At 72.2% G+C, this 112958-nt stretch carries 106 protein-coding genes (2 of these 106 running past the window's edge); 64 read left to right on the top strand and 42 right to left on the bottom strand.

Features of this window, described 5'->3' with window-relative positions; all coding sequences use genetic code 11:
• Positions 1 to 238 carry the 3' end of a GNAT family N-acetyltransferase gene (locus ASG76_RS04235; RefSeq protein ID WP_056600518.1) on the top strand. The gene continues 317 nt to the left of window position 1, outside the view, so the window shows 238 of its 555 coding nt (coding positions 318-555); its start codon lies beyond the left edge, outside the window; the stop codon is at positions 236 to 238.
• 17 nt (positions 239 to 255) lie between these two features.
• On the opposite strand, the gene ASG76_RS04230 is transcribed toward ASG76_RS04235, so the two are convergent.
• Positions 256 to 711 carry a hotdog fold thioesterase gene (locus ASG76_RS04230; protein ID WP_056600516.1) on the bottom strand — a complete coding sequence of 152 codons (456 nt, stop codon included), beginning with the start codon at positions 709 to 711 and terminating at the stop codon, positions 256 to 258.
• An 85-nt stretch (positions 712 to 796) separates the two neighbouring features.
• On the opposite strand from ASG76_RS04230, the gene polA reads away from it, so the two are divergent.
• Entirely contained in the window at positions 797 to 3511 is a 2715-nt protein-coding gene (polA, locus tag ASG76_RS04225; RefSeq protein ID WP_235529400.1) for a DNA polymerase I, read from the top strand.
• Here polA and ASG76_RS04220 read toward each other — a convergent pair.
• A complete protein-coding gene (locus ASG76_RS04220; RefSeq protein ID WP_157558935.1) occupies positions 3505 to 4758 on the bottom strand; it encodes a lipopolysaccharide biosynthesis protein in 1254 nt (417 codons plus the stop codon). The two genes, polA and ASG76_RS04220, sit on opposite strands and share 7 nt — an antisense overlap.
• Before the next feature lie 25 nt (positions 4759 to 4783).
• Here ASG76_RS04220 and ASG76_RS04215 point away from each other — a divergent pair, with 25 nt between their 5' ends.
• A complete protein-coding gene (locus ASG76_RS04215; protein ID WP_056600510.1) occupies positions 4784 to 6502 on the top strand; it encodes a hypothetical protein in 1719 nt (572 codons plus the stop codon).
• A 75-nt stretch (positions 6503 to 6577) separates the two neighbouring features.
• Entirely contained in the window at positions 6578 to 6736 is a 159-nt protein-coding gene (locus ASG76_RS18995; protein ID WP_157558934.1) for a hypothetical protein, read from the top strand.
• Positions 6737 to 6773: 37 nt separating this feature from the next.
• Here the strand turns inward: ASG76_RS18995 and ASG76_RS04210 are convergent, their stop codons facing one another.
• Positions 6774 to 7931, bottom strand: a complete 1158-nt coding sequence (locus tag ASG76_RS04210; RefSeq protein WP_056600508.1) for a glycosyltransferase family 4 protein — start codon at positions 7929 to 7931, stop codon at positions 6774 to 6776.
• A 46-nt stretch (positions 7932 to 7977) separates the two neighbouring features.
• On the opposite strand from ASG76_RS04210, the gene ASG76_RS04205 reads away from it, so the two are divergent.
• Together ASG76_RS04205 and ASG76_RS04200 are read left to right on the top strand one after the other, a co-directional pair.
• The gene (locus ASG76_RS04205; RefSeq protein ID WP_235529399.1) at positions 7978 to 8718 is read left to right on the top strand and encodes a class I SAM-dependent methyltransferase; all 741 of its coding nucleotides are present in this window, start codon (positions 7978 to 7980) and stop codon (positions 8716 to 8718) included.
• Positions 8715 to 12791: a DUF3367 domain-containing protein gene (locus ASG76_RS04200; RefSeq protein ID WP_056600505.1), complete on the top strand. Its 4077-nt coding sequence runs from the start codon at positions 8715 to 8717 to the stop codon at positions 12789 to 12791. The genes ASG76_RS04205 and ASG76_RS04200 overlap by 4 nt, the downstream gene beginning before the upstream one ends.
• On the opposite strand, the gene ASG76_RS18675 is transcribed toward ASG76_RS04200, so the two are convergent.
• Together ASG76_RS18675 and ASG76_RS19235 are read right to left on the bottom strand one after the other, a co-directional pair.
• Positions 12689 to 13873 (bottom strand): acyltransferase family protein, encoded by a 1185-nt coding sequence (locus ASG76_RS18675; RefSeq protein WP_162254073.1) that lies wholly within the window; start codon positions 13871 to 13873, stop codon positions 12689 to 12691. The genes ASG76_RS04200 and ASG76_RS18675 overlap by 103 nt on opposite strands.
• Entirely contained in the window at positions 13870 to 15597 is a 1728-nt protein-coding gene (locus tag ASG76_RS19235) for a hypothetical protein (protein WP_056600503.1), read from the bottom strand. Before ASG76_RS19235 ends, ASG76_RS18675 begins: the two co-directional genes overlap by 4 nt.
• Positions 15598 to 15875: 278 nt before the next feature.
• Between ASG76_RS19235 and ASG76_RS04190 the strand changes: the two genes are divergently transcribed.
• Genes ASG76_RS04190 through ASG76_RS04175 form a run of 4 tightly spaced genes read left to right on the top strand, consistent with a single transcriptional unit; the run spans position 15876 to position 21178 of the window.
• Complete coding sequence (locus ASG76_RS04190) at positions 15876 to 16766, top strand: DUF3068 domain-containing protein (protein WP_056600501.1); 891 nt, start codon at positions 15876 to 15878, stop codon at positions 16764 to 16766.
• A 4-nt stretch (positions 16767 to 16770) separates the two neighbouring features.
• Complete coding sequence (locus tag ASG76_RS04185; RefSeq protein ID WP_056600499.1) at positions 16771 to 17748, top strand: AAA family ATPase; 978 nt, start codon at positions 16771 to 16773, stop codon at positions 17746 to 17748.
• On the top strand, positions 17745 to 18950 hold the full coding sequence (locus tag ASG76_RS04180) for a DUF58 domain-containing protein (RefSeq protein ID WP_056600497.1): 1206 nt from the start codon (positions 17745 to 17747) through the stop codon (positions 18948 to 18950). Before ASG76_RS04185 ends, ASG76_RS04180 begins: the two co-directional genes overlap by 4 nt.
• Positions 18947 to 21178 carry a transglutaminase domain-containing protein gene (locus ASG76_RS04175; RefSeq protein ID WP_056600495.1) on the top strand — a complete coding sequence of 744 codons (2232 nt, stop codon included), beginning with the start codon at positions 18947 to 18949 and terminating at the stop codon, positions 21176 to 21178. Before ASG76_RS04180 ends, ASG76_RS04175 begins: the two co-directional genes overlap by 4 nt.
• Here ASG76_RS04175 and ASG76_RS04170 read toward each other — a convergent pair.
• On the bottom strand, positions 21113 to 21934 hold the full coding sequence (locus tag ASG76_RS04170) for a class I SAM-dependent methyltransferase (protein ID WP_056600494.1): 822 nt from the start codon (positions 21932 to 21934) through the stop codon (positions 21113 to 21115). The genes ASG76_RS04175 and ASG76_RS04170 overlap by 66 nt on opposite strands.
• A gap of 84 nt (positions 21935 to 22018) precedes the next feature.
• On the opposite strand from ASG76_RS04170, the gene ASG76_RS04165 reads away from it, so the two are divergent.
• The 3 genes from ASG76_RS04165 (at position 22019) to ASG76_RS04155 (ending at position 25588) form a co-directional block, all read left to right on the top strand.
• Positions 22019 to 22909: a phosphotransferase family protein gene (locus ASG76_RS04165; protein WP_235529398.1), complete on the top strand. Its 891-nt coding sequence runs from the start codon at positions 22019 to 22021 to the stop codon at positions 22907 to 22909.
• Positions 22910 to 23138: 229 nt separating this feature from the next.
• Entirely contained in the window at positions 23139 to 24620 is a 1482-nt protein-coding gene (rpsA, locus tag ASG76_RS04160; protein ID WP_056600492.1) for a 30S ribosomal protein S1, read from the top strand.
• 98 nt (positions 24621 to 24718) lie between these two features.
• The gene (locus ASG76_RS04155) at positions 24719 to 25588 is read left to right on the top strand and encodes a patatin-like phospholipase family protein (RefSeq protein WP_056600490.1); all 870 of its coding nucleotides are present in this window, start codon (positions 24719 to 24721) and stop codon (positions 25586 to 25588) included.
• Between the two features lie 7 nt (positions 25589 to 25595).
• Here the strand turns inward: ASG76_RS04155 and ASG76_RS04150 are convergent, their stop codons facing one another.
• Positions 25596 to 26861 (bottom strand): class I adenylate-forming enzyme family protein, encoded by a 1266-nt coding sequence (locus ASG76_RS04150; protein ID WP_056600485.1) that lies wholly within the window; start codon positions 26859 to 26861, stop codon positions 25596 to 25598.
• Between the two features lie 66 nt (positions 26862 to 26927).
• Positions 26928 to 27086, bottom strand: coding sequence for a hypothetical protein (locus ASG76_RS18990; protein ID WP_157558932.1), 159 nt, complete (start codon positions 27084 to 27086; stop codon positions 26928 to 26930).
• Between the two features lie 93 nt (positions 27087 to 27179).
• Between ASG76_RS18990 and ASG76_RS04145 the strand changes: the two genes are divergently transcribed.
• The 4 genes from ASG76_RS04145 (at position 27180) to ASG76_RS04130 (ending at position 31425) form a co-directional block, all read left to right on the top strand.
• Positions 27180 to 28130 (top strand): GlxA family transcriptional regulator, encoded by a 951-nt coding sequence (locus ASG76_RS04145; RefSeq protein WP_056600483.1) that lies wholly within the window; start codon positions 27180 to 27182, stop codon positions 28128 to 28130.
• A 72-nt stretch (positions 28131 to 28202) separates the two neighbouring features.
• Positions 28203 to 29489 (top strand): aminotransferase class I/II-fold pyridoxal phosphate-dependent enzyme, encoded by a 1287-nt coding sequence (locus ASG76_RS04140; RefSeq protein ID WP_200948056.1) that lies wholly within the window; start codon positions 28203 to 28205, stop codon positions 29487 to 29489.
• On the top strand, positions 29486 to 30082 hold the full coding sequence (coaE, locus tag ASG76_RS04135) for a dephospho-CoA kinase (RefSeq protein WP_056600479.1): 597 nt from the start codon (positions 29486 to 29488) through the stop codon (positions 30080 to 30082). The genes ASG76_RS04140 and coaE overlap by 4 nt, the downstream gene beginning before the upstream one ends.
• Before the next feature lie 41 nt (positions 30083 to 30123).
• Entirely contained in the window at positions 30124 to 31425 is a 1302-nt protein-coding gene (locus ASG76_RS04130) for a glycoside hydrolase family 3 protein (protein ID WP_056600477.1), read from the top strand.
• Positions 31426 to 31534: 109 nt separating this feature from the next.
• Here the strand turns inward: ASG76_RS04130 and ASG76_RS04125 are convergent, their stop codons facing one another.
• Both ASG76_RS04125 and ASG76_RS04120 read right to left on the bottom strand, forming a co-directional pair.
• On the bottom strand, positions 31535 to 32497 hold the full coding sequence (locus tag ASG76_RS04125) for an RNA polymerase sigma factor RpoD/SigA (protein ID WP_056601008.1): 963 nt from the start codon (positions 32495 to 32497) through the stop codon (positions 31535 to 31537).
• Positions 32498 to 32699: 202 nt separating this feature from the next.
• Positions 32700 to 34007 (bottom strand): DNA polymerase IV, encoded by a 1308-nt coding sequence (locus ASG76_RS04120; protein WP_056600475.1) that lies wholly within the window; start codon positions 34005 to 34007, stop codon positions 32700 to 32702.
• Positions 34008 to 34147: 140 nt separating this feature from the next.
• Between ASG76_RS04120 and ASG76_RS04115 the strand changes: the two genes are divergently transcribed.
• Together ASG76_RS04115 and ASG76_RS04110 are read left to right on the top strand one after the other, a co-directional pair.
• Positions 34148 to 35134, top strand: coding sequence for a DUF4192 domain-containing protein (locus ASG76_RS04115; RefSeq protein WP_056600473.1), 987 nt, complete (start codon positions 34148 to 34150; stop codon positions 35132 to 35134).
• A gap of 66 nt (positions 35135 to 35200) precedes the next feature.
• Positions 35201 to 36664, top strand: a complete 1464-nt coding sequence (locus ASG76_RS04110) for a glutamate-cysteine ligase family protein (protein WP_056600471.1) — start codon at positions 35201 to 35203, stop codon at positions 36662 to 36664.
• 21 nt (positions 36665 to 36685) lie between these two features.
• Here ASG76_RS04110 and ASG76_RS04105 read toward each other — a convergent pair whose 3' ends face one another.
• The gene (locus tag ASG76_RS04105) at positions 36686 to 37141 is read right to left on the bottom strand and encodes a hypothetical protein (RefSeq protein ID WP_157558931.1); all 456 of its coding nucleotides are present in this window, start codon (positions 37139 to 37141) and stop codon (positions 36686 to 36688) included.
• Positions 37142 to 37268: 127 nt separating this feature from the next.
• Between ASG76_RS04105 and ASG76_RS04100 the strand changes: the two genes are divergently transcribed.
• From ASG76_RS04100 to ASG76_RS04085, 4 genes are all read left to right on the top strand, one after another.
• The gene (locus ASG76_RS04100) at positions 37269 to 37670 is read left to right on the top strand and encodes a universal stress protein (RefSeq protein ID WP_056600466.1); all 402 of its coding nucleotides are present in this window, start codon (positions 37269 to 37271) and stop codon (positions 37668 to 37670) included.
• 4 nt (positions 37671 to 37674) lie between these two features.
• A complete protein-coding gene (locus ASG76_RS04095) occupies positions 37675 to 38238 on the top strand; it encodes an HhH-GPD-type base excision DNA repair protein (RefSeq protein WP_056600464.1) in 564 nt (187 codons plus the stop codon).
• Between the two features lie 138 nt (positions 38239 to 38376).
• Positions 38377 to 39876 carry an RNA polymerase sigma factor gene (locus tag ASG76_RS04090; protein ID WP_056600462.1) on the top strand — a complete coding sequence of 500 codons (1500 nt, stop codon included), beginning with the start codon at positions 38377 to 38379 and terminating at the stop codon, positions 39874 to 39876.
• Positions 39877 to 39999: 123 nt separating this feature from the next.
• Positions 40000 to 40542 carry a hypothetical protein gene (locus ASG76_RS04085; protein WP_056600460.1) on the top strand — a complete coding sequence of 181 codons (543 nt, stop codon included), beginning with the start codon at positions 40000 to 40002 and terminating at the stop codon, positions 40540 to 40542.
• Positions 40543 to 40554: 12 nt separating this feature from the next.
• Here the strand turns inward: ASG76_RS04085 and ASG76_RS04080 are convergent, their stop codons facing one another.
• The 3 genes from ASG76_RS04080 to ASG76_RS04070 all read right to left on the bottom strand — a co-directional run bounded on the left by ASG76_RS04080 (position 40555) and on the right by ASG76_RS04070 (position 42188).
• A complete protein-coding gene (locus ASG76_RS04080) occupies positions 40555 to 41382 on the bottom strand; it encodes an EamA family transporter (RefSeq protein WP_056600458.1) in 828 nt (275 codons plus the stop codon).
• Entirely contained in the window at positions 41382 to 41858 is a 477-nt protein-coding gene (locus ASG76_RS04075) for a DUF456 domain-containing protein (protein WP_056600456.1), read from the bottom strand. The genes ASG76_RS04080 and ASG76_RS04075 overlap by 1 nt, the downstream gene beginning before the upstream one ends.
• A 105-nt stretch (positions 41859 to 41963) precedes the next feature.
• A complete protein-coding gene (locus ASG76_RS04070; RefSeq protein ID WP_200948055.1) occupies positions 41964 to 42188 on the bottom strand; it encodes a hypothetical protein in 225 nt (74 codons plus the stop codon).
• A gap of 265 nt (positions 42189 to 42453) precedes the next feature.
• Here ASG76_RS04070 and ASG76_RS04065 point away from each other — a divergent pair, with 265 nt between their 5' ends.
• The 4 genes from ASG76_RS04065 to ASG76_RS04050 all read left to right on the top strand — a co-directional run bounded on the left by ASG76_RS04065 (position 42454) and on the right by ASG76_RS04050 (position 48288).
• Entirely contained in the window at positions 42454 to 44526 is a 2073-nt protein-coding gene (locus ASG76_RS04065) for a DNA gyrase/topoisomerase IV subunit B (RefSeq protein ID WP_235529397.1), read from the top strand.
• A complete protein-coding gene (locus tag ASG76_RS04060; RefSeq protein ID WP_056600446.1) occupies positions 44526 to 45047 on the top strand; it encodes a GNAT family N-acetyltransferase in 522 nt (173 codons plus the stop codon). The genes ASG76_RS04065 and ASG76_RS04060 overlap by 1 nt, the downstream gene beginning before the upstream one ends.
• 146 nt (positions 45048 to 45193) lie before the next feature.
• Positions 45194 to 46777, top strand: coding sequence for a GMC family oxidoreductase (locus tag ASG76_RS04055; RefSeq protein ID WP_056600444.1), 1584 nt, complete (start codon positions 45194 to 45196; stop codon positions 46775 to 46777).
• The gene (locus ASG76_RS04050; RefSeq protein WP_056600442.1) at positions 46774 to 48288 is read left to right on the top strand and encodes an aldehyde dehydrogenase family protein; all 1515 of its coding nucleotides are present in this window, start codon (positions 46774 to 46776) and stop codon (positions 48286 to 48288) included. The genes ASG76_RS04055 and ASG76_RS04050 overlap by 4 nt, the downstream gene beginning before the upstream one ends.
• 1 nt (position 48289) lies before the next feature.
• On the opposite strand, the gene ASG76_RS04045 is transcribed toward ASG76_RS04050, so the two are convergent.
• A complete protein-coding gene (locus tag ASG76_RS04045; protein ID WP_056600441.1) occupies positions 48290 to 48541 on the bottom strand; it encodes a DUF4242 domain-containing protein in 252 nt (83 codons plus the stop codon).
• Positions 48542 to 48640: 99 nt separating this feature from the next.
• Between ASG76_RS04045 and ASG76_RS04040 the strand changes: the two genes are divergently transcribed.
• On the top strand, positions 48641 to 48844 hold the full coding sequence (locus ASG76_RS04040; protein ID WP_056600439.1) for a hypothetical protein: 204 nt from the start codon (positions 48641 to 48643) through the stop codon (positions 48842 to 48844).
• 22 nt (positions 48845 to 48866) lie between these two features.
• Here the strand turns inward: ASG76_RS04040 and ASG76_RS04035 are convergent, their stop codons facing one another.
• From ASG76_RS04035 to ASG76_RS04020, 4 genes are read right to left on the bottom strand one after another with little or no spacing between them, the layout of a single operon-like run.
• Complete coding sequence (locus ASG76_RS04035; RefSeq protein ID WP_056600437.1) at positions 48867 to 49361, bottom strand: beta-class carbonic anhydrase; 495 nt, start codon at positions 49359 to 49361, stop codon at positions 48867 to 48869.
• 20 nt (positions 49362 to 49381) lie between these two features.
• Positions 49382 to 51139 carry an MFS transporter gene (locus ASG76_RS04030; protein ID WP_056600435.1) on the bottom strand — a complete coding sequence of 586 codons (1758 nt, stop codon included), beginning with the start codon at positions 51137 to 51139 and terminating at the stop codon, positions 49382 to 49384.
• Positions 51136 to 51864, bottom strand: coding sequence for an LppX_LprAFG lipoprotein (locus ASG76_RS04025; protein WP_056600433.1), 729 nt, complete (start codon positions 51862 to 51864; stop codon positions 51136 to 51138). Before ASG76_RS04025 ends, ASG76_RS04030 begins: the two co-directional genes overlap by 4 nt.
• A gap of 4 nt (positions 51865 to 51868) precedes the next feature.
• Complete coding sequence (locus tag ASG76_RS04020) at positions 51869 to 54391, bottom strand: DNA topoisomerase (ATP-hydrolyzing) subunit A (RefSeq protein WP_056600417.1); 2523 nt, start codon at positions 54389 to 54391, stop codon at positions 51869 to 51871.
• 113 nt (positions 54392 to 54504) lie between these two features.
• Here ASG76_RS04020 and ASG76_RS04015 point away from each other — a divergent pair, with 113 nt between their 5' ends.
• From ASG76_RS04015 to ASG76_RS04005, 3 genes are read left to right on the top strand one after another with little or no spacing between them, the layout of a single operon-like run.
• Complete coding sequence (locus ASG76_RS04015; protein ID WP_056600415.1) at positions 54505 to 57219, top strand: bifunctional GNAT family N-acetyltransferase/acetate--CoA ligase family protein; 2715 nt, start codon at positions 54505 to 54507, stop codon at positions 57217 to 57219.
• Positions 57220 to 57245: 26 nt separating this feature from the next.
• Entirely contained in the window at positions 57246 to 57827 is a 582-nt protein-coding gene (locus ASG76_RS04010) for a DUF5998 family protein (RefSeq protein ID WP_056600413.1), read from the top strand.
• Positions 57824 to 58939 (top strand): alkaline phosphatase family protein, encoded by a 1116-nt coding sequence (locus ASG76_RS04005; protein WP_056600411.1) that lies wholly within the window; start codon positions 57824 to 57826, stop codon positions 58937 to 58939. Before ASG76_RS04010 ends, ASG76_RS04005 begins: the two co-directional genes overlap by 4 nt.
• Positions 58940 to 58984: 45 nt before the next feature.
• On the opposite strand, the gene ASG76_RS04000 is transcribed toward ASG76_RS04005, so the two are convergent.
• A complete protein-coding gene (locus ASG76_RS04000; protein ID WP_056600409.1) occupies positions 58985 to 59638 on the bottom strand; it encodes a thymidine kinase in 654 nt (217 codons plus the stop codon).
• 53 nt (positions 59639 to 59691) lie between these two features.
• Between ASG76_RS04000 and ASG76_RS03995 the strand changes: the two genes are divergently transcribed.
• On the top strand, positions 59692 to 60540 hold the full coding sequence (locus ASG76_RS03995) for a sulfurtransferase (protein WP_082587237.1): 849 nt from the start codon (positions 59692 to 59694) through the stop codon (positions 60538 to 60540).
• 12 nt (positions 60541 to 60552) lie between these two features.
• Here the strand turns inward: ASG76_RS03995 and ASG76_RS03990 are convergent, their stop codons facing one another.
• Positions 60553 to 61389, bottom strand: coding sequence for an MOSC domain-containing protein (locus tag ASG76_RS03990; protein ID WP_056600408.1), 837 nt, complete (start codon positions 61387 to 61389; stop codon positions 60553 to 60555).
• 3 nt (positions 61390 to 61392) lie between these two features.
• Entirely contained in the window at positions 61393 to 62346 is a 954-nt protein-coding gene (gene sepH, locus ASG76_RS18985; RefSeq protein ID WP_056600406.1) for a septation protein SepH, read from the bottom strand.
• Between the two features lie 121 nt (positions 62347 to 62467).
• Between sepH and ASG76_RS03980 the strand changes: the two genes are divergently transcribed.
• Entirely contained in the window at positions 62468 to 63103 is a 636-nt protein-coding gene (locus ASG76_RS03980; protein WP_056600405.1) for a trimeric intracellular cation channel family protein, read from the top strand.
• A gap of 47 nt (positions 63104 to 63150) precedes the next feature.
• Here the strand turns inward: ASG76_RS03980 and ASG76_RS03975 are convergent, their stop codons facing one another.
• Together ASG76_RS03975 and ASG76_RS03970 are read right to left on the bottom strand one after the other, a co-directional pair.
• Positions 63151 to 64485 carry a D-arabinono-1,4-lactone oxidase gene (locus ASG76_RS03975; protein WP_056600403.1) on the bottom strand — a complete coding sequence of 445 codons (1335 nt, stop codon included), beginning with the start codon at positions 64483 to 64485 and terminating at the stop codon, positions 63151 to 63153.
• Between the two features lie 9 nt (positions 64486 to 64494).
• Positions 64495 to 65679, bottom strand: a complete 1185-nt coding sequence (locus ASG76_RS03970) for an MFS transporter (protein ID WP_056600401.1) — start codon at positions 65677 to 65679, stop codon at positions 64495 to 64497.
• Positions 65680 to 65712: 33 nt separating this feature from the next.
• Here ASG76_RS03970 and ASG76_RS03965 point away from each other — a divergent pair, with 33 nt between their 5' ends.
• The 3 genes from ASG76_RS03965 (at position 65713) to ASG76_RS03955 (ending at position 68141) form a co-directional block, all read left to right on the top strand.
• Complete coding sequence (locus ASG76_RS03965; RefSeq protein WP_056600400.1) at positions 65713 to 66828, top strand: ferrochelatase; 1116 nt, start codon at positions 65713 to 65715, stop codon at positions 66826 to 66828.
• Positions 66825 to 67631 carry an inositol monophosphatase family protein gene (locus ASG76_RS03960; protein WP_056601004.1) on the top strand — a complete coding sequence of 269 codons (807 nt, stop codon included), beginning with the start codon at positions 66825 to 66827 and terminating at the stop codon, positions 67629 to 67631. Before ASG76_RS03965 ends, ASG76_RS03960 begins: the two co-directional genes overlap by 4 nt.
• Before the next feature lie 219 nt (positions 67632 to 67850).
• On the top strand, positions 67851 to 68141 hold the full coding sequence (locus ASG76_RS03955; protein ID WP_056600397.1) for a DUF4193 domain-containing protein: 291 nt from the start codon (positions 67851 to 67853) through the stop codon (positions 68139 to 68141).
• On the opposite strand, the gene ASG76_RS03950 is transcribed toward ASG76_RS03955, so the two are convergent.
• The 3 genes from ASG76_RS03950 to ASG76_RS03940 form a co-directional block, all read right to left on the bottom strand.
• Entirely contained in the window at positions 68119 to 68838 is a 720-nt protein-coding gene (locus ASG76_RS03950) for a helix-turn-helix domain-containing protein (protein ID WP_056600395.1), read from the bottom strand. The two genes, ASG76_RS03955 and ASG76_RS03950, sit on opposite strands and share 23 nt — an antisense overlap.
• Positions 68839 to 69151: 313 nt before the next feature.
• Complete coding sequence (locus ASG76_RS03945) at positions 69152 to 69478, bottom strand: DUF4235 domain-containing protein (protein ID WP_056600394.1); 327 nt, start codon at positions 69476 to 69478, stop codon at positions 69152 to 69154.
• A 22-nt stretch (positions 69479 to 69500) separates the two neighbouring features.
• Positions 69501 to 69947, bottom strand: coding sequence for a DUF3093 domain-containing protein (locus ASG76_RS03940; RefSeq protein ID WP_056600392.1), 447 nt, complete (start codon positions 69945 to 69947; stop codon positions 69501 to 69503).
• A 96-nt stretch (positions 69948 to 70043) separates the two neighbouring features.
• Here ASG76_RS03940 and dut point away from each other — a divergent pair, with 96 nt between their 5' ends.
• Genes dut through ASG76_RS03920 form a run of 4 tightly spaced genes read left to right on the top strand, consistent with a single transcriptional unit; the run spans position 70044 to position 72238 of the window.
• The gene (gene dut / locus ASG76_RS03935; RefSeq protein WP_056601002.1) at positions 70044 to 70487 is read left to right on the top strand and encodes a dUTP diphosphatase; all 444 of its coding nucleotides are present in this window, start codon (positions 70044 to 70046) and stop codon (positions 70485 to 70487) included.
• A gap of 39 nt (positions 70488 to 70526) precedes the next feature.
• A complete protein-coding gene (locus tag ASG76_RS03930; RefSeq protein WP_056600390.1) occupies positions 70527 to 71165 on the top strand; it encodes a DUF3710 domain-containing protein in 639 nt (212 codons plus the stop codon).
• 3 nt (positions 71166 to 71168) lie between these two features.
• Positions 71169 to 71531, top strand: coding sequence for an OB-fold nucleic acid binding domain-containing protein (locus tag ASG76_RS03925; RefSeq protein WP_056600388.1), 363 nt, complete (start codon positions 71169 to 71171; stop codon positions 71529 to 71531).
• A complete protein-coding gene (locus tag ASG76_RS03920; RefSeq protein WP_056600386.1) occupies positions 71528 to 72238 on the top strand; it encodes a DUF3159 domain-containing protein in 711 nt (236 codons plus the stop codon). The genes ASG76_RS03925 and ASG76_RS03920 overlap by 4 nt, the downstream gene beginning before the upstream one ends.
• A gap of 4 nt (positions 72239 to 72242) precedes the next feature.
• Here ASG76_RS03920 and ASG76_RS03915 read toward each other — a convergent pair whose 3' ends face one another.
• Together ASG76_RS03915 and ASG76_RS03910 are read right to left on the bottom strand one after the other, a co-directional pair.
• Positions 72243 to 72908 (bottom strand): potassium channel family protein, encoded by a 666-nt coding sequence (locus ASG76_RS03915; protein WP_056600384.1) that lies wholly within the window; start codon positions 72906 to 72908, stop codon positions 72243 to 72245.
• 47 nt (positions 72909 to 72955) lie between these two features.
• On the bottom strand, positions 72956 to 73618 hold the full coding sequence (locus ASG76_RS03910) for a potassium channel family protein (protein WP_056600382.1): 663 nt from the start codon (positions 73616 to 73618) through the stop codon (positions 72956 to 72958).
• A 56-nt stretch (positions 73619 to 73674) separates the two neighbouring features.
• Here ASG76_RS03910 and ASG76_RS03905 point away from each other — a divergent pair, with 56 nt between their 5' ends.
• Genes ASG76_RS03905 through ASG76_RS03895 form a run of 3 tightly spaced genes read left to right on the top strand, consistent with a single transcriptional unit; the run spans position 73675 to position 78467 of the window.
• Positions 73675 to 75723, top strand: a complete 2049-nt coding sequence (locus tag ASG76_RS03905; protein ID WP_056600380.1) for an APC family permease — start codon at positions 73675 to 73677, stop codon at positions 75721 to 75723.
• Positions 75720 to 76946 carry a class I SAM-dependent RNA methyltransferase gene (locus ASG76_RS03900; protein ID WP_056600377.1) on the top strand — a complete coding sequence of 409 codons (1227 nt, stop codon included), beginning with the start codon at positions 75720 to 75722 and terminating at the stop codon, positions 76944 to 76946. The genes ASG76_RS03905 and ASG76_RS03900 overlap by 4 nt, the downstream gene beginning before the upstream one ends.
• Before the next feature lie 21 nt (positions 76947 to 76967).
• Positions 76968 to 78467, top strand: a complete 1500-nt coding sequence (locus ASG76_RS03895) for a hypothetical protein (protein WP_056600374.1) — start codon at positions 76968 to 76970, stop codon at positions 78465 to 78467.
• A gap of 132 nt (positions 78468 to 78599) precedes the next feature.
• Here ASG76_RS03895 and ASG76_RS03890 read toward each other — a convergent pair whose 3' ends face one another.
• Positions 78600 to 79130: an AAA family ATPase gene (locus ASG76_RS03890; protein WP_056600371.1), complete on the bottom strand. Its 531-nt coding sequence runs from the start codon at positions 79128 to 79130 to the stop codon at positions 78600 to 78602.
• A gap of 139 nt (positions 79131 to 79269) precedes the next feature.
• On the opposite strand from ASG76_RS03890, the gene ASG76_RS03885 reads away from it, so the two are divergent.
• The 13 genes from ASG76_RS03885 (at position 79270) to ASG76_RS03825 (ending at position 91018) form a co-directional block, all read left to right on the top strand.
• Positions 79270 to 82071 carry an aconitate hydratase gene (locus ASG76_RS03885; RefSeq protein WP_056601000.1) on the top strand — a complete coding sequence of 934 codons (2802 nt, stop codon included), beginning with the start codon at positions 79270 to 79272 and terminating at the stop codon, positions 82069 to 82071.
• Positions 82068 to 82652 (top strand): hypothetical protein, encoded by a 585-nt coding sequence (locus ASG76_RS03880; protein WP_056600369.1) that lies wholly within the window; start codon positions 82068 to 82070, stop codon positions 82650 to 82652. The genes ASG76_RS03885 and ASG76_RS03880 overlap by 4 nt, the downstream gene beginning before the upstream one ends.
• Before the next feature lie 56 nt (positions 82653 to 82708).
• Positions 82709 to 83371 carry a DUF3105 domain-containing protein gene (locus ASG76_RS03875; RefSeq protein WP_056600365.1) on the top strand — a complete coding sequence of 221 codons (663 nt, stop codon included), beginning with the start codon at positions 82709 to 82711 and terminating at the stop codon, positions 83369 to 83371.
• 28 nt (positions 83372 to 83399) lie between these two features.
• Positions 83400 to 83705, top strand: a complete 306-nt coding sequence (locus ASG76_RS03870) for an MTH1187 family thiamine-binding protein (protein ID WP_056600363.1) — start codon at positions 83400 to 83402, stop codon at positions 83703 to 83705.
• Entirely contained in the window at positions 83695 to 84099 is a 405-nt protein-coding gene (locus tag ASG76_RS03865) for a YjbQ family protein (RefSeq protein WP_056600359.1), read from the top strand. The genes ASG76_RS03870 and ASG76_RS03865 overlap by 11 nt, the downstream gene beginning before the upstream one ends.
• Before the next feature lie 9 nt (positions 84100 to 84108).
• Positions 84109 to 84639 (top strand): hypothetical protein, encoded by a 531-nt coding sequence (locus ASG76_RS03860; protein ID WP_056600356.1) that lies wholly within the window; start codon positions 84109 to 84111, stop codon positions 84637 to 84639.
• Positions 84640 to 84649: 10 nt separating this feature from the next.
• Positions 84650 to 85255 carry a GNAT family N-acetyltransferase gene (locus ASG76_RS03855; protein WP_082587286.1) on the top strand — a complete coding sequence of 202 codons (606 nt, stop codon included), beginning with the start codon at positions 84650 to 84652 and terminating at the stop codon, positions 85253 to 85255.
• Positions 85256 to 85292: 37 nt separating this feature from the next.
• Positions 85293 to 85709, top strand: coding sequence for a hypothetical protein (locus tag ASG76_RS03850; protein WP_200948054.1), 417 nt, complete (start codon positions 85293 to 85295; stop codon positions 85707 to 85709).
• Positions 85710 to 85729: 20 nt separating this feature from the next.
• Positions 85730 to 85978, top strand: a complete 249-nt coding sequence (locus ASG76_RS03845) for an NUDIX domain-containing protein (RefSeq protein ID WP_056600350.1) — start codon at positions 85730 to 85732, stop codon at positions 85976 to 85978.
• Between the two features lie 84 nt (positions 85979 to 86062).
• Positions 86063 to 86611: an NUDIX domain-containing protein gene (locus ASG76_RS03840; protein ID WP_082587233.1), complete on the top strand. Its 549-nt coding sequence runs from the start codon at positions 86063 to 86065 to the stop codon at positions 86609 to 86611.
• Positions 86608 to 87537: an SMP-30/gluconolactonase/LRE family protein gene (locus ASG76_RS03835; protein WP_056600346.1), complete on the top strand. Its 930-nt coding sequence runs from the start codon at positions 86608 to 86610 to the stop codon at positions 87535 to 87537. Before ASG76_RS03840 ends, ASG76_RS03835 begins: the two co-directional genes overlap by 4 nt.
• A 16-nt stretch (positions 87538 to 87553) precedes the next feature.
• A complete protein-coding gene (gene dxs, locus ASG76_RS03830; protein ID WP_056600343.1) occupies positions 87554 to 89464 on the top strand; it encodes a 1-deoxy-D-xylulose-5-phosphate synthase in 1911 nt (636 codons plus the stop codon).
• A 48-nt stretch (positions 89465 to 89512) separates the two neighbouring features.
• Positions 89513 to 91018: an amino acid permease gene (locus ASG76_RS03825; RefSeq protein WP_056600340.1), complete on the top strand. Its 1506-nt coding sequence runs from the start codon at positions 89513 to 89515 to the stop codon at positions 91016 to 91018.
• A 99-nt stretch (positions 91019 to 91117) separates the two neighbouring features.
• Here the strand turns inward: ASG76_RS03825 and ASG76_RS03820 are convergent, their stop codons facing one another.
• From ASG76_RS03820 to ASG76_RS03805, 4 genes are all read right to left on the bottom strand, one after another.
• The gene (locus ASG76_RS03820) at positions 91118 to 92191 is read right to left on the bottom strand and encodes a hypothetical protein (protein WP_056600337.1); all 1074 of its coding nucleotides are present in this window, start codon (positions 92189 to 92191) and stop codon (positions 91118 to 91120) included.
• The gene (locus ASG76_RS03815; RefSeq protein ID WP_056600334.1) at positions 92188 to 92721 is read right to left on the bottom strand and encodes a SigE family RNA polymerase sigma factor; all 534 of its coding nucleotides are present in this window, start codon (positions 92719 to 92721) and stop codon (positions 92188 to 92190) included. Before ASG76_RS03815 ends, ASG76_RS03820 begins: the two co-directional genes overlap by 4 nt.
• A gap of 231 nt (positions 92722 to 92952) precedes the next feature.
• Complete coding sequence (locus tag ASG76_RS03810; protein WP_056600331.1) at positions 92953 to 95031, bottom strand: 3-hydroxyacyl-CoA dehydrogenase NAD-binding domain-containing protein; 2079 nt, start codon at positions 95029 to 95031, stop codon at positions 92953 to 92955.
• Entirely contained in the window at positions 95028 to 96248 is a 1221-nt protein-coding gene (locus ASG76_RS03805; RefSeq protein WP_056600328.1) for a thiolase family protein, read from the bottom strand. Before ASG76_RS03805 ends, ASG76_RS03810 begins: the two co-directional genes overlap by 4 nt.
• Before the next feature lie 118 nt (positions 96249 to 96366).
• Here ASG76_RS03805 and ASG76_RS03800 point away from each other — a divergent pair, with 118 nt between their 5' ends.
• Complete coding sequence (locus tag ASG76_RS03800; RefSeq protein WP_056600324.1) at positions 96367 to 97317, top strand: PAC2 family protein; 951 nt, start codon at positions 96367 to 96369, stop codon at positions 97315 to 97317.
• Complete coding sequence (locus ASG76_RS03795; protein ID WP_056600320.1) at positions 97317 to 98183, top strand: acyl-CoA thioesterase; 867 nt, start codon at positions 97317 to 97319, stop codon at positions 98181 to 98183. The genes ASG76_RS03800 and ASG76_RS03795 overlap by 1 nt, the downstream gene beginning before the upstream one ends.
• A gap of 20 nt (positions 98184 to 98203) precedes the next feature.
• On the opposite strand, the gene ASG76_RS03790 is transcribed toward ASG76_RS03795, so the two are convergent.
• Positions 98204 to 99097 (bottom strand): MaoC/PaaZ C-terminal domain-containing protein, encoded by an 894-nt coding sequence (locus ASG76_RS03790; RefSeq protein WP_082587232.1) that lies wholly within the window; start codon positions 99095 to 99097, stop codon positions 98204 to 98206.
• Positions 99097 to 100431, bottom strand: coding sequence for a 3-oxoacyl-ACP reductase (locus ASG76_RS03785; protein WP_056600317.1), 1335 nt, complete (start codon positions 100429 to 100431; stop codon positions 99097 to 99099). The genes ASG76_RS03790 and ASG76_RS03785 overlap by 1 nt, the downstream gene beginning before the upstream one ends.
• A gap of 130 nt (positions 100432 to 100561) precedes the next feature.
• Between ASG76_RS03785 and ASG76_RS03780 the strand changes: the two genes are divergently transcribed.
• Positions 100562 to 101842: an acetyl-CoA C-acetyltransferase gene (locus ASG76_RS03780; RefSeq protein ID WP_056600315.1), complete on the top strand. Its 1281-nt coding sequence runs from the start codon at positions 100562 to 100564 to the stop codon at positions 101840 to 101842.
• 19 nt (positions 101843 to 101861) lie between these two features.
• Here the strand turns inward: ASG76_RS03780 and ASG76_RS03775 are convergent, their stop codons facing one another.
• Positions 101862 to 102473: a class I SAM-dependent methyltransferase gene (locus tag ASG76_RS03775; RefSeq protein ID WP_056600311.1), complete on the bottom strand. Its 612-nt coding sequence runs from the start codon at positions 102471 to 102473 to the stop codon at positions 101862 to 101864.
• Between the two features lie 140 nt (positions 102474 to 102613).
• On the opposite strand from ASG76_RS03775, the gene pyrR reads away from it, so the two are divergent.
• Genes pyrR through ASG76_RS03760 form a run of 3 tightly spaced genes read left to right on the top strand, consistent with a single transcriptional unit; the run spans position 102614 to position 105407 of the window.
• Positions 102614 to 103207 (top strand): bifunctional pyr operon transcriptional regulator/uracil phosphoribosyltransferase PyrR, encoded by a 594-nt coding sequence (gene pyrR, locus ASG76_RS03770; RefSeq protein ID WP_056600308.1) that lies wholly within the window; start codon positions 102614 to 102616, stop codon positions 103205 to 103207.
• Positions 103204 to 104130, top strand: coding sequence for an aspartate carbamoyltransferase catalytic subunit (locus ASG76_RS03765; protein WP_056600305.1), 927 nt, complete (start codon positions 103204 to 103206; stop codon positions 104128 to 104130). Before pyrR ends, ASG76_RS03765 begins: the two co-directional genes overlap by 4 nt.
• A complete protein-coding gene (locus ASG76_RS03760; RefSeq protein ID WP_056600302.1) occupies positions 104130 to 105407 on the top strand; it encodes a dihydroorotase in 1278 nt (425 codons plus the stop codon). Before ASG76_RS03765 ends, ASG76_RS03760 begins: the two co-directional genes overlap by 1 nt.
• Positions 105408 to 105409: 2 nt before the next feature.
• Here ASG76_RS03760 and ASG76_RS03755 read toward each other — a convergent pair whose 3' ends face one another.
• Together ASG76_RS03755 and ASG76_RS03750 are read right to left on the bottom strand one after the other, a co-directional pair.
• Positions 105410 to 106057, bottom strand: coding sequence for a DUF3060 domain-containing protein (locus ASG76_RS03755; protein WP_056600299.1), 648 nt, complete (start codon positions 106055 to 106057; stop codon positions 105410 to 105412).
• A gap of 46 nt (positions 106058 to 106103) precedes the next feature.
• Entirely contained in the window at positions 106104 to 106838 is a 735-nt protein-coding gene (locus ASG76_RS03750; protein WP_056600296.1) for a VOC family protein, read from the bottom strand.
• A gap of 31 nt (positions 106839 to 106869) precedes the next feature.
• Here ASG76_RS03750 and ASG76_RS03745 point away from each other — a divergent pair, with 31 nt between their 5' ends.
• Positions 106870 to 107277 (top strand): VOC family protein, encoded by a 408-nt coding sequence (locus ASG76_RS03745; protein WP_056600294.1) that lies wholly within the window; start codon positions 106870 to 106872, stop codon positions 107275 to 107277.
• Positions 107278 to 107281: 4 nt separating this feature from the next.
• Here ASG76_RS03745 and ASG76_RS03740 read toward each other — a convergent pair whose 3' ends face one another.
• Positions 107282 to 108445: an acetyl-CoA hydrolase/transferase family protein gene (locus tag ASG76_RS03740; protein WP_235529416.1), complete on the bottom strand. Its 1164-nt coding sequence runs from the start codon at positions 108443 to 108445 to the stop codon at positions 107282 to 107284.
• A gap of 242 nt (positions 108446 to 108687) precedes the next feature.
• Here ASG76_RS03740 and ASG76_RS03735 point away from each other — a divergent pair, with 242 nt between their 5' ends.
• A complete protein-coding gene (locus ASG76_RS03735; RefSeq protein WP_056600287.1) occupies positions 108688 to 110316 on the top strand; it encodes an ABC-F family ATP-binding cassette domain-containing protein in 1629 nt (542 codons plus the stop codon).
• 31 nt (positions 110317 to 110347) lie between these two features.
• Here ASG76_RS03735 and ASG76_RS03730 read toward each other — a convergent pair whose 3' ends face one another.
• Positions 110348 to 112057, bottom strand: coding sequence for a glycerol-3-phosphate dehydrogenase/oxidase (locus ASG76_RS03730; protein ID WP_056600284.1), 1710 nt, complete (start codon positions 112055 to 112057; stop codon positions 110348 to 110350).
• A gap of 7 nt (positions 112058 to 112064) precedes the next feature.
• A protein-coding gene (gene glpK / locus ASG76_RS03725) for a glycerol kinase GlpK (RefSeq protein ID WP_056600280.1) crosses the window boundary here: on the bottom strand, positions 112065 to 112958 show its 3' portion. Its footprint extends 624 nt past the window's final position; the window shows 894 of its 1518 coding nt (coding positions 625-1518); the start codon falls outside the window, past its right edge; its stop codon occupies positions 112065 to 112067.

Raw genomic sequence — 112958 nt, 5'->3', positions numbered from 1 at the left:
CGAGCAGCACGGCATCGCCCACGTCCAGACCGCGGCCGCGGCCGAGGCGCGTGACGCCAACCGCTTCATGGCGCGGTTGTCCTTCGCCCCGCAGGCGATGCTGCGTGCCGCCACGACGAGCGCCGTGCGCGCGCGCCTGCCGCAGTCGCGCCAGGTCACCCACGCCGCGACCAGCAGGCAGCGCATCGACCGGGTGCTCGCAGCGCGCCGGATCCGCCGCGAGCGCGTCCCCGGCTGATCTGAGCCCGGGCCGGCTCAGATCCCCGGGTTGTCGATGAGCGCGCAGGTGATGCGCGAGCTGCACACCCGCTTGCCACGCTCGTCGGTGATGACGATGTCGTACGACGTCGAGCTGCGGCCCAGGTGCACGGCGGTCGCGACCCCGGTCACCAGCCCCGAGGTGGCCGAGCGGTGGTGGGTGGCGTTGATGTCGACGCCGACCGCGATCTTGTCCGGGTAGGCGTGGATCGCCGATCCGATCGAGCCCAGCGTCTCGGCCAGGACGACCGAGGCGCCCCCGTGCAGGAGCCCGAACGGCTGGGTGTTGCCCTCCACGGGCATCGTGGCCACGACCCGCTCGGCGGAGACCTCGACCAGCTCCACGCCCATCTTGTCGTTGAGGCGCCCGTTGCCCTGGGGCAGGAAGTCGATCAGCTCCTGCACCGAGAGGTCGGCCAGCGATGCGGGAGCGGTCTGCGGTGTCTCACTCATGCCCCCATTGTGTCCGAGGCCGGTGCGGGCACCGGCCCCGGTTGCCGGCCGCGGCGGTGTCAGTGGCGGCGGCTAGAGTCGGCGAGTGCCTGTGACGAGTGCTCCTGCCAGTGAGCAGCCCCGCCCCCGCCTCCTCCTGCTCGACGGCCACTCCCTGGCCTACCGGGCGTTCTTCGCGCTGCCGGTCGAGAACTTCGCGACCGCCACGGGCCAGCACACCAATGCGGTCTACGGCTTCACCTCGATGCTCGTCAACGTGCTGCGCGACGAGGTCCCGACCCACGTCGCGGTCGCCTTCGACCGCTCGCGCCAGACCTTCCGCCTCGAGCAGTACAGCGACTACAAGGCCAAGCGCAACAAGACCCCCGACGAGTTCAGCAGCCAGCTCCCGCTGATCCGGCGGGTGCTCGACGCGCTGTCGATCAGCCACCTCGACCTGGAGGGCTACGAGGCCGACGACATCATCGCGACGCTCGTCACCCAGGCGCTCGCCGAGGGCATGGAGGTGCTGATCCTCACCGGTGACCGCGACTCCATCCAGCTGGTGACCGAGTCCTCCACCGTGCTCTACCCGATGCGCGGCGTGAGCGACCTGGCGCGCCTCACCCCGGCCTACGTCGAGGAGAAGTACGGCGTCCCGCCGCACCGCTACCCCGAGCTGGCCGCGATCGTCGGCGAGACGTCCGACAACCTGCCGGGCGTGCCCGGTGTCGGCCAGGGATACGCCGCGAAGTGGATCAACCAGTTCGACGGCCTCGACAACGTCATCGCCCGTGCCGACGAGGTGACCGGCAAGAAGGGCGAGGCGCTGCGCGAGCACCTCGGAGACGTGATCCGCAACCGGCAGCTCAACGCGCTCGTGCGTGACCTCATCCTGCCGGTCGCCCCGGGTGAGCTGGGCCGGCGTCCGTGGGACCGCACGGCCGGGCTCGAGCTGCTCGACGAGCTGGAGTTCCGCGGCGAGCTCCGCACCCGGCTGCTCGACACAATCGACCCCGCCCCCGACGACACCGCCACCGCCGAGTCGGGCTTCGAGCTCGACGGCCGGCGACTCGCTGCGGGGGAGGCGGGCGCCTGGCTGGGGGAGCACGCGCCGGACGGCGTACGCGTCGGTGTCGCGGTGCAGGGCAGCTGGCGCGCCGGCACCGGCGAGGTGCAGTCCCTCGCCGTCGCGACGGGCGAGGGACAGGCGGCCTGGATCGACGTCAGCGACATCGGGCCGGATGACGACGCCGCCGTCGCGGCCTGGCTGGCCGACCCGGCCCGCCCCAAGGCCGTCCACGACGCCAACGGCCCCAGCCTCGCGCTGGCCGCCCGCGGCTGGGAGCTGGGCGGGCTCGAGGTCGACACGGCGCTCGCGGCCTACCTCGTGCAACCCGACCAGCGCTCCTACGACCTCGCCGACCTCACCCTGCGCTACCTCAAGCGCGAGCTGCGCCAGGACGTGGCAGACGCCGACCAGCTCAGCTTCGACGCCATGGACGACACGTCCGCGAGCGACTCCGCGATGCTCACCGCCCGAGCGGTCCTCGACCTGGCCGACGCGCTGGACGGCGCCGTCGAGGAGCACGGCGGCACCCGGCTGCTCAGCGAGGTCGAGCTCCCGCTCATCGGCACGCTCGTGCGCATGGAGCAGGTCGGCATCGCCGTCGACACCGACTACCTCGAGGGTCTGGAGTCGGAGTTCGGCGAGCAGGTGCGGGCCGCCGCGACCGATGCCTACGACGTCATCGGCAAGGAGATCAACCTCGGCTCGCCCAAGCAGCTGCAGGTGGTGCTGTTCGACGAGCTCGACATGCCCAAGACCAAGCGCACCAAGACCGGGTACACGACCGACGCCGACGCGCTCCAGCAGCTCTTCGAGAAGACCGAGCACCCGTTCCTGCAGCACCTGCTGCGCCACCGCGACGTGATCCGCCTGCGTCAGACCGTGGAGGGCCTGCTCAAGACCGTCGCCTCGGACGGTCGCATCCACACGACCTACAACCAGATCATCGCCGCGACGGGCCGGCTCTCCAGCACCGACCCCAACCTGCAGAACATCCCGATCCGCACCGAGGCGGGCCGACGGATCCGCGAGGGCTTCGTCGTGGGCGAGGGCTACGAGTCGCTGATGACGGCCGACTACAGCCAGGTCGAGATGCGGATCATGGCCCACCTCTCCGAGGACGCGCTGCTGATCGAGGCGTTCCGCTCCGGCCAGGACTTCCACTCGATCACCGCGGCTCGTGTGTTCGAGGTGGACGCGGCCGACGTCAGCGTCGAGCAGCGCGCCAAGATCAAGGCGATGAACTACGGCCTGGCCTACGGCCTGTCGGCGTTCGGCCTCTCCCAGCAGCTGCGCATCAGCACCAGCGAGGCTGCAGGGCTGATGCAGGAGTACTTCGAGACCTTCGGCGGTGTGCGCGACTACCTCGGCGGCATCGTCGACGAGGCGCGCCGCTCGGGCTTCACCGAGACGATCCTGGGACGGCGCCGCTACCTCCCCGACCTCACCAGCGACAACCGCCAGCGCCGTGAGACAGCCGAGCGGATGGCGCTCAACGCGCCCATCCAGGGCTCGGCCGCCGACCTGGTCAAGGTCGCGATGCTCGGTGTCGAGCGCGCGCTCGCCGAGCAGGGGCTGCGCTCGCGGATGCTCCTGCAGGTGCACGACGAGCTCGTGTTCGAGGTCGCGCCGGGGGAGGCCGAGGCCCTCGCTGCGCTCGTGCGCGCCGAGATGGGCGGTGCCGCAGACCTGGCGGTCCCGCTCGACGTGTCGATCGGCACCGGCCGCAACTGGCACGACGCCGCTCACTGAACGGTCGGGCGCCCCCGCAGGGTGACGAGGCTGACGACCAGCAGCACCACGAGCAGCGCCGCGTCGACCGCGAGCACGACGCAGAGCAGGCCGGGCACGGTCGTGGCAGTGGTCGAGGCGATCCCCACGAGCACCACCAGCGCGAGCCACACGAGGGCCATCGAGATGATCCCCTGGCGCGCGAGCACGGAGTAGACGAGCAGCTGGAGGACCGACATGCAGGTCCCCAGCAGCGCGAAGACCCACAGCAGGTCACGGACCTCGTCGTAGTCCTGTCCGCCGGCGAAGACCAGCACCAGGTCGGGCAGCGCGGCGGTCGCGAGCACGCACGCCCCGCCGAGGCCACCGACGAGCGCCATGCTGCGCAGCAGGGCACGGGCAGGGTCGAGGCTCGCGGCCATCGACGGGAACGCGATGACGATCACGGACTGGGGGAGGAACATCACGGCGCGAGCCACGATCAAACCGGCGGCGTAGAGCCCGGAGTCGTGGGAGTCGAGGACCGAGCGGCCGACGAGCATGTCGATGTTGGTGAGCGCGAGGTAGGCGAACAGGGCCTGGGAGTTGACCGCTGCCTCCTTGATGATCGGCCAGAAGCCGTGGCGCACGTGCGTCTCGCCCGACTCGCGCCCATGGCCGAGCACCGTGAGCCCGTAGGCGAACGACACGTAGAAGCCCAGCGTCACGCCCAGGAACGCCATGAGCTCGGTCGGCTGCCACAGGATCAGGGCCAGGCCCACGACCAGGCGCGGCACGCCGGAGAGGACGTAGAGGATCGCCAGCTCGCGCCAGCGCCGTTCGCCCTGGAGGATCCCGGCCTGTGCTCCGATCATCGTCATCGGCACCGCGGCTGCTGCCGCCAGCAGCGCCGTCGGCAGGCTGTCGAGGTCGAGCAGGCGGTCCACGACGGGGGCGCTGACGAGGAGGAGCCCGCCCAGCACCAGGGAACCGCGCAGCGACACGCGCAGGATCTCGCGCTCGATCTGGCCGACGTGGGCGGGGTGGGCGCTGATGCGGCGCGCGGCGGTCGCCTGGAGGCCGAGCATGACGACGCTGACGATCATCGCCAGGTTCATCAGCGCGAAGAACGCGCCGTAGGACACCGGCCCGATGATGCGGGCCGCCGACATGGTGAAGGCGTAGGTCGCGACGTTCATGACCATCATGGCCACCGCGATCTGCCCACTGCCCGCGAGCAGGCCGGAGCCGCGGGCCGGCCGTGACGGGCTGCGCTCTCGTGCGGACATGCGGCACACCATAAGGTGTCGTGTCGTGGTCGGTCGGGTGGGTGCAGCGCTCGCCCGCGGGCGGGTCCCGGCACGAGCCACGCTGTGGCCAGCGGCGTGGTCGCTGCTCCTGGCGGTCCTCCTCCTCGGTGGCGCGCTCGGGCACGGCTACGTCCTCAGCTATGACATGGTCTGGGTGCCCGACCTGGCGCTGGGCCGCGACGCCCTCGGCACCGGCACCGCGCTGCCGCGCGCCGTGCCGTCGGACGCCGTCGTCGCCGTGCTCGACGAGGTGCTCGGCGGCATGCTGCTGCAGAAGCTGGTGCTGCTGGTGCCACTCGTCGCGGTCGGCGCGGGAGCCGCGGCACTGGCCGGTCGCGGCACCCCTGCGCGACTGGTGGCGGCGACCGTGGCGGTGTGGAACCCGTTCGTCGTCGAGCGGCTCGCCATCGGGCACTGGCCGCTGCTCATCGGCTACGGCGTGCTGCCCTGGGTCCTGCTGGCCGCGACCTCGTGGCGCACGTCGGGAACGCTCCCCGCGCGCGTGCCGCTGCTGCTGCTACTCGGTAGCCTGAGTGCGACCACCGGGCTCGTGAGCGCGGTCGCCCTGCTGGCGGGAGCCGGCACGAGCCGGGCCCGCCGCTGGTGGGCGATGGGGGCGCTGGTGCTGGTGGCCAACCTGCCGTGGCTCGCCGCGGGCCTGCTCCACGCCGCCGACGCGACGTCGAGCGCCACCGGCGCCGACGTCTTCGCGCCCAGCCACGAGGGCCTGTTGCCCGCACCGCTGACCTTCCTGTCCCTCGGCGGCATCTGGAATGCAGGCGTCGTGCCCCCCACGCGGACCGGCGTGCTCGGCGTCGTGGCGACGGTCGCGCTGCTGGTGCTGGCCGGGACCGGCGCGGTGCGGGGATGGTCGCGGGTGCCCGAGCCGCTGCGGCGCCCGCTCGTGGCCTGCTGGGCGGTCGGGCTCGGGCTCACGCTGGCCACCTGGGCCGCGCCCGCAGCCACCGGCTGGCTCGCGAGCACGGTGCCCGGGGCAGGCCTGCTCCGCGACGGCTCGCGGGCGTTGGCGCTGGCCGCTCCTCTGGCCGCGGTGCTCGCCGGCCGTGGGGCAGCCGCCGTGGTGGGGCTCCTGCCCGACGCCCTCTCGCGGGCGATGATCGCCTTCGCGTGCGCGGTCGCGCCGGTGGCGCTGATGCCCGACGCAGCCCTCGGGCTCGCCGGCCGGTTGAGCGCCGTCGACTACCCCACGTCGTACGTCGCCCTCGCCGATGCCTTGCCCGCGCTGCCTCCGGGCGACGCGGTGCTGCTGCCCTTCGCGAGCTATCGGGCGCCTGACTGGAACGACGGTGGTCGCCCGGTCCTCGCGCCGCTCGGGCGCTACCTGCCGCGACGGGTCGTCGTGGAGGACCGGCTCGTCGTCGACGGACGGGCGATCGCGGGGGAGGACCCCCGGGCGACGACCGTCCGCGAGGCCCTGGCCGCACCAACCTCCGCGGGTCGTGCGGCGGGACTCAGGGCAGCGGGCATCCGACTGCTGGTGGTGGAGGACCTGCCGGGCCACCCCGTCCCCGACGTGACGGGGCGCGAGGTCTGGCGCGGGGGAGACCTGCGTGTGGTCGACCTGGGCGCCGGCCGCGCGGTGCCGGGGCCGCCGCGCGCATGGACGCTCGTCATGGGTGCGTCCTGGGCGGCGTGGTGCGCCCTGCCCCTGTTGGGCGGCGTGCTGGTCGTGCGACGCTCACGCAGCAAATCCTCGCGATAGTTGCGCAGATGATTGCGTGCGCGTTGCTACCGGCTGGTACCTTGCTCGCATCGTCTAGGGAGGATCACAGGAACCATGGGATCAATCGTCGCACCGATCGTCAGCTGCATCGTGGGCGGAGGACTGGCTGTGGCCACCCTGATGGGCGTCGTGACCAGCCAGACGAGCGCTCCCGAGCAGTCTCCCGGCAACATCCAGTCTCCCGACTTCAACTACGGCATCACGGCCGAGTGACGTCTGCCGGTCATCCCTGACGGCCGGCCCGAGGCAATCAGACCTCCTCAGGATCCTGCGCGTCCACCCGCTCACCTCGCAGGGCCGCTGCGAGGACGTGGGCGAACGACTCCTGCGCGTGCGTCCAGGTGAACCTGTGGCTCATCATGAGTGCGCCGTCACCGAGCCGCTGCCGCAGGGCGGCGTCGTCGATGATGTCGCCGAGCGCCGTGGTGAGCTCGGCAGGCCGGTTGACCAGCAGGCCCGACGTGCCGTCGGCGATCGACTCGCGCGTGCCGCCTGCTGAGCGGTAGGCCACCGTCGGCGTGCGGTGCATGCCCGCCTCCCCGACGACGAGTCCCCACCCCTCCTTGAGGGAGGGGAGCGCGAGAGCCCACGCCCGCTCGTAGACCTCGTGCTTGCGCTGCTCGTCGACGTGGCCCTCGAAGACCACGGTGTCGCCCGCGTCGCGCTCGGCGGCGTAGCGGTGCAGCTCGGCCTCCCACCACCCGCTGCCCACGACGTGCAGGCGCAGGTCGGGGTGCTCGGCCCGCAGCGAGAGCGCCGCGTCGATGGCGTGCTCGACCTGCTTGTGCGGCACGAGGCGGCCCACCACCGCGATCGAGGGATGGGCCGACTTCCCGGCCGAGGTGGAGACCACGGGGTCGGTCCCGTTGTGCACCACGGCGATCCGGCGGCGGTCGACCCCGAGGGGGACGAGCTCGTCGCGGGTGGCGCGGGACACGGCGACGTACTGGCACGAGCGGTAGAGCCGGGGCGCCACGCGGTGCTCGATGCCCCAGCCGACCTTGCCGACCAGCCCGGGGTAGACGACGGGCCACTGCTCACGGTGGACGTGGTGCACCAGGACGACCACGGGTACCCTGGTGGCCGCCCGGGTGAAGAACGGGAGCCCGTTCTGGACGTCGACCACGAGGTCGACGTGCCCGAGCCGGCCGCGGGCCAGCGCCGCGAACCCCTCCTGGTAGACGGTGAGCTTGGATCCCCGGCGCACGAAGCGGATGCCGTCGACGGTCTCGTCCGGAGGAGCGGCGGCGTGGGCCGCGCAGAAGACGGTGACCTGGGCGCCTCTCTCGACGAGGCCCTGCGCCATCTTCTCGAGGTAGCGCTCGGCGCCGCCGCCCTCGGGATTGTGGGTGTCGCGCCAGCTGAAGAAGGCGATGTGACGCCCCGCGAGGTCGTTGTGGTCGGTCATCGGCCAGAACCCTACCGCCGGGTCACTTGTCGGTTAAGGTCTGCGGGTGCTGACGAGGAACCGACCGTGGCGCGCCGACCTCTCTCGGTCGCTGCACCTGTTCCGGGAGTTCGGCCACGAGCAGTCGGACCCCGCGCGGTTCTACACCGCACTGGCGCTCGACTCCGCCCAGCAGCTCGCGAGCTACCACGACCTCTCCGGACAGCTGATGCTCGACGTGGGCGGTGGCCCGGGTTACTTCCGCGACGCGTTCGAGTCCAAGGGCGCCACCTACGTGGCCCTGGACGCCGACGTCGGCGAGCTGGCCGGTGCGGGGTCGATCGACCGTCGCACGGTCATCGGCAGCGGGATGCAGCTGCCGTTCGGCACCGGGTCGGTCGACGTCTGCTACTCCTCCAACGTGCTCGAGCACGTGCCCGACCCGTGGCTGATGGCGGAGGAGATGGTCCGCGTCACGCGACCGGGCGGGCTCGTCTTCATCAGCTACACGACCTGGTTCGGTCCGTGGGGCGGCCACGAGACGTCGCCGCGGCACTACCTGGGCGGCCGTCGCGCGCGGCGGGCGTACGCCGCCCGGCACGGGCACGAGCCGAAGAACAAGTTCGGTGAGTCCCTCTTCGCCGTGACGGTCGCCGACGGGCTGGGTTGGGCCAGGACGCAGCAGGTCGCGGACGTCGTGCACCTCGTCCCTCGCTACAACCCGTCGTGGAGCCGGTGGCTGCTGCGCGTGCCCGTGCTGCGAGAGGTGGTGACGTGGAACCTCGTGCTCGTGCTGAGGAAGAGGTGACCCACGACGGTCCACGGTTCCGCTGGCGCCTGGTCGCAGCTTGCGTGCTGCTGACCGGTCTGGCCATGACCCAGTCGCCGGGGCTGATCGTGCCGGACACCAAGATCGACCTCGCGATCGCCCCGCTCGACTTCATGGCCCGCGCGGCCCACCTGTGGGACGGCGAGGGAGCCTTCGGACAGCTGCAGAACCAGGCCTATGGCTACCTGTGGCCGATGGGCCCGTTCTTCGCGCTGGGCCACCTGCTCGACGTGCCCGGCTGGATCGCCCAGCGTCTCTGGATGGCGCTGGTGCTCTGCGTCGCCTTCACGGGGGCGGCGCGCGTGTCATGCGCGCTCGGCGTGCGCTCGGACCTCGCCTGCGTCCTGGGCGGCCTCGCCTATGCGCTCTCCCCGCGCATGCTCACGGTGATCGGGCCGAGCTCGATCGAGGTCTGGCCGATGGCTCTGGTGCCGTGGGTGTTGCTGCCGCTGGTGGTGGGAGCCGAGCGCGGCTCGCCCCGACGTGCCGCCGCACTGTCCGCGCTCGCGGTGGCCATGGTCGGTGGGGTCAACGCCGCTGCGACCTTCACCGTCCTGCCTCTCGGAGTGATCTGGCTGCTGACCCGCAGCGGCGGACCGCGCCGTCGCTCGATGCTGCTGTGGTGGCCCGCACTGGTGCTGCTGGGCACGCTCTGGTGGTTGGTCCCGCTCTTCACGCTGGGGGCCTACAGCCCGGCCTTCCTCGACTTCATCGAGTCCGCGACCGTCACGACGTTCCCCACGACCGTTTTCGACGCCCTGCGTGGGACGTCGGACTGGGTGCCCTACGTGGACCCCCAGTCGCCCGCGGGTGAGGACTTGTTGACGCAGTTCCACCTCATCCTCAACGGCGGGATCCTGCTGTGCGTGGGTCTTGGGGGGATCGCCCTGCGCCGCGTGGCGCACCGACGGTTCCTGCTGATCGGGGTGTTGACCGGACTGTTCCTGGTGACCATGGGGCACCTCGGTGCCCCGCGCGGTCTCCTGGCTGCCGAGATCAACGACCTGCTCGACACCGCACTCGCGCCGCTGCGCAACGTCCACAAGTTCGACCCCGTCATCCGTCTGCCGCTCGTGGTCGGCCTCGCGTTCGCCGTCGACGAGCTGGTGTCGCGGGTGCGTGCGAGCGCCAGGGGCGAGGTGCGGGCCCACGACCCCGTCTCGTCCCGGGTGCTCGCCGCGGTGTGCGTCCTGGCGGTGGCGGTGACGACTTCTCCGTTCACGCTGGGGAGGGTCACCGCCGACGAGAAGGGGTTCGAGGACGTCCCGGGGTACTGGAGCGAGGCGGCCGCCTTCCTCGGTCGCTCCGCTGAGGACGGGATTGCGCTCCTCGTGCCCGGATCGTCCTTCGCGACCTACGTGTGGGGTGAGCCCCGCGACGAGCCGATGCAGGCGTTGGCGTCCTCGCCGTGGGCGGTCCGCAACGCGGTGCCCCTAGTGCCCGCCGGCAATATCCGCATGCTCGACCGGATCGAACAGCAGCTGTCGCACGGCGAGGGCGGACCGGGGTTCGCCAACTACCTGGCACGGGCCGGCATCACGCACCTCGTCGTGCGCAACGACCTCGTCCGGTCGAAGGCGGTGACGGACCCCGTGCTGGTGCACCAAGCGATCGCGGACACACCTGGCCTGCGGCGGGTGGCCGACTTCGGCCCCGACATCGGTGGCGCGCCCTTCATCGTCGGCGACCTGGCACGCGCTCTGGTGAGCGGAGGGTGGCAGTCGTCCTACCCCGCGATCGAGATCTACGAGGTCCCTGACCCGGTGGGTCGCGCATCTGCCGCTGATGCGCCGCCGACGGTGGTCGGAGGCCCCGAGGACCTCCTGGACGTCGAGGATGCCGGTCTCATCGGCAGCGGCGCCACCGTCCTGGCTCCCGACGTTCTCGACGGGAGTCGTCCAGAGGGGCCGCTGATCCTCACCGACGGTCTCCGCGACGCCGAACGCAACTTCGGGCGACTCACCGATGCCGTCTCTGCGACGCTGGGTGACGGCGCTGAACCCTCGCTGAGGGCCCGGGTGCTGGACTACCGCCTCCCGGACCACGACCGCTGGACCACCCGGGCACGATTGCGCGGCGCCTCCCGCGTCAGCGCCACCTCCTCGGCCGCCGGTGCGGCGACCTCGGGGGGAGCCCGGCCGGGCAGCCTGCCCTACGCCGCCATCGACGGTGATCCGTCGACGTCGTGGGTCTCGGCGCCCCTGCAACGCGATCGACAGGCCTGGCGTGTGGAGTTCGGGCGGCCGGTCGAGGCCACCGAGCTGGCCGTCACCCTCGGCACGTCGAGCGGCAACGAGCAGCTCCGGTTGCGCGCGGGGGACTGGCGCAGCCCGGACCTGGAGTTCAGGCCTGGCGAGACCCGCCGGGTCACAGGGCCAGCGACGCTGACGCAGCTGACGGTCGAGGACGTGTCCGGCAGGGAGAGCAACCAGCTGGACCTCGCCGAGGTGGAGGTCGGGCGAGCCCGGGTCCGGAGGGAGCTCGTGCTCCCGGAGATCCCGGCGGACTGGGGGGCTCCTGACGCGATCCTGCTCCGCCGGCTGGGGGACGCCAGGTCCGGCTGCGCCGAGGTCGACGGCGACGTCCGGTGCCGACCGGCCCTGGTGGGTTCGCCCGAGGAGCCTCGTGGTTTCACCCGCGTGGTGACCCTGCCCGGCGCGCAGGGGCTCGACGCCGCGCTCACGGTGCGACCCAGGGGCGGCCCCGCCCTGTCCGAGCTGGTCCAGGCGGGTCAGGCCGTCGCGATCAGCGTGTCGTCGACGGCGCTGTCGGACCCCCGCGCATCGGCAGTTGCGGCGGTGGACGGAGATCCAGGTACGACGTGGCTGGCTCCGGTCGACGACATCAGGCCCACGATCGAGCTGGGCTTCCTCGCGCGTCAGCAGGTGCGTGGTCTGGCCCTGTCGGTCGACCAGCGCACCGCCGCACGCAGACCGGAGTCGTTGCTCATGACGTGGCCCGGAGGCAGGCGGACGGTCGAGCTCGACGAGGACGGCGCCGCATCCTTCCCCCCGATCCGGACCGATCGCCTGACCTTGCAGGTGCTCGAGGCCGAACCAGTGAGCGACTTCGACTTCGACGGCTCCGCATCCGCCGTGCCGGTGGGCATCAGCGAGATGCTCGTCTCCGGCGTTCCCTACCTTCCGCTCAACCCGTCCACCCGCCGGTCCGACCTCGGGTGCGGGTCAGGCCCGGCTCTCGTCGTCGATGGTCGGGTGCAGCGGACCTCGGTCACTGCCAGCCCCCGCGAGCTCCTCGACGGCGACGCGGTCCCGGCGCGGCTGTGCGGCTCGACGACCGTGCAGATGAGCGAGGGCCAGAACACCGTGGCGCTGCGGGACTCCGACGCGTTCGTCCCCGAGCGGTTGGTCCTCGGCTCAGCCGCGCGCGAGTCGGCGGGCCCCCTGGAGACGACTGCGGGGCCAGAGACGCGCTCGGTGGAGGACGTGTCGACCGACTACGTTGCCATGCGTGAGAACGCCAACCCCGGCTGGGTGGCCGAAGCAGGGGCGACGAGGCTCGAGGCCCAGGTGTTCGACGGCTGGCGCCAGGGGTGGCGCACCGCCGGCGTTCCGGCGTTCGAGGAGACCTTCGCCCCGGACTCGGTCTACCGCGCGGGGCTGCTCTCGGGCCTCGTGGCGCTGGGTCTGCTCCTGATCGGGATCGTCCGGTTCCGCCGGACGCGGGCTCCGGAGCTGCCTGCAGCGCCGGAGTCGACGCGGTGGACGGGTGTGACGTTCGGGGCGTGCGGCGTCCTGGTGCTCCTGGTCGCAGGGTGGGGCGGCCTGGCCGCGGGTGTGGTCGGGTTCGCCGTGGCCGCACTCGTGCGATGGCTCCGACCGTCGTGGGAAGGATGGGGGGTCGCCCTCTTCCTCACCCCGGCGGTGCTCGCCTACGCGCTGGAACCCTGGCAGTCGGCGTCGTGGGCCGGTCGTTCGGCGTGGCCCCACTACTTCGTCGTGCTCACGGTCTCCGCCGTCGCGTGCTGGGCGTTGTCGGTGCGCTTCCCGCGGCGTGCCAAGGACATGCCCGGGCGTTCGACGAGCCAGTAGGCCAGCTCGCTCACGGCAAGCGTCAGCCCCAGGGTCACCACCCACATCCACCCGAAGCGACCCGAGAAGAGCTCGTAGTCGATGCCTTCCTGGAGCAGTGCCAGCACGATCAGGTGGGTGCAGAAGATCGAGTACGACACGTGCCCCAGGTGTCGCAGCACCCGCAGGGACGCCGTACGCCGGAACAGGCCCGCGGAGGGTGACCAGACACCGGCGGCGACGACGACCAGCCCGATCGCTGCGTAGACGAGCATCTTGGTCACGGACTCTCCCGTCGTGCCCGGCTCGAGCGTCACGGGCCCGGCCACCGGCGTCGACGCAAGAAGAACCAAACCCAGTGCCGCCGTCCAGCACGCCCCCGGCTGCCGTCCAAGGGTGACGATCCATGGCGTACGACCCCGGCGTGCTGCCTGCCGGACGTGTGTCCTGGCCAGCCACATGCCTGCTGCGAACCACGACAGGTAGCCGGGAAGCCACAGCCCTGGCGCCCAGTCGCGAGCGTCATCGATCGCGGGTGCCACGGTGACGATCCACAGCACGCTCAGCAGGACCAGCCCGACCAGCAGGACCACGTCGGCGCGGACCCTCGAGCGGCGGGTGGCGATCCACATCATGAGCGGCATCGTGACGTAGAAGGCCACCTCCACCGAGAGGCTCCACATCTGCGTCAGTCCGTAGGGGAGGGTGTCGTCGACGTAGGTGTCGAGGAGCACTGCGGTGCTGACCCAGTCGCCCACGCCGGAGCCCTCGTTGCCCGGCACGACGGCGAGGGCCACACATGCGGTGAGGACGTAGACGGGCCAGATCCGGAGCAGCCGCTTGAGCGCGTAGCGGCCGACCGCGGGAGGCGAGGTCCGCTGCTCGCCGCTGACCCACCACGGGCGCGAGAGCAGGAAGCCGGACAGGACGAAGAACACGGCGACGCCGACGTCCATGCGCGCCAGCAGCGTCCCCAGCACACCGTGCCGGAAGTATTCTCCGGTCTGGAAGGCCACATGCGTCGTCAGCACGGCCAGGGCGCCAACGAGGCGGAGCACGTCCAGGGCGGGGAAGTCGACGGCGGGGGTCTTGTCGTTGCTCATGTCGGATCTCCCGCGTGGGTGTGGCCGACCTCGATCGTGTCGACGCAGACGGTGACGCCGGGCTCGAGGCCGTCGATGCGCACCGAGTCGAACGTGTCCTCGACGCGGAGGAACAGGTCGTTCAGCCCCGATCGCAGTGATACCTCGAAGGAGGTGTCGCCCAGTGTGACGGTCGCGGTCGTCGGGGCCGTCGCCAGGTAGGCGATCCGCACCCACCAGCGGTCGTCGGGGGCTCGGGAGGCGAGGGGAACGGACGCGCCATCCTCCGCCACCCTCCACCCGCATCCCGCGACGTCGCCGGTGCGCGCGGCGAGCACCCTCTCGATCTTCGCGGGACGGAGCGCCCCGTCATCGTCAACGACGAAGAGTGAGCTGGACGAGTCCGGAAAGCGGGCACCGCCCGTCGACAGAGGTGCCAGGAACGAGAGGGTGTTGCTCGGGGCGAAGAAGTGCGACATGACGGGTTCGGGCAGGACACGGTCGGCGAGATCCACTTCCCCACGGGCTGCCAGCTCCCGATCGAATCGGTCGAAGAAGTCGTGCGCTGCGCTGGAGTGCCATGGGCGCACGTACGCGACAGAACTGGCGACGCCCCCGATGACCAAGGAACCGAGCAGGGCAGCGACGAGCCAGACCGGCGCTTGGGCCACCAGCTCGGACTCGCGAACCTTCGAGCTCCCGGGTGCGCCGGGGAGGCGTGCGGTCGCTAGGGCGAGGCACAGGCATAGGACGATCGGGATGTCGGAGAGATAGCGGGTGTCGACGCCCAGGCTCGCGCCGAAGTCAGATCCCCGGGCCGACAGCACGAGAAGGTAGGTGCCCGCGACGTACCCGGAGAAGAGCAGGAGGGCGGGCCAGGACCTACGGCGGCGCAGCAGGATGTAGAGGATCACCACGCCGGACACGAGCCACGCCGCACCGACCGCCCACTCAGGTGGGTTCGCGAAGGAATTCGTCGACGACGTGGTGCGCCACTGCCACGGGCCGCCCACGAGCCCAGCGACCAACGTGGACCCGAGCAGGGTGCCAGCGAGCTCGCCTGCAACCCGCGGGGTGACGGGGGAGGCCTGACTGGGAACCCGATCCAGGTAGGTGACGACGTAGACCGCACCGAGCGCCACGATCAGGAGCATCCCCACTGCCTGGCGGCGCAGTCCGCTGAGCCGGCGACGGATCCCACCCTCGGTGAAGTAGAAGAGGGACAGAAAGAGCAGGATCGGCAGCACCAGCATGACTTTCTCCCGGAAGACCATGCCGACTGCGAGGGCGGTCAGCGTCGCTAGCAGCCATCTACGCCCCTCTCCTCGCAAGTATCGGACCCAGGACCCGACTCCCAGGCTCAGGACGATCTGGAGAGGCAGCTGCTGCGTCGCTGCGACCAGCCAGACGTACGCCGGCATTGAGAGGGACAGGAAGAGGTACATCGCGAAGGGAGGCACGATCGCCCAGCGCCGTTCGAACAGGGTGACGAGCATCCACAAGCACGCCGTGCTGGCGACGGCTTGCCCGATCACCAGGAACACCACGGCCGGCCACCACTGGGCGGCGCCGACGGAGCCGATCGCCCAGTACACCAGCTTGCCGCCCGGCATGAGGTGGCCGTTGTAGGGCTCCATCAGGTAGGACCACTGCGACCCCCTGTCCGACTCACGAAGAAAGCCAAGGTCGTCGGTGGAGTACCAGCTCGACCACGCCGCCCAAGCGCGGAAGGCGAGCTGGACCATCAGCAGGACGACGGCAGCGGGGACGACCCATGCAGTCGTCGGTCGGACACGCTGCGCGCGCGTCCCGTCTTGTCGATTCACTCGTCCTCACCTCGGCCGCGAATCATGCCACGGGGGAGAGCCGGGTGCGGGCATCCCGACGCGCCCCGACGAAGGGCCGCGACGGTCCTCGATGACCGGCTCGGCCGCCGCAACAGGCACCCGGCTCATTCCGACGCCACGGGCGCCTACTTGCTGGTAGCCTGCCCCGACTTCACTGATCCTTTGGGAGGGTTCCTGTGCGCAAGATCATCGCTGGGCTGCTGCTCGGCCTTGGTTCGTTCCTGTTGGTCGCCGCGCTCGTGGTCGTGGTGTGGGGCGGTGACGCTGTCAAGAAGACCCCTCTCGACACCGACTCCGTGACGAACCTGGCCGGCGTCGCCGACAAGCTCAACCCGGCGACCGGCGACGTCGAGACGCTGGACGTCCGGGCCACGAGCGTCACCAAGGCTGATGCCGAGCTCTCCGACGGTGACGTGATCGTGTTCGTCAACACGGTGTGCCTGGTGGTGGACGAGGGCGACGTCCCGTCCTGCGTGGACGAGAGCGACGACCGCCTGGTCAGCGCCAGCAGCGACGTCTTTGCCACCGACCGGCACACGGCGGAGGCCGTCAACGACGCGAAGTACCTCCCCCCGAGCGCGGAGGAGAAGTCGGGCCTGATCAACAAGTGGCCCTTCGACGCTCAGAAGAAGGACTACACCTACTGGGACGGCATGCTCGGCGAGGCCGTGGACGCCACCTACGACGGCAGCGAGTCGATCGACGGCCTCGAGACCTACAAGTACCACGTGCTCATCGAGGACGCCCCGGCCGAGGTCGTGGCCGGCATCGACGGCGTGTACTCGCAGGACAAGACGCTGTGGATCGACCCCACCACGGGCGCGATCATCAAGCAGACCCAGCACGAGGTGCGCGAGCTCGAGGACGGCTCCACGCTGCTCGACATGCAGCTCGCCTTCACCGACGACCAGGTGTCGGCCAACGCCGCGGACGCCAAGGACAACGGCAAGCTGCTCGGCCTGCTCACCACCACGCTCCCGCTGGTCGGCTTCATCGGTGGTGCGATCGCGCTGCTGGCGGGCATCTTCCTCTTCGTCTCCGCCCGTCGCCGCGAGGCGTCCGCCTAAGTGCATGACTGAGGTCGCAACGCTCCTCGCCGACGACGTCCGGTGGTACGCCGACACGTTCGAGCGCGTGGTGCACAACGTCGAGACGGCCGTGCTGGGCAAGAACCACGTCGTCCGGCTCGGCCTGACGTGCCTGGTCTCGGGCGGGCACCTGCTGCTCGAGGACCTGCCCGGCACCGGGAAGACGATGCTCGCCCGAGCACTGGCCAAGTCGGTGGACTGCTCGTTCGCCCGGATCCAGTTCACCCCGGACCTGCTGCCTTCGGACGTGACCGGCGTGACGGTCTACGACCAGGCGCACGGGGAGTTCTCGTTCCACCCGGGGCCGATCTTCCACAGCGTGGTGCTGGCCGACGAGATCAACCGGGCGTCGCCGAAGACCCAGTCGGCGCTGCTCGAGGTGATGGAGGAGGGCCACGTGACCGTCGACGGCCGCACCCACGAGGTGGGCCGGCCGTTCATGGTCATCGCGACCCAGAACCCGATCGAGCAGGCCGGCACCTACCAGCTGCCCGAGGCCCAGCTCGACCGCTTCCTGATGCGCACCAGCGTCGGGCACCCTGACGCGGAGTCCACCGAGGCGCTCCTCGCGGAGTCCCGGGTGCGCGACCGGGCGGCCGGCCTGGCGCCCGTCGTCTCCGCGCACGAGATCGAGCAGATGTCACGCCTGGCCGACGGTGTCCACGTCGACCGCGCGGTGATCTCCTACGTGCGCCGGCTCGCGGAGGCCTCCCGCGAGGTGCCCGACGTCCGGATCGGCGTGTCGATGCGCGGGTGCCTGGCCTGGATCCGCGCTGCCAAGGCATGGGCGCTGGCCGAGCGACGCGGGCACGTCGTGCCCGAGGACGTCGCCACGCTGGCGCACCCCGTCCTGCGGCACCGGCTCCTGATGGCGTCGGGAGCGATGTACGGCGGCACGACGGCGGACGACGTGGTCGACCGGCTGCTGGAGCAGGTGCCCGTTCCCCGCGACCGCGCGTGAGCGAGCGGGTCAGGCACCCGGCCGTCCTCGGCGCACGGCTCGCCCGCCCGGCGAGCGTCCTGCGGATGCTCACCCCGCTGGGACGAGGGGTCGTCGTCGTCGGGCTCGTCGCGGCAGCGCTCGCCGTACGCTTCCACTGGCAGGAGTTCTCGCAGCTCGCCGCCGTCGCGCTCGGCCTGCTCGTCATCGCGGTCGTCTGGCAGGTCCTCCCGGGCGCTCCCGTCGGCGTCCTCACGCTGCGCCAGCAGCGCACGGTCGAGGGGGCCCCACCTCCCGGAGCGGTGCTCGAGGTGCACTCCGGCGCCACGCCCATGCTGTCCCCCCGCGTGGTGGTCCCGGTCGGCGATCGCGGCGTGCAGCTGCGACTGCCATTCCTGGGCCCCTTCTCCTTCCTCCGCGAGGACGTCGCGCTCCCTGCCCTGGCTCGCGGGGCGCATGCGGTCGGCCCGGTCACCTACGAGAAGACCGACCCGGTCGGCCTGGTCCGCCGACGCATCGAGACCGGCAGTGCACTCGAGCTGCTCGTGGCCCCGCGGGTGATCGACCTCCCCGTCTTCGCCGGGGGACTGACCAACGACCTCGACGGCGCCACCAGCCAGCAGCTGTCGATGAGCGACCTGGCCTTCCACGCGCTCCGCGAGTACGTCCCCGGCGACGACCTCCGCCACGTGCACTGGCGTTCGTCGGCCAAGGCCGGCCAGCTGCTGGTGCGGCAGTACCACGAGAGCCGGCGCGGGCACGTCACCGTCCTGCTCGACCCGGCGCTGTCGTCGTACGCCAGGCCGCGTGACTTCGAGCTCGCGACCTCCCTGGCCACCTCCATCGCGCTGCGTGCGGTGCGCGACGACTTCGACACCTACCTGAGGTGCGGCCCGCACCTCGCGCAGGGGCGTGACGCGGTCGCGATGACCGATGCCGCCTGCCGCTTCACCGCGGTCGCCCACGACGACGGCCTCGCCGATGCCGCCGCGGCGGCTGACTCGATCACCGGCACCGGACTCGTCGTGCAGGTCACCGGCCCCGCGCGCGAGCTGGTCAGCCTCGACGCCGCAGCCGCGCTGTTCGGGCGGGGGACCGACTGGATCGTGGTGCGTGCCGACAGCAGGGGCGAGGCCGCAGTGCGCGACAGCGGCCTGCTCCGCGAGCTCACCGTGCCCGACCTGGCCCGGCTGCCGGACCTCATGGCGCGGGGGATGCGGTGAACCGGGCGCGGAGCGACGTCGCCGACGTGGGCGCGGTGCTGGTGCTGATGACCGCGGTCCTGTCGCTCTTCGACGACACCTTCGCGGACCGCACCTATCTCGTCACCGGCCTGGTGCCGGCCGTGCTGCTCGTCGCCATGGCCCTGGTCGCCCGCCGCTTCCACGAGGGAGGCTGGTGGTACTCCCTGGCGGCGGTGCTGCTGTTCGCGCCCCTGGGCGCGCTGGTCGCGCTGCGCGAGCCGGGACCCTTCCTGGTCCCGACGTTCGACACGGTCAGCCGGGCGCTCGCGGACACCGTCCACGCCCCGGTCACCCTCGTCAGCACCGTGCCGCCCGTCGACCCGAGCGGGTCGGTGATGCTGGTGCCCTACGTGATCTCCTTCCTCGCCGTGTTCCCGGCGGCCTGGCTGGCGCTGTCCACCTCGCGCCCCCTCGCTCCTGCCGCGCCGCTCGTGGTGGCGCTGGCGGCCACGATCCCGCTGGGCGTCCTGGTGCCGACGCTGCTGGTGCCGCGGGGGGTCATGGTCGCGGGGCTCGTGCTGGTCTGGTCCGCGGCCCGGGCGCGCCGCACCGAGACGCGCGTGGGCGGCACCCGCGGGTCGGGGGCAGCCGCGACCACTGCGGTCCTGACGGTGGTCGCGATGTCCGCGCTGGCGGTGCTGGTGGTGCCCGACGACGACGTGTCGGACCGGGTCCTGCTGCGGGGGGAGGGCAACAGCCCGCTCGTGGCCGACGCCGCGGCGTCCATGCTGCCGCCGGGCAGCGGGCGCGACGACCTCAGGCTGTTCAAGGCCTCCGGTGTCCCGGACGGGCAGCGGTTGCGCATCGCTGCGCTCGACCTCTACGACGGGCACGCGTGGGTCGCGGCCGAGGAGTCCCCGGGCTCGGGCGGCTACGGCACGTTCAAGCGGATCGGCAGCGAGGTCGCTCCGCTGCACCCGGGCACCACGGTGGTGGTGCGCGTGCAGTTCCGCCCCGGTTACTCCAGCGACTGGCTGCCCATGCTCGGTGAGCTCACCGCGCTCCACATGGACTGGAACCCGGGCCGCACCGACGTCACGGACGTGCGCTACAACCAGGCCACCTCCAGCGCGCTGGTGGTGGGCGGGGTCGACGTGCGCGACCAGTACGCCTTCGAGTCGGTGGTGGGCGACGACAGCGTCAACCGGCGCGACGCGACGCGCGAGCCCACCGACGCGCAGCGCCAGCCCGACGGGGCCTTCCTCGACCCCTACCTGCGCCCCTTCGACCGCGACGAGCTGCTGCCCCTCGAGCGGGTGCTGCTGCTCGCGCGCTACCTGCGCGTCAACGGCACGGTGCGCGAGACCGAGGCGTTCGACCAGTCACCGGCCATGCTCGGCGAGCGCATGCTCGCGGCCCGGAGCCTCACCGGCTCGCAGTTCCAGTACAGCGCGCTCATGGCGCTGGCCGCCTCCCGCCTGGGCGTGGCTGCGCGCGTGGTCAACGGGGCCGCGCCGGGTCCGCGAGGCCTGGTCGACTACGGCGACATCACCTCGTGGGTCGAGCTGCAGTTCGCGGACGGCTCGTGGCGCACCCTGGACCCCGAGCGCTACGTCGGGTCGCACGTGGCGGCCGAGGGCACGGCGCCCGCGCGGCTGCCCGACGCGGCGAGCTTCGTGCGCGAGCAGCTGGACGACGCGGCTCGCGGCGGCGACCGCGAGATCCAGCCGTCGGACTGGGACCCCGACGCGGGCACCGGCCGGTCGCTCCCGGTCTGGGCGGTCACGGGCCTCGCCGCAGGTGTGCTCACCGGCCTCGTGCTGCTCGGGTGCCTGCTCGTCGCGGCCGCCAAGGTGCTCCGGCGGCGCCGTCGCCGGACCGCAGGTGGGTGGTCCGGGGTCTACGTCAACGCCTGGCAGGAGGTCCTCGACGCTGCCCGGGACCGGGGCACGCCCGTCCCCGACGGGTGGAGCCGGGTGGCCCAGGCCAGGCGCCTCGGCGCGCCGCTCGAGCTCGCCCGTCGCGCCGACGCGGCCGTGTTCGCCCCCGTGCCGCAGCCGGCCGACGCGGGTCGCGACTTCTGGGCCGACTGCCAGCAGCAGCGGCGCGCCCTCCTCGACGAGGTCGGCGTACGCCGTCGGCTGTGGGCGCACGTCAACCCGGCGTCGCTGCTGGCGGGGTGGGCGCGTGGGCGCGCAGCCTCAGCGAACGGCGAAGTGCGACACGAAGATCGCCGTCCCCGGGGTCAGCACACCGCGAACGCGTGACCAACCGCCCCACACCCGGTCGTGCCCCGCGGGCCACTCGGGCTCGACGAGGTCGCTCAGGGTGAAGCCGTTGCCCGCCAGCAGGCGCACCCAGTCACCCAGCGTGCGGTGGTGCTCGACGTAGGCGACGACCCCGGTCGCGCCGTCGACCTCGACGTAGGGCGTGCGGTCCCAGTAGGACTGGGTCGCGGTGAGCCCGGCCTCGCCCGGGTCGTCGGGGAACATCCACCGGGTCGGGTGCGTCACGGAGAAGGCGAACCGGCCACCCGGACGCAGCACCCGGGCGACCTCCTTCACGGCCCGCTCGATCTCGCTGACGAACTGGAGCGCGCCGAAGGAGCAGAAGACGACGTCGAAGCTCGCGTCGGCGAACGGCAGGTCGGTCGCGGTCGCGCGCACGGACGGCACGGCCACGCCGGTCTCCTCGTCGAGGCGCAGCGAGTGCTGGAGCTGCCGGTGCGACAGGTCGAGCCCGAAACCTCGGCCCCCGTGAGTCGCCACCCACCGTGAGCACTGGCCGGCGCCGCTGCCGACCTCGAGGACGTCGAGGCCGCTCACGTCGCCGAGGACCTGCAGGTCGTCCTCGGTGTGCCCCTCCGGGCCCCAGACGAAGCCGGCGTCGCCGAGGAAGGCGCCGTGGGTGGCCTGGTACTCGTCGGCGTAGCGGTCCCAGTCGGGGCCGTTGGCGTCGCGCGACTCCCGCTCGGAGACCGGACGACGCTCGACGCGCACCGACTGGGGCAGGTGATCCTCCACGTCACGAGCCTAGTGCCGGTGCGGCGCGGCGGTGCGCCAGTCGGGTCGGGTCGGGTCACCGACCCCTGTGCGACCATGCGTGGCGTGAGCGAGCCGCGGTCCTCCGTGACGCCCTTGGCGGGTGGCCACTCCGGCCGCACGTTCGTGGGCGAGGCGGGTGGCGAGCGCACCGTCGTACGCATCTATCCGCCGGGTGACGGGCGTGGCGCGACGGCCCCGGAGGTCGACCGCGCGGTGCTGCACCTGGTGCGGGGACTGGTGCCGGTGCCCGAGGTCGTGGAGCTGGTGCGCGAGCACCAGGCGTCCGGTCGGCCCGGGCTGCTCGTGACGAGCTGGATGCCGGGCGTGCGCGGCGACCTGGTGCTCCCGGGCCTCGATGCTGCCGGGATGGAGCGCCTGGGCCGCGCCATGGGCACGACGGCCGCCACGCTCGCCGGCATGCCGTGGCTGCGGCCCGGGCTGTTCGTCGACGCCGAGCTCACGCTCGGTGACCTCCCCGGCGCCGGGCTGCCGGAGTGGGTGGAGTCCCGCCTGACCCGGTGGGAGGCCACCGCCCGCGCGCGGCTCGCGGAGGTCGCCGAGCCGGCGCAGGCCGTGCTGGACGCGGTGGGTCGCGCGTGCCTGGTGCACGGCGACCTCAACCCCAAGAACGTGCTGGTCGACCCCGACACGCTGGGTCTCACCGCGGTGCTCGACTGGGAGTTCGCCCACGCCGGGCACCCGTGGACCGACGTGGGCAACCTGGTGCGCTTCGAGCGCCACCCGGCCTATGTCTCGGGCGTCGTGGGTGCCTGGACGTCGCTGCGCGGGGGAGACGAGCGGCAGCTGCTCGACGGGGCCCGCGCCGCGGACCTGTGGGCGCTGGTCGACCTCGCGGCCCGCGCCGGCGACAACCCGGTGGCCGACCGCGCGGAGCGGCTGCTCAGGGCCGTCGCCGACAGCGGCGACCTGCACGCCTGGCCCTTCGCGACCTGAGCCGTGCGCGGACGTCCCCTGAGCGTGGGACGAGCGTGCGCCCCGGTTGGACGCAGCGTGCCGCGCACGCGTAGTCTTGGGAGTTGCGCCAGACGTCTGCCCGGCTTCCATACCGAGCGAACCCCGGCTCGCCGAGACCTCGTCAGTGACCCGTCACCGTCGCGGCCCAGTGAAACAGACGGTTGCGCGCGTCCGCACGACTCCATCCATCCAAGGAATTCCTTCCCATATGACGAGCACGCTCTCCACTCTTCCGGACTACGACGCCCCTCAGGTGGCGATCAACGACATCGGGTCCGAAGAGGACTTCCTCGCGGCGATCGACGCGACCATCAAGTACTTCAACGACGGTGACATCGTCGACGGCACCATCGTCAAGGTGGACCGTGACGAGGTCCTCCTCGACATCGGCTACAAGACCGAGGGCGTCATCCCCTCGCGCGAGCTGTCCATCAAGCACGACGTCGACCCCAACGAGGTCGTTTCCGTGGGCGACAAGGTCGAGGCCCTGGTCCTCCAGAAGGAGGACAAGGAAGGCCGTCTGATCCTGTCCAAGAAGCGTGCTCAGTACGAGCGTGCCTGGGGCACCATCGAGCAGGTCAAGGAGGAGGACGGCGTCGTCGAGGGCACCGTCATCGAGGTCGTCAAGGGCGGCCTCATCCTCGACATCGGCCTGCGCGGCTTCCTGCCCGCCTCGCTGGTGGAGATGCGTCGCGTCCGCGACCTGCAGCCCTACGTCGGCCAGACGCTCGAGGCGAAGATCATCGAGCTCGACAAGAACCGCAACAACGTGGTCCTGTCGCGTCGCGCCTGGCTCGAGCAGACCCAGTCCGAGGTCCGCCACGGCTTCCTCGCCCAGCTCCAGAAGGGCCAGATCCGCAAGGGTGTCGTGTCCTCGATCGTCAACTTCGGTGCGTTCGTGGACCTCGGCGGCGTCGACGGCCTCGTGCACGTCTCCGAGCTGTCGTGGAAGCACATCGACCACCCGTCCGAGGTCGTCGCCGTGGGCGACGAGGTCACCGTCGAGGTCCTCGACGTCGACATGGACCGCGAGCGTGTCTCCCTGTCGCTGAAGGCGACCCAGGAGGACCCGTGGCAGCACTTCGCCCGCACCCACCAGATCGGCCAGATCGTCCCGGGCAAGGTCACCAAGCTGGTGCCCTTCGGTTCGTTCGTCCGCGTCGAGGAGGGCATCGAGGGCCTGGTGCACATCTCCGAGCTCGCCGAGCGTCACGTCGAGATCCCCGAGCAGGTCGTCCAGGTCAACGACGACGTCATGGTCAAGATCATCGACATCGACCTCGAGCGTCGCCGCATCTCGCTGTCGCTCAAGCAGGCCAACGAGACCGCTGCCGCCGCCGACGTGGAGGAGTTCGACCCCACGCTCTACGGCATGACCGCGACCTACGACGAGCAGGGCAACTACGTCTACCCCGAGGGCTTCGACCCCGAGACGGGCGAGTGGCTCGAGGGCTTCGACGAGCAGCGTGCGGTCTGGGAGGACCAGTACGCCAAGGCGCACGCGCGCTGGGAGCAGCACGTCAAGCAGCAGGCCGAGGCCAAGGTCGCCGAGGCCGAGGCCGGCGAGGCGACGTCGTACAGCTCCGGTGGCGACGCCGAGGCCGAGACCGGTGGCGACACCGGCGGCTCGCTCGCCTCCGACGAGGCGCTGCAGGCGCTCCGCGAGAAGCTGACCGGTGGCCAGGCCTGATCGCCTGACCCGCTGATCTGACGCACTCACACGTACGGCCCGCCGGGACTCCCGGCGGGCCGTTCGTCGTGCGGGGGCGACTCGGGTAGAACTGGCGCATGGCAGACGAGGCAGAGCAGGCAGACGAGCCGGGCCGGGGCAGGACCGCGCTGGTGCTCGGTGGCGGCGGCATCACGGGCATCGCGTGGGAGCTCGGCATCCTGGCCGGCGTGGCCGAGGCCGGGGTCGACCTGAGTGACGCCGACGTCGTCGTCGGCACCTCGGCCGGCTCGGTGGTCGGTGCGCAGGTGACCAACGACGTGCCGCTCGCCGACCTCTACGCCGCGCAGCTCGCACCTCCCGACGCCGAGCTCGGCGGCCGGCTCTCGCGCATCGCCGCACTCAAGCTGGCCCCGCCCTACCTGCTGCCCGGCAGCGGGCGCGACAAGCTGGCCCGGGTCGGCCGGGTGGCCCACGCCGCACACCGGCCCGGGAGCGTCGACCGGGAGGGCGTGATCCGCTCGCGGCTGCCCGTCCACGGCTGGCCCGACCGCGACCTGCGGATCACCGCGGTCGACGCCGAGAGCGGGGAGTTCACCGTCTTCACGGCCGACTCCGACGTCGACCTCGTGAGCGCCGTGGCGGCAAGCTGTGCGGTGCCCACGGTGTGGCCTCCGGTCGAGATCGGCGGACGCACCTACATGGACGGCGGCATGCGCTCCACGGCCAACGTCGACGTGGTCGGCGACGCGGACCGTGTGGTGGTGCTCGCCCCGCTGCCGCGCTCGTTCAGCCGGAGGACCTCGATCCGTGCGCAGCTGGAGAAGGTGGGCCCGCGGGAGTGGTCGGTCGTCACCCCGGACGCCGACGCGCTCGCTGCGTTCGGGCGCAACCTGCTCGACCCCGCCAAGCGCAAGGTCGCGGCCGAGGCGGGGCTGCGCCAGTCGCGCGACCTCGTCGACGAGCTGCGCCACGTGTGGGGCGTCTGAGTCGACGTCAGGCCCAGTGCTCGGCCAGCACGTCGCGGCGTACCTTGCCGGTGGCCGTCATCGGCAGTGCGTCGAGCCGCACGTAGTCCTTGGGGCGCTTCGCGGGGGCGAGCACCTCGCGGGCGTGGGCCCGCAGGTCGTCCGGGCGCGCCGTGCCGACCACCGCGGCGCACACGCGCTGGCCCCACTCCTCGTCGGCCACCCCGAACACCGCGACGTCGTCCACCCCCGCGTGCTCGCGCAGGGCGTTCTCGACCTCGAGGGGGTAGACGTTGACGCCGCCGGAGATGATGAGGTCGGTGCGCCGTCCGTCGAGGTGCACCCACCCGCCCGCGTCGATGCGACCGACGTCGCCGACCGTGAACGCGGGGCCCGCCGGGGTGTCGCGCCACGCGGCTGCCGTCTGCTCGGGGGCGCCGAGGTAGGTGAAGCGGGCGTGGGGTGGCACCGCGCACCAGATCCGGCCCTCGTCGTCGGTGGTGAGCACGCGACCCGGTCGGGCGCGGCCGACCGTGCCGGGGTGGGCCAGCCAGTCCTCCGAGCGGCACGCGGTGAACTGGCCCTCGGTGGAGCCGTAGAACTCCCACGTCGACCCGTCGGGGAAGAGCTCGAGCAGGCGCCTCTTGGTCGCCGGCGGGCACGGCGCGCCTGCGTGCGCGACGAGCCGGAACGACGACAGGTCGGGGACCCCGACCTCGTCCCAGTGCGCGAAGAGACGCCGCAGGTGGGTGGGCACGCAGAACATCGTCGTCGGGCGGTCGCGGACGATGGCCCGCGTGACGGCGGCGGGGTCGAACCTGCCCGGCACCACGATGCGGCCGCCGGCGAGGAGCGTGCCCATCGCGAAGCGCAGAGGCGCTGAGTGGTGCAGGGGGCTCAGCACGAGGTTGACGTCGTCGTGGGCGAAGCCCCACAGGTCACGCTCCTCGGCCACCAGCGCCGCCGCATCGGTCTGGTCCAGCAGTCCCGACCAGACGCCCTTCGGTGTGCCGGTGGTGCCGCTGGTGCAATGGATCGGGCGGCCGCGGGGGAGTCGTCCCCCGGCGCCGGGCAGGCGGGCGAGCAGCACGTCGACCTGCTCGGGTGCGGTGAGCACCAGGTCGGGTGCGATCGGGGCGAGGATGCGATCCCGCTCGGCATGGGTGAGGGCGGGGTCGAGCGGGACGGGGAAGACGCCCTCGGCGAGCAGGGCCAGCACCAGGTCGACGTACGACTCCGAGCCGGGGACGAGGAGCGCGACCCGCGACCCCTCACCGAGCGCCGTGTCGACCATGCGGGCATTGTGCCGGGGTCGCGTCGGGCCGACGGCGCCGGGTCCGGAGCGGCCTCGACGGCTGGATCAGCGGCGGGGGACCAGGTGCTGGCGCGCCTCGACGGGGCCGAGGTCGTCGAGCAGGTGGGAGGTGGCGGCGGGGCCGGCGAAGCGGTCGTGGCGGACATAGCTGACCAGCAGTGCGGCGAGTGCCGCGAGGGTCAGGATCAACAGGAATGCGGTCATGGCAGCAAGTCTGCGCTCATCGTCTTCCTGCCACCAGTGGCAGGAACGACAGGGTTAGTTGATTTACTGCCACCGCGGGTCCAGACTGATCGCATGCAGAAGGTCGCCGTCGTGGTGCAGGACCAGCCGGAGCCGTTCGGGCTGGGAGCGTTGTGCGAGGTGTGGGCCGAGCCCTACCACCCCGAGGACGACAACCCGGTCTTCGACTTCACCGTCGTCACCCCTCGTCCCGGCCGGCTGACCACCCGGGCGGGCTTCGACCTGGTCGTCGAGCACGGCCTCGACGCAGCCGCCGACGCCGACCTGATCTGCCTGGCGCCGAAGAGCGACCACCGCGGGTCCTCGCCCGAGGTCTCCGAGCTGCTCCGCCAGGCCCATGCGCGGGGAGCCATGCTCTTCGCGCACTGCTCGGCCACCTTCATGCTCGGTGAGGCCGGGCTCCTGGACGGACGGCGCTGCACGACCCACTGGCGCTACGCCGCGGAGCTGGCCGAGCGCTACCCCGACGCGATCGTCGACCGCGACGTGCTCTACGTCCAGGACGGCTCGATCGTGACGGGGGCCGGGTCGGCGGCCGCCCTCGACGCCGCGCTGCACGTGATGCGCCAGCAGTTCGGCGCGAAGGTCGCCGCGACCACGGCGCGCCGCATGGTCGTCCCGCCGCACCGCGACGGCGGACAGGCACAGTTCATCACCCGCCCGGTGCCGGTCTGCGAGTCCGACGCCCTGGCGCCCCTGCTGGCATGGATCAGCGAGCACCTCGACGAGGAGCTCGACGTCGAGACCCTCGCCCGGCAGGTGCACATGTCGGCGCGCACCTTCGCCCGGCGCTTCAAGGAGGAGACGGGCACCACGCCCTACAGCTGGATCCTCGGCGAGCGGGTGCGCGCGGCCGAGGAGCTGCTCGAGCAGACCGACCACTCCATCGACTGGGTGGCCTCCGAGGTCGGCTTCGGCAACGCCGCGACCCTGCGCCACCACTTCGGGCGCTCGCGCGGGGTCAGCCCCCAGGAGTACCGGCGTACGTTCCGCACGCCTGCCTGAGCCCGGGCGGCCCGTCCCGCTCCGTGGCTCCACCCCTGAGGTCGTACGACGTGCCTCGGTAGCCTTGTGCGCGTGAACGCGACTGCGCTGGCCGACCTGTCCGCCGACGACCTCGCCGCCCTGCTGGAGGAGCAGCGCGCCGCCTACGAGGATCTGAAGGCCCGCGGGCTCAAGCTGGACCTGACGCGCGGCAAGCCCTCGTCCGAGCAGCTCGACCTCTCCGACGACCTGCTGCGCCTGCCGACGTCCACCCGCGACGCCGCGGGCGTCGATGTGCGCAACTACGGCGGGCTCGAGGGCCTGCGCGAGCTGCGCGAGATCTTCGCCGAGCTGCTGTGGGTCGAGCCCGAGCAGGTCGTTGCGGGCGGCAACTCGAGCCTGACGATCATGCGCGACTGCCTGGTCGACCTGCTGCTCTTCGGCGCCGTGGACTCCGAGCGGCCCTGGAGCCGTGAGGAGACGGTGCGCTTCGTGTGCCCCGTGCCGGGCTACGACCGCCACTTCACCCTGCTCGAGAGCCTCGGCATCGAGATGGTCACCGTGCCGATGCACGACGACGGCCCCGACGCTGAGGCCGTGGCGGCGCTCGTGGCCGACGACCCGACCATCAAGGGCATGTGGATCGTGCCGACGTACGCCAACCCCTCGGGCGCGATCTGCAGCCAGGAGGTGGCGGCCCGGCTCGCGGCCATGCCGACGGCCGCGGCCGACTTCAAGATCTTCTGGGACAACGCCTACGCGCTGCACCACCTCACCGAGGACGAGGCGAAGAGCGCCGACATCCTCACCCTGGCCTCGGCGGCTGGTCACCCGCACCGGCCGATCATGTTCGCCTCGACCTCGAAGATCACCTACGCCGGCGCGGGCGTGGCCTTCCTGGCGGCCTCGCGGGAGAACGTCGCGTGGTACCTCCAGCACCTCGGCAACGGCTCCATCGGCCCCGACAAGGTCAACCACCTGCGCCACCTCGAGCTCTTCGGGTCGGCCCAGGGCGTGCGCGACCACATGGTCAAGCACCGCGAGATCATCGCGCCCAAGTTCGCGGAGGTCGACCGGGTGCTCGCCGAGCGGCTCGGCGGGCGTGGCGTGGCGACCTGGAACACCCCCACCGGCGGCTACTTCGTCAACCTCGACGTCGTGCCCGGCACCGCGTCGCGGGTCGTCGCGCTCGCCAAGGAGGCCGGCATCGCGCTGACCCCGGCCGGCTCGTCGTTCCCCTACAAGCAGGACCCCGACGACACCAACATCCGCCTCGCGCCGACCATGCCGCCGCTCGCCGAGGTCACCGCAGCCATGGAGGGCGTCGCCACGTGCGTCCTGCTCGCCGCGGCCGAGCACGCCGCCGGCCGGGACCGGTGACGGTCCGGGTCGGGCTCACCGGGGGCATCGCCTCCGGCAAGAGCTCCGTCTCGTCCATCCTCGCCGAGCTGGGCGCGGTCGTCATCGACGCCGACGCGCTGGCCCGGGAGGTCGTGGCGAAGGGCACCCCCGGTCTCGACGCCGTCGTGGCCGAGTTCGGCGATGACGTCCTCGGCCCCGACGGCGAGCTCGACCGTCCGGCGATGGGGGCCCTGGTGTTCGCCGACCCCGGGGCGCGCCGGCGGCTGGAGGCGATCATCCACCCGCTCGTGCACCGGCGCAGCGCCGAGCTCGAGGCCGAGGCGGCGCCCGACGCGGTCGTGGTGCACGACATTCCGCTCCTCGCCGAGGTGGGCCGGGCCGGCTCGTTCGACGCCGTCGTCGTCGTGGACGCCCCGGTCGAGGTGCAGGTCGACCGGATGGAGCGTGAGCGGGGCTGGTCGCGCGCCGAAGCCGAGGCCAGGATCGCCGCCCAGGCCAGCCGTGCGGACCGGCTCGCACTCGCGACGTACGTCGTCGACAACACCGGCACGCTCGACGACCTGCGGCGCCGTGTCACCGAGGTCCACGCCGAGCTCGCCGCCCGCGCCTGAGGTTTCCCGATTGCCGGGGTGCGGCCGGTAACCTCCCCCGCGTGCTCCTGACCCGCCCCCGCCTCGCCTCGATCGCGGCAGCCGCACTGCTGGTGAGCGGGTGCGGCCTGACGTCCACGTCGGAGCAGGCCGGCCCGGAGCCGTCGTCGAGCAGTCGGCCCACGTCTGCGTCCCCGTCGGTCACCGAGCAGGCGCAGGACCCCGACACCCCGACCTCGTGGGGACCGACGCTGGGTGAGCTCGACGCGGCCCGCGAGCTGGTGAGCACCTGGACCCCCGAGCAGCTCGCCGGTGGTGTGATCGTCGGGCGCTTCCACGGCACCGACCCCGAGGAGCCCGCGGCCATGGTGCGCGACCTGCACCTCGCCGGGGTCTCGGTCACCAGCGACAACGTCGTCGACGAGGCCCAGGTGCGGGCCATGACGACGGCGCTGGCACAGGCCGCGCGCGAGGACGGCCGTGACTTCCCGCCGGTGATCGGCGTGGACCAGGAGGGCGGCTACGTCTCGCACCTGCGCGGCATCGCCACGGACTTCCCGCACTTCCAGTCGGCAGGTCTCGCCATCCAGGCAGACGCACGCCTGGGGCGCCGGGTCACCCGCGCGGCCGCCCTGACCACCGGCCTGGAGCTGCGGGGTCTCGGCTTCACCTGGGTCTTCGCCCCGGTCGCCGACGTGACCATCGGTGCCGCCGACCCGACGATCGGCGCCCGCTCGCCCTCGGAGGACCCGAAGGTCGCCGCACAGGCCGTCGGCGCGGCCGTCAAGGGCTACGACGACGCCGGCATCGTCTCCACCATCAAGCACTTTCCCGGCCACGGCACCGCGACGACCGACAGCCACGACGCGCTGCCGGTCGTCGACTCCACCCTGGCCGAGATCGAGGCGCACGACCTCCCGCCGTTCGAGTCGGGGATCGCCCACCACGCGCCCGCGGTGATGATGAGCCACCTCGACCTCACCTCGATCGCGCCCGACGTGCCGGCGAGCATGGCGCCGGAGGTCTACGACCTGCTGCGCGACGAGCTCGGCTTCGAGGGCGTCACGATCACCGACTCGCTCGGCATGGGCGCGGTGGGCGGCCGCCCGACTCCCGCGCTCCAGGCGCTGGAGGCAGGTGCCGACCTGCTGCTCATGCCGGTCGACACCGCCACCACCCACCAGATCGTGGTCGACGCGATCGAGTCGGGCGAGGTGTCGCGCGAGCGCGTCGAGGAGGCCGCGGCCCGCGTGGTCGCGCTGCAGGTGTGGCAGGCACGGGTGGCAGCGCAGCGGCCCGTGCCCGTCGACGTGGTCGACCGGGCACGGGCCGCGAGCGCGGACCTGCTGTCCGCGGCGTACTGATCAAGCGTCTCGCAGCCTGAGAGTGCTTGCCTGGCAAGGCGGAGGGGCGAAGTCGACCTTTGAGCGGAGCGGGTCTTCGAGCGCCGACAACGCAGCCAGGTGCGTGCTGTCAGGCGGCGAGGTCGGGGTCGCCGGCCCGGCGGAGCTTTTGCAGGGCCTCGCGCTCGAGCTGTCGCACCCGCTCGGCGGAGATGCCGTGGCGGGCACCGATGTCGGCGAGCTTGTGCTGGCGTCCGTCGGCCAGGCCGTAGCGCGCCCGGACGATGTCGGCGGAGCGCTCGTCGAGGATCCCGACAAGGTCCTCCAGGCGCTGACGGGCCTCGGCGTCGAGGAAGTTCAGGTCCGGGCCGGGGGCCGTCTCCTGCGCCATCAGGTCACCCAGCGAGGTGTCGCCGTCCTCGTCGACGGGGGTGTCGAGCGAGACGTGGTCGCGACCCCAGCTCATCAGGTCGAGCACCCGGTCGAGGTCCATGCCGAGCTCGGTGGCGATCTCCTGCGGCTCGGGGTCGCGGCCCAGCTGGCGCTCGAGCGTGCGGCGGGCGCTGCCGACCTGGTTGAGCTCCTCCACGACGTGGACGGGGAGGCGCACGACGCGGGCCTGCTGCGCGATGCCGCGGGTGATGGCCTGGCGGACCCACCACGTGGCGTACGTGGAGAACTTGTAGCCCTTGGTGTAGTCGAACTTCTCGACCGCGCGGATGAGGCCGGTGTTGCCCTCCTGGATCAGGTCCAGCATGGGCATCTGGGAGCGGCCGTACTTGCGGGCGATCGAGACCACCAGGCGCAGGTTGGCCTCGATGAACCGGTCGACGGCGAGGCGCCCCTGCTCGGCGAGCCACTCGAGCTCCTCCTCGCTGGCACTCATCGGCGCGCCGCCCTTGCGCCGGCCGATCCGGCCGGTGTCGAGGAGGTGCTGGGCCATGAGCCCGGCCTCGATGGTCTTGGACAGCTCGACCTCGGTCTCGGCGTCGAGGAGCGGGGTGCGAGCGATCTCGTCGAGGTAGAGCCCGACGCTGTCGCGGCCCTCGATCTCACGAGTCGTGGTGGTGCGCTTGGCCTGTGCAGTGCTCATGTCGTCCTCCTGCTCCTCGTGCGACCACCCCGTGTCGCACATCTGATCCAACGCCCGTGTCCGTTGCGGGATTCCCGATCGGATTGCTCGGTGCCTTCATCAGGTCTGACGTGCCAGCGACCCGGTTGATTCCGTCTTTTCGGAACTCTCAGGGACTTCTCAGGGGTTCCCCTCCCGGGCCGAACAATGCGCCCGGCCGGGCTCAGTCCTCGGTCGGCGGCTCGACGCGGTGCAGCGCGGGGTCGTCGGAGCGGAAGCTGCGCACCGGACCGGGCGGGGTGTCGGCGGTCTCGAACCTCACCGTGACCACGCCCGACCCCGATCCCCAGACCCAGCCCCGACCCATCTCGTCGTGCACCACGTCGGCGCCGGGAGCCCATGTGCGGCTGCGCTGCTGGGGTGGCAGCACGACCTCCTCCACGTCGTCCTCATCGGTGCTCTCACCGAACAGGTCCTCCTGCACCCAGTCGGCGAGCCCGGACACGCCGACGCCGAGCAGCCGCACCCCACCGGTCGTGTCGAGGTCACCCAGGAGGGTGCGGGCGACCCGGGCGATGGTGCCGCCGTCGTCGGTCGGGCTGGGCAGCGTGCTCGACCGGCTCAGGGTCGTGAAGTCGTGCAGGCGCACCTTGATCGAGACGGTGCGTCCGGAGAAACCGTTCTTTCGCATGCGGGTGCCGACGTCACGGGCCTGCCGGGTGAGCAGGCCCTCCATCAGCCTGCGGTCGGTGAGGTCGTTGTCGTAGGTGCCCTCGACGCTGATCGACTTGGTCTCGCGCTCGGCCAGCACCGGACGCGGGTCCTGGGCGCGCGCGAGCTGCCACAGCCCGTGGCCCTGCGCCTGGCCGAGCAGGCGGACCAGCTCGTCCTCCTCGATGCGCTCGAGCTCGGCGATCGTGTGGATGCCGGCGCGCCGCAGCCGCTCGGCCGTCGCCGGGCCCACCCCGGGGATGACGCCCACCTTCATCGGGCGCAGCAGGTCGAGCTCGGTGCCGGGCGGCACCACCGTCATGCCGTCGGGCTTGTCGAGCTCGCTGGCGACCTTCGCCAGGAACTTCGACGAGGCGATCCCGACGGTGGCGGTCAGGCCGCCGGTGACCTCGTGCACGCGCTGGCGCAGCCGCTCGCCCGCAGCAGTCACGGTGGCGACCTCGAGGTCGGGCAGGTCGGCGGCGGCGAGGTCGACGAACGCCTCGTCGAGGGAGAGCGGCTCCACGAGGGGGGAGAGGTCGCGCAGGACCTCCATCACGCGCACGCTCGTCTCGCGATAGGCGTGGAAGCGGCCGCTGAGGAAGGCCGCGTGCGGACACCGGGCGCGCGCCTCGCGTCCCGACATCGCCGACCCGACGCCGTACCTGCGCGCCTCGTACGACGCCGTCGCGACCACGCCGCGTCCGCCCGTGCCGCCGACGATGACCGGCTTGCCGCGCAGCGACGGCTTGTCGCGCTGCTCGACGGCGGCGAAGAACGCGTCGAGGTCGAGGTGGAGGACCGAGGCGGTGCTGCGCATCAGCGGCGCACCCCCGGTCCGTTCACCCGGCCATTGTCGCAGCCCCCCAACCGTCCACAGGGAGTCCCTCGGACCACTTCTCCACAGCCCCCGCTGCTCGTGGGCTTGGAGGGTCGGTGGGTGCGGGAAGCGTCGTCGTCATGGACCACACCACAGACTCCCCGACACCGCCCGCCCCATCCACGACGCTGCTCAGCGCCCGCACCCCCGAGGACGTCGCCGCCTTCGTCCCGCTCGCCCTGGGCTTCGTCCCCCAGCACTCCGTCGTCATGGTCAGCATCGGGGGAGCCGGCGGCATGCACGCCCGTGTCGACCTGCCCCACGACCCCGACGACGTCGACGACGTCGTCGAGGCGCTGTTGCGCCCCGCCCGTCGGCACGGCGTGCGCGAGGTCGTCGTCGTGGTCTACGACGACGACACGAGCGTGGCCGACGAGGCCGCCTGGGCGCTGCACGAGGAGCTCACCGCGGCCGGCATCGTGGTGCGCGAGGTGATGCGCGTGCACGACGGCCACTGGTACGCCATCCTCCCGGGCGCCCCGCTGGCGGCCTACCAGGGGGTGCCGTTCACCCTCGCGGAGCACCGCTTCACCGCCCAGGGCGTCTTCGACGGCCGGGTGACCCACGCCAGCCGCGAGGCGCTGCGCGCGACCATCGCCCCCGACCCGGGGCACGCCGAGTCGCTCGCGCCGCTGATCGCGACGGCCAGGGCGATGCCGACTGGCGCCCTCGCGGCCGCGGTGCGCCGACACCTGGGCGACGGCACGTGCTTCACGCCCGCCGAGCTCGCCCAGGTCGCCCTGACGGTCGTCTCGGGCGCCCGGCGCGACGAGGCGTGGGCCTGGCTCACCCGAGCGGAGGCGCGGCGCGCGGTCGACCTCTGGTCCGACGCAGTACGTCGTCTCCCCACCGGGCACGTGGCGGCCCCCGCCGCCGTGCTGGCCTTCGCCGCCTGGCTGGTGGGGGACGGCGCCCTCGCGTGGTGCGCGGTGGACCGGTGCCGCGAGGTCGAGCCGGAGCACTCGCTCGCCGGGCTGGTTGCCCGGCTGCTCGAGTCCGCGACCTCCCCCGACGAGTGGGAGGTGCTGCGCCCCCGGCTGCACGGCAGCGCGGACCCCGCCGCGTGACGAGCGCGCCGTTGACCAGCCTTCCGGACGGTTCCCGGAGCGGGTGGGCATGGCTAGGGTTCGAGCATGGGAGAAGAGGTCGCGCAGCAGGAGTTCAGCCGGGCCGACCGGACGCGGCACCGCGAGAAGGTCCGTCGCAACCTCGACGTCTTCGCCCGGATGCTGCGCGAGGCGCGCTTCGACACCGACGACCCGATGACGGGCCTGGAGATGGAGCTCAACCTGATCGACGACGCCGGCGACCCGGCGCTGAAGAACGCCGAGGTGCTCGAGGCGATCGCCGACCCCGACTTCCAGACCGAGCTGGGGCAGTTCAACATTGAGATCAACCTCGCCCCGGCCAGGCTCCGCGAAGGGGGCCTCAGCACCTTCGAGCGGAGCCTGCGCCACTCCCTCAACGACGCCGAGGAGAAGGCGGCGAAGGTCGGCGCCCACCAGGTCGCCATCGGCATCCTGCCCACGCTCGCCGAGGGCCACATGAACCGTGCCAGCCTCAGCGCCAACCCGCGCTACAAGCTGCTCTCGGAGCAGATCCTCAACGCGCGCGGGGAGGACATCACCATCAGCATCTCGGGCCGTGAGCGGCTCACCACGACCGCTGACTCGATCGTGCCCGAGGCCGCGTGCACGAGCACCCAGTTCCACGTCCAGACCTCGCCCGACCAGTTCGCGGCCTACTGGAACGCCGCCCAGGCGATCGCCGGCGTGCAGCTCGCGGTGTCGGCCAACTCGCCCTTCCTCCTCGGCAAGGAGCTGTGGCGCGAGACCCGCATCCCGCTGTTCGAGCAGGCCACCGACACGCGGAGCGAGGAGCTCAAGGCCCAGGGCGTGCGGCCACGCGTGTGGTTCGGCGAGCGGTGGATCACCTCGGTCTTCGACCTGTTCGAGGAGAACGTCCGCTACTTCCCGGCGCTGCTGCCGGTGACCGACGAGGAGGACCCCCTCGAGGTGCTGGAGTCCGGCGGCACGCCGCTGCTGCACGAGCTGCGCCTGCACAACGGCACGATCTACCGGTGGAACCGTCCCGTCTACGACGTCGCCGACGGCGTGCCGCACCTGCGGGTCGAGAACCGGTTGCTGGCCGCCGGGCCGACCGTGGCCGACACCATCGCCAACGCGGCGCTCTGGTTCGGCCTGATCCGCTTCCTCGCCGAGAGCGAGCGGCCGCTCTGGTCCCAGATGTCCTTCTCCGCCGCGGAAGAGAACTTCCACGTGGCGGCCCAGATGGGGGTCGACGCCCAGGTCTACTGGCCTGGGATCGGTCAGGTCCGCGCCACCGAGCTGGTCCTGCGACGCCTGCTCCCGATGGCCAAGGCCGGGCTGGACTCGTGGGGCGTGCCGACCGAGGAGAGCGAGCACTACCTCGGCATCATCGAGCAGCGCTGCCAGCTCGAGACCAGCGGCGCCGCCTGGTTCACCGAGCGGGTGCGTGCCCGCGGCGGTGAGGACCGGTTCGACGCGTTGCGCGCGACGCTGCTCGACTACCGCGACCGCATGCACAGCAACGAGCCGGTCCACCGCTGGGACTGACGAGTCCCAGCGCCTGCGTCCTCACCCGGTCACGCGCCGGCGCAGCCGTCGCCACTCACGGCGTACGTCGCTGACGGGGTCGAACCAGCCCCTGCGCGTCACCACCACGAGGGCGACCGGAACGCCGAGCGCCGACGCGGCCCACGCGGAGGGCCCGAGCCAGCGCAGGTCGTCGTCGTGGGTGCTCAGCTCACCGGCCCGGGTCAGCCACAGGTAGGGCCGTGGGGTGAGCGCGGTGGCCCGACCGAGGAGGGCGAGTGTGACGTCGGCGCGCAACCCGGCGTCGGCGGAGCGGAGGTCGTCGACGTGCCGGACGCTGCGGCCGGGCACGCCGGCGTGCAGCACCGGTGCGAACCGGCGGCGCGGCTCGCCCTCGACCAGCTCGAGGGTGGCGGCGCGCAGCACCTCGTGGGTGAGCCGGTCGATGGGGGCCTGCAGCACGGGTGGCACGCGGGGCGGGCCCTGGGGGAGTGCCATGGGCCCCACCCTGCCGGAGGAGGGACCCCGCGACGCGCCTCTCCACAGGCTGCCCACGGTCGTGTGTTTTCCGTTACGGTGCCAGCAGGTCGGCGGCGAGGGCGCTGCGGCCACGAGAGGAGACACCATGGGCACCGTCGTCGTCGGATACGTCCCCAAGGCCGAGGGTGAGGCGGCCCTGGCCGCGGGCATCAGCGAGGCGAAGCTGCGTGGCAGCAAGCTGGTCGTGGTGAACTCCCACCGTGGGGGCCAGGAGTTCGACGGGTCCAAGGCCCGCGCGGTCGAGGACGACATGACGGCCATCAAGGCCACCCTCGAGGAGTCCGGGGTCGAGCACGACATCCGCCAGCTCGTGCGCGGCTTCGAGCCGGCCGAGGACCTCATCAGCATCGCGGAGGCCAATGACGCCGAGCTGCTCGTCATCGGCCTGCGTCGTCGTTCGCCGGTGGGCAAGCTCATCCTCGGCAGCAACGCCCAGCGGGTGCTGCTCGACGCCCCGTGCCCGGTGCTGGCGGTCAAAGCGCAGTAGCGGCGTGGCCTTTCAGATCACCGGCGACCCGTCGGCCGACAAGGTCCTCGACGACTCCGCCTTCGCCCTGCTGGCCGGCATGATGCTCGACCAGCAGTACCCGATGGAGCACGCCTTCCGCGGCCCCGCCAAGGTGCTCGACCGCTTCGGCACCCTCGATCCCGGTGCGATCGCCTCCGCGGACCCTGACGAGTTCGCGGCGATGGCCGCCACGACGCCGGCCATCCACCGCTTTCCCGGCTCGATGGCGGCCCGGCTGCAGGAGCTGGCACGCATCGTGGTCGACACCTACGGTGGCGACGCCTCGCGGCTCTGGACGGAGGCCGCCGACGGCAAGGACCTCCTCAAGCGCGTGATGGCGCTGCCGGGCTTCGGCAAGCAGAAGGCGCAGATCTTCGTGGCGCTCCTGGCCAAGCAGCTCGACGTACGGCCTGAGGGGTGGGAGGCCGCTGTCGGCGACTACGCGCTCGAGGGGCACCGGTCGGTGGCCGACGTGGTCGACGCCGACTCGCTGCAGAAGGTCCGTGACTTCAAGAAGGCCAAGAAGGCCGGCGCCGCCGGGGCGTAGCGGCCCTTCGTCGTCGATCGGGGCCGATCCGGGCCGATCCGGGCCGGATGCCACGTGCCGTGGAGTGCCGTGGCAGAATGACGGCGCGGCTCTTGACGTCACCGGGCCTCGCCGCGCCCCGAAGCTGTCCGACGAGAGGTGTTCGTGTCTTCACACGCACGCAAGTTGCTCCCCGCCGAGGTGCTCACGCACCCCTCCATCACCGCCCTGGTCGCCGGCGGCACCCCCACCGGCACCGTGTCCCCCGAGGACGTACGGCGCGCCAGTGAGGAGGCCGGTGTCGAGCCTCGCCACCTGAAGGCACTGCTCGTGCACCTCAGCGGCCTCGGCATCTCGGTGCAGGTCGACGCCGCGAGCCTGCGGGCCGTGGCCGCGACGAGCAAGCGCTCTGCCACCTCGGCCGCCAAGAAGGCCCCGGCCAAGAAGGCTGCCGCGAAGACCGCGGCCGCGCCTGCCGAGAAGCCCGCGCCTGCGAAGAAGGCCGCCGCGAAGAAGGCGCCCGCCAAGAAGGCTGCTGCTGCGACCGCTGACGAGGTCGTCGACCTCGGTGCGACCGCGGCCCCTGTGGTCGGCCCCGACGGCAAGAAGCTGCTCCCCGACATCCCGGACGAGGTCTTCGAGAAGGACGTGGCCAAGGACCCGACGATCAAGGAGGACGAGAAGCAGGCCTTCACCGTCTCCGCGGCCGACGAGACCGACGAGCCCGAGCAGCAGGTCATGGTGGCCGGTGCCACCGCGGACCCGGTGAAGGACTACCTCAAGCAGATCGGCAAGGTCCCCCTCCTCAACGCCGAGATGGAGGTCGAGCTCGCCAAGCGCATCGAGGCCGGCCTGTTCTCGGAGGAGAAGCTCGCCAAGGGCGGTCGGATCAGCCCGAAGATGCTCGAGGAGTACGAGTGGATCGCCGAGGACGGGCGCCGCGCGAAGAACCACCTCCTCGAGGCCAACCTGCGACTCGTGGTCTCGCTGGCCAAGCGCTACACCGGTCGCGGCATGCTCTTCCTCGACCTCATCCAGGAGGGCAACCTCGGCCTGATCCGTGCGGTCGAGAAGTTCGACTACACCAAGGGCTACAAGTTCTCGACCTACGCGACGTGGTGGATCCGCCAGGCGATCACCCGTGCCATGGCCGACCAGGCGCGCACCATCCGCATCCCGGTCCACATGGTCGAGGTCATCAACAAGCTTGCGCGCGTCCAGCGCCAGATGCTCCAGGACCTGGGCCGCGAGCCCACGCCGGAGGAGCTCGCCAAGGAGCTCGACATGACCCCCGAGAAGGTCATCGAGGTCCAGAAGTACGGCCGCGAGCCCATCTCGCTGCACACGCCTCTCGGCGAGGACGGCGACTCCGAGTTCGGTGACCTCATCGAGGACTCCGAGGCGATCGTCCCGGCCGACGCGGTGTCGTTCACGCTCCTCCAGGAGCAGCTGCACGCCGTGCTCGACACGCTCTCCGAGCGCGAGGCCGGGGTGGTGTCGATGCGCTTCGGGCTGACCGACGGCCAGCCCAAGACGCTCGACGAGATCGGCAAGGTCTACGGCGTGACCCGCGAGCGGATCCGCCAGATCGAGTCCAAGACGATGTCGAAGCTGCGTCACCCGAGCCGCTCGCAGGTCCTGCGCGACTACCTGGACTGACCTCGAACAGCACCTTCGCGAGCAGCGTCGCCACCACGGCGGCGCTGCTCGTCATTTCGGGGAACCCGCGCCCCCTACCATCGGGTGGACCCGGGCGTCGGTGGGGGATGCGACACTCAGGACATGAGATCTCGGACCGCACTGACCGCCGGCACCGCGCTCGCCCTCGCCGCACTGGTCGCCGCCCCGGCGCACGCGGAGTTCTACAGCATCGACGACCCGGCCGACGCGACGGCGTCGCTGACCGACATCGTCGCGCTCGAGGCCAACCACGGCACCGACAACCTGCTGGTGAAGGTGCGCTTCACCGAGCTGATGCGCTCCAGCGCGGCCAGCGTGTCGGTCTTCATCGACACCGACCGCGACGTCGCCGGCCCGGAGTACGTCCTGAGCAGCGGGCTCGGCGACGGCACAGACTACGTCCTCACCAAGGCGGACGGCTGGCGGGGCGGTGACCAGCGCGTCGATTGCGACTACGCCGCACGCCCGCGGTGGGGCCGCGACGTGTTCCGCGCCCGCATCAGCCGTGCGTGCTTCGACCGCGTGCCCTCGGTGCGGGTCTCGGCCAAGATGGTCGACCAGGCCGACGGTTCCCACCCGGTGATCGACTGGGCGCCCAAGCGGCACCGCTGGAGCCTGCCGGTGGCCTCGGGCCTCGGCGTCTGAGGCGGCCGGGGCTCAGGCTGCGGCCACGAGCCCCACGGCGATCCCGCACAGCACGAGCCCGACCCCCTGGGCCCCGTGGATCCGCTCGCGCAGCACGACGGCAGCCAGCGCGATCGTGATCGCGGGGTAGAGCGAGGTGAGCACCGAGGCGACGGTCAGCAGCCCGCTCTGCGTCGCCAGCAGGAACAGCGCGGCGGCAGCGGTGGCCAGCAGACCGGAAGCGGCGCCCCAGAGCTGGGTCGGGTGCCACGGGAGCCATCGTCCGCGCAGCACCGAGGCGGTCCCCGCCACGCACGCCACGCCGACTGCCTGGGCCAGGGCAAGGGGCGCGAAGCCGGCCTCCTCGGGCACCTGGCCCATCGCGGCGAACAGCAGGCCGAACCCGAGGCCGGCCAGGAGGCCGTCGACGATCCCCGCGGCCAGCTCGCCGGAGGCGCCGGGCTCCCGGCTGACCAGCCAGATCCCCGGGACCGCGGCAGCGATGCCCAGCCACACCAGCAGGTCGGGGCGCTCGCCGGTCGCGACGCCCACGCACACCGGCAGCAGCGCGGCGCCCACGGCCGAGATCGGCGCCACCACGCCCATGCGACCCGCGGCCAGCCCGCGGTAGAGGAAGGCCCCGCCGGCGCCGGTGCCGATCCCGGCGAGGGCGCCCCACCACAGGTCGGCGCGGGTGGGGGAGCCGCCGGTCACGAGCGTGAGGACGCCTGCGCCGACGAGCGCGGCGAGCGCGCCGACGAACGCCACCGGCCACGCCGACGTACGACGTGACGCGTGGCCGCCGACGAAGTCGGACAGGCCGTAGGCCACCGACGCGAGGAGCGCCAGGACGACCGCCATCAGGTGACGACCACGCCGAGCGCCCACACCACCGCGGCCAGGCACGCGGCGACGAGCTCGATGAGGATCGAGACCCCGACGGCGCGCAGGGCGTGGCGGGTCGAGGGCCAGGCCGCCGCCCCTCCCACCCGGGCGCGCTCGGCGAGGTAGATGCCCAACACGAAACCGATCAGCACCCCGACGACCGGCACCACGAAGAAGCCGACGAAGCCCAGCAGGGCCCCGGCCAGCAGCGTCCGGCTGGGCACGCCCGACGCCTTGAGCCGACGGCCCGGCACGAGGTACTTCACGACCGAGCCGGCGACGAGGAGGGTGGCGGCGACGGCGAAGACGGCCCACGCGGTCGCCGTGCCGATGTCGAGGGCCCAGACCAGGACCGCCGCGAGCACGAGGACGGTGCCGGGCAGCACGGGCACGACCACCCCCACGATGCCGACGGCGATCGCAAGGGCGAGGAGGATCTCGGTGGCGCTCACGGGTCAACCCTCCCAGACGCCAGAACCGGTCGGGCCCGCGCCCCGGACGCAGAACGGCCCCGGAGAGCGTGTCCGGGGCCGTCTGGAAGAAGGGGTGGAAGGTGCTCAGGCGTCGAGCTTGTGCGTCTCGTCGTGGACGGCGGCCGCGACCTCGCGGAGCTTCTCGCCGTGCTCGCGTGCGTGGTGGGCGCAGAAGAGCAGCTCACCTCCGGACTGGAGCTCCACGCGGAGGTAGGCCTGGGCGCCGCAACGGTCGCAGCGGTCACCGGCCGTCAGGACGGCCTGGGTGGGTGCGGTGGCAGTGGTCACGTCAGCCTCATTTCTGTTCATCGGTGTCTGGCCCAACGTAGCCAGTGGGGCAAAGATTCCCACCGGCGGTGCAGTTCGAGAACGACTTCAAGTCAATCACGTCACACCCTCCGCCGCTGGTGTTGTCCTCAAGGTGGACGAGCCGTTGCCGAAGTGAGACCTGGTGTGGGTGCCACGCTAGCCCTGCGGCGACCCCTCCGGGGGCAGGCGTGCCTGCGCGGTGCTGCGGCGTGTCGCGGGTAGTGTCACCGTGTTCGCAGCAGCACCCGCACCAGACAGGACGTCCGTGGCAGCACCGGCAGACAACACCTACAACGCAGCACACCTCCTGGTCCTCGAGGGCCTCGACGCGGTGCGCAAGCGGCCGGGCATGTACATCGGCTCGACCGACACCCGCGGCCTGATGCACTGCCTGTGGGAGATCATCGACAACGGCGTCGACGAGGCGCTGGCCGGCGTCGCGCATCGCGTCGAGGTGACGCTGCACGACGACGGCTCGGTCGAGGTGCACGACGACGGCCGCGGCATCCCCACCGACAAGGAGCCCAAGACGGGCCTGTCGGGGGTCGAGGTGGTCGCGACCAAGCTGCACGCGGGCGGCAAGTTCGGTGGCGGGTCCTACGTCGCCACCGGCGGCCTCCACGGGGTGGGACTCTCGGTGGTCAACGCCCTGTCGTCCCGCATGGACATCGACGTCGACCGCTCGCCGGCCCAGCAGGGCCTGTCGTTCCAGCGCGGGGTGCCGGGCGTCTTCGACGGCGACGGCCCCGACGCACCCTTCACGCCGGCCTCCGGCCTCACCCGCAAGGGCAAGCGTGTCGCCAAGGGCAAGACCGGCACCCGGATCCGGTTCTGGCCCGACAAGCAGGTCTTCACCAAGGACGCCCGCTTCGAGATGGAGGGCCTGCTCGGCCGCGCCCGCCAGACGTCGTACATCGTGCCAGGCCTGGAGCTGGTCATCCGCGACCAGCGTGACGGCACCCCGACCGAGGAGAAGTTCCGCCACGACGGCGGCATCGCCGAGTTCGTCGAGTACCTCTCCCACGGCGAGCCCGTCACCGACATCCTGCGCCTGCAGGGCATGGACACCTTCACCGAGACCGTGCCGCTGCTCGACGACAAGGGCCACATGACGCCGCAGGAGGTCGAGCGCGAGCTGACCGTCGACGTCGCGGTCCGGTGGGACACGGCGTACGACACCGAGGTGCGCAGCTTCGTCAACGTGATCGCCACCCCCAAGGGCGGCACCCACGTGAGCGGCTTCGAGAGCGCGCTCACCAAGACCTTCAACGACGCGATGCGCGCCGCCAAGGTGCTCAAGGCCGCTGATGCCGACGTCATCAAGGACGACGTGCTCGAGGGCCTGACCGCGGTGGTGACCGTGCGCCTCGCCGAGCCGCAGTTCGAGGGCCAGACCAAGGAGATCCTCGGCACCCCGGCCGCGCGCGGTGTCGTGCGCAAGGTCGTCGCCGGCGAGCTCAAGGCGTTCCTGACGTCGACCAAGCGGGCCGAGAAGGCCCAGGCCAAGCTGCTGATGGAAAAGGTCGCGGCGGCCTCCAAGACCCGGCTGGCCGCGCGCCAGCACAAGGAGAACCAGCGGCGCAAGAACGCCCTCGAGTCGTCAGCGCTGCCGGCCAAGCTGTTCGACTGCCGCAGCACCGACACCGAGCGCACGGAGCTGTTCATCGTCGAGGGCGACTCGGCGATGGGCACCGCCAAGGCGGCCCGCAGTAGCGAGTTCCAGGCGCTCCTGCCGATCCGCGGCAAGATCCTCAACGTGCAGAAGGCCACCGTCGGCGACATGCTCAAGAACACCGAGTGCGCCTCGATCATCCAGGTCGTCGGCGCCGGGTCGGGCCGTACGTTCGAGCTCGAGGCGGCGCGCTACGGCCGGATCATCCTGATGGCCGACGCCGACTCCGACGGCGCCCACATCCGGTGCCTCCTGGCGACGCTGTTCTTCAAGTACATGCCCGACCTGGTGCGCGACGGCCGCCTCTACTCGGCCGTGCCGCCGCTGCACCGCATCGAGCTGTCCAACCCCAAGAAGGGGATGGACAAGTACATCTACACCTATTCCGACGACGAGCTGCAGCGCAAGCTCGCCGAGCTGAAGAGGAAGAACGTCCGCTGGAAGGATCCGGTCCAGCGCTACAAGGGCCTGGGCGAGATGGACGCCGACCAGCTGGCCGAGACGACCATGGACCCGCGCCACCGCACGCTGCGCAAGCTCACGATCGACGACGTCGACGAGGCCAGCCGGGTCTTCGAGCTGCTGATGGGCTCCGACGTCGCGCCCCGCAAGGAGTTCATCGTGCAGGGCGCCTACGAGGTCGACGTCGACACCTTGGACGCCTGATGCTGGAGGTCTCGGTGATGCACACCGCCGACGATCCACTCGTCGACGACGAGCTCTGGCCGCTCTACCGCCGCGTGTTCGACGACTTCGATGACATCGACAGATGGCGCGATCAGGTCTGGGAACGCCACGCGACGCGCGAGGGGTTCCGGCTGGCGCTCGCGCGCACCGACGGGCTCATCGTGGGCTTCGCCTACGGCTACACCGGCGAGCACGGCCAGTGGTGGACCGACCATGCCGGCAAGGTGCTGCACCCAGCTGTGGCCGACGACTGGCTCGGCGGCCACTTCGAGCTGGTCAGCATCGGTGTCGATGAGCCGGCTCGGGGGTCGGGCGTCGGGCGGCGGCTCATGGCGGCCCTCACGGACGGCCTCGACCAGCCGCGCTGGCTGCTGATGACCTCGGCAGACCCCGCCGACCCCGCGCGACGGCTGTACCGCTCGACCGGGTGGGCCGTCGTGGGCCCGGGTCTGGGCGTCGACCAGGTGATCATGGGCCGGGCGTGGCCCGCGAGCACCTGACCGTCCTCCCCGCACACATCGTGGGGTCGACGTGCCAGTATCCGGAACACGAGCTCCGCGATCCTGACTCGACCCTGACAGTGGTTGTGTCGCGGTCGCCCCGGCCGTAGGTTTGTGGTCCGCGTCACAGGCCGACAGGGAGTGCCATGCCCGAGGAGACATTCGACTACATCGTCATCGGATCGGGCAGCGCGGGCGGTGTGGTCGCTGCCCGCCTGAGCGAGGACCCGCAGGTCAGGGTGCTGCTGCTGGAGGCCGGCCCGGCCGACGACGACGACAACATCCACATGCCACTGGCCTTCTCGATGCTGTTCAAGACCAAGTGGGACTGGAACTACGAGACGACGCCGCAGAAGCATCTCGACGGCCGCCGTGCCTACTGGCCGCGGATGAAGGCCCTCGGCGGGTGCTCGTCGATGAACGCGATGATCTACATCCGCGGCAACCACGCCGACTACGACGAGTGGCGTGACGCCTACGGCGCGACCGGGTGGGGCTTCGACGACGTCCTGCCCTACTTCGTCCGCGCCGAGGGCAACACCCGCCTCGGCGGGCCCTTCCACGGCACCGACGGTCCGCTGCACGTGGAGGACCGGTCCTACAACCACGAGCTCAGCACCGCGTTCATCGAGGCCGGCGTGGCGGCCGGGCTCAAGCGCAACGACGACTTCAACGGCGCCGAGCAGGAAGGCGTCGGCCTCTACCAGGTGACCTGCAAGAAGGGGCGTCGCTGGTCGGTGGCCGACGCCTACATCCACCCCGCCTCGAGCCGGCCCAACCTCGTCGTGCGCACCGAGGCCTTCGTCACCCGGATCGTCCTCGAGGGCACCCGTGCGGTCGGCGTGGCCTACACGCGCGGCGGCCAGGACCACGTCGTACGGGCTGAGGCGGAGGTCGTGCTCAGCGGCGGGGCGATCAACAGCCCCCAGCTGCTGATGCTCTCCGGCATCGGCCCCGGCGCGCACCTGCGCGACATGGGCATCGACGTCGTGGTGGAGTCGCCCGGTGTCGGACAGCACCTCCAGGACCACCCGGTGTCGGGCATCCTGAGCTACACCAAGGACACCACCGACGTCGCCGAGATGCTCGGCCTCGGCAACCTGGTGAAGTGGAAGGCCCTCGGCAAGGGGCCGCTGAGCTCCAACGTGGCCGAGACCGGCGCGTTCTACCGCTCCCACGAGTCCCTCGACCTGCCCGACATCCAGCTGCACGTCGCCCCGACCGGCTTCTACGACAACGGCATGCACGAGCCCGTACGCCGCGCGCTGACCACTGCCGTCACGCTGGTCAACGTGCAGAGCTCGGGCCACGTGCGGCTGCGCTCGGCCGACCCCACCTGGCACCCCGAGATCGATCCGGGCTACTTCGACGACCGGGCCGATCTCGAGGCCATGATCGGCGGGTTCCGCACCGCGCTCGAGGTGCTGCGCCAGGGGCCGATCGCGACGTACGTCGCCGAGCCGTGGGTGCCCGCGTCGGCGGACCCCAGCGACGACGAGATCATCGAGGCCATCGGCCGGCTCGGGCAGACGCTCTACCACCCCGTGGCGACGTGCGCGATGGGCACCGTCGAGGGCAGCGTGGTCGACCCCGAGCTCCGCGTCCACGGCGTCGAGGGCCTGCGGGTCGCCGACGCCTCCGTCATGCCGCGGGTGCCCCGCGGCAACACCAACGCCCCCACCATCATGATCGGCGAGAAGTGCGCCGACCTCCTCAAGGAGAGCCGATGACCACGACCCTCGAGCCCGGCGCTGCCGCCGCGGCCACGCAGACCTTCGACTCGCTCGACCCCGCCACCGGCGACGTCGTCGGCACCCACCCGGTGCACGGCCGTGAGGACGTCGAGGCTGCCGTCGCCCGCGCCCGCGAGGCGGCCGGCTGGTGGGGTGCGCTGTCCTTCGACGAGCGCGCCGACCACCTGCTGACCTGGCGCAGCGTCATCACCCGGCGCATCGCCCAGCTCGCCGACCTCGTGCACCGCGAGACCGGCAAGCCGCACGGCGACGCCCAGCTCGAGATCGTCCTGGCCGTGGACCACATCGCGTGGGCGGCCAAGCACGCCAAGAAGGTGCTCGGCCCGCGCCGGGTCTCGCCTGGCCTGCTGATGGCCAACCAGGCGGCATCGGTGGCCTACCACCCGCTCGGCGTGGTGGGCGTGATCGGCCCGTGGAACTACCCCGTCTTCACGCCGATGGGGTCCATCGCCTACGCGCTCGCGGCCGGCAACACGGTGGTGTTCAAGCCCAGCGAGCACACGCCCGGCGTCGGGCAGTGGCTGGCCGACAGCCTCAGAGAGGTCACCCACGGCCGTGACGTGCTGCAGGTGGTGACGGGGCTGGGGGAGACCGGCAACGCGCTCTGCACCGCCAAGGTCGACAAGCTCGCCTTCACCGGCTCGGCGCGGACCGGACGCCTCGTGATGGCTGCCTGCGCGGAGCGCCTCACGCCCGTCCTCATCGAGGCCGGCGGCAAGGACTCGCTCATCGTCGACGAGGACGCCGACCTGACCAAGGCCGCCGAGGCCGCGCTGTGGGGCGGCATGTCCAACGCCGGGCAGACCTGCATCGGCACCGAGCGCGTCTACGTCCACGAGCGGGTCTTCGACGCCTTCATGGACGAGATCCTCGACCAGGCCCGCGGCCTGCGGGCCGGCGCCGACTCGGAGGCGCAGATCGGCCCCATCACGATGCCCTCGCAGCTCGGGGTGATCAAGAGCCACCTCGACGACGCGATCGCCAAGGGGGCGAAGGTGGCGCTCGGCGGGTCCGACGCCGTCGGCGAGCGCTTCGTGCAGCCGACGATCCTGACCCACGTGCCGGAGGACTCCACCGAGATCACCGAGGAGACCTTCGGGCCCACGCTGGCGATCAACCCGGTCGCTGACATGGACGAGGCGGTCCGACTCACCAACGCGACCGAGTACGGCCTCGCGGGCGCGGTGTTCTCCAGGGCCAACGGCACGGCGATCGCGCGCCGGATCCGCTCGGGGATGACGTCGGTGAACTCCGTGATCGCCTTCGCCGCCGTGCCCGGCCTGCCGTTCGGCGGGGTCGGGCAGTCGGGCTTCGGGCGCATCCACGGCCCCGACGGGCTCAAGGAGTTCACCTACGCCAAGGCGATCACCCGCCAGAGGTTCAAGCCGGTGATGAACCTGACGTCCTTCGCGCGCGACGCCGCCACCGACGGCAAGGTCGCGCAGCTCGTGACCCTGCTGCACGGGGGCAAGCAGACGCTGCGGTGACTCAGGCCCCTTCGGCGACCTCGTAGATCTCGTCGGCCACCAGGCCGTGCGCCTCGCGGTGCACGGTGTTGGCCGCCTCCGCGTCGGGTGCGTCGACGAGGCAGAAGATCTTGCCCTCGGCCTCGTTGACCCAGTACTTCAGGTAGTTCACGCCGTGCTGGGACTGTTCCTGCAGGTCGGCCATGTGGGCCTTCGCCACGTCGCCGACCGCGACCCCGCCATCCATGTGGTGGACGTCCATGAACAAGGGCATCTCGCCACCTCCTTCCCCTAGTGGACACGACGAGTGTGCGCCTGAGCGTCTGGCGCCGACAGCCCGGTCTGGACCTCCGCCGTCGGCTAGCGTGCGGGCATGACAGGTCTGCTGTTCGTGCTGGTGGTCGTGCCGGTGGTCACCGCGCTCTGCGTGCTCGCGGTCTACTGGATCATCCGGCTGGCGGTCAGCCACGGCATCCAGGACGCGCGGCGGGCCGAGGGCACCGCGCGCGCCGTGGCGGGTGTGTCCGAGACGATCCGCCGCCAGCGCGCGACGTACGGCGGCACCGAACCCGAGTGAGGCAGCGGGCGGAGGACGACGCTCAGGCGTGCTGGGTGAGCAGGCCGGTGTCGACGTCGTAGACGAAGCCGCCGACGACCGCGCGGTCGCCGATGAGCGGGTGCGTGCGCACCTTGACGACGTCCTCGCGCAGCTGCTCGAGCTGGTCGGTGACCACGCCGAACGACTGCCAGCTGGCGTCGACACCGGCGGACTCGCCGACCTTGACGCGCAGCTCGGCCTCGGACGCCGAGGCCATCGCGCAGCGGGTGTGGGGCACCACGAGGATGCGCTGGACGTTGAGCAGGTGCACGCCGAGCACCAGCGCCTCCAGGGCCTGGGGGGTGACCCGGCCTCCGGGGTTGCGGAAGATCTTGGCGTCGCCGTGCTTGAGCCCGAGCATCCGCAGCGGATCGATGCGCGAGTCCATGCAGGTGACCAGCGCGACGCCGGCATGCGCCTTGCCGTCGAAGCCACCGAGGTCGAAGGAGTCCGCGAAGTCGCGGTTGGCCTGCAACAGGTCGTCGAAGTCGCTCACGACCAGCAGGGTAGCGCCCGTCAGGAAGGGGTCGAGAAGACGTCTCGCGCAGCCAGACGGGTGGGGCCGACCTGGCGGAACAGGACGAGCGCGAGGACCGCGGCGACCAGCGCGCAGCCCGCGGCGCCCCAGAAGACGGCGTGCTCCTGCGCGATGCCCGCGACCCGCAGCAGGTCGGAGAACTCCTTGCACCGGCTCTTCCCGTCGCAGACCTCCTGCACGGGAGGCACGGCGAGCTGCTCGGAGTAGTAGCGCCGCAGCCCGATCGTGGTGAGCGCCGAGATCCCGACCAGCATGCCGACCATCCGCGAGACGACGACGAACGCGCTCGCCACGCCGTGGACGTCGTCGTCGGTGGAGGCCAGCAGCGCGGCGTTGACCGGCGCCAGCGCGAGGCCGAACCCCAGCCCGCCGGTGACGAGCGCGAGGTTGGCGACCGGCTCCTCGATCGTGGTCAGCCCCCAGCGGGTCATCAGCACGAAGCCCGCCGCGGCCATGAGCATGCCGACGGCGGTGACCACGCCGGGGGAGACCAGGCGGATGAGCCAGCCGCCGGCCACGGCACCGACGGGCAGCGCCAGGAGGAAGCGGACGAGCACCAGCGCCGCGGGCAGCTGGTCGTCGGGGTAGACGGTCGTGCGGGCGAAGAGCGGGATGTCGATGAGCGCGGCGATCAGGGCGGCACCGACGAAGAAGCTGACCAGCAGCGCGCCCCAGGCCGGCGTACGCCGCAGCGCGCCGCGCGGCACCAGCGGGGCGGGCGCGCGGCGCAGGTGACGCACGAGCACGCCCGTGGCGACGGCGGCACCGAGGAGGTACCACCGACCCCGTGGGGAGAAGACCTCGACCTTGGGGTCGGCGGTGGCGAAGGCGAGGATGACGCCGCCGAGCGCGATGGCAAGGAGAAGGGCGCCGACGAGGTCGGCCTCGAGCAGCACCCGGGCCCACCCGCGGAGGTCGAGCAGCGGTCGCGAGGCGAGCCAGCACCACGCCAGGAGCAGGACCAGCGCGACCGTCGTGGCCGCGCCGATCGGCGTGAGCCAGCGGCCGTCGCCGGCGAAGGGGATGAACAGCCGTCCCCAGGTGAGGTCGCGCATCAGCCCGGCCGGACGAAGGAAGACGATCGCGCCCCCTGCGAAGGTGGCGAGCAGCAGCAGCAGGCCGACCGGGTCGGGACGACGAGCGCTGCGCGCCGGGGCGCGCGGTGCGACGGCCCGCACGGCTGCGGCCAGGACGAGGCCGACGGCGAGGTTGATCGCGAAGATGGCGCGCCAGTCGGAGACCGCCAGCACTGCGGCGCCGAACAGGGGGCCCAGCACCGAGCCGATCTCCTGCACGGCCGAGACCACGCCCAGCGGGACGCCGCGGCGCTCGACGGGGTAGAGGTCGGCGACGAGGGCGAGGGTGGCGGGCACCAGACCACCGCCGCCCACGCCCTGGAGGAAGCGGCCCGCCACGATGCTCGGCATGTCGTAGGCGAAGGTCGTCACCAGGCTGCCGAGCGCGAAGAGCACCAGCGCCATCACCAGCACCGGCACGCGTCCGCGCAGGTCGGCGATGCGTCCGATGAGCGGCAGCATCGCGACGTAGCCCAGCAGGAAGCCGCTCACGATCGGGGCGGCGCGCTGCAGCTGGTCGATCGGCACGCCGACGCCGGTCATCATGTCGGGCAGGGCCAGCACGACGACGTAGGTGTCGGCGGCGGCGAAGGCGACGGCGACCGCCGCCAGCGCCAGGAGCAGCCGCGAGGTGTGGGAGACCTCCGCGGTCCGGGTCACGGCGCGGTGATGTCCTTCTCGGTGTCGTAGTCGGCGAACTCGACCGTGTAGGTCATCTCCTCGGCCCGGGGGTAGAACACCCCGGTCAGGGTGGCGGTGCGGAGCTCGCCGGTGTCGGTGACCTGCCACTCGACGTCGAAGGAGTCGCCCGACGACGACGGGATGACGGCGTCCATCGCGTCGCCCGGCACGGTGCCCGAGTAGGTCGTGAGCACCTCGGAGTTGTCGGCCCCGCCGCGCACGCTCTCGCCCTTCTCGGGCGACTCGGTGAGGGTGAGGAGGCCCGCGAAGCCGTCCTCGCCGACGAGGCCGGACGGGTCGGGGGCGCCGTACTCCTTGGGGTTGACCTTGTCGTAGCCGGGCGTGAACGGCAGCTGGGCGTAGACGGTGTCGTCGACCGCGATGACCGGCACGTCGACGGTCTGGCCGGCGAAGACGACCGTGATCGTCCCCTCGAACGCCGGGGCGTCGGTCACGGTGCCCTCGGCGCGGGTGATGCCGGAGACGCCGTCGGGCAGCGCCGGGGTGGAGAGGGTGAGGTCGACGCCGCTCGTGTCGGTCAGGCGGGCCGAGGCCTGGGCCAGCACCTCCTCGGGGCTCTTGCCCTCCTCGGCCGCCTGGGAGTCGTCGCCCGAGCAGGCGGCGAGGGTGGGAAGGGCGAGCAGGGCCGCCACGGCGGCGGTCGCGAGGCGTCCGGAGGTCCGGTCGCGGGCTGGGGCGGGCATGGCGTCAGCCTTCCACAGGACTGGGCGCGTCACCGACTGCCGCGACCTGCGCTGCTGCCTGGCCTGCTGCCTGGCCTGCGACCTGGGTCGCGACGGGGGACGCGACGGCCGCGATCGGCTGCGGCGCGGGCACGCCCGAGCCGTCCCGGCGCCCGTTGGCCTCGGGCAGGTCGACCGGTGCGCCGCTGGAGGCGGCGGCTCGGGCCGGGCCCGGCCCCGCCCACGCGGTGACCAGCACGTCCTCGCCCTTGAGGAAGCGGTGGCTGCGCACGCCGCCGGTCGCGCGACCCTTGCCGGGGTACTCGCTGAACGGCGTCACCTTGACCGCGCCCGCCTCGGTGCCCGGGAGGGCGGTCGAGGACCCCGATGCCGTCACGACGACCGCGTCGGCGGGGTCGAAGGCACCGAAGAACGCCGCCTGCTGGCCGGCGCCGAGCTTGATGCCCGCCATGCCGCCGCCGGCGCGACCCTGCGGCCGCACGCCGGAGGCCGGGAAGTGGAGCAGCTGGGCGTCGGAGGAGATGAAGCAGAGCTCCTCCTCGCCGGTGACAAGCTCGACCGCGCCGACCACCTCGTCGCCTTCGCGCAGGCCGATGACCTCCCACTCGTCGCGGTTGAGGACCTCGGGGTTGACCCGCTTGACGATGCCGTCGCGGGTGCCGAGCGCGAGGCCGGGGCCGTCGGAGTGCAGCGCGGTGAGCGACAGGGCGCGCTCGTCGGAGCCGAGGGCCAGCATCTCGCTGAGCGGGTACCCGCCCTGCAGGTTGGGGTCGTTGGCGGAGTCGGGCAGCTCGGGCATGTCGAGGACACTCACCCGCAGCAGGCGGCCGCGGCTGGTGAGCACCCCGACCTCGCCGCGGGCGGTGGTGCGTACGGCGCTGGTCACCACGTCGTGGTTGGCGCGACCCTCGCCGCGCCCGGGCGTCGTGCCCGAGGTCGTGCGGGCGAGCAGGCCGCTGGAGGACAGCAGCGCGAAGCACGGGTCGTCGGCGACCTCGACGGGGGTCGCGGCGGTGACGGTGCTGCCGGCCGAGGCCAGCAGGACCGTGCGCCGGGGCGTGCCGTGCTCCTTGGCGACGTCGGTGAGCTCGTCGGCCACGACCTTCCGCAGCAGCTTCTCGTCGGCCAGGATCGCGTCGAGGTGCTCGATGGTGCGCTCGAGCTCGGACTTCTCCTTCTCCAGCTCGAGCCGGCTGAAGCGGGTGAGGCGGCGCAACGGCATGTCGAGGATGTAGTCGGCCTGGGCCTCGGAGAGCTCGAAGATCGACATCAGCCGGTCCTTGGCGGCCGCGGCGTTGTCGGAGCCGCGGATGACCTGGATGACCTCGTCGATGTCGAGGATGGCGATGAGCAGGCCGTCGACGAGGTGCAGCCGGTCGGCGGCCTTCTTGCGACGGTAGGTCGAGCGGCGCCGCACGACCTCGAAGCGGTGCTCGAGGAACACGTCGAGCATCTGCTTGAGGCCGAGGGTGCGCGGCTGGCCGTCGACGAGCGCGACGGCGTTGATGCCGAAGGAGTCCTCGAGCGCGGTCTGGCGGTAGAGCTGCTCGAGGATCGCCTCGGGCACGAAGCCGTTCTTGATCTCGATGACCAGTCGCAGGCCGTGCTCACGGTCGCTGAGGTCCTTGATGTCGGCGATGCCCTGGAGCTTCTTGCCCAGCACGAGCTTCTTGATCTGCTCCATCACGCGCTCGGTGCCGACGCCGTAGGGCAGCTCGGTGACCACGATGCCCTTGCGGCGCGCGGTGACCGACTCGACCCGGGCGGTGGCGCGCATCTTGAACGTGCCGCGGCCCGACTCGTAGGCGTCGCGGATGCCGTCGAGCCCGACGATCTTGCCGCCGGTGGGCAGGTCAGGACCGGGGATGAACCGCATCAGGTCGTCGAGGGACGCCTTCGGGTGCGTGACGAGGTGCTTGAGGGCCTGCACGACCTCGACCAGGTTGTGCGGCGCGATGTTGGTCGCCATGCCGACCGCGATGCCGGCCGAGCCGTTGACCAGCAGGTGCGGGATGGCCGCCGGGAGCACGACCGGCTCCGTCTCGCGCGAGTCGTAGTTGGGCTTGAAGTCGACGGTGTCCTCGTCGATCGAGGCCGTCATCGCCACCGCGGCCGGCGCCATGCGGCACTCGGTGTAGCGCATCGCCGCGGGGGCGTCGTCAGGGGACCCGAAGTTGCCGTGGCCGTCGACCGTCGGCAGCCGCATCGACCACGGCTGCGCCATCCGGACCAGCGCGTCGTAGATCGCGCCGTCGCCGTGCGGGTGCAGCCGGCCCATGACCTCGCCGACGACGCGGGCGCTCTTCACGTGCCCGCGGTCGGGACGCAGCGACATGTCGTCCATCGTGTAGAGGATCCGGCGCTGCACGGGCTTGAGGCCGTCGCGTGCGTCGGGCAGCGCGCGGGAGTAGATGACGGAGTAGGCGTACTCCAGGAACGACGTCTGCATCTCGTCGCGGATGTCGGTGTCGAGGATGTGCTCCTCGAAGTCGTCCGGCAGGGGCTGCTTCGTCGTACGTCGTGCCATGGGGGCCATTGTCCCCGCTGCCCGTGCGCGAGCGGACCGGGGCACGCCGGGGGAGCGTCGCGGATCCCGGCGGGGACGCGCACAGGTCCGGTCGGGGCCGATAGATTGCAGCCGTGACCGAAGCGGACGAACTGCCGGCTGCCGTGCCACCGCCCCGCCACTGGGAGGCGGACGTGCTGCTGCGCGACGGTCGCACGGCGCACATCCGGCCGATGCAGCCGGACGACCGGGCGCTGCTGGTCGAGTTCTACAGCCGGGTGTCCGACCAGTCGAAGTACTACCGGTTCTTCTCGCCGATGCCCGAGCTCTCCGAGCGCGACCTCGACCGGTTCACCCGGGTCGACCACCGCGACCGCGTGGCGCTGATCCTGCTGGTGGCCGGCCGGATGATCGCGGTGGGGCGCTACGACACGATCCGCCCCGGCTACGCCGAGGTCGCCTTCCTCGTGGAGGACCAGCACCAGGGCCGCGGCATCGGCCAGCTCCTGCTCGAGCACCTCGCCCAGGCCGGGCGCGAGCGCGGGATCGAGGAGTTCGTCGCCGAGGTGCTGCCCGACAACCAGGCGATGATCCACACGTTCAGGGACGCCGGCTACCAGGTGAAGAGCGCCTTCGAGGACGGCGTGATGGAGCTGGTGTTCCGCATCGACCCCACCGACACCGCGATCGGCGTGATGGAGCAGCGCGAGCACCGTGCCGAGTACGCCTCGATCGAGCGGTTCTTCTCGCCGAAGTCCGTCGCGATCATCGGCGCGAGCCGCCGCCAGGACACGATCGGGCGCGCACTGGTGCGCAACCTGGTGCTGGGCGACTTCTCCGGCCGGATCCACGTGGTGAACCCCAGCGCCGACTCGGTCGCCGGGATGCCTGCGTGGAAGTCGGTGGGGGAGATCCCCGGCGAGGTCGACGTCGCGATCGTGGCCGTGCCTGCCGAGGCCGTGCAGGACGTCGTGCTCGACTGCGCCGCCAAGGGCGTGCACGGGCTCGTCGTGATCTCGTCGGGCTTCGCCGAGACCGGCGAGGAGGGCCGGATGCGCCAGCGCCGGCTGGTCGGGCTCTCACGCTCCTACGGCCTGCGGCTGATCGGCCCCAACGCGCTCGGCATCATCAACACCGACCCCGACGTCTCGCTCAACGCCTCGCTGTCGTCGGTCATGCCGCCGCGCGGCCGCGCCGGGTTCTTCTGCCAGTCCGGAGCGCTGGGCTCGGCGATCCTGGAGAAGGTGCAGAACCGTGGCCTCGGCCTCACCACCTTCGTCAGCGCCGGCAACCGCGCCGACGTCTCGGGCAACGACCTCCTGCAGTACTGGGAGGAGGACGACGCCACCGAGGTGGTCCTGCTCTACCTCGAGTCCATCGGCAACCCGCGCAAGTTCTCCCGCATCGCGCGCCGCGTCAGCCGGCGCAAGCCGATCGTGGCGGTGCGCTCGGGACGCAGCTCGCAGGGCGTGCCCATGGGCCACGCGGTCCGCAAGATCGGTGCCCCGGGTGAGGCCGTGGACGCGATGTTCCGCCAGGCGGGCATCATCCAGGTCGAGTCGCTGGAGGAGATGTTCGACGTCGCCCAGCTGCTCGCCCACCAGCCGCTGCCGCGCGGGCGCCGGGTCGCGATCGTCGGCAACTCCGACGCGCTCGGCCTGCTCGCCGCGGACGCCGCGAACTCGGTGGGCCTGGTGGTCAACCGGCAGGAGGCCCTGGGCGCCGACGCGACCGCGGAGGACTTCGAGGACGCGCTCGACGCGGCCATCGACGACCCGGAGGTCGACGCGGTGGCGGCGATCTTCATCCCCCCGCTCAACGTCACCGGCGCCCGCGAGGAGGTCGCCAACGTGCTCGCGGCCGTCGGCGAGCAGTCCGACAAGCCGATCGTGTCGACCTTCCTCGGCACCGAGGGCGTGCCCGAGCTGCTGCGGGTGCCCGACGTGGCCGGCTCCAGCGCCGGGCGCGGGTCGGTGCCGTCGTACCCCGCCGTCGAGGCCGCCGTTCGCGCGCTCGCCCACGTCGTGGAGTACGCCGTGTGGCTGCGGGTGCCCCAGTCGACGGTCGGCGACCTGCCGTCCAACGACCGCGACGACGCCCGCCACCTCGTCAACGAGGTGCTGATGCGCCACCCCGAGGGCCGCGACCTCGACTTCGTCGAGCAGCACCGCCTGCTCAGCGCCTACGGCATCGACCTGTGGGACACCTACGCCGTGGAGTCGCTCGACGAGGCGACAGCGGCGGGGGAGTCGCTGGGGTGGGACGTGGTGCTCAAGGCCACCGCCGACCACCTGCGCGACCGGCCCGACCTCGCGCACGTGTGGCGCAACATCGACACCCCCGACGAGATGGCCGACGCCTGGACCTCGCTCAACCAGGTGATCACCGAGCCCGAGCGCGCCGGCTTCGTGGTGCAGCGCAACGCCCCGCCCGGGGTGCCGGTGACGATCGCGACCATGGAGGACCCGCTCTTCGGACCCGTGCTCTCCTTCGGCATCGGCGGCCCGCTGACCGAGCTGCTGGGCGACCGGTCCTACCGGATCCCGCCGCTCGCTGATCATGACGCCCAGGACATGGTGCGCGAGATCAAGGCCTCGCCGCTGCTCTTCGGCTACCGCGGCAGCGAGATCGTCGAGGTCGCGGAGATCGAGCGGCTGGTGCGCCAGGTGGCGCAGCTCCAGCACGACCTGCCGCAGGTGCGCTCGCTGCAGCTGCCTCTCGTGCTGGCGGGGTCCGACGGCGCGAGCGTGCTCGGTGCCTCGGTGCGGGTCGAGCAGGTGCAGGACCCTCGCTCCGACTGGTTCGTGCGACGCCTCAGCACGATGCCGGGGGACACGCTCCCCGACTGACGCCCCCCGCGTGACAGACTGCGACCATGCCCCGCTCGACCCGTGACGCGGACGTCTCCCAGGACCTCCGCCAGGCGATCCACCGCACCGGCTACTACCCCGAGGTCGTCGCCGACGGCGTCTTCTCCGCCGCGGGCGGCGAGGACGTCGTCTCCTTCTTCGTGCACCACGAGACGACGTTCGACCACGAGGAGGTGCGCCGCCACCTCACCGCCCTGCTGCTGACGCCCACCCGCCTGGTGATCGCGCACACCGACGAGCACCCGGGCGACGACCTGCTGCCGGAGCCCTACACCTCCACCACCACCGAGGCCGTCACGCTCACCTCGATCCGCACGGTGGTGGTCACCCGCATGGTCGCCAACCCGACCGCGGGCGTGGCGCCGCCGGCCGAGGCCGTGCTGACCATCGGCTGGGGCGGCGTGGGCCGGCTCGACCTCGAGCCCGCCGCCTGCTCGGACCCCGAGTGCGACGCCGACCACGGCTACACCGGCACGCTCGCCGGCGACGACTACACGCTGCGCGTCTCCGCCGCCGCGGAGGGAGCCGACTCGGTGGCCGGGCTGCTGGCCTTCGCCGACGCCCTTTCCGCGCGCACCCGCGGATGACCTTCACCCCACCGGCGTACGGCGACCGCTCCCTCGCCGACGTGGTGCCGTCGGTGGCCCGCGCGCTCGGGACGCCCCTCGAGGGCCACGCCGTCGGCATCGAGCTGCCCCCGGCGCCGTCGTACGTCGTGTTCCTGGTCGACGGGATGGGCGCGGAGCTGCTCGCCCGCCACGCCCACGCCGCGCCCTACCTCGCCTCGCTCGTCGACGGGGCCTCGACCGGCACGGCCGGCGTGCCGTCGACGACCGCGACCTCACTGACCTCCCTCGGCACCGGGCTCACCCCCGGCGCCCACGGCCTCGTCGGCTTCACCGCCCGCATCCCCGGGACCGACCGCCTGCTCAACCACCTGTCGTGGGACAAGGGCGTCGATCCCACGCTGTGGCAGCCGCACCCCACCGCCTTCGGCCGGCTCGCGCACGCCGGGGTCCACGTCACCTCCGTCAACAAGCGTGACTTCGACGGTTCGGGCCTGACGGTCGCCTCGCAGCGCGGGGCGACGTACGTCGGTGCCGACCGCGTCGGCGAGCGCATCGCCGCCACCGTCAGCGCGTCGTCGCACCGCCCGTCGCTGACCTACGTCTACGACTCCGACCTCGACTGGACCGGGCACAAGTTCGGCGTGGCCTCGACCCAGTGGCTCCAGCAGCTCGCGATGGTCGACGCCGAGGCCGAGCAGCTGCGCGAGGCGCTGCCGGCCTCGACCCGGCTCCTCGTCGTCGCCGACCACGGGATGGTCGACAGCCCGCGCGAGGCACGGGTCGACGTCGACGAGGTCGACGGGATGCGCGACGGGGTCGCCCTGCTCGGCGGCGAGGCCCGCTTCCGGCACCTCTACTGCCCCTCCCGCGCGGTCGACGACGTCGTCGCGACCTGGCGCGAGGTGCTGGGCGATCGAGCCACGGTGCTGACGCGCGAGGACGCGATCGGTCGGGGCTGGTTCGGCGCCGTCGACCCCGGTGTCCTGCCACGTCTGGGCGACGTCATGGTGGCCTGCCACGACGACGTGGCCGTGGTCTCGACGCGCGACTTCGCCTACGAGGACACGCTCGTCGGCCTGCACGGCTCGCTGACGTCCGCCGAGATGACGATCCCCATCCTCGTCGGCTGACTGGCTGGTGAGTCTCCAGGAGACTCAGCAGCCAGCACGGGGGACTCAGCCGAAGGGGAGCGGCTCCGGAGCGAGGCTCACGGCCTTGGCGCGCGCGGCGGTGAGGCGACGGCGGTGGTGCTGGCGGCACAGCACCTCGTAGGCCACGTCAGCAGGCGGCTCGTCGGCCTGCTCCACGTCGCCGACGACGATCACCTCGCCGTCGGTGACCATCGCGCCGTTCTCGGTGCGCGCGTTGTGGGTGGCGCGCTTGCCGCACCAGCACAGCGCCTCGACCTGCAGCACGTTCATCCGGTCGGCGAGCTCGACGAGGCGGGCGCTGCCGGGGAAGAGCACCGAGCGGAAGTCGGTGAGGATGCCGAAGGCGAAGACGTCGATCTGGAGCTCGTCGACGACCTTGGCGAGCTGGTCGATCTGGTCGGCTGCGTAGAACTGGGCCTCGTCGCAGATGAGGTAGTCGATGCGTCCGCCGCGGGTGAGCGTGGTGACGACGTAGGTCCAGAAGTCGAAGGCGTCGTCCACCTCGAGCGCGTCGTGGGTCAGGCCCAGACGGCTCGAGACCTTCGCCGCGCCGGCGCGGTCGTGGGTGGTGAAGATGCGGCCGACGCGTCCTCGGGCCGCGTGGTTGTGGTTGGTCTGGAGCGCCAGCGTCGACTTGCCGGAGTCCATCGTGCCCGTGAAGAAGTGCAGTTCAGCCATGACCGGCCGATCTTGTCACAGCCGCGCGGGCGCCGGCGGCTACCGTGCCGGGCATGGCCGACGACTTCGACCCCGCCCCGCCCGCCAGCGCGAGCCCGCTGATCGGTCCCGACGAGCTGGCCGCCGACCTCGAGCGCCTCACCGTGCTCGACGTGCGCTACCTGATGGGCGGCCCGCCCGGTCGCGAGCTGCACGAGGCGGGCCACGTCCCCGGGGCGGCGTACGTCGACCTCGACGCCGACCTGGCCGCCCCGCCCGGCGCGGGCGGGCGGCACCCGCTCCCCGGACCGGCCGCCTTCGAGGCCGCCATGCGCCGTGCCGGGGTGAGCCGCACGCGTCCCGTCGTGGTGTACGACGACTGGCAGGGTCGCGCGGCGGCCCGCGCGTGGTGGCTGCTGCGCTTCCACGGCCACCGCGACGTGCGTGTCCTCGACGGCGGTTGGAGCGCGTGGCAGGGGGCCGGACACCCGGTGGAGACCGGCGAGGTGCGGCCGGAGCCGGGTGACTTCACGGTCGCTGCGACCCCGCAGATGCCCGTGGTCGAGGCGGACGACGTGCTCGGCGTGGACGTGCTGGTCGACGCCCGAGCGGCGGAGCGCTTCGCCGGCGAGACCGAGCCCGTGGACCCGGTGGCCGGGCACATCCCCGGCGCGGTCAACGTGCCGACGACGGAGAACCTCGACGAGAGGGGCCGGTTCCGGGCCCCCGCCGAGCTGCGGGCGGCGTACGCCCGCGTCGGCGTGGACGGCTCGCGGTCGGTGGCGGCCTACTGCGGCTCGGGCGTCACCGCCACGCACGACGTGCTGGCGATGGAGGTGGCCGGGATCCGGGCGGCGCTCTACCCTGGCAGCTGGAGCGGCTGGATCACCGACACGTCACGGCCGATCGAGACCGGCCGCTGATCCGCCCCTCGCTCAGCGTGCGACGACCTCGTCGCCGATGCTGATCCGGCCGGTCGTCTCGGGCACCAGGTGGGCGGCGAACATGGTCTTGCCGTCCACGAGCCGGTGGCGTGCCAGCGTGCGGATCGGCTCCTTGGCCGTCGCGAGGGTCCGGGGGTCGATGGTCGTCATGACGCACCGGCCCACGGGCTTGGTCAGCCGGAACCTGACGCCGCCGATCGTGAGCGACGACCAGCGGTCCTCCGCAAAGGGCTCCTCGCCGTCGACGACGAGGTTGGCCCGGAACCGCTCGACCGGCAGCGGCCCAGGCGGCTCCTCGCCGAGCTCGAGCGCCCGCTCGACGATCCAGTCGTCGAGCTGGCGCAGCGACGCCATCGACGCGACCGTCACGGGCATCGAGTCCGGGAAGGCCGCGTGCTCGCCGGGACGCGAGAAGCCCGGCTGCAGGGTGCGACGCGTCGGGTCGTCGCACCACACCAGGCGTACGTCGTCGCGGCCGAGCGCCGCCGCGATCCAGGCGTCGGCGTCCGGACCCGCAGGCACCGCCCGCAGGTCGAGCGAGAAGAGCCGCACGGGCTCGGGGCCGCCGGTCGGCTCCTCGAGGAGCAGGTCGGGCAGGCCCGGGGCGCGGAGCCGCAGCGCGCAGTCGACCGACGGGTCGGTTTCCGGGGTGTCGGCGACGACGTGGAACAGCCGGTGCACCTCGCGCGCAGAGACGAGGCGCGAGTCGCGGTCGACGACCATCCACGTCCGGTCACCGCGCAGGCCGGCGGGCTGGACGTCGATCGACTCGACGGGCCGGATGGCGCCGGACTTCAGCGGGTGGACGTTGAGGTGGCGCAGGCGCACCTGTCAGTCGTTCTTTCCGCCGCCGAACATGATCTCGTCCCAGCTCGGCACCGACGCACGGCCGCGCTTCTTCGCGGGCTTGGCGACCGGCTCGGAGGGGGTCTCCGCCGCGGGCTCCTCGGGCTCATGACGTGCGGGTCCGCCGTCGGACGAGGCACGGATCTCCATCGTGGTCTCGTTGGGGGAGTCGGCCTCGGCCGGCTCGTCGCGGGGCGTCCGGTCGCCCGCAGGCTCGTCGCGCGCAGGCTCCTCGCCCACCATCTCGATGGCGTCGTCGCCGAGGGGCACGTCCTCGTCCAGCGGCACGTCGTCGCCGATGGCGCTGAGCCGGCGCCGGCGCGCGAGGGCGAGGTCGTCGGAGGCCGGCTCTGCAGGGGCGGCGGGCGTCGCGTCTCCGACCAGCCAGCGGGCGTCCTCGTCGTCGACGGTGACGAAGTTGCCGCGGGGGTCGTGGGAGAACGTGGCCGCGCCGGTGCGGCCCGCGACGTCGTAGAGCGCGGTCAGGGTCCAGCGCCCGTCCTCGCGACGGAAGGCGTCCCAGTCGACGCTGCCCGGGTCGGCGTTGTGGGAGCGCAGGTGCGCGTTGACCGCCTCGCCGAGGGTGCGCGCACCGGACTCGGAGGCGCGGCGGCGGACGGACGCGAGCTGGGCCCGGTCGGCGACGTGGGCGCGCTCGGCCATCACGGGCGCCGCGAACGGCATGATCTTCTCCACCGAGGTGCCGGCCGCGTGGGCCACCGACTCGGGGGACTCACCGGCGCGGATGCGCGTCTGGATGTCGCGGGGACGGAGGCTTGATTCCATCGGGATCTCCAACTGGCCGTTGCTTTCGGGTGCGCCCGACAGGGCGCGGCGGAGCCGGGCGTCGATCGCCAGGGTGTGCTCCTGGCCCGACTCGTCCACCAGCAGCAGGCGCTTGCCGTCCTTGCTGCGTCCGGTGAACGTCAGCTTGGCCATGGACGGCGTTCTCCTGCCTGGGTGGTGGGCGATGCGCCGGGGCATCCGATCGCGTCGAGCCTACGCCAGCGCGGTGCTGCCACCGGGTTCCACCTGCGGCGCGGCGGCTAGCCTGCTGCACGTGCCCACGACCGAGCTCTCCACCACGCTCGTCGTGCTCGACCTCGTCGGCATCTTCGTCTTCGCGGTGACCGGTGCGCTCGTGGCGGTGCGCAAGCACCTCGACCTGTTCGCCGCGCTGGTGCTCGCCGGTGTGACCGGCCTCGGCGGCGGGTTCGTACGCGACGTCCTGATCGACGCCACCCCGCCCGCCGCGCTGGCCGACTGGCGCTACCTCCTGGTGCCGGTCGCGGCAGGCCTCCTCACCTTCGTCTTCCACCCGACCGTCGGTCGCCTCGAGCGCGTGGTCACGCTGTTCGACGCCTTCGGGCTGGCGGTGTTCTGCGTGACCGGCGCGCTCAAGGCCGTCGACTACGGCCTCGGACCGCTGCCCGCCGCGCTGCTCGGCATGGTCACCGGCATCGGCGGCGGCATCCTGCGCGACGTGCTCGCCGGGCGCGTGCCCGTCATCTTCGAGGGCGTGCTCTACGCCACGCCCGCGCTCGCCGGCGCGGCGGTGGCCGTGCTGCTCGACCGCACCGACCTGCCGCTCGCCGTCGTCGCCGCGTCGGGATTCAGCGTCTGCCTCGGCTGGCGGCTGCTCGCCACGGTCCGGGGATGGCGAGCCCCGATGCCGAAGGGGCCGGCGAACGTCTGAGCGGGTCTCGTGACAGGCGCCAGGGCGCCTTCCTCGACCAGCAATGGTCAGTCGCCGAGCACGCGCCGGAGGTGGGCGTTGGTGAAGACCCGGTCGGGGTCGAGCCGGTCGCGCAACGCGAGGTAGTCGTCGAAGCGGTCGTACGCCGGCGCCAGGTCGGCCGCGGTGCGCGTGTGGACCTTGCCCCAGTGGGGCCGTCCGCCGGCCTCGCGCAACAGCGGCTCCAGGCCCCCGAAGTAGGCCCGGTGGTCGGTGTCGGCCGGCACGTGGAAGGCGAGGTAGAGGCTGTCGCGGCCGTACGAGGTCGACAGGGGGACGTCGTCGGCCGGCGCGGTGCGGATCTCGACCGGGAAGGCGATCCTCCAGTCGCTGGCCTCGATCACCCGGCGGCACTCACGCAGCACGTCGAGGCCGACCTCGCGCGGGACGGCGTACTCCATCTCGCGGAAGCGCACCCGGCGCGGGCTGACGAACACGCGGTGCGCGAGGTCGCTGTAGCGCCGCTCCGACAGCGCGTGCCCGGCCAGCCGGTTGATCCGCGGGACCAGGCCCGGCGCCCGCGACCCGACGCGGCAGAGCCCGCCGAACACCGTGTTGGACACGAAGTCGTCCTCCCACCAGGCGGCCAGGCGTGAGGGCGGCTCCTGCTCTCCTGGCTCGAGGTCGGTGCGGACGTTCTGCTTGACGACCATCGCGTCGGTGTGGGGGAACCAGTACATGTCGACGTGGTGCGCCGCGGCCACCATCTCGTCGTACGACGCCAGCGCCCGGTCCCACGTCATGGGCTGCTCGTGGGCCTCGACGACGAAGAGCGGCTCGACGTGGAAGGTGAGGCTGGTGAGGATCCCGAGCGCGCCGAGGCCGACGCGGGCGACGTCGAGGACGTCGGGGTTCTCGGTGGCCGAGGCGCGCAGCACCTCTCCGGTGCCGGTGACGAGCTCGAGGCCCGCGAGCTGGGCGGCGAGGCCCGCCGCGGTGCCGCCGGTGCCGTGCGTGCCCGTGGACGTCGCCCCGGCGAGCGTCTGCTCGGCGATGTCGCCCATGTTGTGCAGCGACAGGCCGAGGCGCTCGAGGGCGAGGTTGAGGTCCTTGAGCGGCGTGCCGGCGCGGGCCGTCACCGTCATCGCCTCGCGGTCGACGTCGAGGATCCCGGTGAGGCCCTCGGGCCGCAGCAGGGCGTGCTCGGGAGCGGCGATCGCGGTGAAGCTGTGACCGGTGCCGGCCATCTTCACGCTGGTGCCGTCCTCCCGGGCGCGGCGTACGGCCTCGACGACCGCCGCGACCGACGCGGGGGTCTCCACCCGCGACGGCGTGGCCTCCTCCAGGCCGGACCAGTTGCGCCACGGGGCGCCGGCGGGGTGCGTCTGGGCGGGCGACCTCATGGCCGCACGCTAGCGCGCGGTGCGGGACGGGCGGGCCGTCTGCGCGGCCAGCGCGCCGAGCACGCCGCCCGCGAGCGCCACGGCGTAGGCGGCCGACGCGCCGCTGTGGTCGACCACGAAGCCTGCGATGCTCGCTCCGGGCGCCACGCCGGCCACGATCCCGGTGTGCAGGATCGCCATGCCCTCGGTCAGTCGTGTGGGCGGCACGCCCTGCTCGACCATGGTCATCGCGACGATCATCGTGGGCGCGATGGCGAGCCCGCCGACGAGCAGGACCACGGCCATCAGCGGCAGCGAGGAGACGAGCAGCAGCGGCACCATGGCCAGCGCCATCGCCGCCGAGCCCCAGCGCAGCCGCACGTCCGGCCCGCTGCGCCACGCGATCGCACCGGTGACGAGGCCCGCGACCAGGCTCCCGAAGGACCAGGCCGCGAGCAGCCAGCCGGCGACGCCGCGATGGCCCTGCTCCTCGGCGAAGGCGACGGTGCTGACCTCGGCGGCGCCGAACAGCGCGCCCAGGGTCAGGCAGACCAGGGCGAGCGGCAGCACGAGCCGCCACGGCATCGCGGGCCGTGGTCCGTCGGTGACCACCGTGCGGCCTGCCGGCGGCTCCGTACGCCGCTGCGCCGCGAAGGCGAACGTGCCCGCCACCCCGCTGACCAGGGCGAGTCCGAGGCCCGCCACCGGGTGCCAGCTGGTGGCGAGGAGCGTCACCAGCACGGGGCCGACGACGAAGACGACCTCGTCGAGCACCGCCTCGAGCGCGAAGGCGGTCTGCTTCTCCCCGGGCTCGTCGAGCAGGTGCGACCAGCGGGTGCGCACGCTGGCGCCGACCTGGGGGAGGGCCGCCCCGCCGAGGGCGGCGAACACGTAGGTGCAGGCCGTCGGCCAGTCCTGCTCGACCGCCAGGATCATCAGCGACAGGCCGGCGGCGAACACCGAGATCGCGATCGGCAGCACCCGTGCCTGGCCGTAGTGGTCGACCCACCGGCCGTGCAGGACCGCGACGGCGGCCTCGGCGAGCACGAACACCGCCGAGACCGTGCCGGCCAGTCCGTAGGAGCCGGTGCGCTCCTCGACGAGCAGCACGATGCCCAGGCCGACCATCGAGATGGGGAGGCGGGCGACGAGGCCGGCGCCGCTGAAGGCGAGGGCGCCCGGGCGGCGGAGCACCCGGGCGTAGGAGTCGAGCATCGAGGAGATGGTAGGGCGCCCTAGGCTGGCGACATGAATCCTGCGGGACACCTCGACGTGAAGCCGTACGACGCCCTCCTGGTGCTCTCCTTCGGGGGCCCGGAGAAGCCCGAGGACGTGGTGCCGTTCCTGGAGAACGTCACCCGTGGCCGGGGCATCCCGCGCGAGCGGCTGGCCCAGGTGGGGGAGCACTACTTCCTCTTCGGCGGCAAGAGCCCGATCAACGACCAGAACCGTGCACTCATCGCCGCGCTCGAGAAGGACCTCGCCGAGCAGCGCATCGAGCTGCCGATCTACTTCGGCAACCGCAACTGGGACCCCTACCTCGCCGACACGCTCGCGCAGATGGCCGCCGACGGCGTCCAGCGGGCCGCGGTCTTCGCGACGTCGGCCTACTCCTCGTGGTCGTCGTGCCGGCAGTACCGCGAGAACCTCTACGACGCGGTCGAGAAGACGCCGGGTGCGCCGCGCCTCGACAAGCTGCGGCAGTACTACAACCACCCCGGCTTCATCGAGCCCGCCGTCGACGCGTGCCTGGCCGCGCTCGCCGAGCTGCCCGACAACGGTGACACCGCCCGCCTCGTCTTCGTCACTCACTCGATCCCGACCCAGATGGCGGAGACCAGCGGCTCGGAGGACCCGGCCGGGCAGCCGCGCGGTGCCTACGTCAGCCAGCACCGCAGCGCCGTCGACGAGGTCGCGCGCCGCGTGGGGGAGCGCACCGGGCGCGTGCACCGGCACGACCTCGTCTACTGCTCGCGCTCGGGCGCGCCGTCGACGCCGTGGCTCGAGCCCGACGTCAACGACCACCTCGAGCAGCTCGCCACCGACGGCGTCACCTCCGTGGTCCTGGCCCCGATCGGCTTCGTCTCCGACCACATGGAGGTCATCTACGACCTCGACACCGAGGCGATGGAGACCGCCGAGCGACTCGGGATGAGCGCCGTCCGAGCCGCGACGGCCGGGGTCGACCCGCGCTTCGTGGCGATGGTGCGCGACCTCGTGCTCGAGCGGGCCGCCGCCGAGCGGGGCGAGGAGCCGCAGCGCCCCGTCGTCGGGTCGATGCCCGCCGGGCCCGACGTGTGCGGCGTCGGGTGCTGCCCCAACGCCCGCGGGCCGCGGCCGGCGCTGTGCGGTCGCGACTCGTGACCGATCCTGCGGAGCTGCGCGACCTGGCCCGCGCCGTCGCGCACGAGGGCGCCTCGCTGGCCCGGGAGATGCGCGTGGGCGGGATCAGCGTCGCCGACACCAAGACCAGTGCCGTCGACGTCGTCACCGAGGCCGACCGCGCCGTCGAGCAGCTGATCCGCGCCCGGATCACGGCGCAGCGACCCGATGACGCGATCCTGGGGGAGGAGGGCGACGACCGTCCCGGCACCAGCGGCGTGCGGTGGGTCGTCGACCCGATCGACGGCACCGTCAACTACCTCTACGGCCTTGCCGACTGCGCGGTCTCCGTGGCCGCCGAGGTCGACGGCGAGGTCGTCGCCGGTGCCGTGGTCACCATCCCCGGCGGGGTCGAGTACGCCGCCGCGCTCGGGCTCGGAGCCGCCCGTGACGGCCGGCCACTGTCCGTGCGCCCCACTCCGCCGCTCGCCGAGCGTCTGGTGTTGACCGGCTTCGGCTACGAGCGCCACGTCCGCGAGCACCAGGCCGCTTGCGTGGCCCGGCTGTTGCCGGACGTGCGCGACATCCGTCGGATGGGCTCCTGCTCGCTCGACCTCTGCCACGTCGCCGAGGGCAGCGGGGACGGCTACGTCGAGGCCGGGCCCAAGCCCTGGGACTGGTCGGCCGGTGGGCTGGTGCTGCGCGAGGCGGGCGGTCGCTTCGACCTGCTCGACGGCACCCTGGCCTTCGACGGATCGACGCGGCGTACGGTCGTGGTCGGAGCTCCGGCGGACGGGTGGGACACGTTCGTCGCGGCGCTCACCAGCGCCGGCTTCCTCACCTGATCGGGGAGCCGGGACACCTCCTGACGGGTGGTCGCGACCGGGCTGGACCACGGGGGAATAGCGAGACGCTCACCACTGTTCAGGCGACACGTTGCGGACCGGCTCACCACGGAGCCGCTCCATGGTGCACAATCTGGCGCCGACGACGAGCAACAACTCGGTCTCATGCCCGTGCCGCGATCCGGCCGGTCTGAGCCACTGCATGGGGAGAGGGATCCGATGGCCACCGACTACGACGCACCGCGCAAGTCCGAGGAGGACCAGAGCGAGGAGAGCATCGAGGAGCTCAAGGCCCGCCGCCACGACAAGAACTCCGGCAAGGTCGACGAGGACGAGACCGAGGCGGCCGAGTCCTTCGAGCTTCCCGGTGCCGACCTCTCGCACGAAGAGCTGGCAGTCGAGGTCATGCCGCGGCAGGACGACGAGTTCACCTGCATGAGCTGCTTCCTGGTGCACCACCGCTCGCAGCTGGCCGATGAGAAGAAGCTCATCTGCCGCGACTGCATCTGACGAGCACCGCTCGAGCGCGCTCCATCACGCTCCAGCCACGACGGCGTCCGTCCTCCGAGGAGGGCGGGCGCTGTTCTGTGTGTGCGATCCGCCCCTCGGCGGCGCGTGGCCGTTGGAAGCGCTCCTCACGGAGCTCGTCGAGGTGGTCGACATCCGCCGCGAGCTGGTGAACCGCCGGATGGTCGTCGGGAGTCCCGAACAGGGTGCGCTCGAGGCGTCGGTGATGCGGGCACAGGCGGAAGTGGATGGCCGGGTCGCGTCGCTGCCGCGACCGGTCGCGAACCTCGAAGTAGTCGACGGTCGTCATGTGCCGCAGGGCCTGCGGCACCCACCATCCCGTCGCTCGCAGGTCCACGTGGGCCGGGTAGCGGCTGCCACCGTGCTTGCGAGCGCCGTCGGCCCGCATGGGGTGCACCTCCTCGCCTGTCGTCGCGTCGCTGAGGGTGGCCTTCAGGCCCGCCATCCGCAGCAGTTGCTCGAGCACCGTGGCCCGTGGGCTCGTCCGCCCGGTCTCCCACCGCGCGACGACCGACTGCGAGACCCCGAGTCGTGCCGCAAGCCCCCGCTGGGACACGTCCAGGATCCGCCTGACCCGGCGTACGACGCCCGGCGGGCCCCCGTCGAACGGGCCCATGAACCACCACTCGCGCTCCTCCTCGGTCCAGCCGGCCATCGAGTCCCAGGTCGTAGCAGTCATGCGTCGTCCTCCAGCGGTCGTCGTTCCTGTGTGACTGCCATCCCACGCCTGTGCGATGACATCGGGACGTCGTTCTCCACAGGAGGCCGCGGAGGGGACGCTGGCGCAGAGCCTGTGGACGCCTCCGGGGCTGTGTCTCGGAGTCGTCAGTCGCTGTGGTCGGCCCTCCTCGCCGCACTGGCTGGTGAGTCCCTCAGAGACTCACCAGCCAGTCAAGGGAGCGGGCACTCATGGCACGACGCCCGCCCCTCCGAGGAGGGACGGGCGTCGGGTGCCGGTGCCGGTGGTGCCCGACGGGTCGTCGGGCGCGGGCTCAGGACTGCGGAGCGGGCGCCTTGTCGGCGTCCTGGCCGTCCTTCTTGAGCTGCGGGGGCAGGTGGCCGGTGGACTTGGCGTAGTAGGTCGCCGCACGGCGGGTGGCCAGCATCCGCGCGACCCCGATCAGCGTGCCGCTGACAGCGGCCCACATGACCGCCTCGCCCAGGCCCACGTCGGGGTCGGCAGGGTTGGCCGGCGGGTTCTTGCCCGTCGCGGCACGCCACGAGGTGTTGAGCCCCTTCTTGGCCACAGCTGCCGCGCCGAGCGCGGCAGCGAGGGAGAACGCGGAGTAGAACTTGCTGGAACCGTCCTTGGAAGCCATGTCGGTAACCCTATCGAGGCGGTCAGCCCGCTCGCGTCGCCTCTAGGGCTGAGGCCAGCGCCTCGGGGCGTCGACAGCTCACCAGCCAGTAGGGCGCCGGGTCGGCCGGGTCGGTGATGTCGATGCGCACGCCACGCTGGAGGTAGGGCCGCAGCAGCAGGTAGGCGCGGGCGTCGGCGTCGACGCCTGCCTGGCGTCGTACGCCGTCCGCGTCCAGCGGGGTCACCTCGCCGACGTGCTGCAGGTCGATGTGCGCACGCCCCGCGCGGAGCGTGCCACGCTGGATCGCCACGCGGGGACTGCCATAGCCGCCGAGCACGCCGATGAGCACGGCCAGTGCGAGTGCGGTGACGGTCCAGGCCAGTCCCTCGGGGACCGCGACGACCAGGGCCAGCCACAACGATGCCACCAGCATGACGCCCTGGACCCACCAGCGCAGCGGGACGGTGAGGCGTTCGGCGTAGTCCACGGCGCAGAGCCTATAGATTCTCTCCTCGTGCCCGACGCCCGCCTCACGCCTGACCAGCCCGAGCCGTCCGAGCAGTCCGGACAGCCTGCCCACGACCTGGACGTCGCCGTGGTCCGGCTCGACCCGGACCTGCCGCTGCCGGCGTACGCCCACCCGGGGGACGCAGGCGCCGACCTCCACACCACCATCGACGTCACGCTCGCGCCGGGCGAGCGGGTGCTCGTGCCCACCGGGCTGGCGCTGGCGCTGCCCGATGGCTACGTCGGGCTGGTGCACCCACGCTCGGGGCTCGCGGCGCGTCACGGTCTGTCGATCGTCAACGCACCGGGCACCGTCGACGCGGGCTACCGCGGCGAGATCAAGGTGCTCCTGGTCAACCTCGACCCGACCGAAGCGGTCACGCTCCAGCGTGGCGACCGGATCGCCCAGCTCGTCGTCCAGCGCTTCGAGCGTGCCCGTTTCGTCGAGGTGGGGGTGCTGCCCGAGTCGGTGCGGGGTGACGGGGGTTACGGTTCTACAGGTATCGGTTCGCGCCCCTGAGCGCGCCCGCTCTCGGGTCCACCAACAAGGAGTGCTGACGTGAAGTTCCGCCGCAAGGCCGCGACCACCGACACGGCCGCGACCGACGACGCCCCCGCCGGGTCCGACGGGGAGACCGGCGCCGCGCAGGCGCCCGCCGGCCCCTTCGACGCGTCCGCCGTCGAGGACGACGGGATCGAGCGCGCCGACCTCGGGTCGGTGCTCGTGCCGGCCATCGCCGACCGCGAGCTGCGCCTGCAGGTCGACGACCAGACCGGCCAGGTCCGCGCGGTGATGCTCGCCGGCTCCGACGGTGCGTGCGAGTTCCAGGCCTTCGCCGCCCCCCGCAACGGTGACCTGTGGTCGGAGGTGCGCCCCCAGATCGCCGAGGACATGGTCCGGCGGGGCGGCCACGCCACCGAGCGTGAGGGCCGCTGGGGCACCGAGCTGGTCTGCCAGATGCCCGTGCAGCGCCCCGACGGCACCACCGCCACGCAGCCCTCGCGCATCATCGGGATCAACGGTGAGCGCTGGATGCTGCGCGCGTCGTTCCTCGGCCGCCCGGCCGTCGAGCCCGACGCCACCCCGGACTGGGACGACGCGCTGGCCCAGGTCGTCGTACGACGCGGCGACACCGCCATGCCGGTCGGCGAGCCCCTCCCGGTCACGCTGCCTGACGACGCCCGTCGAGTGAGGTGAGCGGTGGCCGAGAAGAGCCGGCTGCGCCAGGCGCTGTCGAAGTGGGCTGACAGCTCCGAGGCCCACCAGCGTGACCTGCGCCAGAGCCAGGCGCGCGACGAGGCCGTCGCGATCGCCGAGGCCCCCGAGCGCGAGCACGTGATCGTCAACGGCGTGCTCCGCACCGTGACCCTGCGGCCCCGCGGTGGCGTGCCCGCACTCGAGGCCGAGCTCGACGACGGCTCGGGTGTGATCACCGTCGTGTGGCTGGGACGACGGAGGATCTCCGGCGTCGCCCCTGGCCGCTCGGTGACCGTGGCCGGCTGCATCGGCAAGCAGGGCGGCGTGCCGATCATGTTCAACCCTCGCTACGAGCTGCGCCCGTGACGGGCGAGACGCACGTGGTGGAGACCGAGACGGTCGAGGCCGTGGTGCGCCAGCAGCTCTCCAAGGCCCTCGGCGGCCGGCGCGGCATGGCCGAGGCAGCCGTGCCGACCGTGCTCTTCACAGCCACCTGGCTCACCGGGCGCGACCTCGACCTGGCGATCTACGTCAGCGTCGGCGCAGCACTCGTGCTGCTCGCGATCCGGCTGGTGCAGCGCTCGACCGTCCAGTTCGTCGTCAACGCCCTCTTCGGCATCGCGATCGGGTGGTACTTCGTGCACCGCTCGGCCGCGTCCGGGGGATCGGAGCAGGACCAGGCCCTGGCCTACTTCCTGCCGGGCATCCTCTACAACGGTGGCTACGCCGTCGTGCTCGGCCTCACCTGCGTGGTCGGGTGGCCGCTGGTCGGCTTCATGGTCGGCAGCATCACCGGCGACCCCACCGCGTGGCACTCCGACCGGCAGGTCGTGCGGCTGTGCAGCCGCCTGACGTGGCTGCTGGTGGCGCCGTGCGTGATCCGGGTCGCCGTCCAGACCCCGATCTGGCTGGCCGGCACCTCCGGGTCGATGGACCCCGACGCCGCCGTCGCGATCCTCGGCGTCCTCAAGATCGTGCTGGGCTGGCCGCTCCAGCTCGCCGCGCTCGGCTCCATGGTGTGGCTGCTCTCGCGCAACCGTACGCCGGTCGCGACCGACGCGACGCCCGCCTGACGCCTCAGCGGTGACCGGGCGAGAGCAGCTGCTCCAGCTCGGTCTCGACCTCGGTCGGCACCACGAAGAGCAGCTCGTCGCCGGACTCCAGGGGCTGCTCCGCGTCAGGGGTGTAGACCTGCCCGTCGCGCAGGATCGTGACCAGCGCGCAGTTGTCGGGGAAGGGGACCAGTCCGCTCGGCGTGCCGACGTAGGGGGAGTCGGCCGACAGCGTCAGCTCGACGAGGTTGGCGTTGCCCTGGCGGAACGTGAACAGCCGCACGAGGTCGCCGATGGAGACGGCCTCCTCGACGAGCGCGGACATGATGCGCGGGGTGGAGACGTTGACGTCGACGCCCCAGGCCTCGGTGAAGAGCCACTCGTTGTTGGGGTGGTTGACCCGGCCCACGGTGCGCGGCACGCCGAACTCGGTCTTGGCGAGCAGCGAGGTGACCAGGTTGGCCTTGTCGTCGCCGGTCGCGGCGATCACGACGTCGCACCTGCCCAGCTGTGCCTCGGCGAGCGAGGACAGCTCGCACGAGTCGGCCAGGAGCCACTCGGCGTTGGGCACCCGCTCGGGACGGATCGAGGACGGGTTCTTGTCGATGAGCAGGACCTGGTGCCCGTTCTCGATCAGCTCCCGGGCGATCGATCGACCCACGGCTCCGGCTCCGGCGATGGCGACGCGCATGTGTGTGGTGCTCCTGGCTTCAGTCGATCAGGTGGGTCGGGGTCGGGTCAGTCGTCTTCGGGGCCGGACTCGAGCACGGCGTAGGCGTGCGCGGCGTTCTCCTCGCGGATCACGATGTGCAGCATGTCGCCCTCCTGCAGCACCGTCTCGCGGGTGGGCAGCATGCCCTCGCCGAGGCGGTCGATCCACGCGATGCGGCTGCGGGACTGCATCTGGAACTCGACGGTCCGGTTGCCCACCCAGACCTCCGGGATCGGGATGTGGTCGACGCGGATCGTGCCCGAGGGGTCGCGGAAGTCGGGCTCGGCGCCGGCGGGCAGGATCCGGCGCAGGACCTGGTCGGCGGTCCACTTCACGGTGGCGACCGTGGTGATGCCGAGGCGCTGGTAGACCTCCGCGCGGCCCGGGTCGTAGATGCGGGCCACGACCTGCTGCAGGCCGAAGGTCTCCCGCGCCACCCGGGCGGCGATGATGTTGGAGTTGTCACCGCTCGACACCGCGGCGAAGGCGTCGGCACGGCGGATGCCGGCCTTCTCCAGCACCTGCTGGTCGAAGCCGTAGCCGGTGATCTTGTCGCCGTTGAACTCCGGACCCAGACGCCTGAAGGAGTCGGGTTCGCTGTCGATGACGGACACCGTGTGGTTGCGGTCCTCGAGGCTTCGGGCGAGCGTCGAACCGACGCGGCCACAGCCCATGATCACGACGTGCACGTCCGAACCGTATCCCAGCGGGGATATCTCGGGCCGCGGGTCTAGGCTTCCCGCCTGTGAGTGTCGGCGACGTGTCCAAGCGGATCCTGCTGGGCCGCAAGCTGCGCAGCAGCCAGCTGGGGGAGACCCTGCTGCCCAAGCGCATCGCGCTGCCGGTGTTCGCCAGCGACGCGCTGTCGTCGGTGGCGTACGCCCCGGACGAGGTCTTCATCATGCTCGCCGTGGCCGGCACCTCGACCTACGTGTGGTCGTGGAAGATCGGCCTCGCCGTCGCGCTGGTGATGCTGACGGTGGTGGCGAGCTATCGCCAGACCGTGCACGCCTACCCCTCCGGCGGGGGTGACTACGAGGTCGCCACCGTCAACCTGGGGCGCAACGCAGGCGTCACCGTCGCGAGCGCGCTCCTGGTCGACTACGTCCTGACGGTCGCGGTGTCGATCTCGTCGGCCGCGCAGTACGCCGCGGGCGCCATCAACGGGCTCATCGGGCACGAGGCGACCGTGGCGGTGGTCGCCGTCGTCGTGCTGACGGCGATGAACCTGCGCGGTGTGCGGGAGTCCGGCGCCTTCTTCGCCGTGCCGACCTACCTCTTCATGGTCGCCATCCTCGGCATGTGCGCCTACGGGCTGCTGCGGCTGCTGACCGGCGACCTGCCGCAGGCCGAGAGCGCCGGGCTGGTGATCCAGCCGCAGCCCGGCTGGGACGAGCCGCTGACCCAGGTCGGGTTGATGTTCCTGCTGGCGCGGGCCTTCTCGTCGGGCTGCGCGGCCCTCACCGGCGTCGAGGCCATCAGCAACGGCGTGCCCGCCTTCCGCAAGCCCAAGAGCCGCAACGCGGCGACGACGCTGCTCATGCTTGGCCTCATCGCGATCACGATGATGATGAGCGTGATCGTCCTCGCCAAGCAGATGGCGATCCGCTACGTCGACCCGCACGAGCTCGAGCGCCTGCGTACGTCGTCCGGCGGCGCGCTGCCCGACGGCTACGAGCAGCACCCGGTGATCGCCCAGATCGCGGCCGGGGTCTTCGACCACTTCCCGCCGGGCTTCTACTTCGTCGTCACCGTCACCGGCATCATCCTGGTGCTGGCGGCCAACACCGCGTTCAACGGCTTCCCGGTGCTCGGCTCGATCCTGGCCCAGGACGGCCTGGCGCCCCGTTCGCTCGGCTCGCGGGGCGACCGGCTGGCCTACAGCAACGGCATCGTGTTCCTCGCTGCCATGTCGGCCTTGCTGATCTGGCTCTTCGACGCCGAGACCACCAAGCTCATCCAGCTCTACATCGTGGGCGTCTTCGTGTCGTTCAACCTGAGCCAGCTCGGGATGATCCGCCACTGGACGCGGCACCTGCAGACCGAGCGCGACCCGGCCGTGCGCCGGCGGATGATGCGCTCGCGCGCCATCAACACCTTCGGCCTCGGCATGACGGCCGTGGTGCTCGTGATCGTGCTGCTGACCAAGTTCGTCCACGGCGCGTGGATCACGATCCTCGCGATGGCGTTCTTCTTCATGCTCATGCAGGCGATCGGACGCCACTACGCGCGCGTCGAGCTGGAGCTGGCCGCCGACGAGCAGGACAAGGTGATGCCGACGCGGGTCCACGCGATCGTGCTCGCCTCCAAGCTCCACAAGCCCACCCTGCGCGCCCTCGCCTTCGCCCGCGCCACCCGGCCCAACGTGCTGGAGGCGATCTACGTCGGCATCGACACCAAGGCCACCAACCGGCTCCTCGAGGAGTGGGACGAGCGGCACCTCGACATCCCGCTCAAGGTGCTGCACTCGCCCTACCGCGAGGTGGTGCGCCCGATCGTGGAGTACACCCAGGAGATCCGCCGCGGCAGCCCGCGCGGCGTCGTCGCGGTCTACATCCCGGAGTACGTCGTCGGCCGGTGGTGGGAGCAGCTGCTCCACAACCAGACCGCCCTCCGGCTCAAGGGTCGCCTGCTGTTCACGCCAGGCGTGATGGTCATCTCCGTGCCCTACCAGCTGCGTTCCTCGCAGGTAGCGCAGGAGCGCGAGAAGCGTGACGAGGCCCGCGTGCACGCCGGCGACCTCCGCCGGGGTCGCGTCACCTCGCGCCGCTCCCGGCAGGCAGACGACGTATGAGCCGCCACCACCACCGCCCCCGCAAGGCCCGGGGCCGCTCCCGCGTCGGGGAGCGCTTCGAGGCCGAGGTCGGGCCGGTCGCCCACGGCGGCCACTGCGTCGCCCGGCTGCCCGAGCCCGAGTCCCGCGTCGTCTTCGTCCGGCACGCGATCCCCGGCGAGCGAGTGGTCGTGGAGATCACCGAGGGCACCGACGGTGACCGCTTCTGGCGCGGAGACGCCGTGTCGGTGGTGGAAGCCTCGCCCGACCGCGTCGAGGCGCCGTGCCCCGTCGCCGGTCCCGGGCTGTGCGGAGGCTGCGACTTCCAGCACGTCGCCGTGCCCGCGCAGCGCGCGCTGAAGACCGCGGTGGTGCGCGAGCAGCTGGTGCGCCTCGGCCGCCTGGACGCCGGGTCGCCGCTCGTCGCCGGTCTCGAGGTCCAGGCGGTCCCGGTCCCGGGCCGACCCGACGACGGGCTGCGGTGGCGTACGCGCCAGCGCTACGCCGCACTGCCGGACGGGCAGCCCGCCATGCGGGCCCACCGCTCGCACCGGCTCGTGCCGATCGACGACTGCCTGATCGCCGCGGAGGGAGCCCGCCCGCGCGACGCGGTCGACGGCGCCGTGGTCGAGGAGGGCGCCCCGCGCCCGTCACGAGACATCCTCACCCACGATGTCACCCGGGGTGAGACGTCCCACCCCTTCACCGTGGCCGCCGACGGCTTCTGGCAGGTCCACCCCGAGGCCCCGCGGGTGCTGGTGGAGACCGTCCTCGAGCTGCTGGCGCCGCAGCCGGGGGAGCGGGCGCTCGACCTCTACGCCGGTGTCGGCCTGTTCGCCCGCTTCGTCGGCGAGGTCACCGGCGCCCGCGTGGTGGCCGTCGAGGGCGACCGCTCGGCGTCGCAGCACGCGCGGGCCAACCTCTCCGCGCTCGAGGGCGCGGTCGTGGAGTGCGGGCCCACCGAGTCGGTGCTGCGCGAGGGCTACGACGAGCCGTTCGACCTGGTCGTGCTCGACCCGCCGCGCGAGGGTGCGAAGCGTGCCGTCGTGGAGCAGGTCGTCGACCGTCGCCCCCGCGCGGTGGCGTACGTCGCCTGCGACCCGGCCGCCCTCGGGCGCGACATCGCGATCTTCGCCGAGCACGGCTACGAGCTCACCGCGATCCGCGCCTTCGACCTCTTCCCGATGACCCACCACGTGGAGTGCGTGGCGCTCCTGAGGAGAGTCGGCCCCGGACAGTCGTAGGTCGCAACTACGATCGCGCCCGTGCGTCTCGTCTCGGCTGTCCTCGGCTTCGCCCTGAAGAAGGTCGGGCTCTTCGCGGCCGTGGTGCTCACCCTGTTCCTCGGCGTGCTGCTGACGTCGGCCCTGGTCCCGGTGCTCCGTGAGGCCGAGGCGGAGCGGGACCGGCTCTCGGACGTGGCGCAGGAACGCGCGCGTCTGCAGGACGAGCTGACGGAGCTCGAGAGCACGTACTCAGAAGCCCAGAGCAAGGCCACTGAGTCCCTGACGGCCGAGATCGGCGCGGAGGTCGCCGACGGGCGACGCCGGATCTCCGACCAGGAGTCTGAGGTCGAGGGCCTGCAGGGAGATGTCTGCACCACGCTGGAGAGCGTGCCGGAGAAGCTGTCGCCGATCGGGCCGAACCCGTGCGAGGACGCGCAGAGGGCGCTGGAGGGGGCCGAGGAGGCGCTCGCCACGTTCCAGCGCAACGTCGCCGCGGCCGAGGCCGACGCAGCCGTCCTCGAGGACCCCAACCTCACCGACGAGCAGAAGCTCGAGCAGCTCGGCGAGGACGGCGGTCTCGCCCCCGAGAAGAGGGAGATCGACAACACAAGATCCGAGCTGGCCCAGACGACCGCCGAGGAGCAGGGACTGCGGGAGGCGCAGGATTCCTGGGCGGGACAGGTCGTCAACGTCTGGGCGCGGTCGTGGAGGTGGCTGGTGTGGACCGCTCTCCTCCTCGTGCTGATGCCCGGGGTCCTGCGGGTCGTCAGCTACTTCGTGCTGATGCCCCTGGTGAGGCGGGCGCACAACCCGATCCACCTGGCCGCGGACTCCGACCACGCGGGTGCCGCGCTCCGCTCCGGTGCCGCCGAGCGGACCCTGACGGTCCGGCTGGACGAGGGTGAGGTGCTGTCCGCCCGATCTGAGCACGTGCGTCCGGTCCAGGGAGCGGTCCGCAGCCGGCTCCTCTACGACTGGTCCTCGCCCTTCGTCAGCTTCGCAGCCGGGCTCTACGGACTGAGCCGGGTCACGGGGGACGGGGGCCACACCTCGGCGACGCTGGCCACCCCCGACGACCCCGACTCCTACCTCATGCGCATCGACTTCACCGATCACCCAGGACTGGTGATGCGTCCACGGCACGTCGTCGGCGTCATCGGCACACCGGACCTGCAGACGCGGTGGCGGTGGGGGATCCAGTCGCTGGCGACGTGGCAGGTGCGCTACATCCTGTTCGCCGGCACCGGCAGCCTGATCGTGCAGGGAAGCGGAGACGTCGCCGCGACCAACCCGCAGGGCCGGTCCACGAGGATGGAGCAGCACCTGGTGATGGGCTTCGACTCCCGCCTCGTCGTGGGCGTGAACCGGACGGAGGTGTTCTGGCCCTACCTGTGGGGCAGGACGCCACTCGTCGACGACGAGTTCACCGGCGCCCACCCGCTCTTCTGGCAGAAGTCCAGCGCCGACGGGCCCAGCAACCCGATCGCCAAGGTGTTCGACACCTTCTTCTCGGCGTTCGGCAAGGTGCTGGGCTTCTGAGGCCTGGAGGAGCAGGCGGGGCGACATGGCCACCTACGCCGTGAACACGGATGCCGTCGCGCACGCGGAGGTCGAGCTCGCCGCCCACGACCTGCTGCAGCGCCTCGACCAGATGGCCGGCATCGGCTGAGGTCAGCGACGGAGGCGGGCGAGGCCGGCCAGAGCCGCATCGCGGTCGGAGGTGTCGATGACCGTCCAGCCCTTCTCCGCCGCGAGCTGCAGCAGCTGCTCCCTGCCCTCGAGGACCAGTGCGTCGCCGCCGCGCTCCTCGATGATCCGCGCGACCACGGCGGTGACAGGGGTGACCGGACGCGCGTGCAGCCGCTGCAGCAGCACGTCGGGGGCCGCGTCCAGCACCACGCCGACGTACGTCGCTCCTGCCGCCGCCGCGGCGGCCTCGAACCGCTCGACCTGGGCGGGCGTGACGATGAGCTGGGGGAGCACCACGTCACGTCCGGTGCCGAGGTAGGCCGTGAGCAGGGCGAGGGCTGAGGCGCGCACGGCCTCGCCGGTGCCGATGAAGTCGTCCTCCCAGCCCGACACCCAGGACCTCAGCTCGTCGATGTCGCAGAGCAGCGTGCCGGGGTGTGCGGCGGCGTGCGCCCGGGCGAGCGTCGACTTGCCGACGCCGGAGGGACCGTTGAGGTGCAGGAGTGCCGGCACGACGGCACCGTAGCCCGGTGTGTTATCTTGACGTCAAGATATTGCGACGTCAGAACCCTGGGTCGCCCCTCCTTCCCGTCCCTCCACCTGCGACGGCAAGATGGACGCAGACCCGCGAACTCCCGAGGAGATGTGGCTGATGGCCAGTCAGGACAGCTTCGGTGCCAAGAGCACCCTGGACGTGGACGGACAGTCCTACGAGATCTACCGCCTCGACGCGGTGAAGGGTGAGGGCCTCGACGTCGAGAGCCTGCCCTTCTCGCTGAAGGTGCTGCTGGAGAACCTGCTCCGCACCGAGGACGGCGCGGACATCACCGCCGACCACATCAAGGCGATCGCCGGCTGGGACGCCAGCGCCGCTCCGGACCAGGAGATCCAGTTCACGCCGGCGCGCGTGATCATGCAGGACTTCACCGGCGTGCCCTGCGTCGTCGACCTCGCCACCATGCGCGAGGCGATGGCCGAGCTCGGCGGCGACGCCACCAAGATCAACCCGCTCGCCCCGGCCGAGATGGTCATCGACCACTCGGTGATCGCCGACGTCTTCGGCTCCGCCGACGCGTTCGAGCGCAACGTGGAGATCGAGTACGAGCGCAACCGCGAGCGCTACCAGTTCCTGCGCTGGGGCCAGGGCGCGTTCGACGACTTCAAGGTCGTCCCGCCGGGCACCGGCATCGTGCACCAGGTCAACATCGAGCACCTCGCGCGCGTCGTGATGGTGCGCGACGGCGTGGCCTACCCCGACACCTGCGTCGGCACCGACTCCCACACCACGATGGTCAACGGCATCGGCGTGGTCGGCTGGGGCGTCGGCGGCATCGAGGCCGAGGCGGCCATGCTCGGCCAGCCGGTCTCCATGCTGATCCCGCGCGTGGTCGGCTTCAAGCTCTCGGGCGAGCTGCCCGACGGCTCGACCGCCACCGACCTCGTGCTCACGATCACCGAGATGCTCCGCGAGCACGGCGTGGTCGGCAAGTTCGTCGAGTTCTACGGCGAGGGCGTCTCCGCGCTGCCGCTGGCCAACCGCGCCACGATCGGCAACATGAGCCCCGAGTTCGGCTCGACCATCGCGGTCTTCCCGATCGACGACCAGACCGTCGACTACCTGCGCCTCACCGGCCGCTCCGAGGAGCAGCTCGCGCTCGTCGAGGCCTACGCCAAGGAGCAGGGCCTGTGGCACGACCCGAGCGCGGAGCCGCGCTACAGCGAGCGCCTCGAGCTCGACGTCTCCACCGTCGTCCCCTCGCTCGCCGGGCCCAAGCGCCCGCAGGACCGCGTCGAGGTCTCCGCCGCGAAGGACTCCTTCCGCGCCGCGCTGGTCGACTACGTCGACGAGGGTGACACCGACCCCGACGACGCCGCCGAGGCGACCGGCTACGACGAGGCCGTCGAGGAGTCCTTCCCGGCCTCCGACTCGCCGAGCCACGAGGGCGGCAACGGCAAGCCCGTGCACGCCGACGCCCCGCACGGTGCCGGGCGCGCCAGCAAGCCGACGCGCATCTCGCTCGACGGCCAGGAGGTCGAGATCGACCACGGCGCCGTCGTGATCGCCGCGATCACCTCGTGCACCAACACCTCCAACCCGTCGGTGATGATCGGCGCGGCCCTGCTCGCCAAGAAGGCCGTCGAGAAGGGCCTGACCCGCAAGCCGTGGGTCAAGACCTCGCTCGCGCCGGGCTCCAAGGTGGTCTCGGACTACTACGACCGCTCCGGCCTGACGCCCTACCTCGACAAGCTCGGCTTCAACCTCGTCGGCTACGGATGCACCACCTGCATCGGCAACTCCGGCCCGCTCATCCCGGAGGTCTCCGCCGCCGTCAACGAGGCTGACCTCGCCGTCGTCTCGGTGCTCTCGGGCAACCGCAACTTCGAGGGCCGGATCAACCCGGACGTGAAGATGAACTACCTCGCGTCCCCGCCGCTGGTCGTGGCGTACGCCCTGGCTGGCTCGATGGACGTCGACCTGTTTGGCGACCCGCTCGGCCAGGACACCGACGGCAACGACGTCTACCTCAAGGACATCTGGCCGAGCCCGCAGGAGATCGAGACCACGATCGCCCAGGCCATCACGGCCGACATGTTCGGCTCGTCCTACGCCGACGTCTTCAAGGGCGACGAGCGCTGGCAGTCTCTGCCCACGCCGGAGGGCAACACCTTCGAGTGGGACCCCGAGTCCACCTACGTGCGCCGTCCTCCCTACTTCGACGGCATGCCGCAGGAGCCGGAGCCGGTCACCGACATCGCCGGCGCCCGGGTGCTGCTCAAGCTGGGCGACTCGGTCACGACCGACCACATCAGCCCGGCCGGCGCGATCAAGAAGGACAGCCCGGCCGGTCGCTACCTCGCCGAGCACGGCGTGGAGCAGCGTGACTTCAACTCCTACGGCTCGCGCCGCGGCAACCACGAGGTCATGATCCGCGGCACGTTCGCCAACATCCGCCTGCGCAACCAGCTCGCGCCGGGCACCGAGGGTGGCGTGACGCGTGACTTCACCGCCGGCGGCGAGGTCACGAGCGTCTACGAGGCGAGCGAGCACTACCAGGCCGCGGGCGCCCCGCTCGTCGTGCTGGCGGGCAAGGAGTACGGCTCGGGCTCGTCGCGCGACTGGGCAGCCAAGGGCACGGCGCTGCTCGGCGTGAAGGCGGTCATCGCGGAGTCCTACGAGCGCATCCACCGCTCGAACCTCATCGGCATGGGTGTCATCCCGCTGCAGTTCCCCGAGGGCGAGACGGCCGAGTCGCTGGGTCTCACCGGTGAGGAGGAGTTCTCCATCACCGGGATCGAGCAGCTCAACGACGGCACCACGCCCCGCACGGTGAAGGTCACGGCCGGAGACGTGGAGTTCGACGCCGTCGTGCGCATCGACACCCCCGGCGAGGCGAACTACTACCGCAACGGCGGGATCATGCAGTACGTCCTGCGCAACCTGCTGCGCGCGTGACCGATCCGGCAGAGGTGTGGCGCGGCCGCGTCCAGGACCACCTGGACGCGGCCGGCCGGCCGCCGCTCGGCCCGATGACGGGCTGGGAGGTCTTCCCCTTCGAGCGCGAAGGCCTGACGGCGAAGCCGATCGGCGCTCGGGTCGTGCCCGAGCCGTCCCGCGAGCGGACACCCGACGCCTGTGGCACCTGCAAGGCCCTCGCCCGCGAGGACGTCGTCCTCCACGTCGGACAACGGCTGGCGGTGATCCGTCCGGGCGGCACAAGCCTGCTGTTCGTGGCCAACGTGGTCGCCCGTGACCACGAACGCCTCGACGACCTCGACGAGACCGCCGACGAGGAGCTGGGCCGCCTCATCCGTCGCACCTACCGCGCCCTGCGCGCCCTCCCGGGGGTCGGCAACGTCCAGGTCAGCAAGTGGGAGAACGGCGGCGGGCACCTCTCGGTGAACGTCCTCGCGCGTCCCCTCGGCGTCCTGGAGCTGCGCGGGTCGAACCTGCCGGTCTGGGCCGACATGCTCCCGAACATCCCGCAGGCTGAGTACGACGCCCGCGCGGACGTCGTACGGGCCGCGCTCGCCTGAGACGGCTCCGGGACCGACCCGACGTTGGGCTGCCACTGCGCCGGTAGCCTGACGCCGTGAGCGACGCGACCCCGCCCGACGAGCTGGCGCCCGCGGTGGAGCAGCCGCCGGCAGCCGACGCTCCGCGCGAGGGTGGAGCCAAGCGCCTGCCGCTGGTGCTGGCGACCGTCGCGGCTGTCCTGGTGATGGGCGCCGCGCTGGCCGCGCCGCTGGTCGACCGGGTGATCCGCGGGGGCGAGACGGCGCAGCGTGTCCTCGACCTCAGCGCGGTGCGGACCTTTGACGTCCCGGACCGCTCCCACACGACGCTCGACGTGCTCTACCCGCAGTCGCCGCCGGTCGGCGGGTCCCACGCCCCGATCTGGCTCGACTGCGGCGTCTACGACGAGCCGGTGCGCGACGAGAACGCGGTGCACGACCTGGAGCACGGCGCGGTCTGGATCACCCACGACCCCGACCTGGCCGCCGACGACGTCGAGCAGCTCGCCGCCCAGCTGCCCGACAACGGGATCATGTCGCCGTATGCCGGGCTGGACGCGCCGGTGGTCGTGACCGTGTGGGGTGTGCAGCTCGGGCTGGACGGGCCCGACGACGAGCGGCTGGGACTCTTCCTCGAGGAGTACGGCGACGGGCACACGGCGCCGGAGTTCGGCGTCACTTGCCAGGGCGGCACCGACGACCCGCAGGGGGCGCTGCCCGAGCCGGGCGCCAACGCCTGAACGGGCGTGGCGCGCTAGGTTCGCAGGCATGCTGGTTGCCTTCTCGATCTCTCCCGTCGCCCACGACCCGAGCGGGTCCGTCACCGAGGCGGTCGCTGCCGCCGTACGCGTGGTCCGCGAGTCCGGGCTGCCCCACGAGACCAACGCGATGTTCACCAACATCGAGGGGGAGTGGGACGAGGTGATGGCCGTGGTGAAGCGGGCCGTGGACGTCGTCGCCGAGGTGTCGCCCCGCGTCGGTCTCGTGCTCAAGGCCGACATCCGGCCCGGGCACGTCGGGCAGATGAGCGCCAAGGTCGAGCGCATCGAGCAGGCGCTGCGCGATGGAGAGTGAGACCCGCACCTACCGCACCGGCGGCGACCAGGTCGTGCTCGACCTGACCCGCGACGCCGCGGACTTCGTGTCCGGACGCGGCGACGGGCTGCTGCAGGTCTTCGTGCCGCACGCCACCGCGGGTCTGGCGATCATCGAGACCGGCGCCGGCTCCGACGACGACCTGCTCGCGGCGCTCGGCGACCTGCTGCCCGCCGACGACCGCTGGCGGCACCGCCACGGCTCACCGGGGCACGGTCGCTCGCACGTGATGCCGGCGGTCGTGCCGCCCCACTGCACCGTGCCCGTGCTCGGGGGCCGGCTCGCCCTCGGCACCTGGCAGAGCATCTGCCTGGTGGACCTCAATGTCGACAACGACGAGCGCGAGGTGCGCTGGTCCTTCCTGGCCGGCTGAGGAGGTCGCATGTCGGACTGGGCGGCGCCGACGGCGGCGGAGCGCGCCGTGACCTTGCCCGGCGACGAGCTCGTCGCCGCCGACGTCGTCATGGACCGTGCCTTCGACCTCGACGCAGCGCCGGGGGAGGTCTGGCCGTGGCTGGTGCAGCTCGGCAAGCGCCGGGCGGGGTGGTACCTCCCGGCCCGGATCGAGCGTCTGGTGCCTCCGGGGCGGCGGGCGCTCCGTCACCTCGAGCCGCGGCTCCTCGAGTACGAGGTCGGCGACGTCGTCCCTGACTGGGGCGGAGCGGACGCGACGTTCACGCTCGCCGCGATCGACGCGCCGCGCACGTTGCTCTACACCTCGACGCGGGGCAGCACGGACCTCACCTGGTGCCTGCGCCTCCTGCCCGTCGGGGCCGGCGGCACCCGCGTGCACCTGCGGTTGCGGATGGCGCCGGTGCGGCACCGGCGTCTCGCGATGTCGCTCGGCGGCCTGGTGGACGCGATGACCGTGGTCGGGCTCGCCGCGGGCCTGCGCGAGCGCATCGGTCGCTAGCGTGGCGCCGGTGAGCACTCCTGGGCCCCGCGTGGAGATCCGCCCCGCCGAGCCGGAGGACGCCGACGACGTGCTGGGTGTCATCCGCGCCGCGTTCGGCGCCGAGGCGGCCGCCCACGGCGACCGGGTCGCCGATCTGTGGGCCGACGTGCGGGCTGGCGAGCACCTGCTGGCCGAGCGGGTCGCGCTGGTCGAGGGTCGCGTCGTCGGCCACGTCGGGGTGAGCCGCTGCTGGGTCGACGCACGGCGCGAGCTGGCGTCGGCGTGCATGCTCTCGCCGCTCAGCACGGCCCCGCAGCACCAGCGGAGCGGGATCGGGACCGCCCTCGTCGCGGCGGCCGTCGAGGCCGCTCGCGGGCTGGGCCTTCCGCTGCTCTTCCTGGAGGGAAGCCCTGCGTTCTACGGCAGCCGCGGCTTCGAGCCCGCGTCGACCCACGGCTTCGAGGCACCGTCGCGGCGCGTGCCGGCGCCCGCCTTCCAGGTCGTCGTGCTCAGCGACCGGCCCGACTGGCTGACCGGGCGGGTGGTCTATCCCGAGGTCTGGTGGCGCCACGACTCCACCGGCCTGCGCGACCCCGACCTGGCCGCCGTGGAGATCGCGCTCGGCCTGACCTGAGGCCACGTGTCGAACACATGTTCGATACACTGACGGGATGTTCCCGGCACCGCGCCCCCCGCAACGGGCGACGCCACCGCCCGGCCACCGCGGGGTCGCCCCGCCCGGGTGGCCGCGGCAGGTCCGGCCGCCGGACGCGCCCGACTGGGAGGCGACCGCCGCCAGCTGGCTCCTCGACCTGTGCCCGCCCGACTACCGCCGCTTCCCCGGTCTGCGCCGTCACGTGGTGGTCCTGGCCCGCTTCGCGGTGCTCCACGTCGAGGCGCAGCAGCTCGCCACGCGCCGCGGGCTGAGCGAGATCCGTGGCGACCTCAAGGACGTGGCCGACGAGGCCGTCGTCCTGGCGGCGGTGCAGACCTTCCAGCTCGAGGACGCCCGCCTGCTCGCCGTACGCCGCGAGGTCGGGCTGGTCGAGGACGCTCTGCGCGGGCGTCGCTACCGGGTGCGGATGTGAGGGCTGACTAGGGTCGGCGGATGTCCCCAACCGACGTCCGCACCGACTTCGTCCAGGTGACCCTCGTCGACCCGCGCGGGCGGGTGCTCATGCAGGAGCGTGACGAGCACGCGCCGGCGTGGCCCGACCTGTGGTGCTTCCCCGGCGGCGGCCTCGAGGGCGACGAGCGGCCCGTCGAGGGTGCGGTGCGTGAGCTCGCCGAGGAGACCGGGGTGGTCGTCGCGCCGGACGACCTCACCGACCTGGGCCGGTTCGAGCTCGTCACCTAGGACCGCGGCACCTTCTGGTTCCACGCCTTCGTCGCGCGTACGACGCTCAGCGACCGCGACGTCGAGTGCCACGAGGGCCGGCAGATGGTGTTCGTCGACCCGGCCGCGCTGCCCGACCTCGCGCTGGTGCCGTCGACCGCGCTCGTCGAGCCGCACCTGAGTGCGTGGACGGCCGCGCACCCGTTCGACCCGGGCCCCGACCCGCTGCGCTTCGCCAGCGTCGTCCTGGTCGACCCGCGCGGCTGGATCCTGCTGCAGGAGCGCGACGAGCACCCGCGCATCGACCCCGAGAAGTGGGGCCTGGCGGGCGGGCACGTCGACCCGGGCGAGGACTTCGTGTCCGCCGCGCACCGCGAGCTGGAGGAGGAGACCGGCGTGCGGCTCCCACGAGGCGCGCTGCACCTCTTCGAGGAGTTCGTCGTCGACCACCGCGACGCCAACGGCACGTGGGACCTGGCGCAGGTGTTCGTGGCGGCGACCGAGCTCACCGACGCCGACATCGACTGCCGCGAGGGCCGGCAGATCGTCTTCGTCGACCCCCACGTCGCCCGAGGTCTCGACCTGACCTCGGCGGCGACCGACATCGTGCCGGCCTTCCTCGACAGCCCGCTCTACGCCAGCATGGCGCCATGACCGACTCGCGCCAGGCCCTCACCGTCCACCCAGTCCCGGCGATGGGCGCCGAGGACGTCGTCGTCGCTGCGGACGGCACCGTCTTCACCGGCACCGAGGACGGCGCGCTCTGGGCGCTCGATCCCGCGACCGGCAGCACGCGCCGGGTCGCCGACACCGGCGGCCGTCCCCTGGGCATCGAGCTGCTGGGCGACGGGCATCTGCTCGTCTGCGACGCCGAGCGCGGCCTGCTCGACGTCGACCCGGCCACCGGCGCCGTGGAGGTCCTGCTCGACCGCCTCGACGGCCGGGCGATGAGGTTCTGCAACAACGCCGCGGTCGCGAACGACGGGACGATCTGGTTCAGCGACTCCTCGCTGCACTACGGCGTGCAGCAGTGGAAGGACGACTTCGTCCAGGACACGCGCACCGGCCGTCTCGTGAGGCGCGACCCGGACGGCACGGTCACGGTGGTGCTGGAGGGCCTCGCCTTCGCCAACGGCGTGGCCCTGGCCGCGGACGAGTCGTTCGTCTGCGTGGCCGAGACGCGTGGACGCAGCGTCGTACGCCTCTGGCTCACCGGGGCGCGGGCGGGGGAGCGCGACCACCTCGTGACCGACCTGCCGGGCTATCCCGACAACATCAGCCGTGGCAGCGACGGACTCGTGTGGGTCACGATCGCCAGCCCGGTCGACCCGCTGGTCGAGCGCCTCGGGTCGGCCCCGATGGTGCTGCGCCGGGCGGTCACCCGCATCCCCGAGGCGCTCCAGCCCAAGCCGAAGCGCACGATCCGCGTGCAGGCCTACGACGACGACGGTCGTCTCGTCCACGACGTCGACCTCGCGGACCCCGGCTACCACATGGTCACCGGCGTGCGGGAGCACGACGGCCGGGTGTGGCTGGGCAGCCTGCACGAGCCGTCGGTGGCCGTGGTTGACCTGGCATGAAATAGACTCAGGCCCCATGGCACTCCTCGACTCGATCGGCTCCCCGCGCGACCTCCGCGGACTCTCGGCGGAGCAGCTCGACGAGCTCGCCGCCGAGATCCGTGACGTGATGATCCGCACGGTGGCGACCAACTCAGGGCACCTGGGTCCCAACCTCGGTGTCGTCGAGCTCACGCTGGCCATCCACCGGGTCTTCGACTCCCCGCGCGACCGCGTCGTCTTCGACACCGGCCACCAGTCCTACGTCCACAAGCTCGTCACCGGGCGGCACGCCGAGTTCTCCACCCTGCGCAAGGAGGGCGGTCTCAGCGGCTACCCCAGCCAGGCCGAGTCCGAGCACGACATCGTGGAGAACTCCCACGCCTCCACCTCGCTGTCCTACGCCGACGGCCTCGCCAAGGCCTACGCCATCAAGGGCGAGGACCGCCACGTCGTCGCCGTGATCGGCGACGGTGCGCTCACCGGGGGCATGGCCTGGGAGGCGCTCAACAACATCGCGATCGCGCGCTCGAGCCGGCTCGTGATCGTGGTCAACGACAACGAGCGCTCCTACACCCCGACCATCGGTGGGCTGGCGACCGCGCTCACCACGCTGCGCACCAACCCGCGCTACGAGCAGGTGCTCGACCTGGTGAAGAAGCGGCTCAACCAGGTGCCCGGCGTCGGGCACGCCGCCTACGACGCGCTGCACGCGGTCAAGAAGGGCATGAAGGACGCGCTCGCCCCGCAGGGCCTGTTCGAGGACCTCGGCCTGAAGTACGTCGGCCCGGTCGACGGCCACGACCGCGCCGCGATGGAGCAGGCGCTGACCAAGGCCAAGCGCTTCGGCGGACCGGTGATCGTGCACGCCCTCACCCGCAAGGGACAGGGCTACGACCCGGCCCTGCGCCACGAGGCCGACCAGTTCCACGCGCCCGGCCCGTTCGACGTGCAGACCGGGGCGGAGAAGCCCAAGGGCAAGATCTGGACCGACCACTTCTCCGAGGCGATCGTCGAGCTGGGTGAGCGCCGCGAGGACGTCGTCGCGATCACCGCCGCGATGATGCACCCGGTCGGCCTCGACGTCTTCGCGCAGAAGTTCCCCGAGCGCACCTTCGACGTCGGCATCGCCGAGCAGCACGCCGTCACCTCGGCCGCCGGCCTCGCGATGGGCGGGATGCACCCGGTCTTCGCGGTCTACGCCACCTTCCTCAACCGCGCCTTCGACCAGGTGCTGATGGACGTCGCGCTGCACAGGTGCGGGGTGACGTTCGTGCTCGACCGCTCCGGGGTCACCGGCGACGACGGTGCCAGCCACAACGGCATGTGGGACATGTCGATCCTCCAGGTCGTGCCCGGCCTGAGGCTCGCCGCCCCGCGCGACGTCACGAGGCTCCACGAGCTGCTCGACGAGGCCGTCGAGGTCGACGACGCGCCCACCGTCGTACGTTTCCCCAAGGGCCCGCCGCCCGCCGACGTCCCCGCGATCGGTCGCGCCGGCGGCACCGACGTGCTGGTCCGCGAGGGCGCCCAGGACGTCCTCATCGTGGCCGTCGGGTCGATGGCGACCACGGCGGTCGAGGTCGCCTCGCGCCTGACCGCGCAGGGCATCGGCGTCACCGTGGTGGACCCGCGCTGGGTCAAGCCGGTCGACCCGGCGATCATCGAGCTGGCCCGCGAGCACCGCCTCGTGGTCAGCGTCGAGGACAACGGCCGGGTCGGCGGGTGCGGCGCGGTGCTGCTCCAGACCCTCAACGACGCCGACGTCCACACGCCGTTCCACCTCCACGGCGTCCCGCAGGAGTTCCTCGACCACGCCAAGCGCGACGCCATCCTGGCTCGCATCGGGCTCGATGCGCAGACGATCGCACGCGACGTCGTCGAGGCCGTCACGGCGCTGGACGGCGACGACCCGGTCGAGGTCGCCCGGGTGGCCGGCCACCCCTGAGGCGTCGGGTGACTCGCGGGTAGACGCCCGCGCGGCTAGGTTGCCGCCATGAGCCTGTTCCGCACCAAGTCAGTCGAGCAGTCCATCGCGGAGACCGAGGAGCCGGAGCACCGGCTGAAGAAGAACCTCGGCGCCCTCGACCTCACGGTCTTCGGCGTGGGCGTCATCATCGGCGCCGGCATCTTCGTCTACACCGGCCTGGTCGCTGCGACCAACGCCGGGCCCGCCATCGCGATCTCGTTCCTGATCGCCGGCCTGGCGTGCGCGCTCGCCGCGCTCTGCTACGCCGAGTTCGCCTCGACGGTGCCGGTCGCGGGGAGCGCCTACACGTTCTCCTACGCCACCTTCGGCGAGCTCGTCGCCTGGATCATCGGCTGGGACCTGGTCCTCGAGTTCACCGTCGGTGCCTCCGCGCTCGCTGCGGGCTTCTCCGGCTACCTCCAGAACGTCTTGGAGGGGACGCCGCTCGAGATCCCTGCCTCGCTGGCCTCGGCCGGTGACGGCATCGTCAACCTCCCGGCCGTCGTCATCTCGCTCCTCGTGGCCGGCGTGCTGATCGGCGGCATCAAGCTCTCCAGCCGGATCAACCAGGTCATCGTCGCGATCAAGCTGGTCGTCGTCGCCCTCGTCATCGTGATGGGTGTCGGCTACATCAAGACGGCCAACTACACGCCGTTCATCCCGCCAAGCCAGCCCACCAGCGGAGCCGACGGCGGCTTCTGGCAGTCGCCCCTCATCACCTCGCTCTTCGGCCTCGAGCCGGCCGTCTTCGGCATCGGCGGTGTCGTGGCGGGCGCGGCGATCGTGTTCTTCGCCTTCATCGGCTTCGACGTGGTGGCCACCACCGCGGAGGAGACCAGGAACCCGCAGCGCGACGTGCCGATCGGCATCCTCGGCTCGCTCGCCATCGTCACCGTGCTCTACATCGCGGTCTGCCTGGTCATCACCGGCATGCAGTCCTACACCGACATCGACCCCGACGACGCCGCACCGCTGGCGACCGCCTTCGACAAGGTCGGGGTGCAGTGGATCGGCAACGTGATCTCGGTCGGCGCGACCATCGGGCTCACCGTCGTGGTGCTGATCCTGATGATGGGCCAGACCCGGGTCGCGTTCGCGATGGCCCGCGACGGCCTGCTGCCCACCTCCCTGGCCAAGGTGCACCCGACCCTCGGCACGCCGTACCGCCTCACCGCGATCACGGGCGTCGGCGTGGCCCTGCTCTCCGGCTTCGTCGACTTCGCCACCCTCGGCGACCTCGTCAGCATCGGCACGCTCTTCGCGTTCATGCTGGTCAGCGTGGGCGTGCTGGTCCTGCGCCGTACGCGCCCCGAGCTGCCCCGCGCGTTCCGTACGCCCGCAGTGTGGGTGGTCGCGACGGCCTCGGTGGTGCTGTGCTTCTACCTGATGCTCAACCTCATCGGCGAGACCTGGGTCCGGTTCCTGGTGTGGATGGTCATCGGCCTCGTCGTGTACTTCGCCTACGGCCGCTCGCACAGCCGCCTCGGTCGCGGGGAGTACGACAAGCACACGCGTCCCGCCGACGCGGGCTGAGCGACGTACGCCCTCTCGAGCGGTGCGTGAGGCGGGTCCTGACGTGCCAGAACCCGCCTCACGCACCGCTGCAGCGAGCCGTACGCCGACCGCCGCGCCTCATCGGTCGAAGTGGATGCCCACGGGCAGCTGGAAGGCTGTCGGGAGCGGCTGCGCGTCGGTGCACGCGCCGTCGGCGACGGTGCACGCCACCAGGAAGGGGTGGTCCACGGCGTCGGTGCGGGCTCCGGTGAAGGCCAGCACCGCGACCGTGTCGTCGTCGACCCACTGGAACGGCAGCGACCAGCCGAAGCCCGTGTCGAGGGTGAGCCGCTCGCCGGTGGTGGTGTCGAGCAGGACACCCACGTCGTCGCTCTCCGCCACCACGTGGGCACCGTCCGCCGAGAGGTTGGCGAAGCTGTCGACCGTGACGGCCAGGTTGCGCCCGCCGCCCTCGACGCGGGCGTCGCCGTCGCCCGTGGCGCGCAGCAGCACGCCGCCCTCGGCATCGATGACCACGCGCGCGGCGTCGCGGTCGACGACGTCCACGCGGCCCGCCGTCGTGTCCCACGCGACGACGCCGCGGGCGTCGAGGCCGTAGACGACGGACCCGTCGATGGCCGTGACCTGGCTCCGCGTCGGGTCGGAGCGGTAGGGCCCGGCGCCGTCCGACGTCAGCTCGCCGGTCGTCGTGTCGAGCGCTTGCCACGCGCCGTCGGCGCCGAGCCAGGCCACGAGCGTGCCGTCGGAGAAGAGCTCCTGCTTGTCCTGGGGGACGGCGGCCGAGCGTCCCACGACGTCCAGTGCGTCGCCGCTCCACAGCCTGACCCGGCGCTCGGCGTCGGTGAAGGCGATGTCGTCGCCGACCCACACCCAGGCACGGACGTCGACGCCGAGGTCGGTGTCGGGCCGACCGACGCGGTGCAGCGTGCTGCCCGAGATCCAGGCGAGGGGGCTCGGCACGGCCGTGGTGCCGTCGGCAGCGAGGTCGCGCGCCGGCGCCGGCCCCTCGCCTCCGAGCGCCGGCAGCACGAGGACGGTGAGGGCAGCCGCCGTCGCGGCGCCGCCCACCAGCGCCGTACGACGTCGCCGCACGCGCCGCTCGCCGGTGCGGGTGATCGCAGTGAGGTCGAGGTAGGGGGCGTCGAGGTGGTCGGCGCGCTCGCGCATGAGGTCGGTCAGCAGCCCGGTCATCGGGTCACCTCCAGCAGGTGCAGGGGCAGGTCGGCCTCGTCGGCGCGCTCGCCCAGGTGGTCGCGGAGCTTGCGGAGCCCGGCGGAGACCTGGCTCTTGACGGTGCCGGGCGCGCAGCCGAGCACCTCGGCGGTGCGGGCCTCGGAGAGGTCCTCGTAGAAGCGGAGGACGATGGCCGCCCGCTGTCGCGGCGGCAGCGCCTGTAGCGCCTCCCACAGCACCTCACGGATGGTCAGGTCGTCGACGTGGTCGGCGTGCTCGCGCTCGGGGAAGGCGGCCGTGGGGCGCTCGCCCCAGCTGCGGCGGCGGTACCACGTGATCGCGGTGGTGGTGATCGCCTTGCGCGTGTAGGCCTCGGCCTTGCCGGGGTCGCGCAGCCGCGGCCACGCGACGTACGTCTTGGTGAGCGCCTCCTGCAGGAGGTCCTGGGCCAGCCCGCGTTCGCCGACCATGAGGTACGCCGTCCGGTGCAGCGCCGCGGACCGCGCGGCCACGAACTCGGCGAAGGCCGCCGGGTCGCGTCGGGTCATGCGTGGCTCCTCGTGGGTGGGAGTGGGTCACCCCTACCGACGATCCCACCACGCACATCGGTTCGTCGGACGCGCGAAACGCCCCGCCGGGCGGTGCGTGAGGCGGGTTCTGCAGGCCAGAAACCCGCCTCACACACCGCCACGTCGGGCGTACGACAACGGGCGGTGCGTGAGGCGGCTTCCGGAGCCCGGGAATCCCCCTCACGCACCGCCCAGCGGCGGGTCAGCGAATCAGTGGAAGCGCTTGCCGGTCGCCTTCTCCGAGATGCCCAGCACGTCGAGCATGAAGGTCAGCCCGCCGTTCCAGAAGGAGAACCCGGCGCCGGTGATCATCGCCAGGTCGATGTCCTGCGGCGCGGCCACGACACCCTCGTCGAGCATCAGGCGCGCCTCCTCGGCCAGGCCGGAGAGCGTCTTCTCGCGCACCTCCTCGGCGGTCAGCACGACCGGCGTCTCCGGCACGACGAGCATCGCCTCGACCTCGGGGTCGAGCGCGCCGTCGGCGCCGTAGTACGCCGGCTTGCGCGCGGCCACGATGCGCTCGAGGGCGGGCGAGACGTAGAAGCGCTCGGGGAACGCGCCCTTCAGCGTCTCGTTGTTGTGCAGCGCGATCGCCGGGCCGACGAGCGAGAGCAGCACGAACGGCGGCATCGGCGCGATGCCGGCGAAGGCGTTGTCGGCCACGGAGACCGGCGTGCCCTCGTCGACGATGCGGCCGACCTCGCTCATGAAGCGACCGAGCAGCCGGTTCACGATGAAGGACGGGCTGTCCTTGACCAGGATCGAGGTCTTCTTCAGCGCCTTGCCGGTGGCGAACGCGGTGGCCAGCGTCGCGTCGTCGGTGGCGTCGCCCTTGACGATCTCGAGCAGCGGCATCACCGCGACCGGGTTGAAGAAGTGGAAGCCGACGACCCGCTCGGGGTGCTCGAGGTCGGCGGCCATCTCGGTGATCGACAGCGAGGAGGTGTTGGTGGCGAGCACGCACTCCGCGCTCACGACCTTCTCCACGTCGGCGAAGACGGTCTTCTTGACCGACATCTCCTCGAAGACGGCCTCGATGACGAAGTCGGCGTCGCCGAAGGCGGCCTGCTTGTCGGTCTCGCCCGACACGAGCGCCTTGTGGCGGTTGGCCTTGTCCTGGTTGATCCGGCCCTTGGCGAGCAGCTTGTCGATCTCGGCGTGCACGTAGGCGACGCCCTTGTCGGCCCGCTCCTGGTCGAGGTCGGTCAGCACGACCGGCACCTCGAGGCGGCGTACGAACAGCAGCGCCAGCTGGCTGGCCATGAGGCCCGCACCCACGATGCCCACCTTGGTCACGGGGCGGGCCAGCGACTTGTCGGGCGCGCCGGCGGGCCGCTTGGCCCGCTTCTGCACCAGGTCGAAGGAGTAGAGCGAGGCCAGCAGCTCTGCCGTCTGCGACATCGCCTCCAGCGCGTCGTCCTCGGCGGCGAAGCCGGCGTCGCGGTCGCTGTCGCGGGCGGCGGCGATGAGCTCGACCGCCTTGGCCGCGGCCGGCGAGGCACCTCCGGTCTTGGCGGCCACGATGCCCTTGGCACGCTTCACCGCGGCGTCCCAGGCCTCGCCGCGGTCCACCTCGGGCCGCTCGACGGACGTCTCGCCGCGCACGACCGAGGCCGCCCACAGCAGCGACTGCTCGAGGAAGTCGGCGCCGCCGAAGACCGCGTCGGCCAGCCCGAAGTCGTACGCCGCCTGCCCGCCGAGGGTCTTGCCCTGGTTGAGCGGGTTCTCGACGATCAGCGTGACCGCCTTGTCGGCGCCGACGAGGTTGGGCACCAGCCACGCGCCGCCCCAGCCGGGGACCAGGCCGAGCATGACCTCGGGCAGTCCGAGGGCGGGGGCGGAGTCCATGACGGTGCGGTAGGTGCAGTGCAGCGCCACCTCGAGCCCGCCGCCGAGCGCGAGCCCGTTGATGAAGCCGAACGACGGCTTGCCGCCCTCGCCCAGCTTGCGGAAGACCGCGTGGCCCAGCTCGGCCACGGTGCGCACGGCGTCGGGGCCGCCGCCCTGGATCGAGGTGAGGTCGGCGCCGGCGGCGAGGATGAACGGCTTGCCCGTCACCGCGATCGCGTCGATCGACTCGTCGGCCAGAGCCGCGTCGATCGCCGCGTCGAGCGCGAGCAGCGAGGCGGGGCCGAACGTGTTGGGCTTGGTGTGGTCCTCACCGTTGTCGAGGGTGATGAGCCCGAAGGTCACGCCCGGCAGCGAGACCGTGCGCAGGTGGGCCTGCGTGACGCGCTCGGCGTCGGAGACGATCGCCCGCGCGCGCTCGAAGATGCTGGAGTCGTTCACTTGGTCTCTCCCGTCGAGTCGGACGAAGCGCCGGTCCAGTGGGGGTTCTCCCAGATCACGGTGCCGCCCATGCCGATGCCGATGCACATGGTCGTGAGGCCGTAGCGGACCTCGGGGCGCTCCTCGAACTGGCGCGCCAGCTGGTTCATCAGGCGTACGCCGGACGAGGCCAGCGGGTGACCCATCGCGATCGCACCGCCGTAGGGGTTCACGCGGGCGTCGTCGTCGGCGATGCCGAAGTGCTCGAGGAAGGCCAGCACCTGCACGGCGAAGGCCTCGTTGACCTCGAAGGCCTGGATGTCGTCGATGGTGAGGCCGGCGAGCCTGAGCGCCTTCTCGGTCGCGGGGATGGGACCGGCGCCCATCACCTCGGGCTCGACGCCCACGAACGAGTAGGTCACCAGCCGCATCTTGACCGGGAGGCCGAGCTCGCGCGCGGTCCCCTCGTCGGCGAGCAGGGCGGCGGTGGCACCGTCGTTGATGCCGGCCGCGTTGCCCGCGGTGACGTTGCCGTGGGAGCGGAACGGCGTCTTGAGCCCGGCGAGCGACTCGAGCGTCGTCTCGGGGCGCATGGGCTCGTCGTACGTCGCCAGGCCCCAGCCGGCCTCGGCCGAGCGGGTGGCGACCGGCACCAGGTCGGGCTGGATCTTGCCGGCGTCGTAGGCGGCCTGGGTCTTCTGCTGGCTGCGCACGGCGTACTCGTCGACGCGCTGCTTGGTGATCGTGGGGTAGCGGTCGTGCAGGTTCTCCGCGGTCTTGCCCATCACGAGCGCGTCGGGGTTGACGATCCGCTCGGAGAGAATCCGCGGGTTGGGGTCGACGCCCTCGCCCATGGGGTGACGCCCCATGTGCTCGACGCCGCCGGCGATGGCGACGTCGTAGGCGCCGAACGCGATGCCCGACGCGGTGTTGGTCACCGCGGTCATGGCACCGGCGCACATGCGGTCGATCGAGTAGCCCGGCACGCTCTGCGGCAGCCCGGCGAGGAGTGCGGCGGTGCGGCCGATCGTCAGGCCCTGGTCGCCGATCTGGGTCGTGGCGGCGACCGCGACCTCGTCGACCCGCTCGGGCGGGAGGGAGGGGTTGCGGCGCATCAGCTCGCGGATGCACTTGATGACGAGGTCGTCGGCGCGCGTCTCGGCGTACTGGCCCTTGGCCTTGCCGAACGGTGTGCGCACGCCGTCGACGAAGACGACCTCACGCTGTGGACGGGACACTGGCTACTCCCAGGTGGATCGGGGACAGGGTCCGCCCAGGTTACCCCTGAGTAACAATGCGTGCCCAGCAGGGCGGGTGTGTGTCAGGTCACTGGCCCGCGGTCACTAGGCTTCCCCCATGGTCGAACGACTCGTGCACATCGTGGACGGAGCAGAGGTGTCTCGCTCCGGGGACGGCGACCTCACGCTCGTCTGCGTGCTCACCGGATTCCTCGATGCGGGCAAGTCGGCCGAGCTCGCCGCCCGGCACCTCAACGGGCTCTCCGACGGCAAGGTCGTCGCGACCTTCGACGTCGACTCGCTGCACGACTACCGCGCTCGTCGCCCGCCGGTGTCGTTCGTCCGCGACCACTACTCCGACTACGAGGCGCCGCGCCTGGTGGTGCGCGCGCTGCGGGACACCGGCGGCACCCCCTTCCTGCTGCTCACCGGTCCCGAGCCCGACATCCGCTGGGAGGCCTTCGCCCGCGCCGTGCGCGAGGTCGTCGAGCACTTCGGGGTGACCCGGGTCGTGGGCCTCGGGGCAGTGCCCATGGCGGTGCCGCACACGCGGCCGATCGCGATCACGCCCCACGCCAACCGTCCCGAGCTGGTCCCGGGCGAGAGCCCGTGGCAGGGCGAGCTCCGCGTGCCGGCGAGCGCCCAGGCGCTGCTGGAGATCCGCCTGGGGGAGTGGGGCCACGACGCGCTCGGCTTCGTCGCGCACATCCCGCACTACCTCGCGCAGATGGAGTACCCCCAGGCCGCGCTCGTGCTGCTCGAGCACGTCGAGATCGGCGGACACCTCACCGTCGACCTCAGCGAGCTCCGTGAGGCCGCCGAGATCACCTCGACCGAGGTCGACCGCTACCTCTCGACCCACGACGAGGTCGGCGACGTCGTGCGCGGCCTGGAGCAGCAGTACGACTCCTTCCGCGAGGCCGAGGCGGCGGGCACGTCCCTGCTCGCCGGGGACGGGCCGCTGCCCACCGGCGAGGAGCTCGGGCGCGACTTCGAGGCGTTCCTCGCCCAGCTCGACGATCCGTCCAAGGACGACGGCGACGACTCCACGGGCTGGGAGGACCGCTGATGGCCGGCAGTGCGGCCGAGCTCGTCACCCTGCTCGAGCTCGAGCAGCTCGAGGTCGACCTCTTCCGCGGCGCCCAGGCGCGCACCGAGCGCCAGCGGGTGTTCGGCGGCCAGGTGGCGGCGCAGGCCGTGGTGGCGGCGACGCGCAGCGTCGAGGGCGACTTCGTGCTCCACTCGCTGCACTCCTACTTCCTGCGCCCCGGCGACACGACGGTGCCGATCGTGTACGACGTCGAGCGCATCCGCGACGGCCGCTCGTTCGCGACGCGACGGGTCTCCGCACGCCAGCACGGGCGACCGATCTACTACATGACCGCCAACTTCCAGATCCCCGAGCCCGGTCTCGAGCACCAGGACCCGATGCCGGACGTCGTGGGTCCCGAGCACGGCATGCCCCTGGTCGAGCTCGCGCGTGAGCGCGGCGACGAGGCGGCCGCGCACTGGGAGCGGGAGTGGGCCGCCCTCGACATCCGCCACGTCGGCATCACCGGGCGCGGGATCGCTGACGACTCCGACCACGCGGCGCGAGCGCGTCTCTGGATCAAGGTCGACGGCACCCTCGCGGCCGACGCGACGACGCAGACCGCGGCGTTCACCTACGCCAGCGACCTGACGCTGCTGGGTGCTGCGCTGGTGCCGCACGGCATCCACATCGCGTCGCCGCGCCTGCAGCCGGCCTCGCTCGACCACACGATCTGGTTCCACCGCCCCTTCCGGGCCGACGAGTGGTGGCTCTACGACCAGTTCTCCCCGTGGGCCGGCGGAGCCCGCGGGCTCGCGCTCGCGCGGGTGTTCTCCCAGTCGGGTGAGCTGGTGGCGACGGTGGCCCAGGAGGGGCTGATCCGGGTGCGCGACCAGCGCGCCTAGCGAAGCAGCGCCGAGGTTGGTCAGGCCGGAGACGTACGACCCACGAGGTGGGGCGAGCCGTCCTTCGGGCTGGTGAGCGCGAAGGTCCACCCCGACCCGTCCTGGCGCGCGGCGAAGTCCACCGTGCCGGGCAGGAAGACCGGCTTCTTGAAGGCCACCTCGACCGTCACCGCGGCCGGCAGCCGGTTCTCGATCGCGGCGACCGAGCGCGCGAGGGTCCACATGCCGTGGGCGATCTGGCGCGGGAAGCCCAGCGCCTTCGCGGTCAGCGGGTAGAGGTGGATCGGGTTGGCGTCGCCCGAGACAGCGGCGTAGGTGCGCCCGAGGTCGGCGGGCAGGCGCCACTCGACCCCGCCGGTCGGCGGGTCGGTGACGACGAGGCCGGGGGCCGGCTCGCCCTCGACCGGTCGGCCACGGCGCAGGTAGGTCGAGGTCGACTCCCACGCGGTCTCGCCGTCGGCCGACACGGTGGTGACGAAGTCGAGCAGCGCGCCCCTGGCGTGGGCGCGCGGGGCGCCCACCTCGGTCGTCACGTCGAGGACCTCGCCGACCCCGATCGCGCGGTGCGCGGTGATCGCGTTCTCCACGTGCACCATGCCGATGGCGGGGTAGGGGAATGCCGGGTCGCCCATGATCGCCATGTGCAGGCCGAACGCCAGCATGTGCGGATAGGTGAGCGGCACGGTGTCCTTGCGCGGGAAGCCGCAGACGGCGGCGTACGCGTCGACGCGGGCGCGCTCGACGACCACCTGGTCGCGGCGGTAGGCGAGTCCGTCGAAGTCGCGGGCGGGCGACTTCCGCACGCCGGGGAGCTGGTTGACGCCGGGCAGCGCGGGCAGCGCGGCGCGGGCCAGCATCGCGAGCCGCCCGGGCTCCCGGTCGAGGGTCTTCGTGGTGGGGGCTGCGGCGACCATCAGGCGCCCAGCATCATCTGGCCGCACACGCGCACGACGTTGCCGTTGACCGCACCCGACCCGGTGCTGGCGAACCACGCGATCGTCTCGGCGACGTCGACCGGCAGGCCGCCCTGCGACATGGCGTTGAGGCGCTGGCCGACCTCGCGGGTGGCGAAGGGCACGGCCGCGGTCATCTGCGTGATGATGAAGCCGGGCGCGACCGCGTTGACCGTGATGCCGCGGTCGAGCTCGTCGCGCAGGCTCTCGACCAGACCGATGACGCCCGCCTTGGAGGTGGCGTAGTTGGTCTGGCCGACGTTGCCCGCGATGCCGGCGATGGAGGCCACCCCGATGATGCGACCGCCGTCGTTGAGGGTGCCGGAGTCGAGGAGCTCGCGGGTGATGAGCTCGGGGGCGGCGAGGTTCACCGCGATGACGCTGCTCCACCGGTCCTCGGCCATGTTGGCCAGCTTCTTGTCGCGCGTGATGCCGGCGTTGTGCACGACGACGTCGACGCCCCCGTGGTGCTCGCGCAGGTGGTGCGCGATGCGCTGCGGGGCGTCCTTGGCGGTGATGTCGAGGACGAGGTGGTCGCCGTCGAGCTCGGTCATCAGGGTCTGCAGCTCGCTCGCGGCCTGCGGCACGTCGACGCCGACCACCGTGGCACCGTCGCGGTGCAGGACGCGCGCGATCTCCTCGCCGATCCCGCGGCTCGCTCCGGTCACCAGTGCGACCTTGCCGACCAGCGGGCGGGACCAGTCGTCGACCGTCCCGCTCGCGGTGGCGCCGTGCGCCCCGATCCGCACGACCTGGCCGGAGACGTACGCCGACTTCGGCGACAGCAGGAACGCGAGGGTCGAGCTGGTGGCGCCGTCCGCGGCGGGAGCGACGTAGACCAGCTGCACGGTGCCGCCGCGCCCGATCTCCTTGCCGAGCGAGCGCGTGAAGCCCTCGAGCGCGCGCTGGGCGATGCGCTCCGAGCCGGAGGTGAGCTCCGGGGGAGTGCCGAGCACCACCACGCGCGGACAGGTCTCGAGGCGACGCATCAGGGGAGCGAAGAACTCCTGCAGCGCCAGCAGCCCGGTGGTGTCGGTGACGCCGGTCGCGTCGAAGACGAGCGCCTTGGCGCGCACCCCCTCCTCGAGGGTGGTCGACGAGGCGATCCCGAGCCCGTCGAGGGTGGTGGGGAGCACCTCGGCGAGCCGACCCTCGCCGCCGACCACGACGAGGCCGTCGACGAGGGGGGCGCCCTCGCTCCAGCGATCGAGGGGCGTGGGGTTGGGCAGCCCGAGGTTCTTCACGAACAGCTGGCCGATGGAGGTGGACACGAAGCCCTGGTAGCGGTCGCTCATGGTGACGATCCCTCTGCGCTGGTGGTGGTGAGTCGAGGTCATGTAACTCGGTGTGCAACTCGGAGTCCACATTTCGTGACGTGCCCCTCACGTCGTTGGCGTGCGGCCCCTCTCAGGCAAGGATAGGAACATGCAGACGACCACTCGCCCCGTCGCCGTCGTCGGCGGCAACCGGATCCCCTTCGCCCGCTCGAACACCGTCTACGCCGGCGTGTCCAACCAGGAGATGCTCACCGCCGCGATCGACGGCCTCGTGGAGCGCTTCGGCCTGCACGGCGAGCGTCTCGGCGAGGTCGTCGCCGGCGCGGTGCTCAAGCACTCGCGCGACTTCAACCTCACCCGCGAGTCGGTGCTCGGCTCCCGGCTCGCGCCCGAGACCCCCGCCACCGACGTCCAGCAGGCCTGCGGCACCGGGCTCCAGGCCGCCATCCAGGTGGCCAACAAGATCGCCCTCGGCGTGATCGACGCGGGCGTGGCTGGCGGCACCGACACCACCTCCGACGCACCCGTCGCGATCAGCGACAAGCTCCGCAAGAAGCTGATGAAGGTCAACTCGGCGAAGGACACCGCGAGCCGGCTCAAGGCGCTCGGCGCGATCCGTCCCGGCGACTTCGGGCTCGACATCCCGCAGAACGGCGAGCCGCGCACGCGCCTGTCGATGGGTGAGCACGCCGCGCTGACCGCCCTCGAGTGGCGCATCACCCGTGAGGCCCAGGACGAGCTGGCCGCCCGCTCGCACCACAACCTCGCCCGCTCCTACGACGAGGGCTTCCAGGACGACCTGATCACCGCGTTCCGCGGCGTCGAGCGCGACAACAACCTGCGCCCGGACTCCTCGGTCGAGAAGCTCGCCACCCTCAAGCCGGTCTTCGGCAAGGGCGCGGCCGCCACCATGACCGCCGGCAACAGCACCCCGCTCTCCGACGGCGCGTCCGCGGTGCTGCTCTCCAGCGACGAGTGGGCCGAGGAGCGCGGCCTGCCCGTGCTCGCGCACCTCGTCGACGCCGAGACGGCTGCGGTCGACTACGTCAACGGCCACGAGGGCCTGCTCATGGCACCGGCGTACGCCGTGCCGCGGATGCTGGCGCGCAACGGCCTGACGCTGCAGGACTTCGACTACTACGAGATCCACGAGGCCTTCGCCTCCCAGGTGCTCTCCACGCTGGCCGCGTGGGAGGACCCGGTGTTCTGCCAGGAGCGCCTCGGCCTCGACGCGCCGCTGGGCTCGATCGACCGCGACCGGCTCAACGTCACCGGCTCCTCGCTCGCCGCGGCGCACCCGTTCGCCGCGACCGGCGGCCGGATCGTCCCGGTCGCCGCGAAGCTGCTCGCGCAGAAGGGGAAGGGCCGTGCCCTGATCTCGATCTGCGCTGCGGGCGGGCAGGGCGTCGTGGCGATCCTGGAGCGCTGAGCGGGCGCTGCTCGCCCGATCAGGGTCGGGTGAGCCGGAACCACTCGCCGTGCCGGCCGCCCGAGGCACGCGACCCCGGGCCGGTGTTGCCCGAGCCGGCTCCGGTCACCGCCTCCACCGTCCAGCCGCGGTAGGCCCGCCGGACGTCCTCGATGAGGACCTGTCGTGGCCGCACGGGCCACGCCCTCGGTCCGCCGGTGCGCATCAGGACGGTGGCGTCCGGCTTGGCCAGCTCGGTCACGTTGCCCGCCACCAGCGTGCGTCCGGCCTCGTCCAGGCTCTGGAAGCAGCCGATGTCGAGGAAGAGGTCGAAGCCGGTGCCGACACCGGAGTGGACGAGGTGGCGCACGTCGCCGATGACGAACCGTGCGTCGTCGAGGCCGTTGCGGTGCACGGCGACGTCGACGGCCTGCCGGACGTTGTCGACGCCCATCGCGTCCCAGCCGCGGTCGAGCAGGAGCTTGGTGGCGGCCCCGCGGCCGCAGCCGAGGTCGATGGCGCTCCTGACCCCCGTCGGGCGAGCGGCCTCCTCCCGGTTGAGGAGGCGTTCGAGCGTGGGCCGGTCCTCGAGGGCCGCCTTCTCCCACGGGACGATCCCTGCGCGGTATGCGGTGGCGTAGCCGATGCCCATGTTCAGTTCCTGACCTGCGAGAGCGGAAGGTACCGCTCACTCTCGACGGTACTCCCTCCGCGACCGACTGCTAGGGTCGCAGCGATCGACATCCTTTAACGAGCCGTCCCGTGAGGCGGAGAAGGAGGTCCGGCGCGCAGATGCCTGCCCCCGAAGAGACCAGCCCGGACGCCAGTCCAGACGTCACCCACGACGCCGGGCGCGACAGGGCGGACCGCACCGTCCTCGACGCCCGTGACATCTCCCGGGCGCTGACCCGGATCTCGCACGAGCTGCTCGAGCGCAACAAGGGCGCGACCGACCTGGTGCTGCTCGGCCTCCACACCCGCGGCGTGCCGCTCGCGCGACGGATCGCGGAGAAGATCACGGCGGTCGAGGGTGCTCCCGTCGCCGTCGGCGAGCTCGACGTGACGATGTACCGCGACGACCTGCGCTCGCAGCCCACCCGCCGTGCGCACAAGACGGCGCTCCCGCCGGGCGGGATCGACAAGAAGGTCGTCGTCCTGGTCGACGACGTGCTCTTCTCCGGCCGCACCATCCGCGCCGCGCTCGACGCGCTGGCCGACCTCGGCCGGCCGTCCGCGGTGCGGCTGGCGGTCCTGGTCGACCGCGGGCACCGCGAGCTGCCGATCCGCGCCGACCACGTCGGCAAGAACCTCCCCAGCGCGCTGGCCGAGCGGGTCAGCGTCCGTCTCGCCGAGATCGACGGCACCGACGAGGTGACGATCTCGTGAAGCACCTGCTCTCGGTCGACGACCTCTCCGTCGACGACATCCACCAGCTCTTCGAGACCGCCGCAGACATGCACGACGTGCAGCGCCGCGAGGTCAAGAAGCTGCCCGCGCTGCGCGGGCGCACGGTGGTCAACATGTTCTTCGAGGACTCCACACGCACCCGGTCGTCGTTCGAGATCGCCGGCAAGTGGCTCTCCGCCGACGTCATCAACGTCAGCGCGAAGGGATCGAGCACGTCGAAGGGCGAGAGCCTGCGCGACACCGTGCTCACCGTCTGCGCGATGGGCGTCGACGGACTCGTCATCCGCCACCCTGCCAGCGGCGCCGCGCTCCAGGTGAGCCAGTGGGTCGACGCCGCCGTCGTCAACGCCGGGGACGGCATGCACGAGCACCCCACGCAGGCGCTGCTCGACGCCTACACGCTGCAGCGTCGCCTCGGCTCCCTCGAGGGCCGCCACGTCGCGATCATCGGCGACCTCACGCACAGCCGGGTCTTCCGCTCCAACGTGCAGTGCCTGACCAAGCTCGGCGCGCAGGTGACGGTCGTCGCCCCGCCCACCCTGATGCCGAGCGGCATCGGTGCGTGGTCGGCCGCGGCCGGGTTCGAGACGTCGTACGACGTCGACGAGGTGCTGCCGAAGGCGGACGCCGTGATGATGCTGCGCGTCCAGCGCGAGCGGATGTCCGGCGCCTACTTCCCGAGCCCGCGCGAGTACACCGTCGGCTACGGCCTCACCCGCGACCGGCTGGCGCTGCTGGGGCCCGACGTGCCGATCTGCCACCCCGGCCCGATGAACCGCGGCCTCGAGATCGCCGCCGACGCCGCCGACGCGACGCAGTCGGTCGTGCTGGAGCAGGTCTCCAGCGGGCTCGCGATCCGCATGGCCGTGCTCTACCACCTGCTGGCAGGAGAAGAAGCCTGATGTCCTTCGTGATCACCGGAGCCTCGCTGCTGGGGGAGAGGACCGCCGACCTCTACGTCGACGACGCCGGGATGTTGCAGCCCGTCGACTCCGCGCCCGCCGGCGCCGAGAGGATCGACGCCGACGGCCTCGTCGCGCTGCCCGGCCTCGTCGACCTGCACACGCACCTGCGCGAGCCCGGCCGTGAGGACGCCGAGACGATCCTCACCGGTTCGCGCGCCGCCGCGCTGGGCGGTTACACCGCCGTCCTGGCGATGGCCAACACGACGCCCGTCACCGACACCGCCGAGGCCGCGACCCGCGTGTGGGAGCTGGGCCGCGAGGCCGGGCTGGTGCACGTGCAGCCGGTCGGCGCGGTCACCCGCGGGCTGGCCGGCGAGGAGCTCGCCGAGCTCGGGCTGATGCACCGCTCGCGCGCCCGCGTCACGGTCTTCTCCGACGACGGGAAGTGCGTGCACGACCCCCGCGTGATGCGGCGCGCCCTGGAGTACGTCAAGGCGTTCGGTGGTGTCGTCTCGCAGCACTCCCAGGACCCGGCCCTCGCCGGGCCGACTGCCTGCTGCCACGAGGGCGAGATCTCGGGCCGGCTCGGCCTGCCCGGCTGGCCGGGCATCGCCGAGGAGGTCATCGTCGCGCGCGACGTGTTGCTGGCGCGCCACACCGGCTCGCGGGTCCACGTCGCCCATGTCTCGACCGCCGGCTCGGTGGAGGTCCTGCGCTGGGCCAAGGCGCAGGGGATCGATGTCACGGCCGAGGTGACCCCGCACCACCTCCTGCTCACCACCGACCTGCTCACCGGCTACGACCCCACCTACAAGGTCAACCCGCCGCTGCGCCCCCAGGAGGACGTCGAGGCGCTCCGCGCGGCGCTGGCCGACGGCACGATCGACGCCGTGGCCACCGACCACGCGCCGCACGCGCGCCACGACAAGGAGCACGCCTTCGTCGACGCCGCCTTCGGCATGCTCGGCCTCGAGACCGCCCTCGCGGTGGTGCGCACGGCGATGCCCGACCTGTCGTGGGCCGACGTCGCGCGGGTCATGTCGACGACCCCGGCGCGGATCGCCGGGCTCGCCGACCAAGGACGTCCGCTGGAGCCCGGGTCACCCGCCCACGTCGTGCTCGTCGACCCCGACGCCCGCGCCACGGTGGACCGCGACGCCTCGGTGTCGCTGTCGCGCAACAACCCGTGGCACGGACGCGAGCTGACGTCGCGGGTGGTGCACACGGTCTACGCCGGTCGGCTCACGGTGCGCGACGGCGCGCTGGTCGGCTGACCTCAGCGACGGCGGCGACGAAGGTCGAGCACGTTGTCCTCGCCACGGTCGCGGAGCGTCGTACGCCCTCGCGCGACGGTGACCGAGTTGGCGTCGCCGGTGAGCACGAGCCGGTCGGCCCGCGTCAGCCGCAGCGCGTTGGCGGTGCCGGTGATGCGGACCCGGTAGGCCTTGCGCGCGACGACCGAGTCTGATCCGCGCAGGCGGAGCACGTTGACGGTGTCGGCGGTCAGGCTCGAGGACGCGCTGGCGAGGGTGACGTGCTCCGCGAGGCCCGCCACGGCCACCCGCGAACCGGAGCCGGTGACCGAGAGGTCCTTCACCGACGGGGCGGTCACGGCGTTGTCCGCGCCCGGCACCTCGAGGGCCAGCAGGGACTTCGAGGTGACGCTCGCGCGGTCACCGTCGAGGATCAGCCGGGTCGCGGCCGGCATCGTCACGGTCGCGTCGTCCGCCGTCACCCGGACCACGCCGCAGGTGCCGCTGAGCTGGTAGGTCACACCGTCCCACGGCAGCACGGTCTCCGTGCCGACCTCGCACTGCACGGGGACGGCGAAGCCTGCGGTGGCGGCGGGGGCCACCGCTGCGCCACCGGCGACCACGGTCAGCGCGAGCAGCGGGGCGGTCAGGACGCGGCGGAGGGAAGTCACATACCGACAGTACGCATCCCTGCGCGTGGGCGCTCCATGGGATGGGTCACACCCCGGCGGCCCCTCCGGTGAGCGGGTCGCGGTCGGTGAGGCAGTAGACCTGCCCACCGGGCGCGGTGAGCACCGTCCAGTGGTCGTGCCGTGCCACGAGGCGCGCGCCCAGCGCGAGGTGGCGCTCGGTGTCGGCCGCACGGTCCGCGCTCGCCAGGTCGGGGTGCGCGCGCACCGGTCCGTCGACCTCGTCGAGACGCTGGAGCAGCAGCCGCACCCGTCCGTCCTCCACCAGCCGGACGAACTGCGGCAGCGTGCCGACCTGCGGCGCGCGCCCGGTCAGCTCGCTCCAGAACCCCACCTCGGCGTCCCAGCGACGAGCGGGGACGTCGAGGCACACCTGGTCGAGGACGCTCGCACCGTCGCGCTCGAGCACCGGTTGCCCGTCGACCAGGGTGTGGCAGAAGGTGAAGCCGCCGGGGGAGCGCATCACCTCGACGTCGTGGTAGGTCCACGCGGTCGTGGCGCCGAGCGCGCGCGCCAGCGCGATGCTCGCGGGCCGGTCGCGGGAGTCGAGGTCGAGGTGCAGACCGGGCGGCCCGTCGACCGCCTGCACCTTGGCGTACGCCGACCCTGCCGCCGGCAGCAGCGTGAGGAACTGGCCGTCCTTGCCGCGGCGCTCGGACGGCGTCCAGCCGGTGACGGCCGACCAGAAGGCCACGGCCTCGTCGAGGTGGGCGGTCGGGGTGTCGAGGAAGACCTGGATCCAGGCGGGCGTCGCGTGGGTCATGCAGCGATCCTCACACGGCTAGTGTCCGGGGATGAGCGACGTGCCACGCCTGCTGCACACCGTCCTCGACGCCGTCGACGTGCGCGGTGAGGCGGAGTTCTGGCGGCAGCTCCTGGACCTGGTCTACCGCCCGGGCGACGAGGTGCCCGACGGCCACGACGACGCGGACTGGCTGGTGCTCACCGACGCCGACGGACGCCGCTGCCTGGCGATCCAGGCGGTCGAGTCGCTGCCACCGAGCCGGTGGCCGGAGCGGGGGCACCCGTCGGTGAGCCACCTCGACACCACGGTGCCGGACCGCGGCTCGCTCGACGCGGCGCATGAGCGGGTGGTCGCGCTGGGCGGGACGCTGCGGCTGGACCGCACCGACGACCCCGACGAGCCGCTGCGGGCCTACGCCAGCCCGGCGGGCCATGTGTTCTGCGTGTTCGTGGCGTGAGGGACTAGGCCAGGCCGAGCGCCCGCGCCTCCTCCCAGAGGTCCTCGCGGACGCTGGGGTGGGCCGCGCACTCGATGAGGTTGCGCGCCTGCTCGCGCTCGCTGCGCCCCCACATCCACGCGACGCCCTGCTCGGTCACGACCGCGCCGTGCTGGAAGGACGTCACCGGCTCGTCGACCAGCGGCACGATCGTCGAGACGTCGGCGCGCGGGTGCCAGCTGCGCAGCGCCATGAACGCCCGGCCGCCGGGCGCGTGGCTCGCGCCGACGGTGAAGTCGGTCTGCCCGCCGAAGCCGCTGTAGATCCGGGTGCCGATGCGCGAGGCGTTGGCCTGGTCGAAGAGGTCGACCTGCAGGGCGGTGTTGATCGAGGTCATGCCGGGCTGCTGGGCGATGGCGGCCGGGGCGTTGGTCGTCTCCGTGCGCAGCATCCGCACGCGTGGGTTGTCGTCGACCCAGTCGTAGAGCTCCTGGCTGCCGAACACGAACGACGTACGGACCGGGGTGCCGCGGTCGAGCGCGCCGGCCTTCTCGAGCGTGAGCACCTCGTCGCTGAACATCTCGGTCCACACCTTCAGGTCGCGCCGCTCGAGGACCCCGCCGATGGTGGCGTCGGGCACCTCGCCGATGCCGGCCTGCAGCGTGGCGCCGTCGCCGATCTCGGCAGCCACCCGCGAGCCGATGAGGCGGGCGTCCTCGCTCGGGGGTCGCGCGACGTGGGTGGTCAGCACGGCGTCCACCTCGACGCCGAGGTCGATGTCGTCGAGGCTGATCTCGGCGTCGCCGAAGGTCCACGGCATGCGCGGGTTGAGCTGGGCCACGACCACCGCGCCGCGATCTCGCGCCGCCTCGATGGCGGCGGGCAGCACGTTGACCTCGAGCCCGAGGGAGACCCGGCCGTTGCGGGGCACGGTCGTGTGGACCACGACGACGTCGGGCGCCAGCGGGCCGTGGAAGAGCCGCGGCACCATCGAGAGCCGGCACGGGACGTAGGACAGACGCGGGTGCCGGCGGAAGCCGGGCCCGACGAAGGTCGTCTCGGGCACGACGCCGTCGTGCATCGGGAGGTCGGGCTGCGCGTTGAGGGCGTGCAGCAGCGCCGCGGGCAGCTCGGCCAGCACCGGCGCGAGCAGCGCCACAGGTGAGGCGAAGTTGCCGCTGGTGACCACCCGCGGTGGGTGGTCGAGCCGCTCGCAGTGCTCCCGCACCGCACGGACGGCCTGGTCGATCTCGACGACGCGCATGGGGACAGCGTGCCAGTACCTCGTCGAAAATCGGTGGGCCTTCGGTCCCGCCACCCCTAGGCTTTGGTCATCATGTGGATCCACGGCTGACCCCGACCCGCGTCCGCGGCCGCGCACCTTCGTGCGCACGTGCCCGGCGGGTCCGATCCCTCGCCGAAGGACACTGCATGCCTGCCCCCACCCCTGCCCCGACCCCTGCCCCGCTCGTCGTCAGCGGGCTCTCGGTCGCCTACCCCCGGCGCACGGTGCTGACCGGCATCGACCTGGTCGCCCAGCCCGGGCGCCGCATCGGCCTGGTCGGCGAGAACGGCACCGGCAAGTCGACTCTGCTGCGCGCGGTCGCCGGCCGGCTCCCGTCGCCCGCCCGTGTCTCCGGCACCGTCGACGCGCCCGCCGACCTGGTGCTACTGGGCCAGGAGCCGCCCTTCGCCGACCGCGCGACGATCGCCGAGGTGCTGGACCTGACGCTCGCACCGCTGCGGCGCGCCGCGGCCGACGTGGAGCGCCTCGCCGCCGCCACCGGCACCCCGCAGGGGGATGCGGCGTACGCCGATGCGCTCGAGGTCGCGCTCGCCCACGACGCGTGGGACGCCGACCGACGTGCGGGTCTCGCCGCCTCCCATCTCGGGCTCGACCGACTGGCCCCCGGCCGCCGCGTCGGCACGGTGTCGGGTGGGCAGCGCACCCGGCTGGCGCTCGCCACGGTCATGACGACCCGACCGGGCTGCCTGCTGCTCGACGAGCCCACCAACCACCTCGACGACGACGCGGTCGAGGTGCTCACCGGCTTCCTGCGCGACCTGCCCGGGGTGGTGGTGCTCGCGAGCCACGACCGGGTGCTGCTCGACGACGTCTGCACCGACCTCGTCGACCTCGACGCCGGCGAGCTGGGCACCGACGGCCGCGGCGGACGCCGCTTCGGTGGCGGGTGGAGCGCCTACGAGGAGGCGCGCGCGCAGTCGCGCCGCCGGTGGGAGGAGACCTACCTCGCCCAGCAGGAGGAGATCGCGCGGCTGCGGGCGGCGACCCGCATCGGGACCGGCGCGATCGCCCACGACCGCGGGCCGACCGACGGCGACAAGTACATCTACTCCTTCAAGGGCGCCCGGGTCGAGCAGACCCTTGCGCGTCGCAAGAAGGACGCGCAGCGGCGGCTCGACATCGCCGAGCGCGACCAGGTGCGACGCCCACCCGCACCGCTGCGGTTCCGCGGAGGCCTCACCGCGTCCGCCAGCGGACGGATCGTGCAGGTCCGTGACGCCGAGGTCGCCGGGCGGGTGCGCGTCGCGCGCCTCGACCTCGACGCGGGGGAGCACCTGCTGCTCACCGGGCCCAACGGCTCCGGCAAGTCCACGCTCCTCGGCGTCCTGTCCGGACGGCTGTGCGCGACCGCCGGCACGGTCAAGGTCGGCGCCCGCACCGTGCGCGAGCTGACCCAGGACCCGCAGGTGGTCGAGCCGGGGCGCTCTGCGCTGTCGACGTACGACGTCGCGGTGCGGTCGCTCGTCGAGCCGCCCTCCCTCCGCGAGCTGGGCCTGCTGCACCCGCGCGACCATCGCACGCCCGTCGGCAGCCTGTCGGTCGGGCAGCGGCGCCGCTTGGGCCTCGCGATCGCGATCGCCGCCGCTCCCGACCTGCTGCTGCTCGACGAGCCGACCAACCACGTGTCGCTGGCGCTGGCCGGCGAGCTCGAGGAGGCCCTGGCCGCCGCGCCCGGCGGGGTCGTGCTGGCCTCGCACGACCGGTGGCTGCGACGCCGGTGGGCGGGCCCCGAGGTGCGGCTGCAGGCACTGTGACCGGCCGCCCGCCCCGCGGGACCCACCCGGCTCAGCCGGAGCGCCCCATCCGCACGTCCGCGGCCCCGAGGCGCGCGGCGTCGGCGGTGCGGTCGTCGGGCTGCTCCTGCGAGTCGATCTCGGCCGCCACGCGGGCGCGGTAGTGCTCGACCTCGTTGCGCGCCTGCTCCTCGCTCCACCCGAGCACGGGCGCCACGAGGTCGGCCACGTCCGCGGCGGCCGCCACGCCGCGGTCCGTCGCCTCGATCGAGATCCGCGTGCGACGGGTGAGGACGTCGTCGAGGTGCAGCGCACCCTCGGCGAGGGCGGCGTAGACCGCCTCGGCCCGCAGGTAGCTCGGTGCCCCCGGGAGCGGCTCGGCCAGGTCGGGCCGCTCGGCGACGAGCGCCAGCACCTCGCCGATGAGCGAGCCGTAGCGATGCAGGAGGTGCTCGATCCGCGCGAGGTGCAGGCCCGACTCGGCAGCGAGCTGCTCGCGGCCGTTCCACGCGGCTGCGTAGCCCTCCGCGCCCACCAGCGGGATGGTGTCGGTGCAGCACGCCGGCACCTTGCGAGGCAGGCTGTGCACGACGGCGTCGACGGCGTCCTTGGCCATCACCCGGTAGGTCGTGTACTTGCCGCCCGCGACCATGACGAGCCCGGCGACGGGGGAGACCACCGCGTGCTCGCGCGAGAGCTGGCTGGTGTCGTCGGACTCCCCGGAGAGCAACGGTCGCAGCCCGGCGTAGACCCCGACCACGTCCTCGTGGGTCAGTGGCGTCTGGAGCAGGGCGTTGGCGTGCTCGAGCAGGTAGTCGACGTCCGAGCGGCTGGCCGCCGGGTGGGCGAGGTCGAGCTCCCAGTCGGTGTCGGTGGTGCCGATGATCCAGTGCGTGTCCCACGGGATGATGAAGAGCACGCTCTTCTCGGTGCGGCTGATGATGCCCGTCCGCGCGCGGATCCGGTCACGCGGCACCACGATGTGCACGCCCTTGGACGCGCGCACGTTGATCTGTCCGCGCCCGCCCACCATGTCCTGGATCTCGTCGGTCCAGACCCCGGCGGCGTTGATGGTCTGGCGCGCCTCGATCTCGAGCTGCTCGCCGGTCTCGAGGTCGAGCACGCGTGCGCCGGTCACCCGGTCGCCCTCGCGCAGGAAGCCGGTGACCCGAGCACTGGTCGCCACGTGGGCGCCGTAGTCGGCGGCCGTGCGGGCCAGCATCATCGTGTGGCGCGCGTCGTCGACCTGGCCGTCGTAGTACTGGATCGCGCCGACCAGGGCGTCCTTGCGCAGCGAGGGGAACTCGCGCAGCGCCTGGCGCCGGGTGAGGTGGCGGTGGCTCGGGACGCCGTGGCGCCCGCCCATGGTGTCGTAGAGCAGCACGCCGCTGCCCACGTAGAACCGCTCCCAGACCCGGTGGGTGAGGGGGTAGAGGAACGGCACCGGACGAGCCAGGTGGGGGCACAGCCGGTTGAGGATCAGCGACCGCTCGCGCAGCGCCTCCCGCACCAGGGCGAAGTCGAGCTGCTCGAGGTAGCGCAGGCCGCCGTGCACCAGCTTGCTGGACCGGGACGACGTGCCGGCGGCGTAGTCGCGGGCCTCGACGAGCCCCACCCGCAGGCCGCGGGTGGCGGCGTCGAGCGCGGCGCCGGCGCCCACCACCCCGCCGCCGATGACGAGCACGTCGAGCGGCTCGCGGGTCATCTCCCGCAACGCGTCCGCACGGCGCTGGGGATCGAGCTTCACTGCAGTCCTGCTCATTGCGTCCTCACTCCACATCGACCCAGTCGAGGGTCCTCGTCACGGCCTTCTGCCAACCCTTGTAGCCCTCGGCGCGCTGCTCCTCCGACCACTGCGGCTCCCACCGCTTGTCCTCGTTCCAGTTCTTGCGCAGCTCCTCGCGGTCGGACCAGAAGCCCACTGCCAGCCCGGCGGCGTACGCCGCCCCGAGCGCGGTCGTCTCCGCGACGACCGGCTTGCTCACCGGCACCCCGAGCACGTCGGCCTGGATCTGCATGCACAGGTCGTTGGCCGTCACGCCGCCGTCCACCTTGAGCACCTCCAGCTTGACCCCGGAGTCCTTCTCCATGGCGTCGGCGACGTCGCGGCTCTGGTAGCAGATCGCCTCGAGCGTGGCCCGGGCCACGTGCGCGTTGGTGTTGAACCGCGACAGCCCGACGATCGCACCCCGGGCGTCGGAGCGCCAGTAGGGGGCGAACAGGCCGGAGAAGGCTGGCACGAAGTAGACCCCGCCGTTGTCCTCGACCTGACGCGCGAGCGACTCGCTCTGCGCAGCGCCGCTGATGATGCCGAGCTGGTCGCGCAGCCACTGCACCGCCGACCCGGTGACCGCGATCGAGCCCTCCAGCGCATAGACCGGCAACTCATCGCCGAACTGGTAGCAGACCGTGGTCAGCAGGCCGTTGTCCGAGCGCACCAGCTCGGTGCCGGTGTTGAGGAGCAGGAAGTTGCCGGTGCCGTAGGTGTTCTTGGCCTCGCCGGGCGCCAGGCACACCTGCCCGACCATGGCCGCCTGCTGGTCGCCCAGCGCAGCGGTCAGCGGCACCTCGGCGCCGAGCGGCCCGCTCGCCAGCGTCGTGCCGTAGGGCTCGGGCGACGACGAGGGTCGGATCTCCGGCAGCATCTGGCGCGGGATGTCGAA

Origin of the sequence: Nocardioides sp. Soil774 (assembly GCF_001428125.1) — a bacterium.
GTDB lineage: Bacteria > Actinomycetota > Actinomycetes > Propionibacteriales > Nocardioidaceae > Nocardioides.
The sequence above is the reverse complement of the archived record's forward strand: the minus strand, read 5'-3'. Positions and strand labels throughout refer to the sequence as shown.

What these genes read in the sequence shown, in the direction of transcription:
- ASG76_RS04230 (WP_056600516.1), bottom strand. Translation starts at nt 711, where the DNA reads ATGAGTGAGACACCGCAGACCGCTCCCGCATCGCTGGCCGACCTCTCG.
- ASG76_RS04220 (WP_157558935.1), bottom strand. Translation starts at nt 4,758, where the DNA reads ATGTCCGCACGAGAGCGCAGCCCGTCACGGCCGGCCCGCGGCTCCGGC.
- ASG76_RS18995 (WP_157558934.1), top strand. Translation starts at nt 6,578, where the DNA reads ATGGGATCAATCGTCGCACCGATCGTCAGCTGCATCGTGGGCGGAGGA.
- ASG76_RS04210 (WP_056600508.1), bottom strand. Translation starts at nt 7,931, where the DNA reads ATGACCGACCACAACGACCTCGCGGGGCGTCACATCGCCTTCTTCAGC.
- ASG76_RS18675 (WP_162254073.1), bottom strand. Translation starts at nt 13,873, where the DNA reads ATGAGCAACGACAAGACCCCCGCCGTCGACTTCCCCGCCCTGGACGTG.
- ASG76_RS19235 (WP_056600503.1), bottom strand. Translation starts at nt 15,597, where the DNA reads ATGGTCCAGCTCGCCTTCCGCGCTTGGGCGGCGTGGTCGAGCTGGTAC.
- ASG76_RS04185 (WP_056600499.1), top strand. Translation starts at nt 16,771, where the DNA reads ATGACTGAGGTCGCAACGCTCCTCGCCGACGACGTCCGGTGGTACGCC.
- rpsA (WP_056600492.1), top strand. Translation starts at nt 23,139, where the DNA reads ATGACGAGCACGCTCTCCACTCTTCCGGACTACGACGCCCCTCAGGTG.
- ASG76_RS04155 (WP_056600490.1), top strand. Translation starts at nt 24,719, where the DNA reads ATGGCAGACGAGGCAGAGCAGGCAGACGAGCCGGGCCGGGGCAGGACC.
- ASG76_RS04150 (WP_056600485.1), bottom strand. Translation starts at nt 26,861, where the DNA reads ATGGTCGACACGGCGCTCGGTGAGGGGTCGCGGGTCGCGCTCCTCGTC.
- ASG76_RS18990 (WP_157558932.1), bottom strand. Translation starts at nt 27,086, where the DNA reads ATGACCGCATTCCTGTTGATCCTGACCCTCGCGGCACTCGCCGCACTG.
- ASG76_RS04145 (WP_056600483.1), top strand. Translation starts at nt 27,180, where the DNA reads ATGCAGAAGGTCGCCGTCGTGGTGCAGGACCAGCCGGAGCCGTTCGGG.
- ASG76_RS04125 (WP_056601008.1), bottom strand. Translation starts at nt 32,497, where the DNA reads ATGAGCACTGCACAGGCCAAGCGCACCACCACGACTCGTGAGATCGAG.
- ASG76_RS04120 (WP_056600475.1), bottom strand. Translation starts at nt 34,007, where the DNA reads ATGCGCAGCACCGCCTCGGTCCTCCACCTCGACCTCGACGCGTTCTTC.
- ASG76_RS04115 (WP_056600473.1), top strand. Translation starts at nt 34,148, where the DNA reads ATGGACCACACCACAGACTCCCCGACACCGCCCGCCCCATCCACGACG.
- ASG76_RS04110 (WP_056600471.1), top strand. Translation starts at nt 35,201, where the DNA reads ATGGGAGAAGAGGTCGCGCAGCAGGAGTTCAGCCGGGCCGACCGGACG.
- ASG76_RS04105 (WP_157558931.1), bottom strand. Translation starts at nt 37,141, where the DNA reads ATGGCACTCCCCCAGGGCCCGCCCCGCGTGCCACCCGTGCTGCAGGCC.
- ASG76_RS04100 (WP_056600466.1), top strand. Translation starts at nt 37,269, where the DNA reads ATGGGCACCGTCGTCGTCGGATACGTCCCCAAGGCCGAGGGTGAGGCG.
- ASG76_RS04085 (WP_056600460.1), top strand. Translation starts at nt 40,000, where the DNA reads ATGAGATCTCGGACCGCACTGACCGCCGGCACCGCGCTCGCCCTCGCC.
- ASG76_RS04080 (WP_056600458.1), bottom strand. Translation starts at nt 41,382, where the DNA reads ATGGCGGTCGTCCTGGCGCTCCTCGCGTCGGTGGCCTACGGCCTGTCC.
- ASG76_RS04070 (WP_200948055.1), bottom strand. Translation starts at nt 42,188, where the DNA reads ATGAACAGAAATGAGGCTGACGTGACCACTGCCACCGCACCCACCCAG.
- ASG76_RS04060 (WP_056600446.1), top strand. Translation starts at nt 44,526, where the DNA reads ATGCTGGAGGTCTCGGTGATGCACACCGCCGACGATCCACTCGTCGAC.
- ASG76_RS04055 (WP_056600444.1), top strand. Translation starts at nt 45,194, where the DNA reads ATGCCCGAGGAGACATTCGACTACATCGTCATCGGATCGGGCAGCGCG.
- ASG76_RS04050 (WP_056600442.1), top strand. Translation starts at nt 46,774, where the DNA reads ATGACCACGACCCTCGAGCCCGGCGCTGCCGCCGCGGCCACGCAGACC.
- ASG76_RS04045 (WP_056600441.1), bottom strand. Translation starts at nt 48,541, where the DNA reads ATGCCCTTGTTCATGGACGTCCACCACATGGATGGCGGGGTCGCGGTC.
- ASG76_RS04040 (WP_056600439.1), top strand. Translation starts at nt 48,641, where the DNA reads ATGACAGGTCTGCTGTTCGTGCTGGTGGTCGTGCCGGTGGTCACCGCG.
- ASG76_RS04025 (WP_056600433.1), bottom strand. Translation starts at nt 51,864, where the DNA reads ATGCCCGCCCCAGCCCGCGACCGGACCTCCGGACGCCTCGCGACCGCC.
- ASG76_RS04020 (WP_056600417.1), bottom strand. Translation starts at nt 54,391, where the DNA reads ATGGCACGACGTACGACGAAGCAGCCCCTGCCGGACGACTTCGAGGAG.
- ASG76_RS04010 (WP_056600413.1), top strand. Translation starts at nt 57,246, where the DNA reads ATGCCCCGCTCGACCCGTGACGCGGACGTCTCCCAGGACCTCCGCCAG.
- ASG76_RS04005 (WP_056600411.1), top strand. Translation starts at nt 57,824, where the DNA reads ATGACCTTCACCCCACCGGCGTACGGCGACCGCTCCCTCGCCGACGTG.
- ASG76_RS04000 (WP_056600409.1), bottom strand. Translation starts at nt 59,638, where the DNA reads ATGGCTGAACTGCACTTCTTCACGGGCACGATGGACTCCGGCAAGTCG.
- ASG76_RS03995 (WP_082587237.1), top strand. Translation starts at nt 59,692, where the DNA reads ATGGCCGACGACTTCGACCCCGCCCCGCCCGCCAGCGCGAGCCCGCTG.
- sepH (WP_056600406.1), bottom strand. Translation starts at nt 62,346, where the DNA reads ATGGCCAAGCTGACGTTCACCGGACGCAGCAAGGACGGCAAGCGCCTG.
- ASG76_RS03975 (WP_056600403.1), bottom strand. Translation starts at nt 64,485, where the DNA reads ATGAGGTCGCCCGCCCAGACGCACCCCGCCGGCGCCCCGTGGCGCAAC.
- ASG76_RS03970 (WP_056600401.1), bottom strand. Translation starts at nt 65,679, where the DNA reads ATGCTCGACTCCTACGCCCGGGTGCTCCGCCGCCCGGGCGCCCTCGCC.
- ASG76_RS03965 (WP_056600400.1), top strand. Translation starts at nt 65,713, where the DNA reads ATGAATCCTGCGGGACACCTCGACGTGAAGCCGTACGACGCCCTCCTG.
- ASG76_RS03955 (WP_056600397.1), top strand. Translation starts at nt 67,851, where the DNA reads ATGGCCACCGACTACGACGCACCGCGCAAGTCCGAGGAGGACCAGAGC.
- ASG76_RS03950 (WP_056600395.1), bottom strand. Translation starts at nt 68,838, where the DNA reads ATGACTGCTACGACCTGGGACTCGATGGCCGGCTGGACCGAGGAGGAG.
- ASG76_RS03945 (WP_056600394.1), bottom strand. Translation starts at nt 69,478, where the DNA reads ATGGCTTCCAAGGACGGTTCCAGCAAGTTCTACTCCGCGTTCTCCCTC.
- ASG76_RS03915 (WP_056600384.1), bottom strand. Translation starts at nt 72,908, where the DNA reads ATGCGCGTCGCCATCGCCGGAGCCGGAGCCGTGGGTCGATCGATCGCC.
- ASG76_RS03900 (WP_056600377.1), top strand. Translation starts at nt 75,720, where the DNA reads ATGAGCCGCCACCACCACCGCCCCCGCAAGGCCCGGGGCCGCTCCCGC.
- ASG76_RS03885 (WP_056601000.1), top strand. Translation starts at nt 79,270, where the DNA reads ATGGCCAGTCAGGACAGCTTCGGTGCCAAGAGCACCCTGGACGTGGAC.
- ASG76_RS03870 (WP_056600363.1), top strand. Translation starts at nt 83,400, where the DNA reads ATGCTGGTTGCCTTCTCGATCTCTCCCGTCGCCCACGACCCGAGCGGG.
- ASG76_RS03865 (WP_056600359.1), top strand. Translation starts at nt 83,695, where the DNA reads ATGGAGAGTGAGACCCGCACCTACCGCACCGGCGGCGACCAGGTCGTG.
- ASG76_RS03860 (WP_056600356.1), top strand. Translation starts at nt 84,109, where the DNA reads ATGTCGGACTGGGCGGCGCCGACGGCGGCGGAGCGCGCCGTGACCTTG.
- ASG76_RS03850 (WP_200948054.1), top strand. Translation starts at nt 85,293, where the DNA reads ATGTTCCCGGCACCGCGCCCCCCGCAACGGGCGACGCCACCGCCCGGC.
- ASG76_RS03845 (WP_056600350.1), top strand. Translation starts at nt 85,730, where the DNA reads ATGTCCCCAACCGACGTCCGCACCGACTTCGTCCAGGTGACCCTCGTC.
- ASG76_RS03840 (WP_082587233.1), top strand. Translation starts at nt 86,063, where the DNA reads ATGGTGTTCGTCGACCCGGCCGCGCTGCCCGACCTCGCGCTGGTGCCG.
- ASG76_RS03835 (WP_056600346.1), top strand. Translation starts at nt 86,608, where the DNA reads ATGACCGACTCGCGCCAGGCCCTCACCGTCCACCCAGTCCCGGCGATG.
- dxs (WP_056600343.1), top strand. Translation starts at nt 87,554, where the DNA reads ATGGCACTCCTCGACTCGATCGGCTCCCCGCGCGACCTCCGCGGACTC.
- ASG76_RS03825 (WP_056600340.1), top strand. Translation starts at nt 89,513, where the DNA reads ATGAGCCTGTTCCGCACCAAGTCAGTCGAGCAGTCCATCGCGGAGACC.
- ASG76_RS03820 (WP_056600337.1), bottom strand. Translation starts at nt 92,191, where the DNA reads ATGACCGGGCTGCTGACCGACCTCATGCGCGAGCGCGCCGACCACCTC.
- ASG76_RS03815 (WP_056600334.1), bottom strand. Translation starts at nt 92,721, where the DNA reads ATGACCCGACGCGACCCGGCGGCCTTCGCCGAGTTCGTGGCCGCGCGG.
- ASG76_RS03800 (WP_056600324.1), top strand. Translation starts at nt 96,367, where the DNA reads ATGGTCGAACGACTCGTGCACATCGTGGACGGAGCAGAGGTGTCTCGC.
- ASG76_RS03795 (WP_056600320.1), top strand. Translation starts at nt 97,317, where the DNA reads ATGGCCGGCAGTGCGGCCGAGCTCGTCACCCTGCTCGAGCTCGAGCAG.
- ASG76_RS03790 (WP_082587232.1), bottom strand. Translation starts at nt 99,097, where the DNA reads ATGGTCGCCGCAGCCCCCACCACGAAGACCCTCGACCGGGAGCCCGGG.
- ASG76_RS03785 (WP_056600317.1), bottom strand. Translation starts at nt 100,431, where the DNA reads ATGAGCGACCGCTACCAGGGCTTCGTGTCCACCTCCATCGGCCAGCTG.
- ASG76_RS03780 (WP_056600315.1), top strand. Translation starts at nt 100,562, where the DNA reads ATGCAGACGACCACTCGCCCCGTCGCCGTCGTCGGCGGCAACCGGATC.
- ASG76_RS03775 (WP_056600311.1), bottom strand. Translation starts at nt 102,473, where the DNA reads ATGGGCATCGGCTACGCCACCGCATACCGCGCAGGGATCGTCCCGTGG.
- pyrR (WP_056600308.1), top strand. Translation starts at nt 102,614, where the DNA reads ATGCCTGCCCCCGAAGAGACCAGCCCGGACGCCAGTCCAGACGTCACC.
- ASG76_RS03760 (WP_056600302.1), top strand. Translation starts at nt 104,130, where the DNA reads ATGTCCTTCGTGATCACCGGAGCCTCGCTGCTGGGGGAGAGGACCGCC.
- ASG76_RS03750 (WP_056600296.1), bottom strand. Translation starts at nt 106,838, where the DNA reads ATGACCCACGCGACGCCCGCCTGGATCCAGGTCTTCCTCGACACCCCG.
- ASG76_RS03745 (WP_056600294.1), top strand. Translation starts at nt 106,870, where the DNA reads ATGAGCGACGTGCCACGCCTGCTGCACACCGTCCTCGACGCCGTCGAC.
- ASG76_RS03735 (WP_056600287.1), top strand. Translation starts at nt 108,688, where the DNA reads ATGCCTGCCCCCACCCCTGCCCCGACCCCTGCCCCGCTCGTCGTCAGC.
- ASG76_RS03730 (WP_056600284.1), bottom strand. Translation starts at nt 112,057, where the DNA reads ATGAGCAGGACTGCAGTGAAGCTCGATCCCCAGCGCCGTGCGGACGCG.